This is a genomic window from Kitasatospora sp. NPDC001660, assembly GCF_053596725.1.
Window position 1 is genome coordinate 1 of the sequence record NZ_JBSFGU010000009.1, and the last position, 111002, is coordinate 111002.

General features: G+C 72.7%; 108 protein-coding genes and 2 pseudogenes (1 of these 110 running past the window's edge). 56 read left to right on the forward strand and 54 right to left on the reverse strand.

Annotated elements, in window-relative coordinates; translation table 11 throughout:
* On the forward strand, positions 1-452 hold a 452-nt coding region (locus ACWCXH_RS12350), incomplete at its 5' end, for a hypothetical protein (protein ID WP_449801349.1).
* Positions 453-592: 140 nt separating this feature from the next.
* Here the strand turns inward: ACWCXH_RS12350 and ACWCXH_RS12355 are convergent.
* Together ACWCXH_RS12355 and ACWCXH_RS12360 are read right to left on the reverse strand one after the other, a co-directional pair.
* Entirely contained in the window at positions 593-1573 is a 981-nt protein-coding gene (locus tag ACWCXH_RS12355) for an alpha/beta fold hydrolase (protein ID WP_449801350.1), read from the reverse strand.
* A gap of 405 nt (positions 1574-1978) precedes the next feature.
* Positions 1979-2896 (reverse strand): annotated as a pseudogene (locus tag ACWCXH_RS12360) (glutaminase).
* Positions 2897-3038: 142 nt separating this feature from the next.
* Here ACWCXH_RS12360 and ACWCXH_RS12365 point away from each other — a divergent pair.
* Complete coding sequence (locus ACWCXH_RS12365; RefSeq protein ID WP_449801351.1) at positions 3039-3317, forward strand: hypothetical protein; 279 nt, start codon at positions 3039-3041, stop codon at positions 3315-3317.
* A gap of 250 nt (positions 3318-3567) precedes the next feature.
* Here ACWCXH_RS12365 and ACWCXH_RS12370 read toward each other — a convergent pair whose 3' ends face one another.
* Entirely contained in the window at positions 3568-4215 is a 648-nt protein-coding gene (locus ACWCXH_RS12370) for an alpha/beta fold hydrolase (RefSeq protein WP_449801352.1), read from the reverse strand.
* Here ACWCXH_RS12370 and ACWCXH_RS12375 point away from each other — a divergent pair.
* Positions 4196-4477 (forward strand): annotated as a pseudogene (locus ACWCXH_RS12375) (helix-turn-helix domain-containing protein); the annotation flags it as partial. The gene ACWCXH_RS12370 and the pseudogene ACWCXH_RS12375 overlap by 20 nt on opposite strands.
* Before the next feature lie 579 nt (positions 4478-5056).
* Positions 5057-5629 carry an alpha/beta fold hydrolase gene (locus tag ACWCXH_RS12380; protein WP_449801353.1) on the forward strand — a complete coding sequence of 191 codons (573 nt, stop codon included), beginning with the start codon at positions 5057-5059 and terminating at the stop codon, positions 5627-5629.
* A gap of 289 nt (positions 5630-5918) precedes the next feature.
* Here the strand turns inward: ACWCXH_RS12380 and ACWCXH_RS12385 are convergent, their stop codons facing one another.
* Complete coding sequence (locus ACWCXH_RS12385) at positions 5919-6728, reverse strand: exodeoxyribonuclease III (protein WP_449801354.1); 810 nt, start codon at positions 6726-6728, stop codon at positions 5919-5921.
* A 291-nt stretch (positions 6729-7019) separates the two neighbouring features.
* Between ACWCXH_RS12385 and ACWCXH_RS12390 the strand changes: the two genes are divergently transcribed.
* Complete coding sequence (locus ACWCXH_RS12390) at positions 7020-7793, forward strand: GntR family transcriptional regulator (RefSeq protein ID WP_449801355.1); 774 nt, start codon at positions 7020-7022, stop codon at positions 7791-7793.
* Between the two features lie 87 nt (positions 7794-7880).
* On the opposite strand, the gene ACWCXH_RS12395 is transcribed toward ACWCXH_RS12390, so the two are convergent.
* Both ACWCXH_RS12395 and ACWCXH_RS12400 read right to left on the reverse strand, forming a co-directional pair.
* On the reverse strand, positions 7881-9044 hold the full coding sequence (locus ACWCXH_RS12395) for an ROK family protein (protein ID WP_449801356.1): 1164 nt from the start codon (positions 9042-9044) through the stop codon (positions 7881-7883).
* Between the two features lie 247 nt (positions 9045-9291).
* Complete coding sequence (locus tag ACWCXH_RS12400; protein ID WP_449801357.1) at positions 9292-10833, reverse strand: hypothetical protein; 1542 nt, start codon at positions 10831-10833, stop codon at positions 9292-9294.
* 234 nt (positions 10834-11067) lie between these two features.
* Here ACWCXH_RS12400 and paaK point away from each other — a divergent pair, with 234 nt between their 5' ends.
* Positions 11068-12426 carry a phenylacetate--CoA ligase PaaK gene (paaK, locus tag ACWCXH_RS12405; protein ID WP_449801358.1) on the forward strand — a complete coding sequence of 453 codons (1359 nt, stop codon included), beginning with the start codon at positions 11068-11070 and terminating at the stop codon, positions 12424-12426.
* A gap of 114 nt (positions 12427-12540) precedes the next feature.
* Here the strand turns inward: paaK and ACWCXH_RS12410 are convergent, their stop codons facing one another.
* Both ACWCXH_RS12410 and ACWCXH_RS12415 read right to left on the reverse strand, forming a co-directional pair.
* Positions 12541-13386: a COG4705 family protein gene (locus ACWCXH_RS12410; protein ID WP_449801359.1), complete on the reverse strand. Its 846-nt coding sequence runs from the start codon at positions 13384-13386 to the stop codon at positions 12541-12543.
* Between the two features lies 1 nt (position 13387).
* Entirely contained in the window at positions 13388-14089 is a 702-nt protein-coding gene (locus ACWCXH_RS12415) for a hypothetical protein (protein ID WP_449801360.1), read from the reverse strand.
* 136 nt (positions 14090-14225) lie between these two features.
* Here ACWCXH_RS12415 and ACWCXH_RS12420 point away from each other — a divergent pair, with 136 nt between their 5' ends.
* The 6 genes from ACWCXH_RS12420 (at position 14226) to ACWCXH_RS12445 (ending at position 20377) form a co-directional block, all read left to right on the forward strand.
* On the forward strand, positions 14226-14903 hold the full coding sequence (locus tag ACWCXH_RS12420; RefSeq protein ID WP_449801361.1) for a response regulator transcription factor: 678 nt from the start codon (positions 14226-14228) through the stop codon (positions 14901-14903).
* A gap of 1 nt (position 14904) precedes the next feature.
* The gene (locus tag ACWCXH_RS12425) at positions 14905-16275 is read left to right on the forward strand and encodes an ATP-binding protein (RefSeq protein ID WP_449801362.1); all 1371 of its coding nucleotides are present in this window, start codon (positions 14905-14907) and stop codon (positions 16273-16275) included.
* A 91-nt stretch (positions 16276-16366) separates the two neighbouring features.
* Positions 16367-17476 (forward strand): sugar ABC transporter substrate-binding protein, encoded by a 1110-nt coding sequence (locus ACWCXH_RS12430; protein WP_449801363.1) that lies wholly within the window; start codon positions 16367-16369, stop codon positions 17474-17476.
* Between the two features lie 63 nt (positions 17477-17539).
* Positions 17540-18319 (forward strand): ATP-binding cassette domain-containing protein, encoded by a 780-nt coding sequence (locus ACWCXH_RS12435; protein ID WP_449801364.1) that lies wholly within the window; start codon positions 17540-17542, stop codon positions 18317-18319.
* A gap of 80 nt (positions 18320-18399) precedes the next feature.
* Entirely contained in the window at positions 18400-19668 is a 1269-nt protein-coding gene (locus tag ACWCXH_RS12440) for a sugar ABC transporter permease (RefSeq protein ID WP_449801556.1), read from the forward strand.
* Positions 19669-19699: 31 nt separating this feature from the next.
* Positions 19700-20377 (forward strand): class I SAM-dependent methyltransferase, encoded by a 678-nt coding sequence (locus ACWCXH_RS12445; RefSeq protein ID WP_449801365.1) that lies wholly within the window; start codon positions 19700-19702, stop codon positions 20375-20377.
* A gap of 176 nt (positions 20378-20553) precedes the next feature.
* Here the strand turns inward: ACWCXH_RS12445 and ACWCXH_RS12450 are convergent, their stop codons facing one another.
* Positions 20554-22002, reverse strand: a complete 1449-nt coding sequence (locus ACWCXH_RS12450; protein ID WP_449801366.1) for an aminopeptidase P family protein — start codon at positions 22000-22002, stop codon at positions 20554-20556.
* A 117-nt stretch (positions 22003-22119) separates the two neighbouring features.
* Between ACWCXH_RS12450 and ACWCXH_RS12455 the strand changes: the two genes are divergently transcribed.
* Positions 22120-22716: a helix-turn-helix domain-containing protein gene (locus ACWCXH_RS12455; RefSeq protein WP_449801367.1), complete on the forward strand. Its 597-nt coding sequence runs from the start codon at positions 22120-22122 to the stop codon at positions 22714-22716.
* A 402-nt stretch (positions 22717-23118) separates the two neighbouring features.
* Entirely contained in the window at positions 23119-24117 is a 999-nt protein-coding gene (locus ACWCXH_RS12460) for an ArsR/SmtB family transcription factor (protein ID WP_449801368.1), read from the forward strand.
* A gap of 84 nt (positions 24118-24201) precedes the next feature.
* Here the strand turns inward: ACWCXH_RS12460 and ACWCXH_RS12465 are convergent, their stop codons facing one another.
* From ACWCXH_RS12465 to ACWCXH_RS12500, 8 genes are all read right to left on the reverse strand, one after another.
* Positions 24202-25152 carry a DMT family transporter gene (locus ACWCXH_RS12465; RefSeq protein ID WP_449801369.1) on the reverse strand — a complete coding sequence of 317 codons (951 nt, stop codon included), beginning with the start codon at positions 25150-25152 and terminating at the stop codon, positions 24202-24204.
* Positions 25152-26684: an acyl-CoA dehydrogenase family protein gene (locus tag ACWCXH_RS12470; protein ID WP_449801370.1), complete on the reverse strand. Its 1533-nt coding sequence runs from the start codon at positions 26682-26684 to the stop codon at positions 25152-25154. Before ACWCXH_RS12470 ends, ACWCXH_RS12465 begins: the two co-directional genes overlap by 1 nt.
* A 42-nt stretch (positions 26685-26726) precedes the next feature.
* A complete protein-coding gene (locus ACWCXH_RS12475) occupies positions 26727-27107 on the reverse strand; it encodes an acyl-CoA thioesterase (protein ID WP_449801371.1) in 381 nt (126 codons plus the stop codon).
* A gap of 451 nt (positions 27108-27558) precedes the next feature.
* Positions 27559-28956, reverse strand: a complete 1398-nt coding sequence (locus ACWCXH_RS12480) for an MFS transporter (protein ID WP_449801372.1) — start codon at positions 28954-28956, stop codon at positions 27559-27561.
* Between the two features lie 9 nt (positions 28957-28965).
* Positions 28966-29754 carry a glycerophosphodiester phosphodiesterase gene (locus ACWCXH_RS12485; protein ID WP_449801373.1) on the reverse strand — a complete coding sequence of 263 codons (789 nt, stop codon included), beginning with the start codon at positions 29752-29754 and terminating at the stop codon, positions 28966-28968.
* 154 nt (positions 29755-29908) lie between these two features.
* Positions 29909-30532 (reverse strand): LURP-one-related/scramblase family protein, encoded by a 624-nt coding sequence (locus tag ACWCXH_RS12490; protein ID WP_449801374.1) that lies wholly within the window; start codon positions 30530-30532, stop codon positions 29909-29911.
* 188 nt (positions 30533-30720) lie between these two features.
* Positions 30721-31446 (reverse strand): phosphonatase-like hydrolase, encoded by a 726-nt coding sequence (locus ACWCXH_RS12495; RefSeq protein WP_449801375.1) that lies wholly within the window; start codon positions 31444-31446, stop codon positions 30721-30723.
* A 4-nt stretch (positions 31447-31450) separates the two neighbouring features.
* The gene (locus ACWCXH_RS12500) at positions 31451-32236 is read right to left on the reverse strand and encodes a GntR family transcriptional regulator (RefSeq protein ID WP_449801376.1); all 786 of its coding nucleotides are present in this window, start codon (positions 32234-32236) and stop codon (positions 31451-31453) included.
* A gap of 162 nt (positions 32237-32398) precedes the next feature.
* Between ACWCXH_RS12500 and ACWCXH_RS12505 the strand changes: the two genes are divergently transcribed.
* Positions 32399-33583 carry a TIGR03364 family FAD-dependent oxidoreductase gene (locus tag ACWCXH_RS12505; RefSeq protein WP_449801377.1) on the forward strand — a complete coding sequence of 395 codons (1185 nt, stop codon included), beginning with the start codon at positions 32399-32401 and terminating at the stop codon, positions 33581-33583.
* Between the two features lie 143 nt (positions 33584-33726).
* A complete protein-coding gene (locus ACWCXH_RS12510; protein WP_449801378.1) occupies positions 33727-34113 on the forward strand; it encodes a hypothetical protein in 387 nt (128 codons plus the stop codon).
* A 183-nt stretch (positions 34114-34296) separates the two neighbouring features.
* Here the strand turns inward: ACWCXH_RS12510 and ACWCXH_RS12515 are convergent, their stop codons facing one another.
* Positions 34297-34542 carry a hypothetical protein gene (locus ACWCXH_RS12515; RefSeq protein ID WP_449801379.1) on the reverse strand — a complete coding sequence of 82 codons (246 nt, stop codon included), beginning with the start codon at positions 34540-34542 and terminating at the stop codon, positions 34297-34299.
* Positions 34543-35087: 545 nt separating this feature from the next.
* On the opposite strand from ACWCXH_RS12515, the gene ACWCXH_RS12520 reads away from it, so the two are divergent.
* From ACWCXH_RS12520 to ACWCXH_RS12535, 4 genes are read left to right on the forward strand one after another with little or no spacing between them, the layout of a single operon-like run.
* Complete coding sequence (locus ACWCXH_RS12520) at positions 35088-35201, forward strand: lasso RiPP family leader peptide-containing protein (protein ID WP_449801380.1); 114 nt, start codon at positions 35088-35090, stop codon at positions 35199-35201.
* 11 nt (positions 35202-35212) lie between these two features.
* A complete protein-coding gene (locus ACWCXH_RS12525) occupies positions 35213-37045 on the forward strand; it encodes an asparagine synthase-related protein (RefSeq protein ID WP_449801381.1) in 1833 nt (610 codons plus the stop codon).
* Between the two features lie 31 nt (positions 37046-37076).
* The gene (locus tag ACWCXH_RS12530; protein WP_449801382.1) at positions 37077-37334 is read left to right on the forward strand and encodes a lasso peptide biosynthesis PqqD family chaperone; all 258 of its coding nucleotides are present in this window, start codon (positions 37077-37079) and stop codon (positions 37332-37334) included.
* Positions 37331-37747: a lasso peptide biosynthesis B2 protein gene (locus tag ACWCXH_RS12535; RefSeq protein ID WP_449801383.1), complete on the forward strand. Its 417-nt coding sequence runs from the start codon at positions 37331-37333 to the stop codon at positions 37745-37747. The genes ACWCXH_RS12530 and ACWCXH_RS12535 overlap by 4 nt, the downstream gene beginning before the upstream one ends.
* A gap of 237 nt (positions 37748-37984) precedes the next feature.
* On the opposite strand, the gene ACWCXH_RS12540 is transcribed toward ACWCXH_RS12535, so the two are convergent.
* The 4 genes from ACWCXH_RS12540 to ACWCXH_RS12555 all read right to left on the reverse strand — a co-directional run bounded on the left by ACWCXH_RS12540 (position 37985) and on the right by ACWCXH_RS12555 (position 41170).
* Positions 37985-38908: a GlxA family transcriptional regulator gene (locus ACWCXH_RS12540; RefSeq protein ID WP_449801384.1), complete on the reverse strand. Its 924-nt coding sequence runs from the start codon at positions 38906-38908 to the stop codon at positions 37985-37987.
* Positions 38905-39489: a cysteine hydrolase family protein gene (locus ACWCXH_RS12545; protein ID WP_449801385.1), complete on the reverse strand. Its 585-nt coding sequence runs from the start codon at positions 39487-39489 to the stop codon at positions 38905-38907. Before ACWCXH_RS12545 ends, ACWCXH_RS12540 begins: the two co-directional genes overlap by 4 nt.
* A 69-nt stretch (positions 39490-39558) precedes the next feature.
* Positions 39559-40122, reverse strand: a complete 564-nt coding sequence (locus tag ACWCXH_RS12550; RefSeq protein ID WP_449801386.1) for a GNAT family N-acetyltransferase — start codon at positions 40120-40122, stop codon at positions 39559-39561.
* Positions 40123-40204: 82 nt separating this feature from the next.
* Positions 40205-41170 (reverse strand): hypothetical protein, encoded by a 966-nt coding sequence (locus ACWCXH_RS12555; RefSeq protein WP_449801387.1) that lies wholly within the window; start codon positions 41168-41170, stop codon positions 40205-40207.
* A gap of 301 nt (positions 41171-41471) precedes the next feature.
* Here ACWCXH_RS12555 and ACWCXH_RS12560 point away from each other — a divergent pair, with 301 nt between their 5' ends.
* Positions 41472-41999, forward strand: a complete 528-nt coding sequence (locus ACWCXH_RS12560) for an NUDIX hydrolase family protein (RefSeq protein ID WP_449801557.1) — start codon at positions 41472-41474, stop codon at positions 41997-41999.
* Positions 42000-42110: 111 nt separating this feature from the next.
* Here ACWCXH_RS12560 and ACWCXH_RS12565 read toward each other — a convergent pair whose 3' ends face one another.
* Positions 42111-42740 carry a DUF4937 domain-containing protein gene (locus ACWCXH_RS12565; protein WP_449801388.1) on the reverse strand — a complete coding sequence of 210 codons (630 nt, stop codon included), beginning with the start codon at positions 42738-42740 and terminating at the stop codon, positions 42111-42113.
* Between the two features lie 318 nt (positions 42741-43058).
* Positions 43059-43553 (reverse strand): FBP domain-containing protein, encoded by a 495-nt coding sequence (locus tag ACWCXH_RS12570; protein WP_449801389.1) that lies wholly within the window; start codon positions 43551-43553, stop codon positions 43059-43061.
* Between the two features lie 81 nt (positions 43554-43634).
* Here ACWCXH_RS12570 and ACWCXH_RS12575 point away from each other — a divergent pair, with 81 nt between their 5' ends.
* From ACWCXH_RS12575 to ACWCXH_RS12585, 3 genes are all read left to right on the forward strand, one after another.
* On the forward strand, positions 43635-44204 hold the full coding sequence (locus ACWCXH_RS12575) for a TetR/AcrR family transcriptional regulator (protein WP_449801390.1): 570 nt from the start codon (positions 43635-43637) through the stop codon (positions 44202-44204).
* A 200-nt stretch (positions 44205-44404) separates the two neighbouring features.
* The gene (locus tag ACWCXH_RS12580) at positions 44405-44557 is read left to right on the forward strand and encodes a hypothetical protein (protein WP_449801391.1); all 153 of its coding nucleotides are present in this window, start codon (positions 44405-44407) and stop codon (positions 44555-44557) included.
* Positions 44554-45336, forward strand: coding sequence for a class I SAM-dependent methyltransferase (locus ACWCXH_RS12585; protein WP_449801392.1), 783 nt, complete (start codon positions 44554-44556; stop codon positions 45334-45336). The genes ACWCXH_RS12580 and ACWCXH_RS12585 overlap by 4 nt, the downstream gene beginning before the upstream one ends.
* A gap of 177 nt (positions 45337-45513) precedes the next feature.
* Here ACWCXH_RS12585 and ACWCXH_RS12590 read toward each other — a convergent pair whose 3' ends face one another.
* Positions 45514-45966, reverse strand: a complete 453-nt coding sequence (locus ACWCXH_RS12590) for a MarR family transcriptional regulator (protein ID WP_449801393.1) — start codon at positions 45964-45966, stop codon at positions 45514-45516.
* A 157-nt stretch (positions 45967-46123) separates the two neighbouring features.
* On the opposite strand from ACWCXH_RS12590, the gene ACWCXH_RS12595 reads away from it, so the two are divergent.
* A complete protein-coding gene (locus tag ACWCXH_RS12595) occupies positions 46124-47380 on the forward strand; it encodes an alpha/beta hydrolase (RefSeq protein WP_449801394.1) in 1257 nt (418 codons plus the stop codon).
* 40 nt (positions 47381-47420) lie between these two features.
* On the opposite strand, the gene ACWCXH_RS12600 is transcribed toward ACWCXH_RS12595, so the two are convergent.
* Positions 47421-48068, reverse strand: coding sequence for a TetR/AcrR family transcriptional regulator C-terminal domain-containing protein (locus ACWCXH_RS12600; RefSeq protein WP_449801395.1), 648 nt, complete (start codon positions 48066-48068; stop codon positions 47421-47423).
* An 80-nt stretch (positions 48069-48148) separates the two neighbouring features.
* Here ACWCXH_RS12600 and ACWCXH_RS12605 point away from each other — a divergent pair, with 80 nt between their 5' ends.
* From ACWCXH_RS12605 to ACWCXH_RS12620, 4 genes are all read left to right on the forward strand, one after another.
* The gene (locus ACWCXH_RS12605; protein WP_449801558.1) at positions 48149-49558 is read left to right on the forward strand and encodes an FAD-dependent monooxygenase; all 1410 of its coding nucleotides are present in this window, start codon (positions 48149-48151) and stop codon (positions 49556-49558) included.
* A gap of 107 nt (positions 49559-49665) precedes the next feature.
* Positions 49666-50091, forward strand: coding sequence for a hypothetical protein (locus tag ACWCXH_RS12610; RefSeq protein ID WP_449801396.1), 426 nt, complete (start codon positions 49666-49668; stop codon positions 50089-50091).
* A gap of 68 nt (positions 50092-50159) precedes the next feature.
* On the forward strand, positions 50160-50354 hold the full coding sequence (locus tag ACWCXH_RS12615) for a hypothetical protein (RefSeq protein WP_449801397.1): 195 nt from the start codon (positions 50160-50162) through the stop codon (positions 50352-50354).
* Positions 50355-50522: 168 nt separating this feature from the next.
* Entirely contained in the window at positions 50523-52229 is a 1707-nt protein-coding gene (locus ACWCXH_RS12620; RefSeq protein ID WP_449801398.1) for a serine/threonine-protein kinase, read from the forward strand.
* An 87-nt stretch (positions 52230-52316) separates the two neighbouring features.
* Here ACWCXH_RS12620 and ACWCXH_RS12625 read toward each other — a convergent pair whose 3' ends face one another.
* A complete protein-coding gene (locus ACWCXH_RS12625; RefSeq protein WP_449801399.1) occupies positions 52317-52856 on the reverse strand; it encodes a hypothetical protein in 540 nt (179 codons plus the stop codon).
* A 206-nt stretch (positions 52857-53062) separates the two neighbouring features.
* On the opposite strand from ACWCXH_RS12625, the gene ACWCXH_RS12630 reads away from it, so the two are divergent.
* Entirely contained in the window at positions 53063-53596 is a 534-nt protein-coding gene (locus ACWCXH_RS12630) for an RICIN domain-containing protein (protein WP_449801400.1), read from the forward strand.
* An 80-nt stretch (positions 53597-53676) separates the two neighbouring features.
* On the opposite strand, the gene ACWCXH_RS12635 is transcribed toward ACWCXH_RS12630, so the two are convergent.
* Together ACWCXH_RS12635 and ACWCXH_RS12640 are read right to left on the reverse strand one after the other, a co-directional pair.
* Entirely contained in the window at positions 53677-53898 is a 222-nt protein-coding gene (locus ACWCXH_RS12635; RefSeq protein ID WP_449801401.1) for a DUF397 domain-containing protein, read from the reverse strand.
* Positions 53895-54740: a helix-turn-helix domain-containing protein gene (locus tag ACWCXH_RS12640; RefSeq protein ID WP_449801402.1), complete on the reverse strand. Its 846-nt coding sequence runs from the start codon at positions 54738-54740 to the stop codon at positions 53895-53897. The genes ACWCXH_RS12635 and ACWCXH_RS12640 overlap by 4 nt, the downstream gene beginning before the upstream one ends.
* 241 nt (positions 54741-54981) lie before the next feature.
* On the opposite strand from ACWCXH_RS12640, the gene ACWCXH_RS12645 reads away from it, so the two are divergent.
* On the forward strand, positions 54982-55377 hold the full coding sequence (locus tag ACWCXH_RS12645) for an ATP-binding protein (RefSeq protein ID WP_449801403.1): 396 nt from the start codon (positions 54982-54984) through the stop codon (positions 55375-55377).
* A 213-nt stretch (positions 55378-55590) separates the two neighbouring features.
* Here the strand turns inward: ACWCXH_RS12645 and ACWCXH_RS12650 are convergent, their stop codons facing one another.
* Together ACWCXH_RS12650 and ACWCXH_RS12655 are read right to left on the reverse strand one after the other, a co-directional pair.
* Positions 55591-56982: an amidase gene (locus tag ACWCXH_RS12650; RefSeq protein ID WP_449801404.1), complete on the reverse strand. Its 1392-nt coding sequence runs from the start codon at positions 56980-56982 to the stop codon at positions 55591-55593.
* A 4-nt stretch (positions 56983-56986) separates the two neighbouring features.
* A complete protein-coding gene (locus ACWCXH_RS12655; RefSeq protein ID WP_449801559.1) occupies positions 56987-57178 on the reverse strand; it encodes a hypothetical protein in 192 nt (63 codons plus the stop codon).
* A gap of 296 nt (positions 57179-57474) precedes the next feature.
* Here ACWCXH_RS12655 and ACWCXH_RS12660 point away from each other — a divergent pair, with 296 nt between their 5' ends.
* The 5 genes from ACWCXH_RS12660 to ACWCXH_RS12680 all read left to right on the forward strand — a co-directional run bounded on the left by ACWCXH_RS12660 (position 57475) and on the right by ACWCXH_RS12680 (position 61876).
* Positions 57475-58065: a hypothetical protein gene (locus ACWCXH_RS12660; protein WP_449801405.1), complete on the forward strand. Its 591-nt coding sequence runs from the start codon at positions 57475-57477 to the stop codon at positions 58063-58065.
* Between the two features lie 677 nt (positions 58066-58742).
* Positions 58743-59363 (forward strand): DUF6230 family protein, encoded by a 621-nt coding sequence (locus tag ACWCXH_RS12665; protein ID WP_449801406.1) that lies wholly within the window; start codon positions 58743-58745, stop codon positions 59361-59363.
* A gap of 62 nt (positions 59364-59425) precedes the next feature.
* Positions 59426-59974 carry a DUF6114 domain-containing protein gene (locus ACWCXH_RS12670; protein ID WP_449801407.1) on the forward strand — a complete coding sequence of 183 codons (549 nt, stop codon included), beginning with the start codon at positions 59426-59428 and terminating at the stop codon, positions 59972-59974.
* Between the two features lie 183 nt (positions 59975-60157).
* On the forward strand, positions 60158-60376 hold the full coding sequence (locus ACWCXH_RS12675; protein WP_449801408.1) for a heavy-metal-associated domain-containing protein: 219 nt from the start codon (positions 60158-60160) through the stop codon (positions 60374-60376).
* A gap of 273 nt (positions 60377-60649) precedes the next feature.
* Positions 60650-61876 (forward strand): glycosyltransferase, encoded by a 1227-nt coding sequence (locus ACWCXH_RS12680; RefSeq protein ID WP_449801409.1) that lies wholly within the window; start codon positions 60650-60652, stop codon positions 61874-61876.
* A gap of 47 nt (positions 61877-61923) precedes the next feature.
* On the opposite strand, the gene ACWCXH_RS12685 is transcribed toward ACWCXH_RS12680, so the two are convergent.
* Complete coding sequence (locus ACWCXH_RS12685) at positions 61924-62625, reverse strand: DUF3152 domain-containing protein (protein WP_449801410.1); 702 nt, start codon at positions 62623-62625, stop codon at positions 61924-61926.
* Positions 62626-62766: 141 nt separating this feature from the next.
* Here ACWCXH_RS12685 and ACWCXH_RS12690 point away from each other — a divergent pair, with 141 nt between their 5' ends.
* From ACWCXH_RS12690 to ACWCXH_RS12730, 9 genes are all read left to right on the forward strand, one after another.
* Positions 62767-63498 carry a rhomboid-like protein gene (locus tag ACWCXH_RS12690; RefSeq protein ID WP_449801411.1) on the forward strand — a complete coding sequence of 244 codons (732 nt, stop codon included), beginning with the start codon at positions 62767-62769 and terminating at the stop codon, positions 63496-63498.
* A gap of 50 nt (positions 63499-63548) precedes the next feature.
* Complete coding sequence (locus ACWCXH_RS12695; protein WP_449801412.1) at positions 63549-64628, forward strand: PP2C family protein-serine/threonine phosphatase; 1080 nt, start codon at positions 63549-63551, stop codon at positions 64626-64628.
* A 16-nt stretch (positions 64629-64644) separates the two neighbouring features.
* Positions 64645-65634 carry an NAD-dependent protein deacetylase gene (locus ACWCXH_RS12700; protein WP_449801413.1) on the forward strand — a complete coding sequence of 330 codons (990 nt, stop codon included), beginning with the start codon at positions 64645-64647 and terminating at the stop codon, positions 65632-65634.
* 136 nt (positions 65635-65770) lie between these two features.
* The gene (locus ACWCXH_RS12705) at positions 65771-67183 is read left to right on the forward strand and encodes a family 2B encapsulin nanocompartment shell protein (protein WP_449801414.1); all 1413 of its coding nucleotides are present in this window, start codon (positions 65771-65773) and stop codon (positions 67181-67183) included.
* Between the two features lie 61 nt (positions 67184-67244).
* Positions 67245-68552, forward strand: coding sequence for a SufS family cysteine desulfurase (locus ACWCXH_RS12710; protein ID WP_449801415.1), 1308 nt, complete (start codon positions 67245-67247; stop codon positions 68550-68552).
* Positions 68553-68837: 285 nt separating this feature from the next.
* Positions 68838-69500: a two-component system response regulator CseB gene (gene cseB / locus ACWCXH_RS12715; protein WP_449801560.1), complete on the forward strand. Its 663-nt coding sequence runs from the start codon at positions 68838-68840 to the stop codon at positions 69498-69500.
* A 4-nt stretch (positions 69501-69504) separates the two neighbouring features.
* On the forward strand, positions 69505-70788 hold the full coding sequence (locus tag ACWCXH_RS12720; protein WP_449801416.1) for a sensor histidine kinase: 1284 nt from the start codon (positions 69505-69507) through the stop codon (positions 70786-70788).
* 117 nt (positions 70789-70905) lie between these two features.
* On the forward strand, positions 70906-71706 hold the full coding sequence (locus ACWCXH_RS12725) for an ABC transporter ATP-binding protein (RefSeq protein ID WP_449801417.1): 801 nt from the start codon (positions 70906-70908) through the stop codon (positions 71704-71706).
* A gap of 27 nt (positions 71707-71733) precedes the next feature.
* Complete coding sequence (locus ACWCXH_RS12730; RefSeq protein WP_449801418.1) at positions 71734-74289, forward strand: ABC transporter permease; 2556 nt, start codon at positions 71734-71736, stop codon at positions 74287-74289.
* Between the two features lie 58 nt (positions 74290-74347).
* Here ACWCXH_RS12730 and ACWCXH_RS12735 read toward each other — a convergent pair whose 3' ends face one another.
* Positions 74348-75133: an amidohydrolase family protein gene (locus tag ACWCXH_RS12735; protein ID WP_449801419.1), complete on the reverse strand. Its 786-nt coding sequence runs from the start codon at positions 75131-75133 to the stop codon at positions 74348-74350.
* Between the two features lie 114 nt (positions 75134-75247).
* On the opposite strand from ACWCXH_RS12735, the gene ACWCXH_RS12740 reads away from it, so the two are divergent.
* Positions 75248-75616, forward strand: coding sequence for a MerR family transcriptional regulator (locus ACWCXH_RS12740; RefSeq protein WP_449801420.1), 369 nt, complete (start codon positions 75248-75250; stop codon positions 75614-75616).
* Between the two features lie 100 nt (positions 75617-75716).
* Here the strand turns inward: ACWCXH_RS12740 and ACWCXH_RS12745 are convergent, their stop codons facing one another.
* A complete protein-coding gene (locus ACWCXH_RS12745) occupies positions 75717-76568 on the reverse strand; it encodes a polysaccharide deacetylase family protein (protein WP_449801421.1) in 852 nt (283 codons plus the stop codon).
* A gap of 75 nt (positions 76569-76643) precedes the next feature.
* Positions 76644-76805 (reverse strand): winged helix-turn-helix transcriptional regulator, encoded by a 162-nt coding sequence (locus ACWCXH_RS12750; RefSeq protein ID WP_449801422.1) that lies wholly within the window; start codon positions 76803-76805, stop codon positions 76644-76646.
* 140 nt (positions 76806-76945) lie between these two features.
* Here ACWCXH_RS12750 and ACWCXH_RS12755 point away from each other — a divergent pair, with 140 nt between their 5' ends.
* Entirely contained in the window at positions 76946-77914 is a 969-nt protein-coding gene (locus tag ACWCXH_RS12755; RefSeq protein ID WP_449801423.1) for an NADP-dependent oxidoreductase, read from the forward strand.
* Positions 77915-78046: 132 nt separating this feature from the next.
* Here the strand turns inward: ACWCXH_RS12755 and ACWCXH_RS12760 are convergent, their stop codons facing one another.
* The 4 genes from ACWCXH_RS12760 to bioB all read right to left on the reverse strand — a co-directional run bounded on the left by ACWCXH_RS12760 (position 78047) and on the right by bioB (position 81899).
* The gene (locus tag ACWCXH_RS12760) at positions 78047-78493 is read right to left on the reverse strand and encodes a hypothetical protein (protein WP_449801424.1); all 447 of its coding nucleotides are present in this window, start codon (positions 78491-78493) and stop codon (positions 78047-78049) included.
* 76 nt (positions 78494-78569) lie between these two features.
* Complete coding sequence (gene bioD / locus ACWCXH_RS12765) at positions 78570-79304, reverse strand: dethiobiotin synthase (RefSeq protein WP_449801425.1); 735 nt, start codon at positions 79302-79304, stop codon at positions 78570-78572.
* Positions 79301-80623: an adenosylmethionine--8-amino-7-oxononanoate transaminase gene (locus tag ACWCXH_RS12770; protein WP_449801426.1), complete on the reverse strand. Its 1323-nt coding sequence runs from the start codon at positions 80621-80623 to the stop codon at positions 79301-79303. The genes bioD and ACWCXH_RS12770 overlap by 4 nt, the downstream gene beginning before the upstream one ends.
* Positions 80624-80651: 28 nt before the next feature.
* A complete protein-coding gene (gene bioB / locus ACWCXH_RS12775; RefSeq protein WP_449801427.1) occupies positions 80652-81899 on the reverse strand; it encodes a biotin synthase BioB in 1248 nt (415 codons plus the stop codon).
* A 271-nt stretch (positions 81900-82170) separates the two neighbouring features.
* On the opposite strand from bioB, the gene ACWCXH_RS12780 reads away from it, so the two are divergent.
* Positions 82171-83004 carry a hypothetical protein gene (locus tag ACWCXH_RS12780; protein WP_449801428.1) on the forward strand — a complete coding sequence of 278 codons (834 nt, stop codon included), beginning with the start codon at positions 82171-82173 and terminating at the stop codon, positions 83002-83004.
* 62 nt (positions 83005-83066) lie between these two features.
* On the opposite strand, the gene ACWCXH_RS12785 is transcribed toward ACWCXH_RS12780, so the two are convergent.
* Positions 83067-85559 carry a DEAD/DEAH box helicase gene (locus ACWCXH_RS12785; protein WP_449801561.1) on the reverse strand — a complete coding sequence of 831 codons (2493 nt, stop codon included), beginning with the start codon at positions 85557-85559 and terminating at the stop codon, positions 83067-83069.
* Between the two features lie 194 nt (positions 85560-85753).
* Between ACWCXH_RS12785 and ACWCXH_RS12790 the strand changes: the two genes are divergently transcribed.
* Positions 85754-86962: an 8-amino-7-oxononanoate synthase gene (locus tag ACWCXH_RS12790; protein ID WP_449801429.1), complete on the forward strand. Its 1209-nt coding sequence runs from the start codon at positions 85754-85756 to the stop codon at positions 86960-86962.
* A 53-nt stretch (positions 86963-87015) separates the two neighbouring features.
* On the opposite strand, the gene ACWCXH_RS12795 is transcribed toward ACWCXH_RS12790, so the two are convergent.
* From ACWCXH_RS12795 to ligD, 3 genes are read right to left on the reverse strand one after another with little or no spacing between them, the layout of a single operon-like run.
* The gene (locus ACWCXH_RS12795) at positions 87016-87666 is read right to left on the reverse strand and encodes a GNAT family N-acetyltransferase (protein WP_449801430.1); all 651 of its coding nucleotides are present in this window, start codon (positions 87664-87666) and stop codon (positions 87016-87018) included.
* 37 nt (positions 87667-87703) lie between these two features.
* On the reverse strand, positions 87704-88306 hold the full coding sequence (locus ACWCXH_RS12800) for a class I SAM-dependent methyltransferase (RefSeq protein ID WP_449801431.1): 603 nt from the start codon (positions 88304-88306) through the stop codon (positions 87704-87706).
* Positions 88307-88337: 31 nt separating this feature from the next.
* Positions 88338-89348, reverse strand: a complete 1011-nt coding sequence (gene ligD, locus ACWCXH_RS12805; protein WP_449801432.1) for a non-homologous end-joining DNA ligase — start codon at positions 89346-89348, stop codon at positions 88338-88340.
* Positions 89349-89414: 66 nt separating this feature from the next.
* On the opposite strand from ligD, the gene ACWCXH_RS12810 reads away from it, so the two are divergent.
* Positions 89415-90476 (forward strand): ATP-dependent DNA ligase, encoded by a 1062-nt coding sequence (locus tag ACWCXH_RS12810; RefSeq protein ID WP_449801433.1) that lies wholly within the window; start codon positions 89415-89417, stop codon positions 90474-90476.
* 51 nt (positions 90477-90527) lie between these two features.
* On the opposite strand, the gene ACWCXH_RS12815 is transcribed toward ACWCXH_RS12810, so the two are convergent.
* The gene (locus ACWCXH_RS12815) at positions 90528-91964 is read right to left on the reverse strand and encodes a serine hydrolase (RefSeq protein ID WP_449801434.1); all 1437 of its coding nucleotides are present in this window, start codon (positions 91962-91964) and stop codon (positions 90528-90530) included.
* 514 nt (positions 91965-92478) lie between these two features.
* Here ACWCXH_RS12815 and tdh point away from each other — a divergent pair.
* From tdh to ACWCXH_RS12830, 3 genes are all read left to right on the forward strand, one after another.
* Positions 92479-93507: an L-threonine 3-dehydrogenase gene (tdh, locus tag ACWCXH_RS12820; protein WP_449801435.1), complete on the forward strand. Its 1029-nt coding sequence runs from the start codon at positions 92479-92481 to the stop codon at positions 93505-93507.
* Positions 93508-93541: 34 nt separating this feature from the next.
* Positions 93542-94735, forward strand: coding sequence for a glycine C-acetyltransferase (locus ACWCXH_RS12825; protein WP_449801436.1), 1194 nt, complete (start codon positions 93542-93544; stop codon positions 94733-94735).
* A 374-nt stretch (positions 94736-95109) separates the two neighbouring features.
* Positions 95110-96021 (forward strand): LysR family transcriptional regulator, encoded by a 912-nt coding sequence (locus ACWCXH_RS12830; protein WP_449801437.1) that lies wholly within the window; start codon positions 95110-95112, stop codon positions 96019-96021.
* 126 nt (positions 96022-96147) lie between these two features.
* On the opposite strand, the gene ACWCXH_RS12835 is transcribed toward ACWCXH_RS12830, so the two are convergent.
* Positions 96148-96474 carry a hypothetical protein gene (locus ACWCXH_RS12835; RefSeq protein ID WP_449801438.1) on the reverse strand — a complete coding sequence of 109 codons (327 nt, stop codon included), beginning with the start codon at positions 96472-96474 and terminating at the stop codon, positions 96148-96150.
* A 410-nt stretch (positions 96475-96884) separates the two neighbouring features.
* Between ACWCXH_RS12835 and ACWCXH_RS12840 the strand changes: the two genes are divergently transcribed.
* On the forward strand, positions 96885-97562 hold the full coding sequence (locus ACWCXH_RS12840) for a TetR/AcrR family transcriptional regulator (RefSeq protein ID WP_449801439.1): 678 nt from the start codon (positions 96885-96887) through the stop codon (positions 97560-97562).
* Between the two features lie 302 nt (positions 97563-97864).
* Positions 97865-99268 (forward strand): NAD(P)-binding protein, encoded by a 1404-nt coding sequence (locus ACWCXH_RS12845; protein ID WP_449801440.1) that lies wholly within the window; start codon positions 97865-97867, stop codon positions 99266-99268.
* A gap of 330 nt (positions 99269-99598) precedes the next feature.
* Here ACWCXH_RS12845 and ACWCXH_RS12850 read toward each other — a convergent pair whose 3' ends face one another.
* The 7 genes from ACWCXH_RS12850 to ACWCXH_RS12880 all read right to left on the reverse strand — a co-directional run bounded on the left by ACWCXH_RS12850 (position 99599) and on the right by ACWCXH_RS12880 (position 107708).
* A complete protein-coding gene (locus ACWCXH_RS12850; protein ID WP_449801441.1) occupies positions 99599-101893 on the reverse strand; it encodes a 2OG-Fe(II) oxygenase in 2295 nt (764 codons plus the stop codon).
* Between the two features lie 376 nt (positions 101894-102269).
* Complete coding sequence (locus ACWCXH_RS12855) at positions 102270-103622, reverse strand: endonuclease domain-containing protein (RefSeq protein ID WP_449801442.1); 1353 nt, start codon at positions 103620-103622, stop codon at positions 102270-102272.
* 729 nt (positions 103623-104351) lie between these two features.
* Positions 104352-104861: an RICIN domain-containing protein gene (locus ACWCXH_RS12860; protein WP_449801443.1), complete on the reverse strand. Its 510-nt coding sequence runs from the start codon at positions 104859-104861 to the stop codon at positions 104352-104354.
* A 67-nt stretch (positions 104862-104928) separates the two neighbouring features.
* Positions 104929-105441, reverse strand: a complete 513-nt coding sequence (locus ACWCXH_RS12865) for an RICIN domain-containing protein (protein WP_449801444.1) — start codon at positions 105439-105441, stop codon at positions 104929-104931.
* Positions 105442-105673: 232 nt separating this feature from the next.
* Positions 105674-106270, reverse strand: a complete 597-nt coding sequence (locus ACWCXH_RS12870; protein WP_449801445.1) for a hypothetical protein — start codon at positions 106268-106270, stop codon at positions 105674-105676.
* Positions 106248-106973 (reverse strand): hypothetical protein, encoded by a 726-nt coding sequence (locus ACWCXH_RS12875; RefSeq protein ID WP_449801446.1) that lies wholly within the window; start codon positions 106971-106973, stop codon positions 106248-106250. The genes ACWCXH_RS12870 and ACWCXH_RS12875 overlap by 23 nt, the downstream gene beginning before the upstream one ends.
* Positions 106974-107129: 156 nt before the next feature.
* A complete protein-coding gene (locus ACWCXH_RS12880) occupies positions 107130-107708 on the reverse strand; it encodes a hypothetical protein (protein ID WP_449801447.1) in 579 nt (192 codons plus the stop codon).
* 269 nt (positions 107709-107977) lie between these two features.
* Here ACWCXH_RS12880 and ACWCXH_RS12885 point away from each other — a divergent pair, with 269 nt between their 5' ends.
* Positions 107978-109561, forward strand: coding sequence for a CocE/NonD family hydrolase (locus ACWCXH_RS12885; protein WP_449801448.1), 1584 nt, complete (start codon positions 107978-107980; stop codon positions 109559-109561).
* A 103-nt stretch (positions 109562-109664) separates the two neighbouring features.
* Here the strand turns inward: ACWCXH_RS12885 and ACWCXH_RS12890 are convergent, their stop codons facing one another.
* Both ACWCXH_RS12890 and ACWCXH_RS12895 read right to left on the reverse strand, forming a co-directional pair.
* Positions 109665-110108 (reverse strand): hypothetical protein, encoded by a 444-nt coding sequence (locus ACWCXH_RS12890; RefSeq protein WP_449801449.1) that lies wholly within the window; start codon positions 110106-110108, stop codon positions 109665-109667.
* Between the two features lie 16 nt (positions 110109-110124).
* Positions 110125-111002: the 3' portion of an FAD-dependent oxidoreductase gene (locus ACWCXH_RS12895; RefSeq protein WP_449801450.1), read on the reverse strand. Its footprint extends 496 nt past the window's final position; only the last 878 of its 1374 coding nucleotides appear in the window; its start codon lies beyond the right edge, outside the window; its stop codon occupies positions 110125-110127.

The following is a 111002-nucleotide window of genomic DNA, read 5'->3' on the forward strand; positions in this document are numbered from 1 at the left end:
TGAACGAGCGGCGAGGGCGTGGCTTCTTCTTCCCCATGCTCTCCATGATGGACATCATCCTTACCGGGGCCGAAGCCCCTGATCAGGGGTGTCCGTCAAAGCGAATCAAGCCCAAGTCGCGACGCTCTGTGATCACTGGAGGACCTGTGTCCGTGCTGCTTCACGGGGCCGACAAGGACGTTGAGCAGACCGGCGAGCGGGATCACGTCCCGGGGCCCTGGTGGGCGGACCTCGGAACATGGGGTGCGGTCGCACTGATCGTCTTCGGGGGAGTCGCGGCGGCGTGGGTCTTTTTCCGGCTGCCCGGAACCCCAGAGGAACTGGCGGCTGGCTACCACCAGGCCGCCAGGGTCATCGCCATCGGCCTGGTGGCTGTGGGATGCACCTTGTTGGGACGCCGTCGCGCCCGGGCCGCAGCCATCGACGAGCCGAACGAGCAGGAACGCGCCTGACGCCACCGGCCGGTGAGCAACGGCATGCGGCGGCGGCGACTTCCTGGACGGCGACGACAGCGCGCGGTTCCTGAGCACGTCGACCACTACGACGTCGTCGCCGATGAGGCCGCGCCGGGTCCATGCGAGAGGGCGCGACGTCACGCAGGCAGGGAGGCGAGCCAGCCGGTCAGAAGCCGGTTGATCTCCGCTGGGCGCTCCTGCTGGATCCAGTGGCCGCAGCCGTCGAGCAGGTGCGAGGAGACCAGGCCAGGCAGGGTGGCGGGGAACGCCTCGATCGCGTCGGCCAGCCACACGGTGGAGGCGTCCATGCTGCCGCCGGCGAACAGGGACGGCTGGGTGATCGGGACGCCGTCGAGATCGGCGAGTTCCTCCCAGTCCCGGTCCATGTTGCGGTAGCGGTTCAGCGCGCCGCTCAGGCCGGTCCGCTCGAACTCCCCCGCGAAGACGTCGAGGTCGTCCTCGCCGAGCCAGGCCGGCAGCCGGCCGGCCGGGAACCGGTCGCGGAGCGTCCCGCCCGCACTGACGAAGTGCGGGTCGGGCGCGCCGGGCGCGGGCATGGTGTCGCCGGAGAACGCCGCGTAGAACCCGGCGAGCCACCCGCGCACGTCGGGTTCGACCTCGGCCTCGGCCCGGCCGGGTTCCTGGAAGTAGGAGACGTAGATCTCCTCGTCCCGGCCCATCTGCGCGAAGATCTCGCTGGGCCGAGGTCCGCCACGCGGGGCGTACGGCACGCTGAGCAGCCCCACCGCCCGGAAGACGTCGGGCCGGACCAGGGCCGAGTTAGCGGCAATGGTCGCGCCCCAGTCGTGGCCGACGATCACCGCGGACCGCTCGCCCAGGGCGTGCACCACCGCGGCCTGGTCCGCCACCAGTTCCAGCATCCCGTACGCGGCCACACTGTCGGGCCTGGACGAGCGGCCGTAGCCGCGCACGTCGACGGCCGCCGCCCGGTACCCGGCGGCGGCCAGCGCCGGGAGCTGGTGGCGCCAGGAGTACCAGGACTCCGGGAAGCCGTGTACGAGCAGCACCAAGGGCCCCGCGCCCTGCTCGACCAGATGGATCCGGCCGGCCGGGGAGGGCACCAGTCGGTGCGTGAAGTCCTTGGCACTGAACGACATGGATCCTCCGGATCTGTGGTTCTGCGAGGGGACGGCAAGGCCCAGGCCTTGCCGGAACGGCCGCGTGACGGCCTCGGGTCGATCATGCGTCATGTGCCGTGCGACCGGGATACTGTGTTGCTGCTTTGGCAAACCGCAGCCCGGACGTGCGGCGCAACCTATGCCACACGCGCTCGCACATGCTCGTCGAACGCGGAGAGAACGCCTTCGGGCAGGAGCCCAGGGCCGTCATGGCCCTGGGCCGCACGGTTTTCCAGCGGTGCTCCCCTGAGGACGGCCGAGCGGGAGACCGCCGGGCAGGCCGAAGAGACGACAGGCGGATGGGCGGATGCAACGGGGCGCACGTTGCGCGAGCGTCCCGCCGTGACTGTGCGGCCTCAGGCGGTTGGGCCTCCAGAGCGGTCGTCAGAAGATGGACCAGCCGGTGAGGGTGGTGAAAGTGTCGAGGGCCGCGAGAGCGGCGGTGGAGTTGCCGTGCACGTTCAGGGCGGGTCCCCAGGCGCACAGCGTGCAGCGGCCCGGGATGACGGCGAGGATGCCGCCACCGACACCGCTCTTGGCCGGCAGGCCGACGCGGTGGGCGAATTCGCCCGCCTCGTCGTAGGTGCCGCCGACGAGCATGACGGCGTTGATCCGCTTGGCCTCGCTGCGGGTGAGCAGGCGGCTGCCGTCGGCCCGCACGCCATGGCGGGCCAGGAACCGGGCGGCCAGGGCGAGGCTCTGGCAGGTCATGGTGATCGAGCACTGCAGGTGGTAGTGGTGCAGCACCGTGGGGACGCGGTTGGCGAGGCGGCCGTGGTCTGCGAGCAGGTGGGCCAGGGCGGCGTTCCGGTGCCCGTGGCGGCGTTCGGAAGCGGCGATGTGCAGGTCGAAGCCGACGGCCTGGTCGCCACTCTCGGCGCGCAGGAAGTCCAGGAGCGCGCCGCTGGCGTCGCCCGTCAGGGTGTGCAGCCGGTCCGTCACCACCAGGGCGCCGGCGTTGACGAAGGGGTTCCGGGGCAGGCCCCGGTCCCGCTCCAGCTGGGACAGCGAGTTGAACGGAGAACCGGACGGCTCCTTGCCGACCTAGGTCCACAGGGCGTCGCCGTCGACTGCCAGGACCAGTGCGAGGGTGAAGGCTTTGGAGACGGACTGGATCGAGAACGGCGACTGCCACTGCCCGACGCCGTCCAGGTGGGCGGGCTCGGCGAGGTCGGCGACGGCGAAGCCGAAGGCAGTCGGGTCCGCACCGGCCAGGGCAGGGATGTAGTCGGCGACCTTTCCCGTCCCAGCGGCGGGCCGGGCCGAGTCGGCGATCTCTTCGAGCACGGCACGGTAGTCCACGGCCACCCCCCGCTCCGCCACACCACGTCATCGTCGGTGGCGCATCAAGGATGCGCCTCCCGCCCGAGCGGGGGGAAGACCTCGTGCGGCCAACCGGATAGAGTAACGGTGTGAGTTCATGGCGTCACGGAAAGTCGCGCAGATGGATCACCGCCTCGCCCGGCCTCACCCTGACCCGTCGGCCCGGATCCTGGGCATCGACGAGCTCACCTGCGGCACCACCGTCATCAAGTGCATGGGGCGGACGTATACCGCAACCGCGTCCGACGGCACCGTCCACCTCCACGACAGCACCGACATCACCCGCCCCCGCATCCTCGGCACCGCCCGCCCGGCTACCGGCACCTGGACGATCCACGACCTTCACGGAACCGCCCTCACCCACACCAGCGACCTGCTGCACGCCCTGGCCCTGCTGTGACAGCACCAGTGGCCGCCCCGCGACCAGGAGACGTGAGGCGCATCCGGGGCCCGCGCGGTCGCTGTGCGGCCCGCGCGGGGATCGTCGCACACGTCGGTTATGAGGATCCCCGGACCACGGGGTGGACCCGTGTGCTTCTACGAGGAGGAGACGCGCTGGTGCGGCCTCGACTCGGTGCGCGAGCCGGCCGCCCGAGGGCGGGCCAGGACCTGCTCCCCATGCCTTGCAGCGCCGTCGGGCCCACACGCGATCACCGCACCTGGTTGACCATGTCCTCGACGGCCGTGATGACGACGTCGGGACGGTCGACGGGGATGTCGTGTGAACTGTGGTCGGCCACGACCAGGTGCCGGTTGGGTGCGGCGTTGACGAACTCCTGCTGGGCCTGGCGCCACAGTTGTGCGTCGTCGGCGGTGGGGAAGGGCGTCGTGGCGGACACGATCGCGGTGGCGGGGACGGCCGCGGGCCAGCTCATCCCGTGGTAGGCGAGGTGGACCGGCCCGTAGTCGTCCGCCTCGTCGAGGAGTTGACGGGTCGCCGGGGTGAGTGGCTGGCCCTTGAGCGCGCCGATCTGCTGCTGGTTCATGGCGACGATCTTGTCGGTCTCCGCCGTGGTGTAGAACGGTGGGAGGCTCGCGTCCACCAGGACCGCTCCGGCCACGGCGTCGGGGTGCGCCTTGACGAAGTAGGTGGCGATCTCCCCGGCCAGCGAATGCGACACCAGGACCACGTTCTTCGTGACGCCGAGCTGCGCCAGCCCCGCGGCGAGATCCGATGCGGCGTTCGGAGCCCGCCACGGCCCGGGGACGTAGGGGCTCTGCCCCTCGCCGGAGCGGATGACGGGCAGGCGGTTGCCGCCGGGCGTCACGTGGAAGGCGAGGGTCGCCGACGGCGGCACGGTGATGGACCCGGAGGTGGTGACCGCACTGCTCGGCCGCCGCTCGGCCGACCCGCCCCTGCAGGCGCTGACCCCACGTGAGCGCGAAGTGCTGGCCCTGATGTCCGAGGGGCGCTCCAACGCGGCCATCGCCGCCCGGATGTTCATCACCGAGAAGTCCGTCAGCAAACACAGCAACAGCATCTTCCTCAAACTCGGCCTGGAGCAGTCCGGGGAGGACAACCGCCGAGTCCTCGCCGTCCTCGCCTACCTCCAGGCCTGAGCACGAGCACCGGGACACGCACCGACCGCGCCGTGGTCATCGTCCGAGGCGAACTCGGCTGACTCCCGAACGAGAGTTCTCGTAGACCGCGGCGCTGATCCCTGCCCCGGGGCGTCGTCAACGATGAGCACCGAGAGGACGCACTGGACGTGCGTCATCGGACACCGTACGACTGACCGCCATCCGGGCTACCGGCAGGACCGTGACTTTCGTACGTCGATGAACGAGCTGGCATGTGGTCAGGCGCGGATGGCAGGAGCGGTTGCCGTGCCGGTACGACCGCTTCTCGGCGGGGCGGTGCGCGTCGAGGCGCGCCCGGAACTTGAAGCAGGCCTTGACCGCAACTCTCCTGGGTGTACTACCCCGCCGCTGAAAGCGACGGATCGAATCAGCAACGCCTCAACGACGCCGCGCTGCTGGCGCGCTGACGCATCGGGAGGTGCGCGGGGTGCAGCCGGTGTCTCACAAATGTTCGCCTGTGAGAGTTCTGCGATGCGGGGCCGTGGTCCGGTGCGGATGGGCGGAAACCGCGGCCGGCGCCTTGTGGCGGACTACCGCCGCGCTGACGGGAGTCGGCGGATGAGCTACCTGGAAGCCTCCCACCACGCCGACATCTTCGTCCCGCACGCCTTCCCCGAGCAGACCGTCGACCTCGGCGAAATCCGCATGAACTACGCGGTAGCCGACGACGATTCCAACCCCGCGCTGCTGCTCATCCCCGCGCAGACCGAGTCGTGGTGGGGCTACGAGAAGGCGATGCGGCTTCTCGCCGACCGGTACCAGGTCTACGCGGTCGACCTGCGCGGCCAGGGCCGTTCGACCTGGACCCCCGGCCGCTACAGCCTCGACATCATCAGCGGCGACCTCGTCCGGTTCATCGACCGCGTCATCACCCGCCCGGTCATCGTCAGCGGGCTGTCGTCCGGCGGGACAATCGCCGCATGGCTCTCCGCCTTCGAGCCCCCGGACAAGTGCTCGCGGCGGTCTATGAGGACGCACCACGAAACGGTCACCGACTGGCTGGCCACACTACGTTTCCGCAGGTCAGAGGCACCCCGAGTAGTCGTAGTACAGCTCGAACTCCTGCGGATGGGAGCTGAGAGCAATCGGAGCGGGTCTCAGTCCGGATCCTCCGGGGCGATCTGTGGGTGATCCCGGCAGGGGCTCGCCCTGGGTGTCCGGGCGCCTGGGTGGAAGGCATGCGGCGTCCGGTGGGCGGCTGCCCCGACCGGCCGCGATCTACGCCAGCCGCCCCATCCCGACCTTTTGACAAAACGATGCGTTTCCCGGCCCGCCGACTGGCCGCTCCACCTCGAATGGTCCGGCGCGCTGCCCTTGTACGGTGCAGCCCAGCGATAGCCGATGCCGGCCTCGACTCCGTCCTGAGCATGCGGGCGTTGACCGGGGCGGCCATGCCTGGGCATCTCATCGTCCGTCAGCGCTATAGGAGTTGACCGAAGTCGAAGACCGCGGTGACGGGTGCGTGGTCGGACCAGCGTTCGGCGTGTGAGGCGGGGCGCTCGACGTACGCCTCGATGCAGGTGGCCGCGAGCCCCTGACTGGCCGTCAGAAGGTCGATCCTCCAGCCGGAGTCGTTGTCGAAGGCGCGGCCGCGGTAGGACCACCAGGAGTAGGGGCCGGTGCGGTCGGGGTGGAGGGCGCGGACGACGTCGACGTAGCCGGCCTCGTCGTAGACGCGGGAGAGCCAGGCGCGTTCCTCGGGGAGGAAGCCGGCGGACTTCTGGTTGGCCTTCCAGTTCTTGAGGTCCTCGGGGCGGTGTGCGATGTTCCAGTCGCCGCAGACGACGACCTCGCGGCCGTCGGCGGCGGCGCGGGTGCGCAGGGCGGTGAGGTGGACGAGGAATTCCGCCATGAAGCGTTCCTTCTCGTCCTGGCGCTCGGTGCCGACCTCGCCGGAGGGGAGGTAGAGGCTGGCGACGGTCAGGCCGGGAAGGTCGATTTCGACGTACCGGCCCGAATTGTCGAATTCCTCCGACCCGAATCCGATCGTCGTCCGCTGCGGCTCGGCGCGGGACAGGATGGCGACGCCGGCCCGGCCCTTGGTGGCGGACGGGGCCCAGACCGCGTGCCAGCCGTCCAGGTCGCGCAGCTCGACGGGCAGTTGCCCGGGCTCGGAGCGCACCTCCTGCAGGCAGATCACGTCCGCCTCGGTGGCGGCGAGCCACTCGATGAAGCCCTTCTTGGCGGCGGCCCGGATTCCGTTCACGTTCACACTCGTCACCACGATCACCCGGGCAGCCTACCGAGTGGATGCGCACGGTCCGTGCCGTGACGCGCGCCCGTCGTTGAATGACGTGAACGCGACATGAACCCGTGCGACGGTCGCGCCAACCCGTGTCATTGGTCTTGACCATCTCCGGACGATGCACCTAGGGTCGCTTACTGCAAAGACCTTTAATAAAGAAGGGCGGATAAAGGCCCACTTTCCCACCTGCCGCAACAGCGGACAGTGGGCCCGCGATCCGCCCTCCTTCCCGCCCTCCTCTCCGGCAGGGCGGGACTCGACAGGGTGGAGGACACGGTGGGGACGACAGGGCAGCTCACGTCGGTACCGGAACCGAAGTACTGGCACCTGCGCACGGTGCTGCTCCGCGCCATCGACTCGGAGTTCTCCACCGGCCAGGTGCTGCCCAACGAGCGCGAGCTCGCCGCCCGCTTCGGCGTCGCCCGCGCGACGCTGCGCCAGGCGCTCGACCAGCTGGAGCTGGAGGGCCGTCTGGTCCGCCGCCGTGGCATCGGCACCCTGATCGCCGCCCCCCGCGTCGGCATGCCGGTCAACCGGCAGGAGGAGGGCTGGCCCGGAGCCGGGCGCAGCCAGGCCTGGCGTACGGTCGACTGCACCACAGCCCCGGCCTCCGCGCAGCTCGCGAAGCACCTGGGCATCGCCGAGGGCGCCACCGTGCACACTGTCCGCCGGGTCCGCCTGGTCGAGGGCCGGGCGATGGCCACCGAGTCGCTGCACGTGCCCGCCTCCGCGCTCCCGCACCTGCCCGGCTTCCGCGCCGAGAGCGACCGGGCCCGCTCGGTGCTGCGCCAGCTGGAGCGCCTGGAGGTGGACGGCGAGTCCCGCTCGGTCGAGCTGGGGGTCGCCGAGGCCGACGAGGCCGTCCTGCTGGAGCGCCCGCCGGGTTCGCCGGTGCTGGTGATGACCACCCAGTACGCCTCGGCCGGCCGCCTGGTGGCGCTCGCCGTCGCCACCTACCGCGCCGACACCTGCAAGCTCACCTTCGGCGAGGCCGGCCTCGTCGCGGTCACCCCGGTCGCCGCCTCCTCCGAGGTGCGCACCGCCTCCTGAACCGCATCGCACCCAGCCCCATGACCCGGGACGCCCCAACAGGCGCCCGGGTCATGGTCGTTGACGTACGTGAAGTATCGGGGCCCCTCAGGCCCTCGGCGGGTCGACGGCGAAGAGCTGGTCCTCGACGTGGTCGAGGGCGACGCGCAGGGCGCCCATCGCGACGACCTCCGACCCGAGCGCGGCCAGGGCCACCTCGGGCGCGCGGAGCGTGAACTCGGCGAGCCGCTCGCGCAGCGGCTCCAGGACGCCGTCGAGCCCGGCGGCCCACCCGCCGACCACGACGAGGCGCGGGTCGATGGCGAGGACGAGGGCGGCCACGGACTGCACGAGGCGGGTGAGGAAGCGGTCCATGGCGACCTTGGCCACCTCGTCGCCCTCGCGCGCGAGCCGCAGGACGCGGGCGACGGCCGCCTCGTCGAGCGGGTCGAGGGGCTTTCCGGTGGTGGACAGGAGCCGCTCGGGGGTGACCTCCTGGCCGAGCAGGTGCAGCGCGCCGATCTCGCCGGCGGCGCCGCCGTGACCGCGGTGCAGCCGGCCGTTGATGAGCGAGCCGGCGCCGGGGCTGAGGCCGGCCATGACGAAGACGACGTCGTCGGCGCCGACCGCCGCGCCCTGCCAGTGCTCGGCGATGGCGGCGAGGTTGGCGTCGTTCTCGATCAGCACGGGGCAGCGGAACGAGCGGCGCAGCCGGACGCCGAGGTCGAGGCCGGTCCAGCCGGGCATCGCGGTGCCGAGCCGGATGGTGCCCTCGCGGTCGACGATGCCGGGGGTGCCGACGCCGACGGCCCACAGGTTGTCGCGGGAGATGCCGGCCTTGCGCAGCGCCTCGGCGACGGCGGTGCGGACGGCGGTGAGCCGGTCCTCGGCCTCCAGGGTCTCGTCGACGGGCTTGAAGTGACTGCCCACCACCTCGCCGGTGAGGTCGGCGAGGATGACGCGGATGTCGTGCACGCCGATCTCGATGCCGAGGGTGTGTCCGGCCTCGGCGCGGAAGCGGAACCAGCGGGCGGGCCGGCCGCGGCGTCCGGTGCCCGACCGGCCGTCCTCCCTGGGCTGGTCGACCTCGGCGACGAGCCCGGTGCCGACGAGTCCCTCGATGACGCCCTCGACGGTGGGCCGGGAGAGACCGGTCTCGCCGACGAGCTGAGTGAGGGTCACGGCGTGGCCGGCCCGCAGGGCCCGGAGCGTGACCGCCGCGTTGATCCGCCGCAGCAGTGAGGAGTCCCCGCCGGTGAGCCGATCCGCCAACACGATGCCCTTCGCCGTTCGCGCGACTGCCCTGGCGCGCGGTGTCGAGTGAGTTCGGAGACGAGCCCGTGCCGGATGCTACCCGTGTGCGGGGCGGCCGGGCGAGAATCTTCGCAGCTCATCCCGGCGTCGGTATCGAAATGGTACGCACCGGGTGGCGGTGCGTGATCAGGGCTTCACCGCGCGGGCACGAAGCGGGGTCGGCGTGCGGGGAGGACTGGGGCATGCCCTTGGTCGTAAGGGCGGCTCAGGGCACGCGGGCGACGAACAGGTGCTGGCCGAGCAGGCCCATCGGGTGCCCGTCCTCGGGCAGGGCGAGGACGGTCGCGCAGCCCGCCGCCGTCAGCGCCGCGCGCCAGTGCTCGGCGGGGGCGGACGCCGCGGCCGGGAGGGTGTCGGGCTCGGCGGTGACGAGCATGTCGAGGTGCTCCTCCGTCGCGGCGACGAGCAGCAGCCGCCCGCCCGGTGCCAGCAGGCGGACCAGTTCGGCGGCGGTGGTGTCCGGGGCGCCGGCCCCGGTGGCGACGACGACGTCGAACCGGCCGCCGTCGGGCAGCGGGTGGTGCTCGACGACCTGGCGGGGACGGGCGGACAGGGCGCGGGCGATCGCGGTGTCGGTGCCGTCGCCGTCGCTGAGCTCCAGGACCCGCAGCGGCGCGGGCCCGTCATGGGTCTCGGCCATGCCGCGGACGAGCGAGCCGAGCGCCGCGCCGAGGTAGCCGCGGGTGGCGGCCCAGCGGACCGGGGGGACGGCCGGACGGGACGGCTCCTGGCCGGTGATCCGGCGGGGGAGACGGACGGCGGCGCGCCGGACCCGGTCGAGGGCGGCGGCCGGGCCGAGCCCGTCGGCCCAGGCGTCGGCGGCGGGGCGCCAGGTCTCGCGGACCTCGGCGGCGGCGAGCGGCGGCGCGCCCCGGTAGTGGTCGCCGTGGCGGGTGATCAGGCCGTGCCGGGCGAGGGTGTCGAGCCAGCGCAGCACCTGGGGGCGGTAGGCGGGGGTGACGACGACGGTGTCGAGGATCTCGGCCTCGGTGTGCCCGGTGGCGGGGTCGGTGAGGACGCCGTACTGCTGGAGGGCCAGCAGGAGCGAGACGAGGACGGCGTGGTCGAGGTGCCGGCCGAAGTCGCGGATCTGCTCGGCGGTGATGCCGATCGCGTGCTTCCAGGCGGCGCTCGCGGCGGTCTCGACCGCGGCGCGCAGCCGGTGCTCGGCGGCCTCGGCGTCGCTGTGCGGCTCGCGCAGGTGGGCGACGACGGCGCCGAGCGCGTCGACGGCGGCGTAGACGTCGTCCTGCCGGGGCTCGGGGCCGACGTGCAGGACGAGGCGCAGCGCGGAGAGGTCGTACGCGGCGAGGCCGGGTACCCGGATGAGGCGCCAGAGCAGGTCGGAGGGCAGCGTGAGGTGGGTGGTGCCGGTGGCGGCGAGGGCGGCGAGCTGCTCCTCGGGGCGCTGGTCGGGGTCGCCGCAGTGGACGGTGCCGCCGGCCAGGAGGGTGGCGAGGGCGAGTTCGACGGCGAGGCCGGTGGCCGGGTGGAGCAGGGTGTGTCTGATCGGCCTCGGGCCGAGGACGCCCGCCCAGTGCCGCAGCCGCTGCTCGGCGGCGCGTGCGGTGCCCGCGGACAGCGCGGCGTGTGCGGCGACCTCCGCGGCGACGGCTCCGGGCAGCCCGCCGGGCGCGGAGACGCCGAGCAGCATGCCGATGCCGCTGATCGAGCGGCCGCCGGCGACGACGGCGGGCCGGTCGCCGAGTTCGCGCAGCGCGCTGACCAGGGCGGGAGTCGTGGGCAAGGTGATCACTCCGGGTGGGCAGGGTAAGCCGGACTACTGAACCATGCGGGGGAGCCGACCGAAGCCGCATCCGGGTAAAAATTCGTAATGATTTTCATATCAGGCAGTCAAGAAGTGGGGGCGCCGATGCCTTGACACCTGGGCGTGGGGCCTGGGTTACTGACCCCGGAGTCACCCGTACCGAACGATCGGTAGGGCTTCCCCGAGGTCCGGCCGACCTGCCGAGGAGCGACGATGACCAGCAGTGCGCCCGATACGCCCGACACGCCGAAGCGCCTCGGCGAGCCGATCCCGCCCGGACTGCTGGACGCCGGCGAGCGCATGACCGTCGACGAGCTGCGCGCCCACCAGCTGGTCCGCCTCCGGGCCACCCTGCGGCACGCGTACGACAACGTGGAGCTGTACCGCCGCAAGTTCGACGCCGCCGGGGTCGGGCCCGAGGACTGCCGCAGCCTGGCGGACCTCGCCCGCTTCCCGTTCACCACCAAGGCGGACCTGCGCGAGGGCTACCCGTTCGGCCTGTTCGCCGTCCCGATGGGGCGGGTCCGCCGGATCCACGCCTCCAGCGGCACCACCGGACGCCCGACCGTGGTCGGCTACACCGAGAACGACCTGTCGATGTGGGCCGACGTCGTCGCCCGCTCGATCCGCGCCGCCGGCGGCCGGGCCGGGCACAAGGTGCACATCGCGTACGGCTACGGGCTGTTCACCGGCGGGCTCGGCGCGCACTACGGAGCCGAGCGGGCCGGCTGCACGGTGATCCCGGCGTCCGGCGGCATGACGGCGCGGCAGGTGCGGATCATCCAGGACTTCCGGCCCGAGATCATCATGGTCACCCCGTCCTACATGCTCACGCTGCTGGACGAGTTCGAGAAGCAGGGGATCGACCCGCGCGGCACCTCGCTGCGGATCGGGATCTTCGGTGCGGAGCCGTGGACGGAGGAGATGCGGTGCGAGATCGAGGAGCGGCTCGACCTGCACGCCGTCGACATCTACGGCCTGTCGGAGGTGGTCGGGCCCGGCATCGCGCAGGAGTGCGTGGAGACCAAGGACGGCCTGCACGTCTGGGAGGACCACTTCTACCCGGAGGTCGTGGACCCGCTGGCCGATCAGCCGGGGGCCGACGCGGTGCTGCCGGAGGGCGCGGGCGGCGAGCTGGTCTTCACCTCGCTCACCAAGGAGGCGCTACCGGTGATCCGGTACCGCACGCGCGACCTCAGCCGGCTGCTGCCGGGCACCGCGCGCCCGGCGTTCCGGCGGATGGAGAAGGTCACCGGGCGCAGCGATGACATGATCATCCTGCGCGGGGTGAACGTCTTCCCGGCCCAGATCGAGGAGATCCTGCTGCGCACCCCGGGCGTCGCGCCGCACTTCCAGCTGCGGCTGAGCCGGCAGGGGCGGATGGACGCGATGGCGGTGCGCGTCGAGGCGCGCCCGGATGCGCCGGCCGGGCTGCGCGTGGCGGCGGAGGCGGCGATCGTCCGGGCGGTGAAGGACGGGGTGGGCGTGACGGTCACGGCCGAGGTGGTCGAGCCGTACACGCTGGAGCGCTCGGTCGGGAAGATCAGGCGGGTGGTCGACGAGCGTGGGTGAAGCGCGCGGCGGGCGCGGTCGAGGCGCGCGGCGGGCGGGCATGACGCGGCGGAGGCGGACGGCAGTCCGGGGGGTGTGCCGTACGCCTCCGCGGCGTCTACAGCAATGTAGACGCTAGTTGCCGGGGCGTCCAGCCCGGCCCCGGCGCGTGCGGTCCGCCCGCGCCGCCCGCGCGGACAGGGCGAGGGCCAGCAGCATGACGACGGCCAGCGCCAGGCTCACCGGGCCGGTGCCCAGGCCCAGACCGCCCCGGTCCGAGCCGACACCCGCCCAGTCCGCGAACGAGGCACCCAGCGGGCGGGTGAGCACGTACGCCCACCAGAAGCCCGCCACCGGGCCCACCCAGCCGACACGCGCCGCGACCGCCGGGACGGCGATCAGCGCGGCGAAGGCCAGGCCGGCGACCAGGTAGCCGAGGTCCAGGGTGGCCGCCGACAGGTCGCCCACGGCGGTGCCCAGGGCGAAGGTCAGCAGCACGGCCGCCCAGTAGAACAGCTCCCGCCGAAGCCCGGTCACCCGGTCGATCGCCAGCGAGCCCTCCACCCGGTGCCAGAGCACGAACAGCGCGGCCAGCGCCACCGCCAGCGAGCCCGCCGACACCGCGTACGGCACGCCCAGCGCGACGTGCGCCACGTCGGCGACCATCGTGCCGAACACGCTCACCAGCACCACGACCGCCCAGTACACGCCGGGCACACAGCGGCGCAGCCGCAGCTGGACGGCGATCGCGACCGTGAACAGCAGGCCGGCGCCGGCCACCGCGGGCACCGGGCCGACGGTCTTGGCCAGGTAGTCGGAGAGCGTCTCGCCCATGCCGGTGGTGAGGATCTTCACCAGCCAGAACCAGGCGTCCACGGACGGGACCTTGTTCGCCCCGGTGGCCTCCCCGGCCCGGGTGTCCGGCCTCGTCGGTGCCGATCGCTCGGGCGTCGACTGCTGGAGCGTCGAGTTCCGGGCCACGTCAGCGGCCCGAGCCGTCGACGACGGTGTTGCCGGTCAGCTCGCCGCTCGCGCCGTCCACCGTCACCTGGTGCCGGACGCCGTCCGGGCCCACGACCACGACGGACCAGGCGGCGGTGCCGCCCTGCGCGGTGACCCGCTCCAGCGACTCGGCCCGGCCGCCGGGGACCGCGCCCTGCGCCTTCTCCAGCGCGGCCGAGGCGGCGACCGACGGGAGCGGGGCCGGGGCGGCGCCGTCGGCGTTCCCGTCCCGGCCGTGCCCGCCACCCTGCTCGCCGTCGCCCTGCCGGCCGCCGTGGTGGTGGCCCTGGCCGCCGTGCCCGCCCTTCCGGGCCTCGCCACCGTGCTCACCCTGGAAGCCGCCGTGCTCGCCGCCCCGGCCGCCGTGCTCGCCCTGGCCGTCCTGGCCGTCCTGGCCGTCCTGGCTGTCCTCGGCCCAGTTCATTGCCTGGTGGTGGCCCCGGCCGTGCTCGCCGTGCGTGGCCGCCAGCGCCAGCCCGCCCGCGCCGACCAGCGCGACCGCGGCCACCCCGGCCATGATCCGGCGCTCCCGCCCGGCCGCCCAGGCGCGCACCCGCGCCGCCGCCCGGCGCCGCTTCGCCGACGGCTGCGGAACTCCCTCGGCTCCGAGCTCGGCTCCGAATTCGGGGCCGAAGTCCGGGTCCTCCGGGCGCGGCGTGGTGGACGACGGGGAGTCGGTCATCGGTCGTTCTCCTTGCTTCGGCAGCTCCGCGCGCCCGGAACCGCCCGGGCCGCGCCCGGCGATCATGGCGGACCGTTCCTGAACCCCCGCTTAAGGTCGGTGAAGATCGCCAGGAGCCACCTGGCACCCTGAACGGATGCACATACTCGTCGTCGAGGACGAACAGCGGATGGCCACCGCGCTGCGCCGCGGCCTGGAGGCGGACGGCCACACCGTCGACACCGCCCACAACGGGCCCGAAGGCCTCGCCCTCGCCGACCGCCACCCCTACGACGTCATCGTCCTCGACATCATGCTGCCCGGCCTCAACGGCTACCGGGTCTGCGCCCGGCTGCGCGCGAACGGCTGCCGCGCCGGGATCCTCATGCTCACCGCCAAGGACGGCGAGTGGGACGAGGCCGAGGCCCTCGACACCGGCGCCGACGACTACCTGTCCAAGCCGTTCTCCTTCGTCGTGCTGCTCGCCCGCCTCCGCGCCCTGCACCGGCGCATCGACCAGCAGCGGCCCCGCCTGCACACCCTCGGCGACCTCGTCCTCGACGCCAACGCCCGCACCTGCACCCGGGCCGGCACCCCCACCCACCTCACCGCGCGCGAGTTCGCCATCCTGGAGCACCTCGCCGCCCGCGCCGGGACGGTCGTCTCCAAGCGCGAGATCCTCGACCACGTCTGGGACGCCGACCACCACGCCGACCCCAGCGTCGTCGAGGTCCACATCCACGCGCTGCGCCGCAAGATCGACGCCCCCTTCGGCCGCGCCGCCCTGCAGACCATGCGCGGCGCCGGCTACCGCCTCGACCCGGACGGCGGCTGAAGTGCCGCGCCGGATCCGGCGGTTCGTCCCCCGTACCGTCCGGGCCCGGGCCACCGCCGCCGCCGGCACGGTGCTCGGCGCGGCGCTCGCCCTCGCCAGCGCCGGACTGCTCGCCGTCCTGCACGCCGACCTCGTCGCCTCCGCCGCCTCGGCCACCCGCCAGCAGGCCGAGACCGTCGCCCAACTCGCCGCCCAGGGACGGCTCACCCCCGTCCTGCACACCGGCCACGGCACCGACTTCCTCCAGGTCGTCGACGCCCGCGGCACCGTCCTCGCCGCCAGCCCCAACCTGGCCGGGCGCCCCGCGATCACCCCTGCCAGGCGAACCGGCTCGCACACCACCGACGACGTCGACCCGCTCCTCGACCACCACCGCCAGCGCGTCACCGCCGTCACCGCCGACACCCCCGGCGGGCCCGTCACCGTCTACGCGGGCGCGTCGCTGCGCGCCGCCGACGAGGCCCTCGACATCACCCAGGCCGGCCTCGCCGTCGCCTGCCCGCTGCTGCTGCTCACCGGCGTCGTCGTCACCTGGAAGGTCACCGGGAACGCGCTGCGCCCGGTCGAGGCGATCCGCGCCGAGGTCGACGCCATCACCGGGCAGGACCTGCACCGCCGGGTGCCCGAGCCCGGTACCGCCGACGAGATCGCCCGGCTCGCCGCCACCATGAACGCGATGCTCGACCGGCTGGAGGCCTCCGGACGGCGCCAGCGCCAGTTCATCGCCGACGCCTCGCACGAACTCCGCAGCCCGCTCGCGGTGCTGCGCACCCAGCTGGAGGTGGCCGACACCCACCCCGACCCGGCGGTGCGGGCCGAGCTGGTGCACGGCGCGCTCCAGGACACCGACCGGCTGCAGAGCCTCGCCACCGACCTGCTGCTACTCGCCCGCCTCGACGCGGGCGGCGCCGACGACCGGCCCCGGCAGCGGGTCGACCTCACCGCGCTGGTCGCCGACACCGTGCTCGGCCGCCCGGCAGGACCGCTCCGGCGCACCACCGACCTCGCCCCGGGCGTCGCCGTCGACGGCATCCCGCTCTGGCTCGGGCGGCTGCTCACCAACCTGCTCGACAACGCCGAGCGGCACGCGGGCGCCGTCGTCCACGTGCGGCTGAGCGCGGACCACGCGCGGGGCGTGGCCGTCCTGGACGTCGAGGACGACGGCCCGGGCATCCCGGCCGCCGACCGGGAGCGGGTCTTCGAGCGCTTCACCCGCCTCGACGACGCCCGCAGCCGCGACGAGGGCGGCAGTGGGCTCGGCCTGCCGATCGCGCGCGACATCGCCCGCCACCACGGTGGCACGCTGGCGGTCGCCCCGAGCGGGACGGGCGCGCGTCTGACGGCGGAGCTGCCGCTGTCGGACGGACCGTAGGTACCCGTTCGGCGCACCTGGGGTCGTGGCGGCGGCCCGTCTTTCCCAGACTCGGAGGACAGGGGGTGGACTCGATTGGAGAGGCATCCCCATGAGCATCGGGCTTCGCCGCGTCCTCGCGGTGACCGCAGTGGTATTCCTCGGCCTCGGCGCGGCGTCCTGCGGCAGCGCCAAACAGGCGTCGTCCGGCGGCGGTTCGCCGGGCGGCGCCGGTGCGAGCGGAGCCGTGAGGATCGGCCTGCTGCTGCCGGAGAGCAAGACCACCCGCTACGAGCAGTTCGACCGCCCGCTGCTGGAGAAGAAGATCAAGGAGCTGGCGCCCCAGGCCCAGGTCGACTACTACAACGCCAACCAGGACGCGACCCTCCAGCAGACCCAGGTGGACACCGCCCTCACCAAGGGCGCCAAGGTGCTGATCCTGGACGCGGTGGACGCCAAGTCGATCCAGTCCTCCGTCCAGAAGGCCCACGACGCCGGCGTCAAGGTGCTCGCCTACGACCGCCTCGCGCAGGGGCCCGTCGACGCGTACGTGTCGTTCGACAACCACAAGGTCGGCGAGCTGCAGGGGCAGGCCCTGGTCGCGGCGGTGGGGAACAGGGCGAACGCCGGCTCGATCATCATGATCAACGGATCGCCCACCGACCCCAACGCGGCCGACTTCAAGGCCGGCGCGCACAGCGCGATCGACGGCAAGCTGAAGATCGGCAAGGAGTACGACACGCCCCAGTGGGACCCGAACACCGCCAACCAGGAGGCGGCCGCCGGGATCACCGCGATCGGCGCGAACAACGTCGTCGGCGTCTACTCCGCCAACGACGGCATGGCCGCCGGCATCGCGACCGCGCTCAAGGCGGCCGGCCTGAGCGTCCCGCTGACCGGCCAGGACGCCCAACTCGACGCCATCCAGCGGATCCTGGCCGGCACCCAGACCATGACGATCTACAAGCCGTTCAAGCCGGAGGCCGACGCCGCCGGCCAGATGGCCGTCGCCCTCGCCTCCGGCAAGCCGCTGGACTCCACCCTCGCGCCGACCACCGTCACCAACGGCAGCGGCAACAAGGTGCCGGCCAACCTGATCACGCCGATCGTCGTCAACAAGGACAACATCAAGACCACCGTGGTCCAGGACGGCCTCTACACCGTCGCCCAGATCTGCACGCCGGACTACGCCGCCGCCTGCAAGTCCGCCGGCCTCGCGTAGCGGCGTCCCCACGAGAGCAGGCCCCGCCTCCATCACCGAGGCGGGGCAAGGGAGTTGGTCACTGTGGCAGGTGAGACCGTACTGGCCCTGCGCGGGGTCTCCAAGCGGTTCGGCGCCGTCCAGGCGCTCACCGACATCGAACTGGAGGTGCACGCCGGCGAGGTGCTCGCGCTGGTCGGCGACAACGGCGCCGGCAAGTCCACCCTGGTCAAGGCGATCGCCGGGGTCCACCAGCCGGACGGCGGCACGATCGAGTGGGAGGGCCGGCCGGTGGGCATCCACCGCCCGCAGGAGGCCCAGCAGTTGGGCATCGCCACCGTCTACCAGGACCTCGCGCTGTGCGACAACCTGGACGTGGTCGGCAACCTCTTCCTCGGCCGGGAGATCCGGCGCTTCGCGACCCTCGACGAGGTCGCGATGGAGAAGCGCGCGCGGTCGCTGCTCGACACCCTCTCCATCCGCATCCCGAGCGTGCGGATCCCGGTCGCCTCCCTCTCCGGCGGCCAGCGGCAGGTGGTCGCGATCGCCCGCGCGCTGATCGGCTCGCCCAAGGTCGTCATGCTGGACGAGCCCACCGCGGCGCTCGGCGTCGAGCAGACCGCGCAGGTCCTCGACCTGGTCGAGCGGCTGCGCGACCAGGGCCTCGGTGTGATCCTCATCAGCCACAACATGGCGGACGTGATGGCCGTCGCGGACACCGTCGCGGTGCTGCGCCTGGGCCGCAACAACGGCGTCTTCGACAAGCTCTACACCAATCAGGAACAGATCATCTCGGCCATCACCGGCGCCACGGACAACGCCGTGACCCGTCGGCAGGCCCGCGGCCAGGAGGGTTCCCAGTGAGCGAGAACATTCCCGGGAGCCTGCAGGGAGGCGGGCCCGAGCGGCCGCGCCGCCGCCGCACCCCGCTGCCCGAGGACAGCATGCCCAAGGGCGGCGTCAACGCGCCCGTCCCGGTGGCGCCCGAGGCGATCCCGGCGGTGGACCCGCGGCTGATCGTCCGCCAGGAGGGCATCAAGGGCTACCTCGGCGAGTTCCGCCGCCGGCTCAGCAGCGGCGAACTCGGTTCGCTGCCGGTCGTGTTGGCGCTGATCGTGATCTGGGCCGTGTTCGGCAGCCTCAACAGCAGCTTCCTGTCCGCGCAGAACCTGTCGAACCTGTCGCAGCAGATCGTCGGCACCGGCATGATCGCGATCGGCGTCGTGTTCGTGCTGCTGCTGGGTGAGATCGACCTGTCGGTCGGCTCGGTCAGCGGCCTGTGCGCGGCGCTGTTCGCGGTCCTCAACGTCACCCACGGGGTCAACCAGTGGGTGGCGTTGCTGGTCGCCGTCGCGGGCGGGGCCGGCGTCGGGCTGATCCAGGGCGTGTTCTTCGCCAAGGTCGGCGTGCCGGCGTTCGTCGTCACCCTCGCCGGAAACCTCGGCTGGAACGGCCTGATGCTCCAGGTGCTCGGCGCCACCGGCACCGTCAACCTGTCCGGCGAGGACATCGTCTCCCGGCTCTACAGCACCATCTACGGCCAGCAGATCGCCGCGTACGGCACGGCCGCCGTCGGCGTCGTGCTGTTCGTCGGCGCCTCGCTGGTCGACGCGCGCCGGCGCCGCGCCGCCGGGGTGCCGTACCGGCCGATGACGGACATCGTGCTGCGGACCGTCCTGCTCGCGATCGTCGCCTTCCTCGCCGCCTACACGCTCAACCAGTACAAGGGACTGCCGCTCGCGCTGCTGATCTTCCTGATCTTCATCGTGGTGCTGGACTTCGTGCTGCGCCGCACCGGCTACGGCCGCCAGGTGTTCGCGCTCGGCGGCAACATCGAGGGCGCCCGGCGCGCGGGCATCAACGTGGCCTGGATCCGGATCAGCGTGTTCACCATCTGCTCGGCCATGGCGGCGGTCGGCGGCCTGTTCCTGGCGGCGCAGATCCAGTCGGCCAGCCAGACCTCCGGCGGCGGCAACCTGCTGATGAACGCGATCGCCGCGGCCGTCATCGGCGGCACCAGCCTGTTCGGCGGGCGCGGCAAGACCTGGTCGGCGCTGCTGGGCGCGCTGGTGATCGGCTCGATCCAGTCCGGGATGAACATCGAGGGCCTCAGCAACGCGATCCAGTTCATGATCACGGGTGCGGTGCTGCTCGCCGCCGTCGTGGTCGACTCGCTGGCCCGGCGTACCCAGAAGGCCGCCGGTCGCGCGTGAGCACCGCCCGCGCGGCTCTATGCTGCGGGGCATGCTGCGCACTCTTCAGCCAGAGACGGATCTCGCGTTCATCCTCCGCGAGACCGAGCTGGCGCCCGTCCCGTTCGTCCCCGAGATCCGCCTGCACATGGCGCAGGACGCCATCGCCCTCTGGGAGACCACGGAGAAGGCGCGTGGCGAGGCCGGACTGCCGCCGCCGTTCTGGGCGTTCGCGTGGGCGGGCGGGGTGGCCGTCACCCGGTACGTCCTGGACCACCCGGAGCTGGTCGCCGGGCGCGACGTGCTCGACATCGCCGCCGGGTCGGGCGTGGTGGGCGTCGCCGCCGCGCTGAGCGGAGCCGCTTCGGTGCGCGCCGCCGAGATCGACGCCTACGCGGTCGCCGCGATCGGGCTCAACGCCGAGGCCAACGGCGTCCGGGTGCAGGGCGCCCTGGTGGACCTGGTCGACGGCGACGGCGCCCCGGCGGACGTCGTGCTCGCCGGGGACGTCTTCTACGAACGGGCCATGGCCGCCCGCTTCCTGCCCTTCCTCGAACGGGCCGCCGCACGCGGCGCCACCGTCATCGTCGGGGACCCCGGCCGCGCCTACCTGCCCCGGGAGCGGTTCACCGCGCTGGCCGCGTACGAGGTGCCGGTGGTCGCCGACCTGGAGGACACGGCGGTCAAGACCACGACGGTGTGGCGGCTCGGCCGCCGGCGTTCGCGTTGACGTTCGCGTTCACATGCGCGTTCACGTGGTGAAGTTCGCGGTGCCGGGGTGGCGGGGCCTGGTGGACACGGTCGCCTGACCGATGACATCGCCCTGCGCACCGCCGGACCCGGCGAGACACCCGCCCTGCTCGCGCTGTGGGCCCGTGCCGCCAAGGGCACCGCTCTGAGGCCGGCTCAGCCGCGCAGGTCGGCCAGCCAGGCCTCGACGGCGTCGGCGTGGCGGGGGAGGGCGGCGGAGAGGTTCTCGTTGCCGTCCTCGGTGACGAGGATGTCGTCCTCGATGCGCACGCCGATGCCGCGGTACTCGGCGGGGACGGTCAGGTCGTCCTCCTGGAAGTAGATGCCCGGCTCGACGGTGAGCACCATGCCCGGCTTCAGCGGGCCGTCGACGTGGTCCTCGGTGCGGGAGAGGGCGCAGTCGTGGACGTCGATGCCGAGCATGTGGCCGGTGCCGGCCAGGGTGAAGCGGCGGTGCAGGCCCAGCTCGTAGACCTTGTCGGCGGAGAGGTCGCCGAACAGGCCCCAGGAGGTGAGGTGTTCGGCGAGCACCCGCTGGGCGGCGTGGTGGAAGTCACGGAACATGCCGCCCGGCCGGACGGCGGCGATGCCGGCCTCCTGGGCCGCGTACACGGCGTCGTAGACCTTCCGCTGGAGCTCGTCGAACCGTCCGTTGACCGGGAGGGTCCGGGTGATGTCGGCGGTGTAGAGCTCGTTGGTCTCCACGCCCGCGTCGAGCAGCAGGAGTTCGCCCGGCTTCGCCCGGCCGTCGTTGCGCACCCAGTGCATGGTGGTGGCGTGGGGGCCCGCGGCGGCGATCGTGCCGTAGCCGACGTCGTTGCCCTCGACCCGGGCGCGGACGAAGAACGTGCCCTCGATCAGGCGCTCGGCGGTCTCGGTGTCGGTGCCGAGCACGCGCACCACGTCCTCGAATCCGCGGGCGGTGGCCTCGCACGCGAAGCGCAGCTCGGCGATCTCGAACTCGTCCTTCACCAGGCGCAGTCCGGAGAGGAAGGCGCGGAACTCCTCGTCGCGCTCGGCGGTGACCTTGTCCCGCAGTGCCTCCTCCACCCCGGCGTCGTGCCCGCGCAGGACGCGGACCGGGCCGGTGACGGCGCGCAGGTCGGACCGGACGGCCCGGACGTCGCGGCAGGGCAGGCCCAGCAGGCGCTCGTTCTCGGTGAGGCTGTTGCGGCGGCCGTCCCACAGCTCGCCGTGGGTGTCGAGCCAGAACTCGCCGTTCTCGCGGTCGGACCGGTCGCGGAGGTGGACGGTGGCGTCACCGGAGGGGGAGAGGACGAGGACGCCGTCCTGGGACCGGTCACCGGTGAGGTAGACGTAGTCGGAGGACGGGCGGAACGGGTAGTCCGTGTCGTTGGCGCGGACCTTGGGGTTGCCGGCCGGGACGACCAGCGTCTCGCCCGGGAAGGCGGCGGCCAGTACGGCGCGGCGGCGGGCGGTGTGCGCGGCCTGCGGGATCGGCGCGAGCCCGCCGCGCTCGGTGTCGGCCCAGCCCCGGCGCATGTTCTCGGCGAGTTCCTCGGTGACGCCGCGGGTCAGGCCGTTCTTGCGGTACTTGATGGTGTCGGCCGGCCGGGACTCGGTGGGCTGGGTGGGCTCGGTCACTGCCGCCTCCTGGGTCGGGACAGGTCGGGTCGAGTCGGTGCGGTGCGCGCTGCTGCGATCGGCACAGCGCGTCCCGTACGGTATACCGAACGAAGATCGGAGAGAAGGGGATATCGAGTGGCCGACTCCGAGGGATCCGTCCGGGGCGTGCTCGCCGCCAACCTGAAGCGCGTGCGGGCCGAGCGCGGCCTGTCCCTGTCCGAACTCTCGCGGCGGGCCGGGATCGGCAAGGCGACGCTCTCCCAGCTGGAGTCCGGCACCGGAAACCCGACCCTGGAGACGGTGTTCGGGCTGGCCCGGGTGCTCGGCGTGCCGATCTCCGACCTCGTCGACGGCGCTCCGGGCGGCGGGGTCACGGTGGTCCGCGCCGCCGACGTCGAGCCGCTCAGCGGGGCCGGCGTCGACCTGCGGCCGCTGCGCCGGATCGAGGCCGGGGACTCGGTGTTCGAGGTGTACGACCAGCAGGTGCGGCCCGGCGGCACGCAGGACTCGGCCGGGCACGCCGGCACCGAGCACACCGTCGTCCAGGCGGGGCGGCTCGGCGTGCGGGTGAACGGATGCGAGGTCGAGCTGGGGCCGGGGGACTACGTCGGCTTCGACGCCTCGCTGCCGCACGCGTACACCGCGCTGGACGGGGAGGCGGTGCGCTCGGTGCTGCTCCTGCACTTCCGGGCGGAGCAGCGGCTGCACGTGGCGGATCCGCTGGAGCACTGACCGCGCCGTTCGGTAAAGCGTACGCCTGGGCCGATGGATCGGCCCGGCCCGGGCGCACGTGAGTGGGTCAGAAGGTGACGATCTGCAGGTACGTGCCGGGGCTGTCGGTGATGCTCACAGCGGGACGCTCGCGCGCAGGGATCCATGGCATGGCAGCGGAGTGAGGCTGTGCCATGCCCGGGGCGCCGCGAGGGCTGTTCGCCGACTGTTTTCGGTGGCAGTCGCTCCGGCCCCCCACTCCCCTGTGGTGGGGGGCCGGAGCGAGCTCCGTGTCTCGTCGACCCGGGAAGGATGCCAACGGCCGGGACCGCTGCGCCATGCATTAGCCTCTGGGCCTAAAGGTCAAGAAAGCTCCAGGTGAGAGCCGGTTTTCGGTTCGCGCCCGGAGCAACCGGGGGGACAGTGCTCACGCTCAGATTCGGTGTCGCGGACCTCGCGAACACCCGGTTCGCGGTCTCGCCGCTCGACCATCTGCTCACCGGTGTCGCCCGGCAGGGGGTCCACGACTGCCTCGGCCCGCGCCGCGACCGCTGGTGGCGGGACGTCAGGCGGCACGTCCCGCACCGGGCCGCCCCGCTCCTGGACCTCGTCAACGCCTCCACCGCCGGGGTCCCCCACTTCATGGGCGCCGACGTCGAGGCCACCCGGCGCCGGCTGGCCGACGAACTCGACGCGATCCTGGGCGTGCCGCAGACCGTCTTCGAGCAGGACCTCGCGATGTTCGGCAGCGAGGCCGAACTGCCCGCCGCCCTCGCCCGCCTGCTCGACGGGGGCACCCGCGGGCTGCGCCAGGTCACCGACGGCGCGTGGGCGCTCTTCCAGGCGTGTCTCGCCGCCGACTGGCCCGACATCCGCCGCCTGCTGGAGGCCGACATCGCCGAGCGCTCGCGCACCGCCGCCCGCGAGGGCCTCGGCACGATGCTCGGCGAACTGCACCCCCGGGCCGCGTGGTCCGACGAGGGCGCGCTCCGGTGCACCGTCGGCGAACAGGACAGCGAGTTCGACCTCGGCGGGCGCGGGCTCGAGCTGCGCCCCAACTACTTCGTCCAGAACGGCTTCGGGCTCCTCGTCGCCCAGGACCGGCCCACCCTCTTCGTCCACCCCGTCGGTACCCGCCCCGCCGCAGCCCAGGCCCGTCCGGCCGCCGTCGACGGCCTCGCGGGCGTGATCGGCCCGGCGCGCGCCCGCGTCCTGCGGGTCATCGGCAGCAGCCCGTGTTCCACCACCGAACTCGCCCGGCTGATGGGCGTCACCCCGCCCTCCGCCTCCGCCCACGCCGCCGCCCTCCGCACCGCCGGCCTCATCACCACCCAGCGTCAGGGCCGTCAAGTCCGGCACACCGTCACCGACATGGGCCACGACCTGCTCCACGACAACCCGCAGAGCCCGGTCCCGGTGTGATCGACGAAACGGGGGCGGCCCCCCGACCCCTCAGGCGAGGGATCGGGGGGCTCTGCGGGCTCGGCGGTTCGTCGTCGGCGGCGCTCAGGAGCGGTCCGCCGCCGGCACCTCGGTGCCGACCGGAGCCGCCGGAGCGGGGGCCGGCCCGGGTGCCCGGCTGCTTCGGTTGAAGAGGGCGATCGAGGCCACGATGACCGCGAACCCGACGACCTCCGAGAGGGTCGGCCGCTGGCCCAGCATCGGCCAGGCGATCAGCCCCGCGGCGATCGGAACTCCGTAGAAGTACGACGCCACCCGGTCCGCGCTCTCCGAACGCATCAGCACGAACAGCAGGCTGAGCGCGCCGATCGAGACGCCGACCGACATCCACAGTTCCGACAGGACCAGCTCCCTGTTCCAGTGGATGACGCCGGTCTCGAAGACCAGCGCGCCGACGAGCATGACGACGGCCGAGGAGCCGGACTGGAGGAAGCCGTTGACCAGCGGATGCGTGCCGGGATTCTTCATCTGGTAGTAGAACTGCCCGGTGGACAGCCCCACCAGCCCGAGGAAGTCGAAGCCGACGTTGGTCAGGGTGAGCCCGGACGACGACTGCAGCCCCTGGTAGACGGTGAGGGCCACCCCGACCACTCCGCCGACGAGCGCCAGCACCGACAGCGGCCGGACCTTCCGCGCGGTCGCGACGGAGACCATCAGCCAGACCAGGATCGGCTGGAGCGCGATGATCAGCGCGGACACCGCGGGGGTCATGCCGTAGTACAGCGCGTAGAACACCCCGGTGGAGAACACCCCTTGCAGCAGGATGCCGCTGAAGGCGAGGTGGACGTAGGCCGAGCGCGTGCGCGGCCACGGGATTCTCAGGCACAGGACGAGGGCGAACAAGACGACCGCGGTTCCGCCGAACCGGATCGCCAGGTAGGCGAAGGGCTCCACGTAGGGCAGGCCGAACCGGCCGCCCACGAAACCCGATCCGTAGATGGTGACGAACACCAGCGCGATCAGCGAGACCTTGAGGTTCTTGTTCTTCCCGGACACTAGCGCATGCCTGCCTTGGAGCCGGCGGTGAGCACGGCAGCCTGCGGATGGACCACGTCCGACGCCTTGTCGGTGCCGGTGAGCCGATCGGTCAACTCGTACTCGTTGACCAGGGCGAGGATCTCGTTCTTCAGCACCGCGATCGCCCTCGGGTAGTCGGCGTCGGCCACCGCGAGCCGCCCGCTGGGCGCGGCCGAGCGCGATGCCTTCTCCAGCGCGCCGATTCCGTACATCCGGGACAGGATGCGGCCCAGAATCACGATCTTGTCCTGGGACGGTGCGTCGGTGATGTGGCTGAAGTTGATGTCGGTCAGGTGGAAGAACGCGTCCTCCAGGTACCCGAAGCGGCCGACGAACTCCAGCGGCGAGCGGAGCCCGGAGTCCTGGAACTCGCGCAGGAACAGGTTGGCCAGGTGCTGGCAGAGCAGGTCGTTGGTGCCGTCGAAGATGGTGTAGACCCGCGCGTCGAGCAGGGCGTACGCGGCTATGTTGTCCGGCGCGCCCGTGCGGTAGCCCTCGCCGCCGCACAGCTGCTGGTAGTCGAGGGCCGATTCCAGCATGAGCTCGGAGGAGAGCACCTTGGTCGCCAGGGAGGCGAACATGCTGCCTTCCATGTCCGTCCGGTAGTCCTCGTCGAGCAGCAGGTGCCGGTACAGCGCGTTGCACACGACGGAGTTCTGCTTGATCCGGCTGACCTTGTACTTCACGTAGTCGATGTCGTGCAGCGTGCCGTCGCCGATCTGCCGCGTCCCGACGTGGCGCAGCGTCTCGGCCGTCAGCCGGCGCAGGAAGCCGCTGGACATGGCGGCCTTGCTGAACCGCGACGCGCAGAGGATCTCGGCGGCGTCGCCCAGGCTCGGCCGGGTCTTGGTGAGCCGGTGGTGTCCGGGCACCCGGAGGTCGAGGGTGTTCAGCCCGTAGCCGAGGTTCTTCAGTCCCAGGCTGTCGTAGACCTCGGTGGTCTCGAAGCCGCCGTCCGAGCGCTTGTGGGCGAAGTAGGCGAACTCCTTGCGCTCGGGGTGCTTGGCGCAGATGATCCACCAGTCGGCCTGCTCGCTGAACGCCTGCCAGTGCTTGACCCCGGTGATGCGGTAGCCGTCACCGTCGGGCCGGTACGTGGTCTTCATGCGTGCGAGGTTCGACCCGCTGCTCGGCTCGGTGAAGGCGAGGCCGCCGATGACGGGGTTGTTGGCGAAGTCCTCGAAGACCTCCTTCTTGAGCGCCTCGTCGCCGCTGGACGCCACGTTGCGGAGGAAGAGGACCGTGACGATCATCGTGTACATGCCCATGGGCAGGTTGCGCTCGGACATGATCTCGATGATTTCGCACATCTCCCGGTGGCTCTCCCGGCCGCCGTACGCGCGGGGGATGGCCGGCAGGTAGATGCCCAGGTCGATCAGTGTCCGGAGTCTGTCCTTGGACAGCGGCTCCTGCGGCAGGGTGGCGCTGTCGAAGTCGCCGATGCCGCGCTGGAAATTGTCGAGGAAGGCGGCGGAGTCGAGGTCGGCTAACCGGTTCCGTGAAATGCTCAAGGCGATGTCCCCGTTTCTTCGTGGGCCTGCTGGTGTGGCTTGCTAGAGCGCCGCGAGTTCGGCCCGGATGTGGTCCGGAATGCGGGCGGTGGCATTGGCCTGGTAATCGAAGTGGATCATTACGGTCGTGCCGCGGGCGACCTCGGCGTCGTTCTGCCGGGCGACCTGCTCGATGGTGATCGACGTGTTGCCGACCTTCGCCACCTTCGTCTCGATGACGACGTCGACGGACGCGAGGATCTGCTTGGTGAAGTCGATCTCGTAGCGGCGGAGGATGAGCGCGAGGTCGCGCATGTTCTCCTCCTTGCTGAACAACCGGAAGATGGGCAGACGGCCGTGCTCGAACCAGACCGGCACGGCGGAGTTCGTGACATGGCCGAGCACGTCGACCTCGGAGAAGCGCGGCGAGATTGTGACGTTCACATCCAACTCCTAGGACGTCCAATTGTTCGGTCCTCAACAGTCTGCCACCGCTGATCATCCGTCAATCGGCGCACGGGTGGGACAGTTGATGTGAACTCGACCACAAGTGCCGTGCCGGAAGGGCTTCTTGGATGGATCTTCCCGGATTGATCCGGTGTTGTCCGGTCCCGGCCCGGCCCCGGTGGTGGCGACGGCGAACGCGACGCGCTCGCCGGAGCGGCCGGTGTCGAGATCGGAGAAGCGGACGGGGACTCCGGAGCCCCAAAGCCGCCAGCGCCCGCTCATGAGACTGAGCGGGCGCTGGTGCAGGCCGTGGATGCGTGCGGACGGGATGTGCTTGGCGGACGCGAGCGGGAAGCAGTACCGCCGGATGGCGAGTCCCGCTCGGGCACGCCGCCAGGCCGTCGTCGTACGTGCCGCCCAGCCTGGGGAGTGTCTCGGGGCGTGCTCCTCAGAGGCGCTCGGGGACGGGGTTGCCGACCTCTTCGATGGCACGGCGCACCGGGACCTTGGCCAGGACGACGAAGCCGATGACGAAGAAGACCAGCAGCGAGATGATCGCCAGCCGGTAGCTGCCGGTGATCTGGTAGGCGAGGCCGAAGACCAGCGGGCCCATCCAGCTGGTGCCGCGGTCGCTGACCTTGTAGACGCTGAAGTACTCGGCCTCCCGGCCGGCCGGGATCATGTGGGAGAACAGCGAGCGGGAGAGCGCCTGGCTGCCGCCGAGCACGAGGCCGATCATGCAGGCGAGGGCGTAGAACCACGCGGGCTGGTGGGCGGGCATCAAGTACCCGAGGGCGAGGGTGATCACCCAGCCGACCAGCGAGCCGAGGACGGTCTTCTTCGCGCCGTAGCGGCGGGCGATGCGCCCGAGGAGCAGCGCGCCGCCGATCGCGACGATCTGGACCATCAGGACGGCGGCGACCAGCGAGGTCTGGTCCATGCCCAGTTCCTCGCTGCCGTAGAGCGAGGCTTGCGAGACGACGGTCTGGATGCCGTCGTTGTAGCAGAGGAACGCCCCCAGGAAGAGCAGGGTCTTCGGGTAGCGGCGCATGCCGCGCAGGGTGTTGGCGAGCTCGCGCAGGCTGCCGGCGGTGGGCCTGCCGTCGGCCGTGCCGCCGGTGCGCGAGGGTGCCGCACCGGCGCGCGAGGGCAGCCGGAACAGCGGGACGAGGGTGAACAGGGCCCACCAGAGTCCGGCCGAGGCCAGGCAGATCCGCACGGCGGTGCCGGAGGAGAGGCCCAGCGCGTCGGCCTTCTCGAACAGCGCCAGGTTGGCGACCAGCAGGAGCCCGCCGCCCGCGTAGCCGTAGGCCCAGCCCTTGGACGAGACGGCGTCGCGCTCGTCGGGGGTGGCGAGACCCGGCAGGTAGGCGTAGGAGAGGGCGACCGACACCGCGTACGCGATGTTGGCGACCACCAGCAGCCCGCCCCCGAGGAGGTAGCGGTCGCCGTCGAGGAAGAACATGCCCGTCGTGGCGAGCGCGCCGAGGTAGGCGAAGCCGCACATGAGCTCCTTGTGCCGCCCGGTGCGGTCGGCGACGGTGCCGGCCAGCAGCATCGCCGCGACCGAGATCAGCACCGAGAGGGAGACCGTGTACGGGAAGAAGGAGCCCGCGCGGATGGAGAGGCCCAGCGGGTGGACGTCACCGTTGGCGTCGGCGGCCTTGTTGGCCACCGTCGTCAGGTACGGACCGAGGAAGACCGTGAGGACGGTCGCCGAGAAGGCGGCGTTGGCCCAGTCGTTGATGTACCAGCCGAACCGCATGCGGTTCAGTGCGCGGCTGTCGGGGGCAGTGGCCGGGTGGTCCGGCGCCGGGTGGTCCGGCAGGTCGGTCGCGGTGTTCATGGGTTCCAATCACCGTGCTCGGGCCGCGCCGCCGTCCATCCAGCAGCCGCGTTCGCTGAGGACGTCCCGCAGGACGTCGATGCGATCGGCCATGATGCCATCCACACCCAGGTCGAGTAGAGCCCTGATCCGTGTGGGATCGTCCACAGTCCAGACGTGAACGTGCAGGCCGAGGCGGTGGGCGGCCCGGACGAAGGCCCGGTCGACCACCCGGACGCCCCGGTGCCGCTCGGGCACCTGCGCGCAGGTTCCGGCGTACGGGGTGCCGCGGCCGGGCAGCAGAGGCCCCGCGAGCGAGCGCAGGCGCAACCGCGCGACCTCGCGCGGGCCGAGCGAGGTGGCCAGCCGGGGCCCGGCGGCGGCGCGGACGGCCGCGAGGCGGGAGTCGGAGAAGCCGCCGACGCAGACGCGGTCCCACGCGTCGGTGCGGCGGATCGCCTCGACCAGCGGCCCGACGGCCGGGGCGGCCTTGACGTCGATGTTGAAGCGGGCGTCCGGGAACGCGCCGAGCAGGTCCTCCAGGAGCGGGATCGGCTCGGTGCCGCCGATCCGGGCCTGCCGGACGGCACGCCAGGGCTGGTCGGCGACGGCGCCGGAGCGGTCGGTGACGCGGTCGAGGCGGCTGTCGTGGAAGGCGAGCAGGACGCCGTCGGCGGTGGCGTGGACGTCCGTCTCCAGGTAGCGGTAGCCGAGGGCGACGGCGGCCTCGAACGCGGCGAGCGAGTTCTCCGGGTGGCCGAGGTCGCCGCCGCGGTGGGCGAAGGCGAGGGGCCCTCGCTGGTCGAGGAAGGGATGCATCTCGGCCTCCGGTGTCGTTCTGGTCGCGCGCGTTACAGTATTACGCATCCTGTCAAGCAGTAATGGGGTATCGGGTTCGGGGGGCACGAAGAGCCGCAGGGGGCGGCCTCGGTGGCGATCGAGGCAGCCCCCTGGGGGTGGAGCGGACGGTGGATCAGTCGTCCAGGACCATCGCCTCGGCGCAGGCGGCGATGGTGAGGATGAGGGCGTCGTCCTGGCCGGGGACGATCTTGACCGAGTAGTGCTCGCTCAGCAGCGACCACTCGCGGGAGATGTGCGCGATCTCCTGCTCGCCGTACGTGATGGCGTACTGGTGGTCGGTGATGTTGCCGGTGACGTGGATCTCCGCGCCGTTCTCGAAGGTCACGGTGAACTTGTAGACCAGCGGCGAGAAGAGCGCCTTCTTCACCGTCGCGATGGTCTGCTCGCCGCGCTTGATGTAGCGGATGTCGCGGAGCGTCATGATCTTCTCGGAGATCCGGTAGAGCTCGTTGCCCTCCGGGTCCTGGAGGGCGATCGCGCCGCTGAAGCTGAACATCTTCTCGTCGACCTGGAAGGCGCGCTCGCCGTCGCGCTTGATCCAGAAGTCGTGGGTCGGGGAGAAGAACTTCTCGTCGATGTCGTAGACGACGCCCTCGCGCACCGGCTGGTGGCCGTTCATCAGCTTCTCGCCCAGGTCCATCAGGAAGTTGTCGTGGTGCTCGCCGTTGCCCTGGCGCGGCGTGTCGCTGAAGAGCTCCTGCGCGATGCCGAACAGGCCGCCGAACTCGTTGCTCATGTTCTCTCGTCCCCATCTGATGGTGCGTTGGCGGGCACGATCCTAGGGACGGGATCCGAGCGCCGGACAGCCTTCCCGGTGCTCTGTTGCACAATCCGCACAGAACGCGCGAACGGCTGTTGCGGACGGCATTCCCGCTGGTCAGCGGGGGTGTAGGGGTGGGTGTGCGAACGGCCCTTGGGGCAGCGTCAGCGGGCCTGGAGAGTCGGCGGGACGGTCTCCGGGAGGGTCGGGATCTCGGCGGCGCTGGCGAGCACGCGGGCGTGCGGGTGGCCGGCGAAGGCGGCGCGCGGGAGCTCTCCGGTGAGGACGCCCACGACGACGCCCGCGCCGGCATTGGTGCCGGCCTCGACGTCGACGATGGTGTCGCCCGCGGCCAGGACGCGACGGGTGTCGATGACGCCGGTCTTCTCCATCGCCCGGTGGATCATGTGCGGGGCCGGGCGGCCGCGCGGGACCTCGTCCGAGGTGACGACGGCGTCCAGGTTGCCGCCCTCGCCGACGGACCAGCCGAGCGACTCCAGCAGCGGGTAGGCGACGTCGGCGCTGAAGCCGGTGGTCAGGGCGACCTTGATGCCGCGGCGGCGCAGCTCGGCCAGCGCGTCCTCGACGCCCGCGATGGCCTGCGGGGGTGTGGCCCGGTAGGCCTCGCGCAGGAACCCGGCGAAGGCCTCGTAGCCCTCCTCGACCAGCTCCGGGGTGGGGGTGCCGCCGCCGAGGCGGACCAGGGCGGCGATGGCCTCGCGCTTGTCGGTGCCCATCCAGGTCTGCAGGTCGTCGTCGGCGACCGGCACCCCGGTGCGCTCGACGGCGGTGCGCAGCGCCCGGTAGACGGCGCCGGACTCGTCGATGGTGGTGCCGGCCATGTCCAGCGCGGCGAGCTCGATCACGGTGTCGGTCGCGGTGTCGGTCACGGTGTCAGTCCTCTTCGGTGCGGTAGCGGCCGATGGTGGTGCGGCCTTCGACGGTGTTCTCGATGGTGAAGGTGGCCATGGCGGGGAGGTACCGGTCGTCGGCGTCCTCCAGCGGCTCGCCCCGGCTCGACGTGGTCAGCCGCCGGACGCGCAGCAGCGGGTCGCCGATGCCGACGTCCAGGTGCTCGGCGTCCTCGGGGGAGGCGGCGACGGCGTCGACGGTGTGCCGGGCGTGGTGCAGGTCGACCTCGAGGCGCAGCAGTTCCTCGTAGACGGAGCCGGTGTCCGGGTCGAAGTCGAACAGGACGCGGCCGACCTCGTGGACGAAGGTCGAGCGCTCCAGCATGGCCGGGACGCCGTCCAGCAGTCGCAGCCGGACGAGTTCGACGACCGGCGCGCCCTCGGCGAGGCCGAGCCGGGCGGCCGAGTCGGGCGAGGCGCGGCGGCGGGCCACCTCGATCGTCAGCTGCCCGGGTTCGCGGCCGATGGTGCGGGCCCACTGGGTGAAGGACAGGAAGGTGGCGAACGGCTGGGAGGGGGCCGCGCGGCGGGCGACCGGCGGCTTGCCGCGGCCGCCGACCAGGCTGCCCTCGCGGCGCAGCAGGGCGAGGGCCTGGCGGACCGGGCCCCGGGAGGTGCCGAACTCGGCGCAGAGCTGCGACTCGCTGGGCACCGGGTGGCCCTCGGGCCACTCCCCGGACTCGATGCGGCGCTGGAACTCGACGCCGAGCCGCTGGTGCAGCGGTACGTCGTCGAGGCTTCGGTCCATGACGTGGTCACTTGTCTTCACAAGCTGACTATGACACTTCGGGGTCCGGCTTCTCAAGGCCGCTCCACCTGCGCGGCTTTCTGGGAAACCGGCTTCTCCTCGTGGTCGTCGGGCGGATGAACAGGCGGTGACTTGTACAGACATGTCTTGACGTTTGCGTCGACGAGCCCGGAATCTGGAGCCATGAGCAGCACTGCACCCGCCACCGCCCCCGCCGTCTCCCGTCCGCTCGCGCCCGGCCGCAGCGACGTGGTGATCGTCGGCGCCGGCATCATCGGCCTCGCCCACGCCTTCGAAGCGCTCGCGGGCGGGCTCTCCGTCACCGTCGTCGAGCGTGACCGGCAGCCCGTCGGGGCCTCGGTCCGCAACTTCGGCCACTGCTGCATCAGCGCCCAGGAGGGCGAACTGCTCGGCCTCGCCCGGCGTTCCCGGGCCGGCTGGCTCCGCGCCGCCGAGGCCGCCGGGTTCTGGGCCGCGGAGGCCGGCGCCCTCGTGGTAGCCCGCTCCGCGACCGAGGCGGCCGTGCTGGAGGAACTGCACGCCGAGCGCGGCGGTGACGGCATCCGGCTGCGCACCGCCGCCGAGACGGCCCGGGCGCTCGGGCGGGCGCCCGGGGCGGACGGGGACCTGGTGGGCGGTGCGCTCCTGACCGACGACCTGCGGGTGAACCCGCGCGAGGCGGCGCCCGCACTGGCCCGCTGGCTGGAGGAGCAGCCGGGGGCCCGGATCCTGTGGGGCACCGCCGTCACCGGCGTCGAGTCCGGCACGGTGCACACCACCCGCGGCCCGGTGCACGGCGAGCGGATCCTGGTGTGCGTCGGCCACGACCTGGACTACCTGTTCCCCGACCTCGCCGAGGAGCACGAGGTGCAGCGCTGCCGGCTGACGATGGCGCGGGCCGCCGCGCCGGAGGGGCTGCGCACCGACTCGGCGGTGCTGACCGCCACGTCGATGCTGCGCTACGACGCCTTCACCGCCCGCCCGTCAGCGGCCCGGCTGCGGGAGGAAGTCGTCGGCCGCAGCCCGGAGCTGCTGGAGATCGGCGCCAACGTGATGTTCACGCGGCTGCCCGACGGCTCGGTGCTGGTCGGCGACTCGCACCACTACGACGCCACCACCCCGCCGTTCATCGACGAGCACACCTTCGAGCTGCTGACCGGCGCGGTCGCCGGCGTCCTCGGGATCGAGCGGCTGCGGATCCTCGAACGCTGGCAGGGCGTCTACGCGAGCAGCAGCCGCGGTCCGCTGCTCGTCCGCGACCTGGCGCCGGGGGTGCGGGCCCTGTCGGTCACCTCGGGCATCGGCATGACCCTCTCCTTCGGGCTCGCCGCCGCCACCTTCGACGGCACGCTCGCCGTCACCGGCTGACGCGACTCCCGTGCGGGGCCGTCCGACGGCCCGCGGCGGGCGTTTTTCGCATGCGCCGCCGGACTTGTCCGGACAGGTCCTGCGGCGCATTCGGTGCTGCCCGGTCACTGGTGCGGCCCTCGGGCCGGCGTCACAATGCGGGCATGCGGAGATGGTTCGCGGTCGTGATGGTCGAACTGGTGGGGCTCGCCGCCGTGGTGGGGTGCGGCGGGTCGAGTGCGGTGCCGTCGCCGCCCCCGTCCGAAGTGCCGTCGACGCCGCCCGGCGGGCCGCTGGAGGACTGCGTCCTGAGCATCGCGCCCTGGCTGCAGATGGCCGTTGACGGGGGCAAGGACCTGGGCGACTACCAGGAGATGGGCCTGTCCAACGCTCAGGGCACCGCGCTCCGGGAGCTCCAGCGGCAGGCGGCCGCGCTGCGGGCGCAGGGGCCGCTGCCGTCCGGCTGGGTCGCGACGGAGGTCCGGCGGGCCTGCGAGTCGATCGTCGCGGCCAGGGCCACCGAGACGTCACGGCCGCCCGGTTGGCCGTGAGGTGAGGGCGCGCGGGGGCGGTGCGGGGCCCGGCGGCGCGGGCGGCACTGTCGCGCGTTCATATGATCCCGGTGGCTCGGCATGCTTGTCTCTACAAGTCCCCTGACCGGCTCGTGAACCGTCGGCGACCGGATCCCGCCGCCGCTGGGATGCCCCGATTCCGGAGAGTTCCCGCTGCCCGGGTCAGCGCGCGGGGCGCCAGGTGGCTTCGAGGCGGGTGCCCCCGTCGGCGGTGGTGACGGACCGCCAGTGGGCGCGCATCCCGGCCCGCCGCGCGGACGCCGGCTCCTTGCCCATGGCCCGCAGGACGGTGCTGTCGAGCGGGCTCGCGGCCAGGCGGTCGATCGCCGCGGAGAGTACGGCGCGCAGTCCGCGCCCCCGCCGGCCGGCGGCGGGGGCCACGGAGTGGAACGCAGCGATGACGGACATGCGGATCACCTCCGGAACGACCTGCGGACCTGCAGGTACGGGACAGCCTGCCCCGCCGCGGTGGCCGGTGGTCCGTGATTGATGCCTTGCTGGCGTCGTCCTGATGCGTTGCTGACGCGTCGCCGGTCGTCGTGACCCCGGACCCGGCGGGCCCGTCGGCCCGTACCGACCGTGCGTGCGCCGGGGGAGGGTGCGTCGGGTGGTGCGCGGGCCCCGCGCCCCCGTTCGCTTCGGTGCGGCCGAATCCCGCCGTGGATCAGGGCCCGCGGCCGGGAACGGGGGCAGGAGCCCGCCCACGGTCCGTGCACGGAGGCCTGGTAGTGCCGGGACGGATGGGACCAGGAGAATAGTCTCCTGGCACATGCGCTCACAGGCGTCCCTCCGCGGAATCGTTTCTTTAAAACCGGACGGTTACCCACCGTGACCGCATTTCGGCCGAAGGGATCGGAACCGGTTGCCCGGGGCCGAGCCGGACCGGAAGAGTGGTCACCGCCGGCAAGCACTCCCGTCCAAGTCCCCGTGAAGTTGAACGAGAGGAAACCGTCATGTCCGACGTGTACGAGACCCCGATGCTGATCGAGCTCGGCGACTTCGCCGCCCTCACCCAGGGCTTCCTGATCGGCGACGTCTTCGACGGCCACGGCTTCTTCCTCATCTGAGGGGCCGTCCAGTGAGCGGTCACCGGCGGACCTGGTTCGTGGTCCTGCCGGACGACGAAGCCGCGTCCGCGGTGGCCGCGGGACAGGGCACGGCCGAGCGCCGTGCCCTGCTCCACCCCGGCGGGCGCCCCTGGATCATCGGCGCGTGGCCGGCCGGCGAGGAGCCGGTGGTCGCGCAGGCCGGGCCGGTGGGCCTGGCCGTGTTCGGCACCGCCGGCATCGACGAGGACCGGCTGCTCCGCCGCGCCGAGCGGATCCACGACCCGCACGACGTGCTCGCCCTCGGGCGGGACCTCGCGGGCAGCTTCCACCTCGTCGCCACCGTCCGCGGCACGGTCGTCGCCCGCGGCTCGCTGTCCGGGCTGCGCCGGCTGCACCTCGGCGAACTCGACGGCGTGCCCGTCCTGTCCGACCGGGCCGACACCCTCGCGGCGCTCACCCGCCGCACGCCCTCCCTCGACCGGCTCGCCCTGCGGCTCGCCCACCCGTTGCCGCACCCGCTCGACGGGCTGCCCCTGTGGCCCGGCGTCACCCCCGTGCCCCCGCACCACGCGGCCCTGCTCACCCCCGACCGCCCCGCCCGCACGCTCGCCCACTGGCAGCCGCCCGCCCCCGACCGGCCGCAGGCCGAGGCCGCGACCGCGCTCGGCCACGCGCTGCGCCGGGCCGTCGACGCCCGGACGCGCGCCGGCGGCCTCGTCGCCGCCGACCTGTCCGGCGGCCTCGACTCCACCCCGCTGTGCTTCCTCGCCGCCCGCGGGCCCGCCGAGCTGCTCACCGTCACCATCGGCTCGACCGACCCGCACCACGACGACGCCGCCTGGGCCGACCGCGCCGCCCGCCACCTCCCCGGCGAACGGCTCGTCCTCGCGCCCGACGGCCTGCCCGCGATGTTCGCCGCCGTCGACACCCCCGGACCCCAGGGCGACGAACCGCTCCCCTGGACCCGCACCCGGGCCCGCGACGAGGCCGTCGCCCGGCTGCTCGCCGCCCGCGGCGCCCGGACCCGGATCAGCGGCGAGGGCGGCGACGAGGTCCTCCAGGCGCTTCCCTCCTACCTGCGCCTCCTGGCCGCCCGCCAACCCACCACCGCCGCACGCCACTTGCGCGGCCACCGGGCCCGGCTGCGCTGGAGCCTGCCGGCGGCGCTGCGCGCCCTCGCCGACCCCCGCCCGTACCCGGCGTGGCTCACCCACGCCGCCGACCGCCTCACCCACCCCGGGCCGCCGACCACCCAACTCCTCGGCTGGGGAGTCGAACCCCGGCTCGCGCCCTGGATCACGCCGCAGGCCGCCGAACTCGTCCGCGAGCAGCTGCGGGCCGTCCCCGCCGCCGACGCCGCACCGCTCGCGCCCGAACACGCCCAGCACCAGGTGCTGTACATGGTCCGCCACAGCGCCTCCGCCATGCGGCAGCTGATCGAGGCCACCGCGGCCGCAGGCGCGCCGTACACTGTGCCGTTCCTGGACGACCACGTGCTCGACGCCTGCCTGGCAGCCGAACCCGCCCCGCGCGGCACGCCGTTCGCCTACAAGCCGCTGCTCGCCGCGGCCGTCGCCCCGGACGTCCCCGAGGAGCTCCTGCGCCGCACCGGCAAGGGCGACTTCAGCCCCGACGCCCACCACGGCCTGGCCCGCCACCGCCCCGAACTCGCCGCCCTCACCGAGGACAGCGCCCTCGCCCGCGCCGGCCTCGTCGACCCGGACGCGCTGCGCCGCGCCTGCCTCGGGCTCTACCCGCCCGGCACGCCGTACGCGGCGCTCGACGCCACGCTCGCCTGCGAGCACTGGCTGCGCGCGCACGAGTCCGCGCCGGCGTCCACGCACCACGCCCCCATTTCCTGACAGTACGTCAGTTATTTTCCGAGGAGCCCGCATGGCTGTGGAGTTGCGACCCGATGTGACCCTCACCCCGACCGGGAGCGGTGCCGTCGTGCTGGACGAGCGTTCCGGCCGCTACTTCCAGCTGAACCGCACGGGGCTGCACATCCTGCGGTCCCTGCTCGACGGGCGGACGGCGGCGGAGATCGCCGCGGACCTCAGCGACCGCTACCCCGTCACCGCCGCCCAGGCCCACACCGACATCGACACGCTGCAGGACAGCCTGCGCACCGCCGGGCTGGTCACCGGATGAGTCTGCACGCGCACGCAGCGGGGGCCGGCCGACCGCCGTGGCACCGGCGGCCGGCCGTGCTCGCGGCGATCGGCGCGGCCCGGCTGATCGAGCGGATGCCGCCGGCCCGGATCCGCCGCCTGATGCTGCGGCTGCGCGGCGGCGCCCGCCCGGCCACCGCCGGCGAGGCGCTGGCCGCCCGGCAGGAGGTGGTCGCGCTCAGCATGCGCTGCGCGGGCCAGGGCTGCCTGCAACGTTCCATCGCCGCAGCCCTGTTGTGCCGCACCCGGGGCACCTGGCCGACCTGGCGCACGGGCGTGCGCACGGAGCCGTTCCGCGCGCACGCCTGGATCGAGGCGGACGGCGCGCCGGTGGACGAGCCCGCCGAACTCGCCCACTTCCACCCGCTGATGACGGTGGCGCCCCAGGGCTGACCGGCGCGTTCACGACGACCCCCGCGACCGGCGGAAGGCCGCCCCACCCATGTGGTGGGGCGGCCTTCCGCCGTGTCCGCGCAAATTCGTGCTCCCATCAAGGCCCTCGAAGCGGTTGGGTGCGAGGCGGCGTGAATCGTCGACTCCCGCCGTCGCCGGCCTGCGGGGACGACCGGACCTCGCGCCCTGCCCGCCCTCGGGCCTGGCCCCGCCGACGCGATCAACGCGTGGTGAGCGTCAGGCCCCGGCCCCGGCCCCGGCGCGGGCGCGGAGGCGGCGCAGCATGCGGGCGTCCTGGAAGCCGACCGCGCGGGCGGCCGTTTCGGTGGTCGCGCCGTGGGCGATGAGGTGCTCGGCGCGTTCGACGCGCAGTTCCTGCTGGTAGCGCAGCGGGGTGAGCCCGGTGGCCTCGGTGAAGTGGCGGGTGAGGGTGCGTTCGCTGACCCCGGAGGCGGACGCGAGGTCGGCGAGGCCGAGCCGGGTGTCGAAGCGGGAATCGATGAGGTCCTGCGCGCGGTGGACGGCGTCGACGAGGTGGCCGCGGTGCCGGAGCATCGCGCTCGCCTGCTTCTCGTCGCCGTTGCGCCGGGCGTAGACGACCATCTCGCGGGCGATCCGGGCGGCCGCCGCCGGGCCGTGCCGGACGGCGACGAGGTGCAGCGCGAGGTCGATGCCGCTGGCGATGCCCGCCGACGTGACCACCCGGTCGTCCACGACGTACAGCACGTCGCGCACCACGCTCGCCCGCTTGTAGCGGTGGGCGAGTTCGTCCTGGAGCTCGTGGTGGGTGGTGCAGCGCCGGCCGTCGAGCAGCCCGGCCCGGCCGAGCGCGTCCGCTCCCGCGCACACGCTGGCGACCGTCCCGCCGGCGGCGTGGTGCGCGGTCAGCCGCTCCAGCGTCGCCGCGGTCAGCGCGCCGTTCGACCGCAGGCGGGGCGCCCGCCAGCCGGGCACCACGACGAGGTCTCCGGGCTCGAGCCGCGGCCACGCGGTGGCGGCCCGCAGCACGACGCCTTGCGCGGTGGGGACGTCCTGCTGCTCGGCCACGTACGCGGTCTCGTAGCCGAGGCCGTGGTCGGCCGCGGTCGAGAACACCTGGGCGGGCCCGGCGAGGTCCAGCAGGTGCACGTGCGGGACGAGCAGGAAGACGACACGGGTCACGATCCGGTCAGCTCCTTCACGGTGGTGACGGTGGCGAAGCGGCCGGCCAGAGCGTACTCGGTGCGGGCGATGACCTCGTCCGTGGAGAGGGTGCGCGGATCGGCGAGGATCTGCGCGAGGCTGCGCCCGGGGGGTGCGTCGCGGTGCTCGATCGGGTGGGTCGCGGTGGCGTCGGTGACGAAGGTGACGTCGTAGCCGAGGTCGCAGGCGACCCGGGTGGTGGTCTCGCAGCACTGCTCGGTGCGGATGCCGCTGACGACCACGCCGCGGACGCCGTGCTGGGTGAGCAGCTGCTGGAGGTTGGTCGTGGTGAACGCGTTGTGCGAGGTCTTGGTGAGGACGGGCTCGCCCTCGGCCGGGGTCAGGCCGTCGATCAGGTGGACGTGGCCGAGGGCGGGGTCGAAGACCGTGCCGGTGCCCGGCTCGGAGTGCAGGACCCAGACGACGAGGTCGCCGCGGCCGCGGGCGTGGTCGACGAGCTCGTTCACCCGGTCGACGATCGCGGGGTTGGACACGGCGGCCCAGTTCTCGCGCTGCCGGAAGGATTCCTGGACGTCGATGACGAGGAGTGCGTTCTTCATGTCTCGATCTTGGCCTCCCGGCGGGGCCTGGGCGTAGACACCATCGGGCCCGGATGCGGAACGATCCGGTCAGGCGGTGGCGTCGTGCTCCGCGCGGGTGAGCCGCCAGAACAGGTCCTCGCCGGTCTCGGCCGGGGCGACGCGCTCGGCGGGGAGGCGGCGGTGCTCGGTGAAGCCGAGCCGGGCCGGGACGGCGCCGCTGGCGAGGTTGGCGGGGTCGTGGCAGACCTCGACGTACTCGACGCCGGGCAGCCGGAACGCCTGCTCGACCAGGGCGAGCGTGGCCCGGGTGGCGATGCCGCGGCCGGTCGCGGCCGGGTGCAGCCAGTAGCCGATCTCGCGGCTCTCGTCCGGGGAGCCCTCGCGGCGGTACAGCGAGCAGGCGCCGACGATGGACCCGTCCTGCACGATCGCGTAGACGTGGTTGGCGTGGTTCGCCCACTGCTCCTCGCGGCGGGCCAGGAACTCGGTGGTGTACTTCAGGCTGTGCTCGGCCACCCACGGCATGAACGGGCGCAGGTGCTCCAGTGACTCCTCGACGACCCGGAACAGCTCCGGGAGGTCCGCTTGGCCGCGGAAGGCGCGCAGCGTCAGGCCGCCGTCCAGTTCGATCACCGGCTGGGGGATGTCCATTCCGGGAGGATGCCACGGCCTCCCCGGACCGTGCACCCCGGATTCGGGGTACGGGTGGGGTCCGGGAAGGCCGGTGCGGGCGTCAGCCGTGCGTCACGCACTTGTTGGCGCTGTTGGACCACAGGCCCTGGAGGTCGAAGGTGCCCGTGCTCAGCGTGACGTACGCGTCGAGCTGCACGCACGCGTCGCCGATCTCACCGCCGCCGCCGTTCCAGCCGATGCTGGGCCAGAAGTCGGTGACGGTCTCGGCGTACTCGTGGGTCTCGGTGGACTCGATGCCCGAGAGCAGGCGCCCGTCGGTGAAGGTGGTGCAGGCGCCCGGGCCGTTGTCCGGGATGTACGGCAGGTTGGTGTAGGCGAGCTTGCCGTACGACGTGGTGGTGAAGTCGTGCCAGGCGCAGAAGCCGGAGTTGGGGAAGCCGTCCGGGTGCGTGTGGGTGGGGGAGAGCACGACGTACTGGGCGTTGAGGTTCGGCGCCTGCGTGGTGTTGCCGAAGTGCCCGGCGGCCTTGCCGGCCTCGGCGGCGATCTGCGCGGCCGTCGCGTTCGTCGGCGCGGCGGCGGACTTGTCGAACCAGACCCCGGCCAGCGGCGAGGTGGTCGGGTGGTTGACGTGGACGCCCTTGGTGCCGCAGGTCACCGTGCCCTTCGGGACGCCCTCGCAGTACTGGTCGAGGATGGTGCCCCAGGTGTCCTTGGCGCCGTAGAGGCCCTTGAACATGTTCTGCATGTCGGTCGCCACCCCTGCCGGGTCGGACGACCACTGCGAGCCCCAGAAGACCAGGTACACCTTGGGGGTGGGGGACACCACGCCCTGGCTGGCGCTCGACCCGACCGACAGCGTGTCGGTCGAGGTCGAGGTCGAGGTCGAGGTCGCGGCCGACGGCTGCGACCCGGCCGCGCCGGGGTCGAGCGGTTTGACGCCGAAGTGGGCGGCCGCGGTGGCGGGTTGCGCGGCCTGGGCGCCGGTCGCCAGTGACGTGGTCCCGAACGCGGCCAGGGCCAGCGCCGCGAGGGTGTGGGCGGCGGCCTTGAACGATGTGCGCATGCGTCTGCTCCCGGATGTGAGGGTGTGAGGGAGGGGCGAACTGCTTGCGTGTGGAGGGGCGTTCGCGTGGAGCCCCGACACCACACCAGGTCGGGCGCGGTTCGTCCAGACGTGCGGCTGCGGCGACGCGAAGGCTTTGCCGTGGCTATGCCAAACTCTGGCGCGGCTCTTGGACTCGGGCGGGTCCGGGGGCGTGGAAGCCGGACCCCGCGCCGGGGCGATCCGATGACGGGGCGTCATGCCCGGGCGGGGCGCCCGGCGGCGGACGGTGCCGGGATCGTACGATCAAGCAATGTCTGACATCACGGAAACCACGCCGGGCTGGCTCGCGCCCGAGGAGCTGGAAACGACCCGGGCGCAGATGCCGATCCTCTACGTCGAGGCCGTGCCGGTGCGGGTCGACGATGCCGGGGAGGTCACGCAGATCGGGCTCCTGCTGCGGATCGGACCGGACGGGACGGTCAGCCGCACGCTGGTGTCCGGGCGCGTACTGCACCACGAGCGGATCCGCGACGCGCTGCTGCGGCACCTGGAGAAGGACCTCGGGCCGGTGGCGCTGCCGCGGATCCCGGCCTCGCTGCAGCCGTTCACCGTGGCGGAGTACTTCCCGACGCTCGGCATCACGGAGTTCCACGACCCGCGCCAGCACGCCGTCTCCCTCGCCTACATCGTGCCGGTCGCCGGTGACTGCCGGCCGCGGCAGGACGCGCTCGACCTCGTGTGGTTCAGCCCCGAGGAGGCCGCGTCGCCGCTGGTGCAGCAGGAGATGCCGGGCGGTCAGGGAGTCCTGCTCAAGCGGGCGCTGGCGCACGTCGGCTGCCTGAGCTGACCGGGTCGGTGGCGCCCTCGTCCAACGACCCGGCGGCCGACCTGCCCGTGCAGGGCCCGAAGGTCGATGCCGAGGCCGACAGCGCTATCCCCTGCGTGTCGTGGCGAACCATCAGCCTGGCAGGACCTGCCATTCGGGTTGGAGGTGCATGGTCAGCCCGGTGAGCGCGCGGACATCGGCGGTGACGTCGGCGCGGGCGCGCAACGCGGCCACGTCCCGTCTCGCGTAGCGCCGGTGGGCACTCCAACCGGTCCACAGCGTCGTGACGAGGTAGCGGTCGTCCTCGAGCCGGGCGACCGTGCCCGCGAGCATGCCGCCGGCCGAGGCCATGGCCGGGTTCCAGACGCGGCGCTGGGCGTCGAGGAAGTGCTCGGCGCGGCCGGGGTGGAGGTGGCAGTCGGCGACGCGCAGCAGGGTGCCGCGCGTCAGCCCGTCGCGGAGGTCGGCGGCCTCTCCGGGGACGCCGAGGACCGCGGGGCTGGTCGCCACCTCGGCCACCCTCCAGGTGCCTGCCGACGCAGGCTCGGCGACGGTGTCGTGACGCTCCTCCATGAACCGGGCGCAGGCATCCTCATCGGCCCAGAGGCCGAGCACGTACGCCCGCCCGCCGGCGGGATTCCAGCCTCCGATCTGCCCGACCAGCCCCGGCTGGTCCGCGATGGCCGTCCATCCGCGCTGCGCGGCCGCGAAGTGTCCTGGCCCGCGGTTCGGCACCCTGCAGTTGATCCATTTCACCCACATGCCGGCCATCGTCGGTGCCCGGTCCGGGTCGCCGTCAACCGGCTTCGAGTCGTGCGACCTCGGGTGCAGGACCCCGGACCCACCGCATCACCCCCGACGGCTGCGCGCTGACGGCGGAGGGCTGGGGTCAGAACCCGTCGCGGGTTGAGTCGGCAGTCCGCGGGTGGAGCGCGCCGACGGGCACCGCATCATCCTCCGGCACGGGCACGTCGAGCTGCGGGCGCCGGCCCTCGGGTGACGGCCGGCGCCCGGGCGGGGTGAGGGCCGGAGAGAGAAGCCAGCACAGGGTGACGTCCCACAGCGGGGCGCCACCCGTGCTCAAGCGGTGACCTTGGCGACGAAGGCGGCCAGGTTCGCCACCGTGCGCTGGATCTTCTCGTCCACGGTCAGCGACTCGTGCATTTTGGTGCCGACGTCCCGCTTGCCGCGCACGTACAGCGAACACGCGAGGTCGCTGCACATGTAGGCGCCCACCGAGTTGCCCTGCTTGCCCGCCGTGCCGGCGCGCGGGGCGACCAGCAGCGAGACTCCACCCGTGTGGGTGGTCACGCACAGCGAGCAGATGCTGCGCCGGGCCTGCCAGGAGGCGCCGGAGGACGAGCGCAGCGCGACGGCCACCGGGCGGTCGCCGAACTCGGGGAGCTGGGCGACGAGGTAGGCGCGGTCGGGGGCCTGGGGGTCGCGCCAGCCCAGGAAGTCCAGGTCTTCCCAGGGCTGTTCGGCCAGGTCGCGCGGGATGTTCAGGCGTGAGGCCTCGCCCTTGGTGCAGTTGACGAAGGCGGCACGGATCTCTTGTTCGGTCAGAGGCTTCATAGGAATCAACGTAAATTACCTAGGGGTATTAGGCAAATGTATTATTGCTCCAGGAGGGCGGGGGAGTGTGAAGGGAGCCGCATGGCGCGCGTAGGACTGACCGCCGAACGCCTCACCCGGGCAGGGGTGGAACTCGCCGACGAGGTCGGCTTCGACAAGGTGACCGTTTCCGCGCTCGCGCGCCATTTCGGGGTCAAGGACGCGAGCCTCTACTCGCACGTGCGCAACTCGCAGGACCTCAAGACGCGGATCGCCCTGCTCGCCCTGGAGGAACTCGCCGACCGGGTGTCCGTGGCCCTCGCCGGGCGGGCCGGCAAGGACGCGCTGACCGCCTTCGCCGACGCCTACCGCGACTACGCCCGCGAACACCCCGGCCGCTATGCCGCCGCCCGGCTCCAGCTCGACCCGGAGACCGCGCGCGCCAGCGCCGCCGTCCGGCACTCGCAGATGACGCGCGCCATCCTGCGCGGCTACGACTTCGTGGAGCCGGACGAGACCGACGCCGTCCGGCTCCTGGGCAGCACCTTCCACGGCTACGTCACGCTGGAGACGGGCGGCAGCTTCGCCCACACGCCGCGCGACACCGAGGACAGCTGGGCGCGGATCCTGGACGCCCTCGACGCGCTGCTGCGGAACTGGCCGAAGAGCTGAGCCGAAGAGCTGAGCCGAAGAGCTGAGCCGAAGAGCCGAAGGGTCCGGATCTCCGCGAGGTCGGTGAACGCGGGCTTCTCCTCGGTGCGGGCCCGTCCGTTGCCGGAGTGCCTGGCCGCCGTGGCCGAGGCGGCCGACGGCTGTCCTCGCCGCTGGAGTGCCGGCTGGCGATCGGTGAACGGGCTTGGCGGATCGAGGAGTTGACTGATCGCCGGACCCGGCCGGCGGCCCGGCTCCACTCACGGCCTACGCTGATCGTCCGGGACGGCGCGGTCGGGCACCTGTTCCACCCGATGGACGGGCCCGGCGAGCAGGCCGTGCAGGTACTGGACTGGCTGAAGGGAACCCCATGACGCAGCGGACCGGGCGTACGGCGGACGGCAGCGCGGGCGACGCGGACTACGGCGCGATCGGCGGCTCGTACGCTTCCTACCGGCGCCCCGAACCGCGGATCGCCGCGCTGATCGAGCAGGCCCTGGGCGGGGCCCGCACGGTGGTCAACGTGGGCGCCGGGGCCGGTTCGTACGAGTCGGAGGCGTTCGACGTGACGCCCGTCGAGCCGTCGGCGTCGATGCGCGCCCAGCGGCCCGCGCACCTGCCCGGGGCCGTCGACGCGGTCGCCGAGCACCTGCCCTTCCCGGACGACGCGTTCGACGCCGCGATGACGACGTTCAGCGTGCACCAGTGGAGCGACGTGAAGGCCGGCCTGCGGGAGATGCGCCGGGTCGCGCGCGGCCCGGTCGTCGTCCTGACCTGCGACCCGGACCTCGTGCGGGACTTCTGGCTGTACGAGTACGCGCCGCTGGTGCTGGACACCGAGGCGCGGCGCTACCCGTCGGTCGGCGACATCACCGAGGCCCTCGGCGGCGAGGTCGAGGTCACCCCGGTGCCGATCCCGGCCGACTGCGTCGACGGCTTCAACGAGGCCTACTACGCCCGCCCGGAGATGCTGCTGGACCCAGCGGCCCGCCAGTCCTGCTCGGCGTGGAGCTTCGTACCGCCCGAGCTGGTGCAGGAGTACACCGGGCGGCTGGAGCGGGACCTGGCCTCCGGCGCGTGGGACGAGCGGTACGGCCACCTGCGGCAGCAGCCGACGCTGGAGGGCTCGCTGGTCCTGATCCGGGCTCAGTAGTAGCCGACGGCCGGTGCCGGCCTGCCGACCTGCCCAGCGGCGTCCAACTCGGCTTCTTCGGCAGCGCCTTCGTCCTGGGAGCCCCTGCCTTCCCCCTCTCGGACGTTCCGCTGGACGGGATCCACGCCCAGGTGGAGGCGGGCGCCCTTCGGGCCCGCCCCACCCGGATCTTCCGGCTCACAGCCGGTCGTAGACGGCCGACAGGCGCTGGAGCACTTCGGCGGCGCGGTCGAGGGCGTCCGCGTCGTAGTCGGCCAGGTCGGCGTGGAGGGCTTCGGCGAGCGCCTGCTGGCGCTGCCGGTGCCGTTCGCGGCCGGCGTCGGTGAGGGTGACCACGACGGACCGCTTGTCCTCGGGCGGCCGGGTGCGGGTCACGTACCCGGCCGTGACCAGGCCGTTGACCAGCTGCGTCGTGGCGGCGCCGGTGGTCTCGGTGCCGGCCGCGAGCTGGCCGATGGTCAGTGGGCCCTGGTCGGCGAGGGTGCGCAGGGCGCGGGCGTGGGTGAGGGAGAGGGCGCCGGGGGTGCGGGTGGCGCGCCCGCGCAGGCGGGCGTCGGCGGCGCTGAGGCGGTAGGCGGCCCGGGCGAGGCGGTCGAGGGCGTCGGCGCGTTCGGGGGTGGACTCGGTCATGCGCGGTTCTCCTCGGACTCCTCGGCGGGGGCGACTTGACAGCAGCCTAGCCTAAGTACTTAATGGCTAAGTACTTAGTCATTAAGTACTTAGCCAATGGGATCCGTCGCCGCGTCCCTCGCTGCATCCCTCGTCGGATCCCGAGAAGGAGACCGTCATGACCACCCGTTCCACCGGCCAGAGCTGGGCCCTCGACATCGCGCTCGCCCAGGGCGGCTTCGACGCGCTGCACCCCGAGGCGGTCGGCACCATGGAGCAGCTCGGCCACGACCACGCCGACTTCGCGAAGGTCTTCGCGCTGGTCAGGAGCGGCGCGATGCTGCCCAAGGCGTGGGCGACCGTCGCCGCCCAGGCCGAGGAGCGCGCCGCGCACCACGAGCGCGGCGGCTTCGCGCGGACCGCCGCCGACCTGTACGGGCGGGCCGCGGTGATGTGGGGCCGCGCCCAGTACTCGATCTTCGACGCGGCCGACCCGCGCAAGGCGGCCATGCGCGAGCGCACCAACCACTGCGTCGAGCGCCTGGGTGCCCTGCGCGACGGCCGGGTGCGCCGGGTGGTGCTCGACTTCGAGGGCGGGCACATCCACGCACTGCTGCACCTGCCCGCCGGGCCGGTCGAGAACGCGCCGGCCGTCATCCTCGGCCCGGGGATGGACATGATCAAGGAGGACTACATCTGGGCGGCCGAGCGCTACTACACCTCGCGCGGGCTGGTCGCGCTGTCGATCGAGGGCCCGGGCCAGGGCGAGACGCGGGCCGGCGGGCTCACCGTCGACCTCACCAACTACGAGCGCGCGATCGGCCGTTACATCGACCACCTGGCGGCGCTGCCGGAGGTCGACGCGGCGCGGATCGGCATGTTCGGCATCTCGATGAGCGGCTACTGGGGCTCGCGCGCCGCCGCCGCGGACGGCCGGCTGGCCGCGCTGGCCGCGTTCGAGGCCGTCACGGGCGACTTCGCGACCATCTTCGAGCGCGCCCAGCCGACCTTCAAGAACAACTACATGTACATGGCCGGGTACACCGACGAGGAGGCCTTCGACCGCGACCTCACCGAGCGCATGCCGCTGGGCGACCTGGTGGCCGACATCGCCTGCCCGGTGCTGTACGGCATCGGCGAGTTCGACGAGCTGACCGACCTCGGGCAGGCGCTGGCGAGCTTCGAGAAGGTCCGCGCGCCGAAGGAACTGCGGGTCTACGAGGACGAGTTCCACCCGCTCGGGGGAGTGGCGGCGGAGGTCTTCCGGTTCGGTGCCGAGTGGCTGGAGCGGGCGCTGGACGGCGAGTTCGCCGTGCCCGGCCGGGACGTGCGGCACTACGTCCGCCGCGACGGCAGCACCGTCGACGGCGGCGCCGACCCCGCGTGGTGGCTCGGCGCCGCCCCGGCGCACCTCGACGCGCTCCGGCGGGGCTGAAGGTGAACGCCCGCCGGGGCTCCGGCCCCGGTGGGCACCGTCAGCCGAGCAGCGTCGCCTCGATCCCGGCCAGGATGGCCGCCAGGCCCTGCTCGAAGCCCTCGTCGAAGTCCTGGAACATCACCCGCCCCGCCTCCGCCGCGAGCGGGTGGGCGGCGAGGCGCTCGGCGCGGGCGTCGACGTCGTACGCCTCGGCGCCGCCGAAGGGGTCGGCGCCCATGGCCTGCTCCTCGATGGCGTACCCGATCGTGTAGCTGTACGCCGTGTACCAGGCGCGGGCGGCCGCCGCCGGGGTGAAGCCGGCGTCGATCAGCAGGCGCAGGGCGGCCTCCAGGCCGGGCGCGTACGAGGTGTCGGTGAAGCGGGCGCCGCTGTACACCTTGGCGCCGTCGCGATGGCGCAGCAGTTCGGCGCGCAGGGCGCGCATCGTCGCGCGGTACGCGTCCCGCCAGTCGCCCTCGGGTGGTTCGGCGGTCCCGGCCGACAGGCGCCGCATCATCTCGGTCGCCATCTCGTCGAGCAGTGCCTGCTTGTCCTTGAAGTGCCAGTACAGCGCCGGGGCCTTGACGCCGAGTTCGGCGGCGATCGCGCGGAGCGTGAGGCCGTCCAGGCCCACCTCGTCGAGGAGTCTCAGTGCGGTGTCGGCGACCAGTTTCCGGTCGAGCTTCGGGGTTCTCTGCGACGTCACGGTTGACAGTTTAACGCCGTTAAGGGCACTCTTCGAGCAGTCGCCATTTAACAACGTTAAGGAGTGTGGCCGTGACCGTGCTGCCCGAAAACACCGACGTCCTGATCGTCGGCGCCGGCCCCACCGGCCTCGCGCTCGCGGTGGACCTCGCCCGGCACGGCGTCGCCGCGCTGCTCGTCGAGCGCGGCACCGCGCTCTTCCCCGGCTCGCGCGGCAAGGGGCTCCAGCCGCGCACGCTGGAGGTCCTGGAGGACTTCGGCGTGCTGGCCGAGCTCCGCGCGGTGGCCGGCCACTACCCGCCGAACCTGTTCTGGCGGGACGGCGAGCCGCAGGGCCGGCGCAGCATGTACGAGCCGACCGAGCCGTCCGAGGCCGAGCCGTACACCGAGACGCTGATGCTGCCGCAGTGGCGCACCCAGCGCGTCCTGCACGGGCGGCTGCGCGAGCTGGGCGGCGACGTCGCCTTCGGACGCGAGCTGGTGGGTCTGGCCCAGGACGCGGACGGGGTGAGCGCGGAGTTCGCCGACGGCGGCCGGGTCCGCGCCCGGTACCTGGTCGCGGCGGACGGCGGGCGCTCGACCGTCCGCCGGCACCTCGGCATCGGGATGGCGGGCGAGACGGTGGACCCGCACCCGCTGCTGGTCGCGGACGTCCGGGTCACCGGGCTCGACCGCGAACACTGGCACGTCTTCCCGTCGGACGAGCGGCTGCTGGCGATCTGCCCCCTCGGCGGCACGGAGGACTTCCAGCTCATCGCGCAGTTCCCGGCGGGCGGCGTCATCGACGCCACCCTCGACGGCGTCCGCAAGGTCGTCGCCGAGCGCTCGCACCTGACCCGAGACCAGGTCACCGAGGTGCGGTGGTCGTCCGAGTTCCGGGCGCGGACGGCGCTCGCGGACCGCTTCCGCGCGGGCCGGGTCTTCCTCGCGGGCGACGCCGCGCACCTGCACTCCCCGGCGGGCGGTCAGGGCCTGAACACCAGCGTCCAGGACGCGTACAACCTCGGCTGGAAGCTGGCCGCGGTGCTGTCCGGCCGGGCGCCGGCGACGCTGCTCGACACCTACGAGGAGGAGCGCCGCGCCAACGCGGCGGCGATGCTGTCGCTGTCGACCCGGGTCCACCGCGGCGAGGTCCGCCGGGGCCGCGCGACCCAGCAACTCGGCCTCGGCTACCGGGAGTCGACGCTCACGGAGGACACCCGCCCGGCCCTCCCGGACGGCGCCCTGCGGGCCGGTGACCGCGCACCGGACGGCCGCCGGGGCGGCGTCCGCCTCTTCGACGCGTTCCGCGGCCCGCACTGGACCGTGCTCGCCGTCGGCACCGACACCGACCTGCCCGACCTCGGCATCCCGGCCGTCCGCATCCCGCCCTACGAGGCGTACGGCACGGGCGTCTTCCTCGTCCGCCCGGACGGCTACATCGGCTGGGCGGGCACGACGGCCGACGGCCTGGCGGCATACGCGGCCCGCCACGGGGCGTCGGGCGCTTGACCTACGGCAGCCCGGCGAGGCCGCGGGGCGGACCGGCATGGGGCCGGGTGCCCGGTAGGCCGCGGCCGGAGACTGGGGTTCCCGCCGCCCGTCAGGAGAGACCGTGGATGACCGCACCGCCCAGGAGAAGACCAGCGGCCAGGCCGGAGTCCTCGGCACCGCCCTCGCCGGAGTCCTGGCGTTCGCGCTCGATGCAGCGGTGGTCGTGGCTGTTCCCGATGCCCGGCACGAGGGCCGCGTGCGGCGAACTGGGCCGGTACCAGGCGCTGAGCGTGCAGGCGGCAGTGGGCGGTCTGGCCGGCCAGGACGGTGCCGCCGTGGCGTCCGCGCAGGCCGACCAGGCCCGGAACGCCGTCGACACGTGCCTGGCAGCCACCACGACGCGGTGGCGGCCGGTCTACGCGCTGGGCGCGGCGCTGCTGGTGCTCCTGGGCTCGTGGTGGCTCGGCCGGGCCCGGGCTCGGAGCCACCCCGGGGTGGCTCCGGCCCCGGGCGGGGTGCAACCTGGAGGGGACGGACCGCGCCGCAGGTGAGGAGGCGCCGACATGTCCAGCCACCGTCTCGGTCGGCGCCTGACCTGAAGACCTGATGAGGAAGAGTCGTGAGCGGCCCCACGGGAATCGTGGGGCCGCTCGTTCGTCGTGCCGAATTCTGCTTAACCGGGCGTGACTTCGGACGCCGGCGTGGTCAGGAACACGGTCGGCTGATGCGGCCGTCCCGCCTGCTCGGCCCTGACGACGAGGACTTCGCCATCAAGACGGCCGCCGCCGATTTCGAGGCCGCGCGGAGGTTCTGACACGACCTTCTCCGAGGGCCTGTGAGATGGCAGCCGCGCCGCATGTGATGGTTCGTCACCGTACCGGGACAGTGTGAAGATCGCGGTATCCGGATCCGGCTCGGCCGGGTGTACGGTCGTGCCCAGCCGGCCGGTGGGGGGCCGGAGGGGCTGAGAGGGGAGCAGGGCATGGAGCCACTGGAGCCGGACGACCCGCGGCAGGTCGGTGAGTACCGGGTGCTGCGGCGGCTCGGCGCGGGCGGCATGGGCCGGGTGTACCTGGGCCGTACGGCGGGGGGCCGGACGGTGGCCGTCAAGGTCGTCCGCGGTGAGCTGGCCGAGGACGCCGAGTTCCGTGCCCGGTTCCGGCAGGAGGTCCAGGCGGCGCGGCTGGTCGGTGGCCGCTGGACGGCACCGGTGTTGGACGCGGACACCGAGGGCCGCCACCCGTGGGTCGCCACCGGCTACGTCGCGGGCCCGGCGCTCGGCGCGGCCGTACGGGAGTTCGGGCCGCTGCCGGGCGACTCGGTGCGCGCGCTGGGGGTCGGGCTGGCCGAGGCGCTGGCGGCGGTGCACGCGCTCGGCCTGGTGCACCGGGATGTCAAGCCGTCCAACGTGCTGCTCACCCTGGGCGGCCCGCGGCTGATCGACTTCGGCATCGCGCGGGCCCTGGATGTCTCGGTCGCGCTCACCCGGTCCGGCTTCGTGATCGGCTCACCGGGGTTCATGTCGCCGGAACAGGCCCAGGGAGCCGCCGTCGGACCGCCGTCCGACGTCTTCTCGCTGGGCGCCGTGCTGGCGTACGCGGCGACCGGTGTGGCGCCCTTCGGCGAGGGCCTCAGCGTGGCGGCGCTGCTCTACAAGGTCGCGCACGAGGAACCGGAGTTGGGCGACCTCGACCCGGCGTTGCGCGCCATCGTGACGGCCTGCCTCGCCAAGGACCCGGCGCAGCGGCTGACGCCGCCGGCGCTCGCCGAACAGCTCGACGCGGGCGGGAACGGCCGGGCGCGGCTGAGCGGTGGGGACTGGTTGCCGGGGCCGCTGTCGGCGGCGGTGGGGCGGCGGGCCGAGGAACTGCTGGACCTCGACCACGAGCCCGAGCACAGCGCGGGCGCCGGCACACCGGATCCCTTCCACGCCACGGCTGCGCCGCCGGCGACACCTCGGCTGCCACCCACGGCCGTCACCTTGCCGTACGGCGGGCCACCGGCTGAACCCGTGTGGACCCCGCAGGGCTGGACGAGCGGCACGCAGGCCGGTGCGTACGGATACCCGCCACATCCCGGTGCTTCGTCCGATCCGGGGTCGGGCCGGATGTACGGTCCGGTGCCGCCCGTGCCACCGCGTCGGACAGGGCGTCGGGTCGCACTGGTGGCCGTCGTGGCGGCGGTGTCCGTGGCGGCCACGGTGGGGCTGATGCAGTGGCTCGGGGAGGACAGGTCGGGTTCGGGTACGGCCGTCGCAGCATCCACACCACCCGCCTCACGGGCCGTGCAGCAACCCGTTGCGCAGCCGTCCTCCGGCGGGCAGCCGGCCACGGGCGACGTGCCGAGCAGCGGCAGCGTTCCGGCGGCCGTCCTGGGCAAATGGAAGGGGACGGCCAACACGGCGTTCGGAACTCCGGCCAGCGTCGGGGTCATCATCGTCCAGGGCAACGTCGGCGAGACCGTGGAGCACTCCGTTGTGAGCTACCCCAACACCAGTATCTCGTGCACCGGGCAAGGAATTTTGGTCTCCGTGTCCTCCCGGGAGATCGTCGTGAGGGAGTCCAACGCCAGCACCGACGCGATGTGCGCCGGCAGCAGGCCGGTTCAGGTGACGTACCGCCTGAACACCAGCGGCACCCTGCAAGCCACCATAGGAACCGGCACCGCCGAACTCACCAGACAGGGCTGAAGGAAGTCCGGGGAGCCCCGCCAGAGCTGGTCCGGTCCGCAGGGCCGGACCGCTTCGGGAAGGCGACGAAAACGGGCTGACGTGAAGTCACTGTTCAACGCCCTTGACCTCCAGGGCTTCTCTCGCCAGGCCTGTGAACGAGACGAAGGCTTCCCGGAAGACCAGGTAAGCGGCGTCGTATTCCTGCCTCCGCTCGGGATCGTCGGTACCGATGAGCGCCTTGAGCGGCGGTTGCAGGCGTCGTGCCATCTGCCGTACCTGTTCCGCTGCGGCGGAGACCTCGGCAGGACCGTCGAGCCGGACTTCGTGGGTCGCCCTGTTCATGTTGCCGATGGCGGGGCCGATGCGCTCGTACATCCGCGTCAGGAGCCGGTCCTTGCCCTCACGGTCGGGTGTGGCGTCGACGTCGTCGATCTGCCACGTGACCTCTGAGAAGGCGTGCGCGCAGCTCATCATCTCCCGGTAGGTGGCTCGACGTCTGTCGCGCTGCTCGCGAAGGGCCTCTGCCGTCGCGGTCGTCCGGGCCTGGACCAGCGCCGCGCGCGAGGTCGCCCGCGCGGTGATGTAGCTGGCGCCGAGTGCGGTCAACGCAGTGAGGATGCCGACCCACAGTCCGCTGTTCTCCACGGCCGAGGAGTCTGCCAGCCGGAGCCCCGTTTGGACAGGCCGCCCGTGGTCGGCTGGGGGGTCGCTGATGCGGGTCGGCGGTTCAGGAAAATAATTCTGACGGACCTGCAACCTCCTCGGACCATGCACGTCTATGGAAGCGAGGGGGCCGGGAAGCCCGGCTGCCTCACTTCGCACCAGATCCATCAGGACCCATGGGGGGAACCATGAACAGCAACTTCACCACCAAGCGTCGTCTCGGCTCCGCCGCCGCCGTGCTCGCCCTCGGCCTGGGCGCCGGGCTGCTGGCCGCCGCGCCGGCCTCGGCCTCGTGGTGGATCCCGCTCCCGGACACCACGGCGCAGATCCAGGCCAACTTCAGCGGCAAGTGCCTGGCGGTCGCGGACGCGCGGACGGACGACGGCGCCCCCGTCGTCGAGGCGACCTGCACGGGGGACGCGAGCCAGCAGTGGAAGGTGACCAACGGCTTCGTGGTCAACGTGAACAGCGGCAAGTGCCTGGAGGATCCGGGCTGGAGCAAGGCGGCCGGCACGGCGATCGACCAGTGGAGCTGCAACAGCGGCGACAACCAGCGCTGGGGCAAGGTCAACGTCAACGGTGACACCTTGGACATCGTCAACTTCAGCAGCGGCCTCATCCTGGACGTGTCCGGCGGCAACTCGGCCGACGGCACCCCGGTGATCCAGTGGTACGCGAACAACAACTACAACCAGCGCTTCAGCCTCAACCCCGTTGGCTGACGAATCATCAGACATTGACCGGTCGCCAGCCGGACCTTTCCCAGGCGGCCCCGCGTGCCACGCGGGGCCGCCTGGGCCGTTCAGAGGTTGGTCGGGAAGTCGCCGGCCTGGAGGCCTGCCACGAACGCCTGCCACGCTTCGCGGTTGAAGCTGAGTGCCGGGCCATGGGGGTCCTTGCTGTCGCGGACCGGGACGGTGCCAGCAAAACGGTCGGCAACCTCGACGCAGTTGTCGTTCGGGTTGCTGGCAGTTGCCTTCTTCCACTTCACAGGGAGTGCGGAGGCGATGGGGAAGTGGGTCACTTGAGCGCGTCTCTCTTCTGTGTGATGAGGTCGAGCGACTGGTCGAGTGGCATGGCGGTCGCCATGATTTCGTCGAACGCCGCTCGGTAGATATCGACCTGCTCCGGATCTTCGACCCAATCGCTGCTGAGCATCCCGCTGAGCAGAACGAGGTCGAGATCGCGCTGCCGAAACTCCAGGAGTGTGAACGGCCCGGTCATCCCAGGATGAGGCGGAGACATCGCCGGCATGATCTGGATCCTGATGTTGGGGAGACGGCTGAACTGCAGCAGCTTGTCCAACTGGTCGGTCATGACGCCAGGGGCGGCGTGCATGGTCAGAGCCGATTCATGGATCACAGCCCAGAGCTTCAGCGGGTTGTCGGAGCGAGTCAGGACGGATTGGCGGTTGATCCGCACCTCCACGCGCTCTTCGATGCTGGGCTTGTTTATCACGCCGCTGGCGATGATGGCGTGGGCGTATTGGCGGGTCTGAAGCAGGCCGGGGATGTAGGCCGATTCGTAGGACTTGTGGCCGGTGGCTGTTTCTTCAAGACGGATCAGATCCGTGTAGAGCGGGTTCAGCTGCTCGTAGCCCGCCATCCATCCGGGGCGGCGCTTGTCTCGCAGGATCTCCACGAGGACTTCCTTGAGTTCCTCGTCGCACTCGTAGAAGTCCAGCAGCGCGCGTACGACATCGGGCTTCAGCTGGACGCGCGCGTTCTCGTACCTGCTGAGCTTCACGAGGTTGATGCCCTCGACGTGGGCAGCCACCTCCTCGGCCGAGAGGTTCTTGAGCTCACGGAGCCGCCTCAACTCGGCGGCGATGCGCCGGTACCGCACCGCTGGCACTGCAACTGCCATCTACCCAACCCTTCAGGACACTCAGGGACCAGTGTGCATCCGAGTGGTGACGGTTCGCCACCATGCTTGTGAGCCTAGAGGCGGCACCTTGCCGACGAAACTGAAAGTTTTCATATTTCGAAGACATGCCTTGCGGAGTGTAGCTGCCGTACTCCATGCTGTGAGTGACGAAGCGCTGGCATTGCGTGACATGCATCGCGCTTCGCCTTCTCAACTCATGCGTGCGGAAGGTGACTTCGCCATGCCTCTCTCCACCTCGTCCATCTGGCTGCCGCGTAGCCGACGTTCGCCCGCCGAGGCGCGGCGCCGACTGTCCTCGCTCCTCTCGGTCGTTCCCGACGGTGGCCAGTTCCTCGAACCCGGGCTCCTCGTCGTCTCGGAGCTCGTGACGAACGCCGTGCTCCACGGCACCCCCGCCGGCTACCTCATCCACCTCGCGCTCGACGTCTCGCCCGACCGTCTCCGCATCGAGGTGCACGACGCCCGTGGCGACCGCGAGCCCGTCCTCTCCCCGGCCGGGCTCGATGACGAGGCCGGCCGGGGGCTCCAGCTGGTCAAATCCATTGTCCACAAGTGGGGTTGCTGCCCTCGCCGGCCCATCGGGAAGATCGTCTGGTGCGAGGTGCTCGCGCGATGAGAGCCGACCACTGGGGGACATGGACGAGCGGTCGCCCGAGCCCTGGCGTCCGGTGGCATGGGGGGAGGGCCGGGTGAACCGGCCCTCCTGCCCGGTCCTGCTTGCGACTCATCACGCCACCTTAAAGCGCAATCATTGCGTTTAAGGGGCATGTCGGAGTCGAACGGTGCGTGGGCCGGGTCGGCGGGTTTCGGCCCGGCTCACGCGCCACTCTCAGGCCACCGGCGCGAGCGCTCGGGCGGGCTGTGTCTGCTCGTAGGCGTGGCCGACTCGCAGGAGCGCTTGCTCGTCGAGCGGTCGGCCGAGCAGCTGCATCCCGATCGGCATGCCCGCCGAGTCGTGGCCGACCGGGATGGACAGGGCGGGCAGCCCGGTGATGTTGGCGGGGGCGGAAAGGCGCACGAGGGCGTCGGAGACGCCTTCGACCGTGCCGTCGGGCCAGGTGACCGTTTCCTGGTCGGCTGCTGACGCCGTCATCGGGACCGTCGGGGCGGCGATCACGTCGACCGTCTCCAGGATGCGCGCCCATTCCTGCCGCATCAGGGTCCGGGAGCGCTGGGCGCGCAGGTAGTCCCCGGCGGTCATCAGCTCGCCGGCCTCCAGGAGGATGCGGACGTCCGCTTGGTACAGCTCGGGCGCCGTACGCAGGGTGCGCTCGTGGTAGGCGGTGGCCTCCGGGACCATCAGTGCCCACTGGGTGGGCTGGATGTAGCGGGTCATCGGGATGTCGATCTCGACGAGCCGCGCGCCGAGGGCTTCCAGCTGCCCGACGGCCTGCCGGACCGCGGCCTCCACCTGCGCGTCGACGTGGTCGAAGTAGTAGGTGCGCGGCAGGCCGATACGCAGCCCCGTCAGATCCGTGCCCGCACCCGGCCGGTAGTCCACGGCGGGGGTGTCCAGCGAGGCGGGGTCGCGTGGGTCGTGCCCGGTCAGCATGGAAAGGACCAGCGCCGCGTCCTCGACGGTACGGGTGATCGGGCCGACGTGGTCCAACGACCAGGACAGGGACGTGACGCCGTGACGGGGGACGAGGCCGTAGGTCGGCTTGAGGCCGACGACCCCGTTGAGCGCGGCGGGCACCCGGATCGATCCGCCGGTGTCGGTGCCCAGGGAGAAGGTCGCCGTGCCGGAGGCGACGGCGACGGCGGACCCGCCGCTCGATCCGCCGGCGACCCGGCCGCGGTCCCAGGCGTTCCTGGTCTGCGGGGTGGTCAGGCCGTAGGCGAACTCGTGGGTGTGCGTCTTGCCGAGCAGGATCGCACCGGCCGCCGTCAGGCGCGCGGCGACCGTGCTGTCGGCCTGCGCGCGGTGATCGGCGCGCACGCGGGAGCTGGCCGTGGTGGCCCAGCCGGCGACGTCGATCAGGTCCTTGAGTGCCATCGGGATGCCGTGCAAGGGCCCCCGGTGACGACCGTGTGCCGAATCGTGCTCGGCCGCGCGTGCCGCTCGGCGCGCCTGCTCGGCGGCGACTGTGACGTAGGCGTCGAGGAGCGGCTCCACCTGTTCGATGCGGCCGAGGACCGAGTCCACCAGCTCGACGGGGGACAGCCGCCGGGCCCGGATCGCATCCGCGGCGGCGGCGAGGGAGAGCTCATACGGCTGCATCGTGCTACTCCCCTTCCGCACGGTAGGCGCTGGCGGGCGGAGTGTCCCCGAAATCCAGCTCCCGCAGGATCGCGACGACGGCGTGGATGTGGTCGGCGGTGGCCGCGACCGCGGCGTGACGCGCGGTGGGCAACGGAAGGCCGGCGCGGGCGGCCCAGCGGGCGGCCTCCGGTGGTGTGAGTTCGACGGCGGTCAGGGGCGTTGACATCGACGTCCTTCCGGATCGGGGTGTGAGCGGCGGAGCGCACCCGCACCAAACGCTAACGGTTTGCTTTAGTCGACCTTAGGCTCTCCGACGGCTTAAAGCAAACAAATTGCGTTTACTGCCAGGCGAGCGGCCCTCACAAGCCCCCGGTCGCCGACAGGGCGCAGGCGTTGGAGTAGGACACCGGCTTGGAAGCGGAGACCGGCGAGAAGTCACGCTCGCCGGCCCGTGCGATCTGAGTAGGCGTACTCATGACAGCGTCCGGGTGCGCGGGGGAGGATCGCCCAATGACCATGATCAGGACGACAGGTGGCCGGTTCGCGCTCCCGGCCGTGGTGGGGTTGGCGCTGCTGGTCACGGGGTGCGGGACGGAGCACGTGGGGAGCGCCCCGGGGGCGGGCGTGCCGTCGCGGACAGCCGTGGCGGTCCCGAGCGAGCCGAGCGTCCCGACCGTCCCGGCGGACTTCCCGTGCCCCGGCGAGAGCCCGCGGCCGACGCCCACGGCGGCGGCCACGAGCCCGGACGGGCCGCCCGACAAATGGGCGGAGAACAACGGCTTCAAGATCCCCATCCCGCTGCACGGCCAGCCCCGCTGCGACGGCCTGGCGGCCGTCAAGCGCATCCAGGGCGCGCTCGAACCGCAGCGCAGGCGAAGCGACTTCACTCCGGAAGCCGCCCGCACCGCGCTCACCGGGCTCGGGTACGAGGCTGCGAAGGTGAGGACGTACCAGAGCGGTCCGACCAGGGTCGGCTTCCTCATCGTCGCCGGTCCGGACCTGTGTTTGGAGGGCGCGATGGACTCGGCCACGACCAAGGCGGACGCCTTCGCCGGCTATCCGGACGGCACGGGCTGCGAGCCTCCGCGCGGCGGCCACTGACCGTCACGTCCACCAGGCGGGGTGCCCTTGGTCCGTACCGGCCGAACGGCCGGTCGCCGGTGCGGGCCGACGGGCCGCCCCCCGCCTCGGTGTTTGCCTCCGGGACTGCGGAAGCCGAGGGGGAAAGGGAGCCCCGGTGCGCGGTCAACGGAGCGTCAAGTTCGCGGAGACGACCTTGTTGGCGTGACCGCGGCCACCTAGCGTCATCACGCCGAGTCGCCGGCCGGTACGCGAGACCGGGCGACCCGCCGCCCGGCCGTGCCGTCGCTGTCCCGGCTGCCCACGGTCCGTTCGGGAGCCGGGGCGGGCCCCGTGGTGGGCGGTGGACCGTGGAGAGCCGAGAGCGCCGATCAGGGACCGGCGCGGTCCGGGCCGTGGCTGCCGGGGTCCGCGCACAGTCGTTCTCGCCTCTGCCGGTCGGAGCTCCCGCCGATCCCATCGATCGCACCGGCGCTGATCAGCGAGCCCTGTGCAGTGGCCGATGGGCCGCCGGAGTGATGTGCGGCGACATGGTCGTCAATGTGGTCGCGAATGGTTTGCGGTGCCATGTCCTGCACCGCATGATCGGCCGTGTTCGGTCTGCCACGCTCGGGCAGTCGGTGCCGTGTCCCGTGCGCCCGCTCCCGGCCGGTCGCACGGGCGCCCCGGAGTCACGGTCCACGGCAGGGAGGGACGGCATGTCGCAACGCTTCGGCAGGACCCGCTGGAAGCGCTTCGCCGTCATCCTGCTGCCGTGTCTCGCGGCCACCGCGGCCCTCGCCGCCGGCGTGGCCGAGAACGCGCTCGCCGCGTCGTTCCTCATCTCCGGGGAGGAGTTCAAGCTCTCCGCCGACGAGCTCCGCGGTGAAGGCTTCAGCCTGTACGGCACGGTGGACCTCACCCGCGAGCACGACCCGGTGCCGGTCATGGTGACGGGGTTCGAGTCCGCCACGATCCAGGGGCTCTGCCAGTCCGCCGTCTTCCCGATCCCGGTGCTCGGCCCCTTCACGCTGCGGCTCACCGGCGACAAGCGAGCGGCCACCGTGAAGGAGTTCTTCGTCGACGCGAAGCACTTGGCGGCCGACCGGTCGAGTGCCCACCGCATCGACATCGGGGTCGCCGCCGGAGCGCTCACCAAAGGCGGAATCAGCCGGGGCGATCGGGACTCGCGCTTCTTCGACCCCAACAGTCCGGCTCAGCAAGCCAGTTCGATCAACCTGACCGGCTTGCGGGTGACCGCGGTCGCGGTGGCGGCCGACCGCTTCGATGTCCCCGGGCTGGGCGTGTCGCTGGTGCGCGGCCGGGACGAGTGCTTCTGAACCGCTGGCCCGACACCCCGGTGATCCGCCTCGACCCCACTGACAGCACAGGGAGTTGCCACGTGTGGAACACAACCGCGGCCGCGTGGTCCCGGCCGCGCGAGGCGATCGCCACGGCCCGGTGGGAGTTCCGGGCCTGGCGCGGCACCCGTCCCTTCTGGGCCGGCCTGCTGACGCTCGCCGGCGGCCTGCCGATCCTCTATTTCCCCTTCCCGTACACCCACCTCAGCCTGGGCGGTCTCGGCCTGGCGCTCTCCACCACCGCGGGCGCGGGCTCGCTCCTCATCGGGAGCCTCCTGATCACGCTGGGTCTCACACTCTGGTTCCAGCAGCAGGTGCGGATCTTCGCCGGAGTCACGGCGATCCTGCTCTCACTGCTCTCCGTGCCGGTCGCCAACTTCGGCGGCTTCTTCCTGGGCCTGCTGCCCGGGCTCATCGGCGGCTCGCTGGCCTGTGCCTGGGATCCGTCCTCCACGCTCCCTGAGATCCGTGCTCGTCGCGGCGTTGACGGTCATGCGCTCGGCGAGGACGGTGATGGTGTCGGGCGCGACGTCGGTGGCCTGGCGGAGCCGGAAGTCCTGGAGGAGACGGTCACCCGCGACCGGTCATGACCGCGGCTGCGGTGCCGCTCCGTGGCGCGGGCGCGGAAGCGGGCCTGTCGGGTGGGCGGCCCGGTTGGTTCCCGGAACCACTCGATGGTGCCATCCGGGCGGCGTGTCCCTGGGATGTGGGTGGGTTTTGGGGTGTCGTAGTCGGCGTGCCGACCAACCGCACCCGATTCCGGAGGTCCCCGCATGTCCACCATCACCACCGTGCTCACCGTCGACGGCATGAGCTGCAGCCACTGTGAGAAGACGGTCAGCGCCGGGCTGTCGGCGCTCCCCGGTGTCACCGATGTCGTGGCCGACGCACCGTCCGGCCGCGTCACCGTGGCATCCGCGCAGCCGCTCGACGATGCCGCGCTCCGCAGTGCGGTCGACGGCACCGGCTTCACCTTCGTCAGCCGGGTGTGAAACAGGGGCCGACACCCGACCGGCCCGTGGCGCGCCGCACGAGGCGGGGCACCACGAGCCGGTCCAGCTGTCGGGAGCGGACGAAAGCGACTGGGACGCGGCACTGTTGCTGACATGAGCCGGCGTCAGGGAGGGCGTACTCACTCCCCGTCCTCACTCCCCGCCACTCTCAACTTATAGCGCGCCAGGGGACTTGCGGCAAGGCCCCCGTCGTCCCGCAGAATCACGACCTCAAGGTCACGACCTGCGGAAACGAAAACGGGGAGTCACGGGATGCGAGTGGTGCTGTCGACGTACGGGTCGCGCGGAGACGTCGAGCCGATGGCGGCGCTGGCCGTGCGGCTGCGCGAACTCGGCGCCGAGGCGCGGGTGTGCGCGCCGCCGGACGAGGAGTTCGCGAAGCGACTGGCCGACGTGGGCGTGGAGTTGGTGCCGGCCGGCCCGTCGGTGCGGGAGTGGGTGACCAGCGCGCGGCCGGAGGCGGGGAGCTTCCAGGAGCGCGCCGCCCAGCTGACCGCCGGCTACTTCGAGGCGGTGTCCGCGGCGGCCGAGGGCGCCGACGCGGTGGTGGCGACCGGCCTGTTCCCGACCGTGGCCGGCGCGCGCTCCGCGGCCGAGAAGCTGGGCGTCCACTTCGCCTACGTGGCGCTGCAGCCGACCATGCTGCCGTCCCCGCACCACCCGCCGCACGCGTACCGGGGGCACCCGCACCCGGAGGGCGTCACCGACAACCGGGTGCTGTGGGAGCTGAACGTCGGGGTCATGAACGAGCTGTTCGGCGGGGTGGTCAACGAGTACCGGGCCGCGGTCGGGCTGCCCCGGGTGGACAACGTGCGCGCCCACGTCAACACCGACCGCCCCTGGCTGGCGACGGACCCGGTGCTCGGCCCCTGGGAGCAGCCGTCCGACCTCGACGTCGTCCAGAGCGGCGCCTGGATCCTGCCGGACGAACGCCCGCTCCCCGCGGACCTGGTGGCGTTCCTGGAGGCCGGAGAGGCGCCGGTGTACGCGGGCTTCGGCAGCATGCCGATGGGGCAGTCGAAGGAGACCGTCGCCCGGGACGTCGTCGAGGCGGTCCGCGCCCAGGGCCGCCGCATCGTCGTCGCGCGCGGCTGGGCGGACCTGGCCCCGATCGACGGCGCCGACGACTGCTTCGTCATCGGCGAGGTGAACCAGCAGGCGCTGTTCCCCCGGGTCGCCGCGGTCGTGCACCACGGCGGCGCGGGCACCACGACGGCGGCCACCCGCGCCGGGACGCCGCAGGTGGTGGTGCCGCAGTTCGTCGACCAGCCGTACTGGGCCGGCCGCGTGGCCGCCCTGGGCATCGGCGTGGCGCACGACGGCCCGGTGCCGACCGCCGAGTCCCTGTCCGCCGCGCTCGGGACGGTCCTGAGCCCGGTGGTGCGCGCCCGGGCGGCCGCCGTCGCCGGCACGGTCCGCGCCGACGGGGCCGCGGTGGCCGCGAGGCACCTGTTCGAGCTGGTCGGCACCGAGGGCTGACGAGTGCACCGGCCCGCCCGCCCCCTGACGGCCGTCCCGGGCGCCCGTCAGGGGACGGGCGTGGCCGTGGGTCCCTGGACGGGCGGGCCGGTGAGCAGGGTCCCGGTGTCGGAGTAGGGCCAGCCGTTCGGCACGCAGCCGTGCAGGCCCTTGATCTGCTGCATCATGACCGGCGCCGGAGCTCCCTCACCGGGGCAGTCGACGTGCCCGTACCCGAGGATGTGGCCGACCTCGTGGTTGACCGCGAGCGCGTGGTAGAGCTCGGGCCGCCCGACGTAGAAGTCCGAAAGCTCCACCCAGCGCTTGACGTTGATGACGACCTGGTGGCCCGCGGCGCAGTTCACCGTGCCGCCGGTGTCGAGCCCGTACTGGCCGCAGATCCGGTCGGTGGACTCCGGGGTGGCCAGGTACACCGTGAAGTCCACCGGGTCGACGCCCACCCGCTGGAAGGACGTGGTCCCGCCGGCCGCCCAGCCGTGCCGGACGTCGCCGAGGACGGCGTCCACCTCGGTGGCGAACTGTTCGGGGCGCTGCGGGAGCCCGTCCTCCACCCGCACCTTGTAGCGGTACAGGTGGTCGCCGGTGCCGACGCGCGCGGTGCCGCCCGGGGCGGTGGTGAATGCCAGCGGCTTCACCTCGTGGATCCACGGCTGCCACCACCACAGCAGCCCGCCGGTGAGCACGGCGGCGGTCACGACGGCGAGCAGGACGGTGCGTATTCGGGCGGGAGCCGGACGGGCAATGGCCATGGGCGGTGCACTCCTGGACAGGGGTTCTTTCTACGGGAACGCTCTTCGTCGTGCTTCCGGTTCACTCGGACGGCCCGTTCGTACCGGCAGGGTGTGATGGGCTGGGGCGAGGCTGGGGCGAGCGGAGGAGGAGGATCCCTGATGAGCCACGCCCGCGTGTCGGCCCGCGCCGCCCGTCTGGCGCGGGCCGTCCGGTGGTACGTCCGGAGCGCGCCGGGCACGTTCGTCTGGCTGGCGATCCTGCTCGTCACCACGCTCGTGATCGACCGGGTGAGCCCGAGGGTGGCCCACCACATCCTGGAGAGGCGCTCGACCAACCTGCACCACCTGGAGGTCGCGCCGGTCCAGGTGCTGTTCAGCAGCGCCCTGTGGATCGAGGGCGGCGGCTGGTTCTTCTACTTCGTGCTCTACAACGTCTTCCACGCGCCCGCCGAGCGCTGGCTCGGCACCCTGCGCTGGCTCGCCGTCGTCGTGATCGCGCACGTCGGCGCGACGTACCTCAGCGAGGGCGTGCTGTACTGGGCGATCCGCCACGGCCTGTCGCCGCACCGGGCCTTCTACACCCTCGACGTCGGCGTGAGCTATGCCCTCGCGGGCGTCGTCGCGGTGCTCACCTACGCTTTCGCCCGCCCCTGGCGCCACGTCTACGCGGCGGGCGTGCTCGTGTTCTACGGCTACGGCCTCGTGCAGAGCCGCGACTTCACCAGCGCCGGCCACGTCACCGCCGCCCTGCTCGGCCTCGCCTGCCGCCCCCTGACCCGCGGCCGCTCCGGCACCTTCGACCCGGTCGCGGCGGCGCGCACCGCCCGGCACCGGGCCCGCGCGCTGACGGCGGCTGGGCACGGGCGCCCCGGCGGGCCCCCGAGCTTCTAGGATCGGAAGCGAACGCCCCCGCGAGCGGAGCAGGAAGGCGGGTGGCGCCGATGACACCGAGGGCCGGCCCGTGGCCGCGCTACCTGCGGGTGCTGCCGTGGCTGCTGGTCGCCGGCGGCCTGCTGTGGAACGCCGTCGACACGACGAACTACTGGGGCGACCCGATGGTGGCCGCCGCCGCCGTCCTGGCCGGGGCGCTGCTGCCGCTGCGGGACACGGTCGCGGTCGCCGCCGCCAACGTGGCGGGCATCGTCGCGCTGTCCGTCCACGATGGCACGGCCGGCACCAAGGGCGGCTTCCTGGAGCTGACGAACACCGTGTTCGCCGCGCTGCTCGGCGTCTGGATCAACCGGGTCGTCGCCCGCCACGGGCGGCGGCTGGCGACCGTGCGCAGCGTCGCGGAGGCCGCCCAGCGGGCCGTCCTGCCGGCGCCGCCGGGCCGCGCCGGGGAGCTGGCGGTGGCCGCCTGTTACCGGGCCGCCCAGACGGAGGCGCTGATCGGCGGGGACGCGTACGCCGTCCAGGAGACCCCGTACGGCGTGCGGCTGCTGATCGCGGACGTGCGGGGCAAGGGCCTGCCGGCGGTGGCGACGGTGTCGGTGCTGCTCGGGGCGTTCCGGGAGAACGCCTCGCGGGCCCCGGACCTGGTCGCGCTCGCGGACACCCTGGAGCAGTCGCTGGCCCGCGAGAGCGAGCACCGCGACGAGGAGGTGCGGGCGGAGGGCTTCAGCACGGCGCTGCTGGTGGAGGTCCCGACCGGCCGGGCCACCGCCCACGTCCTGAGCTGCGGCCACCCGGGACCGTACCTGCTGGACGGCGCGGGCGGCGTGCGGCGCCTGGACGCCGCCGACCCCGGCCTGCCGCTCGGCATGGGCGCCCTGGGTCAGGCCCGCGTGGCGCCGGACCGGTGGCCGTTCCCGGCCGGGCACACGCTGCTCCTGGTCACCGACGGCGTCACCGAGGCCCGGGACGGCGCCGGGCGGTTCTACGATCCCGTGGCGGGCCTCGCCCCGCTGGGCCCGCTCGCGGGCCCGGGGGAGGCGCTGGACGCCCTGGTGCGGGACGTGGAGGCGTGGACGGGCGGGCCGCGGGACGACGACATGGCCGTCCTCGCGGTCACTCGCCCGTGAGTCCTACCCTGGCCGCATGAGTGTGCCCGCGACGCCCGACGGAGCCACGGCGGCCGGCGATGCCACGACGCTCGACGATGCCACGACGCTCGACGATGCCACCGCGGCCGACCAGGCCGGTCTGGAGACGCTGGTCCGGCTGCTGGCCGGGCGGGGCGTCGTGGTGCTCAGCGGCGCGGGGCTGTCCACGGAGTCCGGCATCCCCGACTACCGGGGCGCCACCGGCAGTCGGCGCCGCCGCGCGCCGATGACCTACCAGGAGTTCACCGGCGGCGAGGCGGCCCGCCGCCGGTACTGGGCGCGCAGTCACGCCGGCTGGCACGCGATCGCGGTGGCCGAACCCAACGCCGGGCACCGGGCGGTGGAGCGGCTGCGCCGCTCGGGCCACGTGTCGGCGGTGATCACCCAGAACGTGGACGGCCTGCACCGTGCGGCCGGTACGCGCACGGCCGTGGAACTGCACGGCGGTCTCCGCCGGGTGGTCTGCCTGGCGTGCCGGCGCGCCAGCACGCGCGAGGAACTGGACGGACGCCTGGAGGAGCTGAACCCCGGCTTCCGCGCGGCCGGCGCGGAGATCCGCCCGGACGGCGACGCCGAGCTGCCGCCGGAGCTCGTCGACGCGTTCCGGGTCGCCCCCTGCCGGGCGTGCGGTGGCGTCCTCAAGCCGGACGTGGTGTTCTTCGGTGAGAGCGTGCCCAGGCCCCGGGTGCAGCGCTGCTTCGACCTGGTCGACGCCGGGCAGGCCCTCGTCGTCCTCGGCTCGTCCCTCACCGTCATGTCGGGTCTGCGCTACGTGCGCCACGCCGCCCGCGCGGGCACCCCGGTGGCGATCGTCAACCAGGGCCCGACCCGCGGCGACGACCTGGCCGCGGCCCGGATCGCCCTCCCGCTGGGTGCCGTCCTGACCGAGGCCGCCCGCCGGGTCAGCGGATCCGGTCCTGCGCTTCAAAGTCCTGCTTTTGAACACATTGGGAGTACTTATGGCCAAACTCACTCTTTCGAGTGAGTTTGGCGGCCTCGCCTCCCCTTGCGTACTGGCGCGTCCGCATATCGGTGAACCTAAACGCCGTCACGCCAACCCGGATCGGCGGCGAGAATCTGACGCATCGTCGGATCGCCCGATCAGCGGGAGGGGACCACACGTGACCACCGAGGCCGTTCAGCCGAACCAGCAGAGTCTCAGTACCTCCGCCGCCCGGAACCTCGCGACCACCACCAAGACCGTGCCGCAGATGCTCGGGATCACCCCCCGGTACCTGCTGCGCGCGCTGCCCTGGGTGGACCTGGAGGCCGGTGTCTTCCGCGTCAACCGCCGCCGCGGCTTCATCCTCGGCGACGGGCTCATCAGCACCTACGTCGACGGCGCGGGCGCCAACCGCATCATCGCCGAGGACCTGCGCGAGCTGGCCTTCCTCAGCCAGGTGGACGGCCCGCTGCTCGCCGCGCTCGCGAACGGCTTCGTCGAGCGCGAGGTCGCACCCGGCGAGCTGATCGTCGACGTCGGCGCGCCCGCCGACCGGCTGCACGTCATCGCGTTCGGCCGCGCCGAGAAGCGTGCCACCAACGAGTACGGCGCGGACGCCCTGCTGGCCGTCCTCGGCGAGGGGGACCACTTCGACGGCGCCGCGTGGGCGGGCGGCACCGAGACGACGTACCGGGTCAAGGCCGTCAGCGCGTGTACGGTGCTCTCCCTCGACCGCGGCGTCCTCGTCGAACTCGCCGACCGGGATCCCTCGTTGCGCGCGCAGCTGGACGAGTTCGCCGCCGCGGCCGGGCAGGCGCCGGCCGGCCCCGAGCACCCGATCGACCTCCGGTCGGGCCACGCCGGCGAGCCGTACCTGCCGCAGACCTTCGTGGAGTACGAGGAGAGCCCGCGCGAGTACGAGCTGAGCATCGCGCAGACCGTCCTGCGGGTGCACACCCGCGTCTCGGACATCTACAACTCCGGCATCGACCAGGTCCAGGCCCAGCTGCGGCTGACCGTCGAGGCGCTGCGCGAGCGCCAGGAGTGGGAGATGCTCAACAACGCCGAGTACGGTCTGCTCAACAACGTCGCCCCGACCCAGCGCGTGCGCACCCGTAAGGGCGCGCCCACCCCGGACGACATGGACGAGCTGCTCGCCCGCGTCTGGAAGCAGCCCGCGTTCTTCCTCGCCCATCCGCGCGCGATCGCCGCGTTCGGCCGCGAGTGCACGCGGCGCGGGGTGCCGCCGCAGATCGTCGAGCTGTTCGGCAGCCCGTTCATGACCTGGCGCGGCGTGCCGCTGCTGCCCTCCGACAAGCTCGACCTCAAGGGCTCGGCGAGCTCGGCGCCCGGTACCACCAACATCCTGCTGATGCGGGTGGGCGAGGACCGCCAGGGCGTGGTCGGCCTGCGCCCGGCGAAGGTCCCGGACGAGGTCGAGCCGGGTCTGGCGGTGCGGGCGATGGGCGTCGACCGGCAGGCCATCACCTCCTACCTGGTGACCAGTTACTTCTCCACCGCAGCCCTGGTGGACGACGCGGTCGCCGTGCTCCAGAACGTCGAGGTGTCCAACTACCATGACTACTCCTGACGGATACGGGCGCGGCTCCGGGATCCACGGGGTGGCCGGGCGCCCTCCGGTGGGAAGCGGCATGACGGGCACGCAGTTCTACTGGCTGCCGACCGCGATGGCGCCCGCGGTGCCGTCCGCGCCCACCGCGCCCACCGCGCCTCCCGGCGGGTTCGACGTCGAGGCGGTCCGCCGTGAATTCCCGCAGCTGCACCGGGAGGTGAACGGCCACCCGCTGGTCTGGCTGGACAACGGGGCCACCACCCTCAAGCCCCGCCAGGTCGTCGAGGCGGTCGGCGAGCACTACGCGACGAGCACGTCCAACGTCCACCGCGGCGCGCACACCCTCGCCAAGCAGGCCACCCAGATATACGAGGAGGGCCGCGCCGAGGCCGCCAAGCTCCTCGGCACCCCGGACCCGGACGAGATCGTCTTCGTCCGGGGCACCACCGAGGCCGTCAACCTCGTGGCGCAGAGCTGGGGCCGGGCCAACCTCGGAGTCGGTGACGAGATCCTCGTCTCCGCCGCCGAGCACCACTCCAACCTGGTGCCCTGGCAGCTGATCGCCAAGGAGCGGCGGGCGAGGGTCGTGCCCGTCCCGCTGCTCCCGGACGGGCAGTTGGACCAGGACGCCTACCGGGACCTGCTCGGCTTCCGCACCAAGCTGGTGGCGCTCACCCACGCGTCCAACGTGCTGGGCACCGTCCCTCCGGTGGCCGAGATGACGGCGCTCGCCCACCGGTACGGCGCCCGGGTGCTCATCGACGGCGCCCAGGCGGTGAGCCACTTCCCGGTGGACGTCAAGGCGGTCGACGCCGACTTCTACGCCTTCTCGGGGCACAAGATCTTCGCCCCGACCGGCATCGGTGTGCTCTACGGCAAGCGGGACGTGCTGGAGGCCATGCCCCCGTGGCAGGGCGGCGGCAACATGATCGACTCGGTGAGCTTCGAGGAGACCACCTACGCCCCCGTCCCGCACCGCCTGGAGGCCGGCACCGGCCACATCGCGGGCGTCGCCGGCCTGCGGGCCGCCCTGCGCTACCTGTCCGGCCTGGACCGGCAGGGCGCCACCGCGCACGAGGAGCAGCTCACCGCGTACGCCATGGCCGCGCTGGCCACCGTGCCCGGGCTCCAGCTCATCGGCAACGCGCCGGGGAAGATCGGCGTCCTGACCTTCCTGCTCGCCGGCACCGACCCGATGGCCCTCGCCGGGCAACTCGACCAGCAGGGCATCGCCGTCCGCGCCGGCCACCACTGTGCCCAGCCGGCCCTCGCCGCCTTCGGCCTCCAGAGCGCGGTCCGCGCGTCCCTGGCCCTCTACAACACCGTCCAGGACGTGGACACCCTGGTCGCCGCCCTCCAGGGCATCCAGGCCGCCACGGCCACCTGACCCGACCCCCCTCGACCCGGAGCGGGCGGACACCACTCGGTGGTGTCCGCCCGCTCCGCGCGTCCAGGCGGACAAGCCGAGCCTTGTATCCGTCATGTATCGGCGGGCACTTGATCGGGCATCGGTGCCCGTGATGCGGGGGGAGTGTCCGATGTCTGCGGTATCGTCCCTGTTCACGTCCTGACCCCCACTCTCCACCGACCGCCCGCAGATCCGCAGAGGAGCCGTCCGCCCGTGTCCGACCCCCGGCCGGTCCGCGTGTTGCTCGTGGAGGACGACGAGCTGATGCGGCGGTCGTTCACCGTCGCGCTGGAGCGGTACGGCTACGAGATGACGGCCGCGGCGGACGGGCTCACGGGGCTGGAGCTGTTCCGCGACGGGAGTTACGACCTGCTGATCCTGGACGTGATGCTGCCCGGGCTCGACGGGATCGGGCTGTGCCGCAGGATCCGGGAGACCAGCCTGGTGCCCGTTCTGATGATGTCCGCCCGCGGGGACGGGCTCGACGTCGTCGCGGGCCTGGAGGCCGGGGCGGACGACTACGTGGTCAAGCCCGTCGAGACGTTCGTGCTCGTCGCGCGCATCCGCTCACTGCTGCGCCGGGCGACGTACGTGCCGCTCCCGGGACCGGAGCCGGCCGCGCGCGCGGAAGAGGCCGAGGGGGAGGTGCTCACCTTCGGCGACCTCGCCATCGACACCGCGGGGATGGAGGTGTCCGTCGCCGGCAGGCCCGTCGCGCTGACCCCGACCGAACTGAAGGTGCTGCTGGAGTTCGCCGCCCGCCCGGGCGTCGTCCTGGAACGGCACACCCTGCTGCGCGACGTCTGGGACTACGGCTGGGACGGCGACAGCCGGGTCGTCGACCTGTGCGTGCAGCGGCTGCGGCGCAAGCTGGGGCGGGACCGGATCGAGACGGTCCGCGGCTTCGGCTACAAGCTCAGGCGCTGAGCCCGTGCGCCCGTTCCGGCGACCGTCGCGCCCTGGCTGTGGCCGGGGCCGCACGTCCCTGCGGTGGAAGATCATTGCGCTGGCCGCCCTCACCGCCTGCCTGGTCGCGGCGACGGTCGGCGTGCTGGTGCACGTGTGGACCGCGCAGGACATCCGCGACCGCACCGACGCCCAGGCCTTCAACACGGTCTACTCGGCAATGGACGTCTACCGCCGCACCGGAGCGCTCGCGGACGGCGCCGAGCTCGACCCGGCCGAACTGCCCGCCGTCCTGCGCGATCCGGCGGACGGCGACCGGCACACCGGCTACGACGGGAGCGTCCACGGGAACCTCGGCCCAAGCGTCTGGGGCGCCCAGCGCACCGCCGGGCCGGGCAGCCCGGTGCTCGCCGTCCGGATCAACATGAGCCCCGAGCTCCACACCCTCAGCCGCCTCGACGCCACCGTGACGGTGGCCTCGCTGGCCGCCCTCGGTGCGGCCGTGCCCGTGGCCGTCTACGGCGCCGGGCTGCTCGGCCGCCGGCTGCGCCGCGTCTCCGAAACCGCCGGCCGGATCTCCGCCGGGGACCTCGACGCCCGCACCGGGCCGGTCGGGGGGCGCGACGAGGTGGCCGACATCGCCGCCGCGGTCGACCGCATGGCCGACAGCCTGGGCCAACGCCTGCGCACCGAACGGCAGTTCACCGCGGACGTGGCCCACGAGCTGCGCACCCCCGTCGGCGGCCTGCTCGCCGCCGTCGACCTCCTGCCGTCCGGCGAGACGGAGGACCTGCTCCGCGGCCGGGTGCGCGACCTGCGCGGCCTGGTCGAGGACCTCCTGGAGGTCTCCCGCCTCGACGCCGGCGCCGAACAGCCCGTCCGCGCCCGGGTGCCGCTCGGCGCCGTCGTCGCGGAGGCGGTGACGCACACGGGCTTCGACGCCGAGGTCACGGTCGAAGGGGCCACCGCCGAAGGGGACGGCACGGTCTTCGTGGAGACCGACCCGCGCAGGCTGGAGCGCGTCGTCGGCAACCTCGTCGTCAACGCCCACCGGCACGGCGCCGCCCCGGTCACGGTCGCCGTCGACGGACGGGCGGTCGTCGTGCGCGACCACGGCCCCGGTTTCCCGCCCGACCTGCTGCTCCACGGCCCGCGCCGGTTCCACACCGGCGCGCGGGAGCGCGGCGCGGGCCACGGCCTCGGCCTGACCATCGCTTTTGGCCAGGCCCGGCTCCTCGGCGCCGAACTGCGCCTGGACAACGCCCCGGACGGCGGCGCCGTCGCCACCCTCCGGCTGCCACCCGACTGACAGCGGCCGCCGAACCGATACGAACCGGAGCGGCCGCCGATACACGGCGGCCCGGGCCCCGATACGTTCCCCGGACACCCTTCGAAGTGCAGTTTCCCGCACCGAAGAGGAGCCCCCGTGACAGTCGACCCCCGTGCCCCGCACCCCGCGCCCGGGATCGCCGCCGCCACCACCGACCTGTCCAAGGTCCACGGCTCGGGCGACACCCGGGTCACCGCACTGGACGGCGTGAGCATCGGCTTCCGGGAGAGCGAGTTCACCGCGATCATGGGCCCGTCCGGCTGCGGCAAGTCCACCCTGCTGCACTGCGCCGCCGGGCTCGACACACCCACCTCCGGCTCAGTGCACATCGGCACCACCGAGCTCGGCACGCTCGACGACCGGCAGCTCACCCGGCTGCGCCGCGACCGGATCGGCTTCGTCTTCCAGGCGTTCAACCTCCTGCCGACCCTCACCGCGCTGGAGAACATCACGCTGCCGCTGGCCATCGCCGGGCGCGGCCCCGACCAGCGGTGGCTGGACCGGGTGGTCGCCATGGTCGGCCTCGCCGAGCGGCTCGGCCACCGGCCCGCGCAGCTGTCCGGCGGGCAGCAGCAGCGCGTCGCGGTCGCCCGCGCCCTGGCCGGGCGGCCCGCGGTCGTGTTCGCGGACGAGCCGACCGGCAACCTCGACTCCCGGGCCGGGACGGAGGTCCTCGGCTTCCTGCGCGACTCCGTCCGCGAGCTGGGCCAGACCGTGGTCATGGTCACCCACGACCCGGTCGCCGCCGCCTTCGCCGACCGGGCGGTCTTCCTCTCCGACGGCCGGCTGGTCGACGAGCTCGTGCGCCCCACCCCGGACCGGGTGCTGGACGTGATGCGGAGCTTCGACGCGCGCGCCGACGACACCAGCGCCGTCCGCACCCGTGCCGCCCGCTGACCCCGCCAAGCGCCCAGGAAGACAGCCATGTTGAAAACAGCTCTGCGCAACGTCCTGACGTACAAGGCTCGTTGGGCCATGACCGTGCTCGCGGTCTGCCTCGGTGTCGCGTTCGTGTCCGGCACCCTCGTGTTCGCGGACTCCACCGCCGCCGCCCACCGCGCCGCCGCTTCGAAGAACTTCGCCGACATCGCGCTCACCGTGACGGCCAAGGAGCCCCGGCCCGGTGCCACCACCGACCAGCAGCCGAGCGCGCTCGACGACGCGCTCGCGCGGAAGCTGGCCGACGTCCCGGGCGTCGCCGCCGTCCGGCCGTCCGCCGACGGCTCGGCCGTCCTGAACGCGGCGGACGGCACCCCACTGCGGGTCGGTGCGCGATGGGCCAACCAGGCCGCCGCGTACGTCCCGGGCAAGGACGGGACGGACGGCCGCTACCCGCTGGTCGAGGGCCGCGCCCCGCGCAACGGCGACGAACTCGCCGTGGACCGCGGCACGGCCGCCGCCGGCCGGCTGAAGACCGGCGACCCGGTCACGCTCGCCACCGACGGGCCGGCCGTGACCAGACGGCTCGTCGGCATCGTCACCACCGGCGACACCCGGGTGACCGCCGGCGGCACGCTCGTCCTGCTCGACCTGGCGACCGCGCAGCAGCTGTTCGCCACCCCGGGCCACTACACCGGGATCGACCTGTCCGCCGCGCCCGGCACCGACCAGTTCGACCTCGCCCGCCGGGTCGCCGCCGTGCTCCCCGCCGACCGCGCCGAGGCCACCACCGGCGCCGCCCAGGCCGCCCAGCAGACCGTTCTCGTCGACACCCTGACCCGGGGCTACGAGAAGCTGCCGCTGGTCTTCGCCGGGGTCTCGCTCTTCATCGCCTCCTTCCTCATCGTCAACACCTTCACCATGCTGGTGGCACGGCGCACCCGGGAGATCGCGCTGCTGCGGGCGATCGGCGCGCAGCGCCGCCAGGTGGCGCGGTCGGTCCTCCTGGAGGCCCTCGTGGTCGGGCTCGTCGCGTCGGCGGCCGGGTTCCTCCTCGGCCTCGGCATCGCCTCGGTGCTGCCCGGCCTCCTCGGTGACGGGCTGCCCCGCGGCCCCCTGGTGATCGGCCCGGGTCCGGTCGTGGCGGCGCTCGCCGTGGGTGTGGGCGTCACCGTGCTCGCCGCGTGGCTGCCGTCCCGCCGGGCGGCGCGGGTCGCGCCGATCGAGGCGCTGCGGACGGCCGAACAGCCGCCGCCCGCGCGCCGGTTGCACCTCCGCGCCGCGGCGGGCGCCGCCCTGCTCCTCCTCGCTGCGACCCTGCTGGTGTCGCTCCGGGACGCGAAGGACGCCTCGGAGGCGAACCTGCAGAGCGCGATGCTCGGCTGCGCCGTCCTCGTCTGCGGCCTGATCGCGCTCGCGCCGGTGCTCGCCGCCCCGGTGATCCGTTCGTTCGGGCGGCTCACCGGCCGCCTCGGCGTCGCCGGGCGCCTCGCCCGGGACAACGCGCTGCGCGACCCGCGGCGCACCGCCGCGACCGCCGCCACCCTGATGATCAGCACCGCGCTGGTCGCCGGGCTCGCCACCGTCGGGAACTCCGCCGGGCAGGCCCTGGACCACCGCGCCGCGGCCGGGCTCGGCGCCGACTACGTGATCCGCTCCCGCTCCACCACGGACGGGGTCGACCCGGCCGCCGTCCGCCGGGTGGCCGGGACCCCCGGGGTGCGGACGGTGAGTGCCGTCACGGACTCCACCATGGTGGCCGGCGGAACGGTCCTGGAGGTCGCGGGCGTCGAACCCGACACGATGGGCGCCGTCGTGAAGCTCGACGTGACCGGCGGCTCCGTCCAGGGTCTCGGCCCGGGCCGGATCGCCGTCTCCGCCACCGTCGCCCGGGAGCACCACCTGAGCCCCGGCGACCGGCTCGACGCCCGTATGGGCCGCACCCAGGACACCCGGCCGTACACCGTCGTGGGCGTCTACCGGGACAACCCCACCGCGCGCGACGTGCTCGCCGCGCGCACCGAGGTGGCGCAGAACAGCTACCTGCCCGGCTCCGTCCAGCGGATCCTCGTCCGCACCGACGACGGCGCGTCCTCCCCGGCGATGGAGCAGCGGCTGCGCACCGCCGTCGGCAACAGCCCGCTGCTGAAGGTGCAGGACCGCGCGCAGCTCGTCCACGAGGCCGCCGGGACCATGGGCGACCTGCTGGTCGTGATGTACGGGATGCTCGCCGTCGGCGCCGTGATCGGCGCGCTCGGCATCGTCAACACCCTGGCCGTGTCGGTCTCCGAGCGCACCCGCGAGATCGGCGTCCTGCGCGCCGTCGGCCTGGACCGCGCCGGCGTCCGGCGGATGATCCGCCTGGAGGCGGTGACCGTCGCCGCGTTCGGCACGCTCCTCGGCCTCGCGGCCGGCCTGGCCGCCGCCTGGGCGGTCGGCCCGCTGGCCACCGGCGCGGTGGAGCACTACGCGCCGGCCCTGCCGTGGGGCACGCTGCTCCTCGTGTGCCTGGTGTCCCTCGCGATCGGCGCCCTCGCCGCCACCGCCCCGGCCCGCCGGGCCGCCGCCCTGGGCCCGTTGGCGGCAGCCGCGGAGGCGTGAGGTTTCGGTTCCGCCCGCCGCCACCCCCGTCGGGGGCGGGCGGAATCCTCAACCCTCCTCAGAGGCCGAGGAGTTCGGCGAACGTGCCCCCCAGCACGCGGTCCCGCAGCTCCCCGGGCGGGGTCGCGCGCTCGACCATCTGCCGGGTGACGACCGGGTCGCCGTAGGGGGCGTCCGAGCCGAAGAGCGTCCGGTCGGGCACCTCGCGGATCGCCAGCCGCACCGCGAGGACGACGCTCGCCGTGGACAGTTCGAGGTAGAGGTTCGGGGTCTCCCGGGCCAGCTCGATGGCCGTCAGCCAGTTGAGCCCGCCGAGCTGGCTGAGCACGAGCGGCACGCGCGGGTGGCGGCGGGCGAGGTCGGCGAGCGTCGCGATGTCGCCGGCGGTGGTCGGGGCGAAGCCGTGCACGACGACGGGCAGTGCGCCGTGGTCGGCGGCGGCGCGCAGCACCGGTTCGACCAGGCCCGCGCCGTCCGGCGGCGGCGTCAGTTCGCCGATGCCGCGAAAGCCCCGGGCGACGACGTCCCGCTCCACCTCGGCGGCGATCCGCTCGGCGGGCACGTCCAGACGGACCTTGCCGAAGCCGATGAACCGGTCGGGGTGCGCGGCGCAGACGGCTGCCAGCTCGTCCACCGCCGCCGCGTGCGCGTCGGCCCCGGCGGAGCGGCCGCTGATCGTGTCGTGCAGCACGCTCATCTCCCGTTTGAAGGAGGCGAGGTCGGCGGCCCGCTCCGGGTGCGGCCGGGTGCCGAAGAGCACGGCGCGGTCGACGCCCGCCTCGTCCAGCAGCGCGAGGTGGCTGCGCACCGGGTCGTGAACATGGCTGTGCGCGTCGATGATCAACGGATTCTCCTGGTCGGTGCCGTTCGCGGGGAGGGGCGGGTTCCCGCCGCCGCCGACTAGCGTGTAACCCTGACACCGTGACAAGGTCAAGCCGGACAGGGGAGCGGGGGCGCGATGAGGATCGGCGAACTGGCCAGGCGCAGCGGGACGAGCGAGCGCCTGATCCGCTACTACGAGCGGGTCGGTCTGCTCACGTCGGCCCGTCTCCCCAACGGCTACCGGGACTTCGACCCGTCCGCCGAGCGGACCGTCCGCCAGATCCGCGCCCTGCTCGCGGCCGGGCTGCCGACGCGGACGATCCAGCAGCTCCTGCCCTGCGGCCAGCCGGACGGCCCGCTGCTGGCGTGCCCGGGGGTGCTGCGCAAGCTCCGCACCCAGCTCGACGAACTCGACCGCCGTGCCGAGGAGTTGGACCGGGCCCGACGGGCCCTGCGGCAGGCCATCACCGCCACCGAGGCGGCCGGCCTGCCCCCGGCGGCCTGACCCGGGCGGCTGCTCACGCACGGGGATGGGCTCGGGCCCATGGAGAAGCTCGGGAACGAGACCGGCGACGGGTCACGGCTCACGGCGAGACGCGGGCCGGTCACAGGGTGACGAACGCGTAGCCCTTGGCCTTGAGCGCCGGCAGCACCGAGCGCAGGGCTTCGAGCGTCTGCGAGCGGTCGCCGCCGCCGTCGTGGCAGAGCAGGATGTCGCCGGGCTTGGCGGCCAGCAGCTTCTCGGTGATCTTGTTGACGCCGGGCCGGGCCCAGTCCCGCGGGTCCACGTCCCAGTCGATCGGGGTCAGGCCGAGGCGCGCGGCCTCCTCGAAGACCGTCGGGGACCAGTCGCCGCCGGGCGAGCGGAACAGCGTCGGCACGGGGGCGCCGGCGTCGACGACGACGGACTGCGTGTCGGTGAGCTGCTGCCGGATCTGGGCGGCGCTGCGGTGCGAGAACGGCTGGGGGTGCGTCATGGTGTGGTTGGCCAGGGTGTGGCCGTCCGCGGCGATCTGCTTGATGACGTCCTTGTTGGCGTGCGCCTCGCTGCCGACCACCGAGAACGTGGCCCGGATGTCGTACTTGCGCAGCAATTGGAGCACCTGCGGGGTGTACTGCCGGCTCGGGCCGTCGTCGATGGTCAGCGCGACCGCGTTGGACGGGGCGTCGGGCAGCAGGTCGTGGATCTTGAAGACCGGCTTGGTGCGCACCCCGACCGGCGTGGCCGACGGCACCGGCAGCCCCGGGACGGCGGGCGGGTCGGTCGGCGCGGCCGGGGAGAAGGAGTCGTTCGGCGAGTCCCCGTTCGCGTTGTCCGCGCTCGCGGACCCGGAACTGCTGCACCCGGCCAGCGCGCCCCCGGTCCCGAGTACCGCGGCCCCCGTCGCCGCCCACGTCAGCAGCTGCCGCCGCGCCACCGCCTGGCCGCCCGCCCGTCCCGGTCGCCGTATCCCCATGAGCCCTCTCCCCACGTCTCGGTCCTGCTGCTCCCCGACGCCGCCGCGACGTGCGGCGGTTCCGATGATCACTGTCTACCGCGCGACGGGCTCCGCCCGGAAGACGCGGTCGAGGTTCTCCTCGACCCAGCCGCGCAGCTGGTTGAGCGGGATGGCGGCGCTGCGGCCGAGGTCGGTGAGGGAGTACTCGACGTGCAGCGGGACGGCCGGGTAGACCATGCGGTCGAGGGTTGCCATGCCTACTCTCCTCGCCAGGTTACTTCCTAAAGGGAAGTAATAGGCCTTGAAGGTAACCATACCCCTGGGGATAGCGTCGCCGACGTCAGTGGGGAGGCCGCCAACGGCCTCCCCGGAAACGTCGTTTCAGGAGAGTTCGCATGTCCGCAGACACGATGCGCACGGTGGTCCAGGACGGTTTCGGCGGCCCGGAGGTGCTGCGGGTCGAGCGGGCGCCGCGCCCGGTGCCGCTGCCCACCGAGGTGCTGGTGCGGGTGCGCGCAGCCGGTGTCAACCCGGTGGACTGGAAGACCCGCGCCGGCTCCGGCATGGCCGGCGTGCTCGGCGAGCCGCCGTTCACCCTCGGGTGGGACGTGTCGGGCGTCGTCGAGGAGGTCGGCTTCGGCGTGACCACCCTGAAGGCGGGCGACGAGGTCTACGGCATGCCGTGGTTCCCGCGCGTCGCGGGCGCCTACTCCGAGTACGTCACCGCCCCGGCCCGCCAGTTCGCCCGCAAGCCCGCCACCCTCGACCACGTGCACGCCGCCGCCGTGCCGCTCGCGGCGCTGACCGCCTGGCAGGCCCTCGTCGACACCGCCCACGTGCAGCCCGGCCAGCGGGTCCTGGTCACCGCCGCGGCGGGCGGCGTCGGCCACTTCGCCGTCCAGTTCGCCCACCACCTGGGCGCCCACGTGATCGCCACCGCGAGCGCCGCCCGCCACCCCTGGCTCAAGGAGCTCGGCGCGGACGAGGCCGTCGACTACACCGCCACCCGCTTCGAGGACGCCGTCGCCGACGTCGACGTCGTCATCGACCTGGTGGGCGACGCCCACGACAGCACCAGCACCCGCTCGCTCAAGGTGCTGCGCCCCGGCGGCCTGCTGGTCGCGGTCCCGGCCGGCGTCTCCCCGGAGCTGGCACGGGCCGCCGAGGCGGCGGGCGTGCGGGTGACCCCGTTCCTGGTCGAGCCGGACGGCACCGCGCTGACCGCGATCGCCGGGCTGATCGACGCCGGAGAGGTCGCCGTCGAGGTGGAGGAGACCTTCCCGCTGGAGCGGGCCGCCGAGGCCCACACCCGCGGCGAGGCCGGCCGCACCCGCGGCAAGCTCGTCCTGACCGTCACCGACTGACCGTCACCGACTGACCGTCACCGACCGACCGTCACCGACCGACCGTCACCGACCGACCGTCACCGACCGACCGTCCGGCGCCCTGGACGGTGTCGGGGCGGGGTCCGCAGGGCCGCCGCCCCGACCGGACGGTCACGGGTTGTTCAGCGCGTACGTGCGGAAGGTCGCGAGCAGGGGAAGGACCTCGGTCTTGTTCGGATCCTCCGTGACCGCCCGCATCGCGTCGATCACCACGCGGGCGATGGCCTTCGTCACCACCAGGTCGTTCGGCGCCGCCGCCGCGCCCCACGCCATGAGCGCCCGGGCGAGCAGGGCGCTCATCCGGGCGCCGATGTTGGCGCTCACCGCGTCCGACAGCTCGGCGATCTCCTCGTCGCTCATCGTCGAGCGCAGGCCGAAGGCGAGCGCCATGAGCGTGTCCAGTGCGTGCTCGCCGTACGCCGCCACCAGCGCCGGCAGGGCGCGCTCGCCCGGCCCGCCCGCGCAGAGGGCGGACAGGGCCTCGTCGTCGTCCTTCCACGCCGCCTCCAGGGCGGCCAAGGCTCGCAGAGCCTCGTCTACCGTCAGCCCGTCTGTCATGGGAAGAACGGTATTGAGCCGCACCGGTCCGCACGTGGTTCGAGGGCCGACATCACACCTTCGAGCGAAGCCGGACTCATTCCGGCCGGTGGGCCCGCGTGAACTGCTCCGCATCCCACGTGCCGCCCAGTTCCGGGGCCAGCGAGGCGAGGGCCAGCGCGGCGAAGTCGGGGGCCGCACCGGCGCGTTCGGGGAGCGCGCCGAGCAGCGGGGCGCCGGCCGAGCGCGGTAGGTCGACGAGGTTGCAGCGCTCGGCGAGGCCCGGCTCGGCCGGCCAGGAGCCGACGACCACGCCCGCGAGCGGCAGCCGGCGCGCCGCGAGGGCCTCCGCCGACAGTGCGACGATGTTCAGCGTGCCGAGCCCGGCCGACGCGACCAGGAGCACCTCGGCGGGCAGCCCGGCGTCCAGCACGGCCCGTGCCTGGTCGGCGAGCGTCCGGCCGTCCTCGTCGTAGCGGACGAGCAGGCCCCCCGCGCCCTCGACCAGGACCAGGTCGTGCCCGGCGGCCAACTCGCGGACGGCGGTGACGACTTCGGCGGGCGTCAGGCACGGCATCCCGGCCCGGCGGGCTGCCGTGTCCGGGGCGAGCGGCTCGGGGTAGCGCACGAGCTCACGGTCCGTCAGATCGCCCGCCAGGCGCCGGACTTCCGCCGCGTCCCCGGGCTCGCCGGGCGCGACGCCGGTCTGGCCGGGCTTGAGCACCGCGACGCGCAGGCCGCCCCGCAGGGCCGCCGAGGCGACGGCCGCCGTGGCGACGGTCTTGCCGACCTCGGTGTTCGTCCCGGTGACGAACAGGATCCGCGCGCTCATCCCGCCACCGCCGCGGCGGTCACGGCGGCCGCGATGCGTGCCACGTCCTCGTCCTTCGTCACGTAAGGGGGCATGGTGTAGATCAGGTCCCGGAAGGGGCGCAGCCAGACGCCCTCGCGGGCGGCCGCCTCGGTGGCGGCGGCGACGTCCACCGGGTGGTCCAACTGCACCACCCCGATGGCGCCCCGGACGCGCACGTCGCGCACGCCGGGCACGCCCTCGGCGGGCGCGAGCCCGTCCGTCAGGCCCGTCTCGACGCGCTTCACCTCGACCTGCCAGTCCTGGCCGAGCAGCAGGTCGATCGAGGCGTTGGCGACCGCGCAGGCCAGCGGGTTGCCCATGAACGTCGGCCCGTGGGCCAGCACCGGCATCTCGCCGCGGCTGATCCCGTCCGCGATCTCGCCCGTGCACAGCGCGGCGGCCAGCGTCAGGTACCCGCCGGTGATCGCCTTGCCGAGGCACATGACGTCGGGCGAGACGCCCGCGTGCCCGGCGGCGAACAGGGCGCCGCTGCGGCCGAATCCGGTCGCGATCTCGTCGAAGACGAGCAGCACCCCGTACCGGTCGCACAGTTCGCGCAGCATCCGCAGGTAGGCGGGGGAGTGGAACCGCATCCCGCCCGCGCCCTGGACGACCGGCTCGACGATGACGGCGGCCAGCTCGTCCGCGTGCCGCTCCATCAGCGCCTCGAACGTCAGGGCGTACTCGGGATCGAGCGGCTCGTCGAACCCGGCCGGCGGCTCCGGCGCGAAGAGCTGTCCGGGCAGCACCCCGCCCCACAGGTGGTGCATGCCGCCGTCGGGGTCGCAGACGGACATCGGGTGGAACGTGTCACCGTGGTAGCCGCCGCGCCAGGTCAGCAGCCGGCGCTTTTGCGGGCGGCCGGTGGACTGCCAGTACTGGAGGCACATCTTCATCGCGACCTCGACCGCGACCGAACCGGAGTCGGCGAGGAAGACGTGCTGCAGCGGCTCCGGCGTGATCTCCACCAGCCGGGCCGCCAGCCGGACGGCGGGCTCGTGGGTGAGCCCGCCGAACATCACGTGGCTCATCCGCCCCAGCTGGTCCCGGACGGCCTCGTCGAGCACCGGGTGCCGGTACCCGTGGATGGCCGCCCACCAGGACGACATCCCGTCGACGAGCTCGCGCCGCCCGCCCGCGACGGGTTCGGCGAGCCGCAGCCGGACGCCGGAGGCCGACTCCACCACGAACGGGGTGGCGGTGCCGGGCATCGGGCCGTACGGGTGCCAGACGTGCGCGCGGTCGAGGGCGAGCAGCGTGTCCGCGGACAGCTGGTCCGGGGACAACCGGGAAGGCATGTGAGATCTCTCCTGAACGATCGGACGGTCAGGCGTTGGGCGCGAGTTCGGTGCCGGCGCCGCGGCGGCGGACCTTGACCAGGTCGCTGCGCAGCCCGTCGGCCGGGTCGGTGGCGCCGGCCGCGGCCGGGACCTCCGCCGGTACGCCCTGCGGCACGTCGGAGTGCGCGTGCCCGCCGCACGGGCCGCACCCGCCGCCGCTGCCGCAGGCCGACGCGGCCGTGCCGCACCCGGAGGCCGTCGTGCCGCACGCCGAGGCGGCGGCGATGTCGGCCCGGTGGCGCGGCAGCGTGGCCTCGCCCGCGCCCTCGACCTCGAAGCCCGCGTCCTTGATCATGTCGAGGTCGGCCTGCCCGGCCTGCCCCTCGCTGGTCAGGTAGTCGCCGAGGAAGATCGAGTTGGCGATGTGCAGGCCGAGCGGCTGCATCGAGCGCAGGTGGACCTCGCGCCCGCCGGCGATCCGAACCTCGGTGTCCGGGTTGACGAAGCGGACCATCGCGAGGATGCGCAGGCAGCGCTGCGGCGTGAGGTTCCACTCCTGGGCGAGCGGCGTGCCCTCGAACGGGATGAGGAAGTTGACCGGGACGGAGTCCGAGCCCAGCTCGCGCAGCGCGAAGACGACGTCGACCAGGTCCTCGTCCGTCTCGCCCATGCCCGCGATCAGGCCCGAGCAGGCGGACAGCCCGGCGCCGTGCGCCTTCTGCACGGTGTCCACCCGGTCCGCGTAGGTGTGGGTGGTGGCGATGTCCCCGTAGGTGTTCTCGGAGGTGTTGAGGTTGTGGTTGTAGGCGTCGGCGCCGGCCGCCTTCAGCCGCTCCGCCTGGTTGTCGGAGAGCAGGCCCAGGCAGACGCAGATCTCGACCGCGGGGTCGGCCTCCTTGATGGCGGCCATGGTGTCGGTGACGCGGTCGATGTCGCGGTCCGTCGGGCCGCGGCCGCTGGCCACCAGACAGACGCGCTTGGCGCCGCCCGCGACACCGGCGCGCGCCGCGTCCGCGGCCTGCTCCGGCTTCAGCCAGGTGTACTTGAGGATCTCGGCCTTGGAGCCCAGGCGCTGCGAGCAGTAGCTGCAGTCCTCGGGGCAGAGGCCGCTCTTGAGGTTCACCAGGTAGTTGAGCTTGACCCGGCGGCCGAACCACCGGCGGCGCACCTTCCCGGCGGCGGCGACCACGTCCAGCAGCTCGTCGTCGGTGGTGGCGAGGACGGCCAGCGCCTCCTCGCGGGTCGGGACTTCGCCGCGCAGGCCCTTGGCGGTGAGGGTATCGAGCAGATCCATGGGGCTGATCCTGCCTGCTGGTGTTCGGCCGACGCCAGAGCAAACCCACCAGAAGATCGGCGGGAGGATGTGCGAGTTGTCACAGTGCCGGAGCTCACGGTAGTGACGCGTGTCACGCGCCCGCCGGCATTCCCGACGCGCGGGGTGAACGGCGGCCCGTTCGGGGCCGAACGCAGCCCGTGGCGAGCCGCTGCCCGGCAGTAGCGGGTGATGATCCACAATCCCCGACCCCGTGATCTGGGCCACCCGGCCGTTGCTTAGAATCTGCGCCATGACCACGCAGGGGGAGCGCACCCCGACTCCGGGAGAGGGCCAGTCAGGCCAGGCAGGACAGCGGTTCGGCGGGGGCGCCGACGCGTACCGGGGCAGGCGGCTGACCGCCCGGCGGCTGGTCGGCTGGACGGTCGTCGTGGGCGTGGTCGTGGCCGGAGGCTGGATCATCACCCGCCCGACGCCCGGCGACTACATACCCGGGCTCGGCCCGTCCACCAGGGACGCGACCAAGACCCCGCCGGTCGTCGGCGCCCCGCCGCCGCCCACCGACCCCGAGGCGCTCAACGTCGAGACGTACTTCCCGTCCCAGCGGCCGATCGAGATGGGCGCCTACAAGGGCAAGCGCAACGGCGTGCGGCGCGGCGAGAACTGCGTCGAGGCGCAGCAGGACCGCGCCCAGGAACTCCTCAGGAACAGCGGCTGCCAGGCCTACCTGACCGTCAGCTTCACCGGCCAGGAGAAGCCGGTGCTCAGCAGCGTCACCGTCCTGCGCTTCACCGACCAGGCCGCCGCGGGCAAGGCCGCCGAGGCGCTGCGCGCCAAGCCGGGCGCACTGGCCTTCATCCTCCCCAACGCCGACGTGGACACCTCCCCGGCCGCTGCCGCCGCCAAGCCCGGCACCGAGCCGCGGGTCGAGGCGGTCGGGCACTACGTGACGGTGACCAGCTCGCGCCTGCCCTCCGACGCCCGCACGCCGAGCGCGAGTCCGAACTCCGCGCCCTCCGTGAGCCCGGCGCCGTCCGGGGCGCCCGCGCCCACGCCCGAGCAGATCCTCGACGAGGCGACGCGCGCGGTGTCGTACACGGCGGGCTCGCAGTTCGTCTGGATGTGACAGCGCCGAAGGGGGGCCTGCTCGTCCGAGCAGGCCCCCCCTTCGCGTGCGGTTGGGAACCGTCAGCCACCCAGCCGGTCCACCGAGGTCACCCGCAGCACCGCGCGGCCCTCCTCGTCCGAGCCGTACAGGTCGACCTCCGCGCTGATGCCCCAGTCGTGGTCGCCCTCCGGGTCGTCGAAGATCTGCCGGACCCGCCAGGCGGAGTCCTCCTCCTCGATGATCAGCATCTTCGGGCCGCGCGCGTCCGGGCCGGTGCCGAGGTCGTCGTACTCCTCCCAGTACCCGTCCATGGCGTCCGCCCAGCGGTCCGCGTCCCAGCCGTACTCGCCGTCCAGGTCGCCGAGTTCCTCGTAGTGCTCCAGCGCGCACAGTTCCACGCGGCGGAACATCTCGTTGCGCACCAGCACGCGGAACGCCCGCGCGTTCGCGGTGACCGGCGCCGGCTTGTCGTCCAGCCTCACCTCGGCGGCCTGCGGCTCGGTCGGGTTGGCGAGCTGCTCCCACTCGTCGAGCAGGCTGGAGTCGACCTGGCGGACCAGCTCGCCGAGCCAGGCGATGACGTCCTTGAGGTCGTCGGTCTTGATGTCGTCGGGGACGGTCTGCTCCAGCGCCTTGTACGCGCCCGCGAGGTAGCGCAGCACGATGCCCTCGGTCCGGGCGAGCTCGTAGTGGCCGACGTAGTCGGAGAACGTCATCGCCCGCTCGTACAGGTCGCGGACGACGGACTTCGGCGCGAGCTGGTGGTCGCCGATCCACGGGTGCGCCCGGCGGTACACCTCGTAGGCGTGGGTGAGCAGCTCCTCCAGCGGCTTCGGGTACGTGATCTCCTGCAGCCGCTCCATCCGCTCCTCGTACTCGATCCCGTCGCGCTTCATCTCGCCGACGGCCTCGCCGCGCGCCTTGTTCTGCTGCGAGGCGAGGATCTGGCGCGGGTCGTCGAGCGTGGCCTCGACGACGGAGACGACGTCCATCGCGTACGACGGCGAGGCCGGGTCGAGGAGCTCGAAGGAGGCCAGCGCGAAGGTGGACAGCGGCTGGTTGAGCGCGAAGTTCTCCTGGAGGTCCAGGGTGAGGCGTACGATCCGGCCCTCGGCGTCCGGCTCCGGCAGCCGCTCCACCACGCCGCCCTCCAGCAGCGAGCGGTAGATCGCGATCGCGGTGCGGATGTGGCGGCGCTGCGCCGCCCGGTCCTCGTGGTTGTCGGTGAGGAGCTTGCGCATGGCCTCGAAGGCGTTGCCAGGGCGGCCGATCACCGACAGCAGCATCGCGTGGCTCACCTTGAAGCGCGAGACCAGCGGCTCCGGATCGGCGGCGATCAGCTTGTCGAAGGTCTCCTCGGTCCAGCCGACGAAGCCCTCCGGGGCCTTCTTCCGGACGACCTTGCGCTTCTTCTTCGGATCGTCCCCGGCCTTGGCGATCGCCTTGTCGTTCTCGATCACGTGCTCCGGCGCCTGCGCCACCACCTGGCCGACGGTGTCGAACCCGGCCCGCCCGGCCCGCCCGGCGATCTGGTGGAACTCGCGGGCGCGCAGGATCCGGACCCGGTTGCCGTCGTACTTCGAGAGCGCCGTGAACAGCACCGTGCGGATCGGCACGTTGACGCCGACGCCGAGCGTGTCCGTCCCGCAGATGACCTTCAACAGGCCCGCCTGGGCGAGGCGTTCGACCAGCCGACGGTACTTCGGCAGCATGCCCGCGTGGTGCACGCCGATGCCGTGCCGCACGTAACGGGACAGGTTGCGGCCGAACTTGGTGGTGAAGCGGAAGTTGCCGATCAGGTCGGCGATGGCGTCCTTCTCCGCCTTCGAGCACATGTTGATGCTCATCAGCGACTGCGCCCGCTCCACCGCCTCCTTCTGCGTGAAGTGCACGACGTAGACCGGCGCCTGGCCGGTCTTCAGCAGCTCCTCCAGCGTGTCGTGCATCGTGGTGCGGCGGTACTCGTAGAACAGCGGCACCGGGCGCGTCGCGTTGCGCACGACGGTGGTGGGCCGGCCGGTGCGACGGGTCAGGTCCTCCTCGAACCGGCGCACGTCGCCGAGCGTCGCGGACATCAGCAGGAACTGCGCCTGCGGCAGCTCCAGCAGCGGGATCTGCCACGCCCAGCCGCGGTCCGGCTCCGCGTAGAAGTGGAACTCGTCCATGACGACCTGCCCGATGTCCGCCCGGGCGCCGTCGCGCAGCGCGATCTGCGCCAGCACCTCGGCCGTGCAGCAGATGATCGGCGCGGTCGGGTTCACGCTCGCGTCGCCGGTCATCATGCCGACCTGCTCGGTGCCGAACATCTTGACCAGGTCGAAGAACTTCTCCGACACCAGCGCCTTGATCGGGGCGGTGTAGAACGTCCGCTGCCCCGCGGCCAGCGCCGCGAAGTGCGCCCCCGCCGCCACCAGGCTCTTGCCCGACCCGGTCGGCGTCGCGAGGATGACGTTGTTCCCCGACACCAGCTCGATCAGCGCCTCCTCCTGCGCCGGGTACAGCGTGATCCCCCGCTCCTCCGCCCAGGCTGCGAACGTCTCGTACAGCGCATCGGGCGTGGCGGGCTTCGGCATCAGATCAAGGAGGCTCACCCCGCTATCTTGCCTGCTGGCCGCCACCCCGGGCAAAGCCCGATCCCCCTGCGACGCCACAGCGGGCGCACACCCGGCGAGGCGGACCCCCTGCACGGCCTCCACAGCCGGAGGCACCGATCATGTGCCGAGTCGCACATTGCCCGGTGATCGGCACGCGTGCCAGAGTGCCGGGCATGGCCCATCCTCTCGCACCCGAAGCGTCCGCACCGCACCACGACGTCCGCCCGCCGGCGGGGGTCTTCGACTGGCTGGACGAGGCCGCCGCGCTGCGCGCAGAGGCCGGCCTCACGCGGACGCTGCGCAGCCGGGAGGCCGAGGACGGGCTGCTCGACCTCGCCGGGAACGACTACCTCGGGCTGACCCGGCACCCGGTGGTCACGCGAGCGGCGGCGGACGCCGCACTGCGGTGGGGCGGCGGGTCGACGGGGTCCCGGCTGGTGACGGGGACGACCGCGCTGCACACCGAACTGGAGCAGGAACTGGCCGAGTTCTGCGGCGCGGAGGCCGCGCTGGTCTTCTCGTCCGGGTACACCGCCAACCTCGCCGCGCTCACCGCGCTCACCGACCCGGACACCCTCATCGTGTCCGACGCCTACAACCACGCCTCGCTCATCGACGGCTGCCGCCTCGCGCGCGCCGACGTCCACCGCGCCCCGCACAGCGACCCGGAGGCCGTCCGGCAGCTGCTCGCGGAGCGGACGCAGCGGCGGGCGCTGCTCGTCACCGACTCCGTGTTCTCGGTGGACGGCGACGCCGCCCCGCTGCCCGCGCTCTCCTCCGCCGCCCGCGCGCACGGCGCCGCGCTGCTCGTCGACGACGCGCACGGGCTGGGCGTCCTCGGCCCCGGCGGCACCGGGGCCCTCGCCGCGGCCGGCCTCGCCGGGCAGCCGGACACCGTCGCGACCGTGACGCTCTCCAAGTCCCTCGGCTCCCAGGGCGGTGCCGTCCTCGGCCCGCGCCGGGTCATCCGCCACCTGACGGAGACGGCCCGCACCTTCATCTTCGACACCGGCCTCGCCCCGGCCGCCGCCGGCGCCGCCCTCGCGGCGCTGGGCCTCCTGCGCGCCGAGCCGCACCGCGCCGACCGCACCCGCGAGGTCGCCCGCACGCTCGCCGCCCGGCTCACCGCGGCGGGACTGCAGGCCTGCGAACCGGACGCCGCCGTCGTCTCCGTCCGCGCCCCCGGCCCGGAGGCCGCCGTCACCTGGGCCGCCGACTGCCGCCGCGCCGGCCTCGCCGTCGGCTGCTTCCGCCCCCCGTCCGTTCCGGACGGCATCTCCCGCCTCCGCCTCACGGCCCGGGGTGACCTGACGGACGCCCAGATCGCCCACGCCGTCCGCACCATCGCCGACCTCGCTCCGGCGGGTGCCCGCGCGAACTGACGGCCGGATCAGGGCGTGAGGTCGACGACCCGCACGGGTTGCCCGGCCGGACCTCACGGCCGCCCCACCACCAGCAGCGTCTCCGCGCCGACCGGCTTGTACCCGGCGGCCTGGAACGCCCGGACGCTGGTCGCGTTGCCGGGCGCCTGCTGCGCCCAGATGACGTCCCCCTCGGGCACGAGGTGCCGCGCGGCCGTCGCCAGGGCACGGCCGAGGCCGCGCCCGCGGGCCCGCGGATCGACCTCGACGGCGGCCTCCCAGCGGCCGGCGACGCCGCGGCCGAGGACGAGCACGCCCCCGTCGGCGGTGAACACCCGGACGTCCTCGCGGTAGCGCAGGGCCCGCACCACGCGCGGGTGCTCCCGGTCCTCGACCCGGACGAGCGGGAGCGGCGGCGGGCCGGGGAGACGGTGGGCGACGGTGAGCAGGTCGATGTTGTTGACGACGCGCCCGGTGCGTTCGGCGAACGCCGTGAGGAACGGCGGGCAGAGCGGCGCGGCCAGCGGATCACTCGGTACGGCCGCGAGCGTCGAGTGCACCCAGGCCGGGTCCTCGTCGGTGAAGACCACCGCGTGGGCGGAGAACGACAGCACCCCGGCCTCGCGCTCGGACGGCTGCGGGACGACCGTCACCGAGCCGTCCGACGGCGGGAAGACCCCGCCCGCCGCGTCCGTGAGAATCTCCGCCAGCCCCCGCGTGCCCATCCCCACCCCTTCCCGCCGGTGCGCCGAGCCTAGTTGATCACCGACCGACCCGATACACCAGCAGGTATCGCCAGAACAGTAGCCGCCGCATCCGGTACCCCGGCAGGTGTTCCTCCGCGAACGCCCGGACCTCGGCGAACGACCCGGCCGGTGCCATGGTCGGCGCGGGCACGGCGGCCCGCGCCGGCCGGACGACGCGCTCGCGGCCGAACACCGCCGCCCGGCACACGGCGTTGACCGGCACGGCCGCCAGGCTCACCGTCCGGTCCCACGCGGACTCCTCCCGGTAGCAGCCGAGCACCACCAGCACTCCGCCCGGCGCGAGCGCGTCCCGCAGCGTCCGGAGCGTGTCGAGGGGCAGGTGGTGGAGGCTGGCGAGGCAGGAGACGTAGTCGTACGTGCCGGGCGGCAGGCTGATCCCGGTGATGTCCGCCTGCCGGAAGTTGACCCGCTCGCCATCACGTCGCGCAGCGGCGATCACCGACGCGTCCCGGTCGACGGCGTCCACGTCCACGCCCCGCCGCGCGAGCCGCCGCGCGAACGCGCCCGTCCCGCAGCCGACGTCGAGGGCCCGGCGGGCGCCCGGCGGGAGGAAGCGCAGCAGCAGCCGGTGGTAGTGGTCGTTGTGGTCGAACGGCACCACGCCATCATGTCACCGGCGCCGCGGGCTACTACTTCTTCTTCCTCGCCCGGCTGGGCTGCACCCTGGTCGGCTCGCCCTCGGCCTTCGGGTGGTCGGGCGGGTACGGGAGTTCGCCGAGGCCCTCGTCGCGCAGTTGCTTCTCGTACAGTTCCAGCAGCGCGTCCAGGCGGAAGGCCTCGCCCTCCATCTCCGCGTTCGGGTCGCCGAGTTCGGCGAAGCGGGCGGGGACGGTCCGCAGGTCGAAGTCCTCGGGGGAGGCGTCGTCGAGCTCCTCCCAGCGCAGCGGGGTGGAGGCGGTGGCGCGGGGGCGGGCGCGCAGCGAGTAGGCGGAGGCGATGGTGCGGTCGCGGGCCATCTGGTTGTAGTCGACGAAGATGCGCTCGCCGCGCTCCTCCTTCCACCACGCCGTGGTGACCCGGCCCGGCATGCGCTGTTCGAGCACCCGCCCGAGCGCGATCACCGCGTGCCGGCCGTCGGTGAACGTCCACGCGGGCTCCAGCGGGACGTAGACGTGCAGGCCGCGCCCGCCGGAGGACTTGGGCCAGCCGCGCAGCCCGTACTCGGCGAGCAGGGCGCGCAGTTCGTGGGCGGCGCGGACGGCGTCGTGGAAGCCGGTGCCGGGCTGCGGGTCGAGGTCGATGCGCAGCTCGTCGATGTGGTCGGTGTCGCCGCGCCGGACCGGCCAGGGGTGGAAGGTGAGGCAGCCCAGGTTCGCCGCCCACAGGACGGCGGCGGGCTCGGTGGGGCAGATCTCGTCGGCGGAGCGGCCGCTGGGGAAGTCGATCCGGGCGGTGGGCAGCCAGTCCGGCAGGCCCTTGGGGGCGCGCTTCTGGTAGAAGAACTCGCCCTCGACGCCGTCCGGGAAGCGCTGCAGCGTGGTCGGCCGGTCGCGCAGCCCGCGCAGCACGCCGTCGGCGACGGCCAGGTAGTACTGCGCGACGTCCAGCTTGGTGAACCCGCGCTCGGGGTAGTACACCTTGTCCGGATTCGACAGCCGGACGGTGCGCCCGGCGACATCCAGTTCCACGGCTGAGCCCATGCCTCTCACGCTAGGTGCGCCGCGCCCGCCGCGCGCCTTTTCGGGCCGCGCGCGAGGATCGGAGGCATGGACCTGCCCGTGATGCCGCCGGTGGCGCCGATGCTCGCCAAGTCGGTGGCGAGGATCCCGCCGGGGATGCAGTACGAGGCCAAGTGGGACGGCTTCCGCACGATCGTGTTCCGCGACGGCGACGACGTCGAGCTCGGCAGCCGCACCGGAAAGCCGCTGACCAGGTACTTCCCCGAGCTCGTCGAGGCGTTCAGGCGCGAGCTGGCGCCGCGCTGCGTGCTGGACGGCGAGGTGGTGATCGCCCGGGACGGCCGGCTGCGGTTCGAGGAGCTGCTGGAGCGCATCCACCCGGCCGCGAGCCGGGTGAAGCTGCTGGCCGAGCGGACGCCCGCCTCGTTCGTCGCCTTCGACCTGCTCGCGCTCGGCGACGTGTCGCTGCTGGACGAGCCGCTGTCGGTGCGCCGCCAGGCGCTGGAGGCGGCGCTCGACGCCGCCGCCGACCCGGTGTTCACCGCCCCGGCCTCCACCGACCGCGAGCTCGCGCAGAGCTGGTTCGCCGAGTACGAGGGCGCGGGCCTGGACGGGGTGATGGCCAAGCCGCTGGACCAGCCGTACCGGCCGGGCGAGCGGACCATGTTCAAGATCAAGCACGAGCGCACCGCCGACTGCGTCGTGGCCGGCTACCGCGAGCACAAGAGCGGCCCGGTCGTCGGCTCGCTGCTGCTCGGCATCAACGATGCCGAGGGGCGGCTCCAGCACGTCGGCGTGTGCGCCGCGTTCTCGATGGCCCGCCGCCGCGAGCTGGCCGAGGAACTGGCGCCGCTGCGGATGACGGACCTGTCGGAACACCCGTGGGGCGCCTGGGCGGACGAGGCCGCGCACGCGGACGGACGGCTGCCGGGGGCGGTCAGCCGCTGGACCGGCGGCAAGGACCTCTCCTGGGTCGCGCTGCGCCCGGAGCGGGTGGTCGAGGTCGCGTACGACCACATGGAGGGCACGCGCTTCCGGCACACCGCGCAGTTCCGCCGCTGGCGCCCCGACCGCACGCCGGAGAGCTGCACGTACGCGCAGCTGGAGGAGCCGGTCTCGTACGACCTCAGCCAGGTGCTGGGCAGGTGACGGACCTCCGAAGGCGCGAACCGACAGGGCGGTTCGCGCCTTCGGTGATCCTCAGACGGGGTGCAGTGCGGGTGCACTGGTCGCCGGGGCCGAGGGCCGCGGAGCACTGGTCTCAGGGGCCGAGGGCTGCGGCGAGCCGGGCGAGGGCTGCGGCGAGCCGGTCGCCGGGGCCGAGGGCTGAGGTGAGCCGGTCGAGGGCGACGGCGAGGCCGAACCGGGCGGTGCGGGCACCGTGTAGACGTTGTCCGGCGAGACGATCTCCGTGATCGCCCTCGCGACGAACGTCGAGGGCTCCGCACCGTCGTGCACGATGTCGGTGTTGAGCAGGATCACCAGACTGGCCTGCGCCTCCGGCAGGTACAGCACCACGGCCTCGTAGCCGGGCAGCGCGCCGTTGTCGCCGATCCACCCGTGCGTGGTGAACACCCCGAAGCCGTAGCCGAGGTCGGGGGTGCCGACGCTCCTGGTCCTCAGCCGCTCCGCCTGGGTGTCGGGCTTGAGCAGCGGCGCGCCGGTGGCCAGCACCTTCGACCAGGTCGTCAGGTCGGCGAGGGTGGATATCGCGGCGCCCGCCGACCAGACCCAGGAGGAGTTCGAGCCGGTGGAGTCCTCGACCGTGCCGTTGAGCGTCTGGTTGGTGTAGCCGTGGGCGTACGGGGCGGGGAAGGCCGCACCGGTCGGGAGGGTCGTGCTGTCGAGCCCCGCCGGGCCGAACACCTGCTGGTTCATGAAGTCGACGAGCGGCTGCCCGCCGGCCTTCTCGACGACCAGGCCCAGCAGGATCAGGTTGGTGTTGGAGTACTCGAACTTCGTGTCCGGCGGGAAGTTCGCCGGGTGCTTGAACGCGTACGCGAGCAGCTCGTCCGGGGTGAAGGTGCGGTTCGGGTTGCCGAAGAACGCCTGCTGGAAGTCCGGGTCCAGAGTGTAGTTGTACAGGCCGCTGCGCATCTCGCCGAGCTCGCGGACGGTGATCTCCTCGCCGCCGGGCACGTGCGGGACGTACGTGGAGATCGGGTCGTCCAGGTCGACCTTCCCCTGGTCCACCAGCCGCAGGACGGCGGTGGCGGTGAGGGTCTTGGTCACGCTGCCGATCCGCATGCGGCCGTAGGGCGACATCGGCGTTCCCGTGGTCGTGCGGGCGACGCCGAAGGCGCGCTGGTAGCTGCCCTCCGGGGTGGTGTAGCTGACCGTCACACCGGGGATGGAGACCTTGCTCATCACCTGCTTGATGGCGGCGTCCAGCTTGTTCGTGACGTCCGGGGTGAGCGGTACGACCCTGCCGGCCGGCGCCGGCGACGCCGGCGGCGAGTCGTCGGACGGGCTGGGCGCGGCCGGTCCCGCGGTGACCGCCGGGGCGGCGGCCCGCGGTTCGGACTGCGTGCCGGAGCAGGCCGCCGCGGAGAGCAGGCCGGTCAGCGCCAGCGCGGCGGCCGACGCTCGGCGGGTGGAACGGGAGTCGGCCGGCCGTGGCCGTCGGATCCTGGTCATCTGTCGAAGTGCCTCTCTGGGGCGTACGGGGGCGTACAGGGCCCCTTGGCGTACGGCCGCGGAGCGCTGCTCCACGGGCCCGAGGGGGAACGTCGCCACCGTAAGCACCGCGCCTGCGGGCCCGCGCGTCAGGCGCCGCCCGGCTGATCCGAACGGACCCATCGCCGCCCGAGTGCCCCAACCCCGGTGGCGGAGCACGTGCCGAGCGCAGCTGCCCACCTGTCAAGCACCCCCGCCCGTCCGGAGGTTGGTGTCGCCACACCGGCCCCGCGCTCCACCGAACGGGTGGCCGACGGCACGCCGCGGCCGCGCCGGGGCCAAGCTCGGGCACGATCGTTTAGCCCAGCTGTGGCCGCCCTTAAGAATTCCTCGATGGACCGCACCCGCTCCCACCAGGCAGATTTCTGCCTGCCCGGAGGCGCGGTCGTCAGGAACGGCCGCTGCGGGCGCCGTCGGCCTGCGCGCACCGCGCAGACCGCCCCACTCGCACGCCGTACGTCAGGAGCCGAAGCCCGTGAAGGCACTCGTCAAGCAGAAGAACGAGCCCGGACTCTGGCTGATGGAGGTCCCGAAGCCCGTGATCGGCCCCGGCGAGGTGCTGATCAAGGTGCTGCGGACCGGCATCTGCGGCACGGACCTGCACATCCGCAAGTGGGACGGCTGGGCGCAGCAGACGATCAGGACCCCGATGGTGATCGGCCACGAGTTCGTCGGCGAGGTCGCCGAGATCGGCGCCGGCGTCGCGGACATCGCGGTCGGCGACCTGGTCAGCGGCGAGGGCCACCTCGTCTGCGGCAAGTGCCGCAACTGCCTGGCCGGCCGCCGCCACCTGTGCCGCAACACGATCGGCCTCGGCGTCAACCGCGACGGCGCGTTCGCCGAGTACGTGGCCCTGCCCGCGTCCAACGTCTGGGTGCACCGGGTGCCGGTCGACCTGGACGTCGCCGCGATCTTCGACCCGTTCGGCAACGCCGTGCACACCGCGCTGTCCTTCCCGCTGGTCGGCGAGGACGTGCTGGTCACCGGTGCCGGCCCGATCGGCATCATGGCCGCCGCGGTCGCCAAGCACGCCGGCGCCCGCAGCGTGATGATCACCGATGTCTCCCCGTACCGCCTCGACCTGGCCCGCGAGGTCGGCGTGACGCTGGCGCTCAACGTCGCCGAGCACACCATCGAGGAGGGCCAGCAGAAGCTCGGCCTGCGCGAGGGCTTCGACGTCGGCCTGGAGATGTCCGGCCGCCCCGAGGCGATGCAGTCGATGATCGCCAACATGACGCACGGCGGGAAGATCGCCATGCTCGGCCTGCCCGCGGACGACTTCCCGGTCGACTGGGCCCGCATCGTCACCTCGATGATCACCATCAAGGGCATCTACGGCCGCGAGATGTTCGAGACCTGGTACGCGATGTCCGTGCTGCTGGAGGGCGGCCTGGACCTCAGCCCGGTGATCACCGGCCGCTACGCCGCCGACGACTTCGAGGCCGCCTTCGACGACGCGGCCGGCGGCAACTGCGGCAAGATCATCCTCGACTGGACCGCCTGAGCCCCGCCCCGCCGATTAGACAAGGAGACCGCCCGTGTTCGACAACGTGCGCGCCGACATCGCCGCCACCCTCGACGAGATCCGCGAGGCCGGCCTGTTCAAGCCGGAGCGGGTGATCGGCACCCCGCAGAGCGCCGCCGTCACCGTCACCGGCGGCGGCCGCCCCGGTGAGGTGCTCAACTTCTGCGCCAACAACTACCTCGGCCTGGCCGACCACCCCGAGGTGATCGCCGCAGCCAAGGACGCGCTGGACCGCTGGGGCTACGGCATGGCCTCGGTCCGCTTCATCTGCGGCACGCAGGACGTCCACAAGGAGCTCGAGGACCGCCTCTCGGCCTTCCTCGGCCAGGAGGACACCATCCTGTACTCCTCCTGCTTCGACGCCAACGGCGGCGTCTTCGAGACCCTCCTCGACGACCGCGACGCCGTCATCTCCGACGCGCTCAACCACGCGAGCATCATCGACGGCATCCGGCTGAGCAAGGCCCGCCGCCACCGCTACGCCAACCGCGACCTGGCCGACCTGGAGCAGCAGCTCAAGGAGACCCAGGACGCCCGCCGCCGGCTGATCGTCACCGACGGTGTGTTCTCGATGGACGGGTACGTCGCCCCGCTGCGCGAGATCTGCGACCTCGCCGACCGCTACGACGCGATGGTCATGGTCGACGACTCGCACGCCGTCGGCTTCGTCGGCGCGAACGGCCGCGGCACCCCCGAACTGCACGGCGTGATGGACCGCGTGGACATCATCACCGGCACCCTCGGCAAGGCCCTCGGCGGCGCCTCCGGCGGCTACGTCGCGGCCCGCCGCGAGATCGTCGCCCTGCTGCGCCAGCGCTCGCGACCGTACCTGTTCTCCAACTCGCTCGCCCCGGTGATCGCGGCGGCCTCGCTGAAGGTGCTCGACCTGGTCGAGCGCTCGAACGAGCTGCGCGAGCGGCTCGCGGCCAACACCGCGCTGTTCCGCACGAAGATGACCGAGGCCGGCTTCGAGATCCTGCCCGGCGACCACCCGATCGCCCCGGTGATGATCGGCGACGCGTCCAAGGCCGGCCGGCTCGCCGAACTCCTGCTGGAGCGCGGCGTGTACGTGATCGGCTTCTCCTACCCGGTGGTGCCGCACGGCCAGGCCCGGATCCGGGTACAGCTGTCGGCCGCGCACTCCACCGAGGACGTCGAGCGCGCCGTGGCGGCGTTCATCGACGCGCGCGCCGCGCTGGGGGAGTGATCCCCGGGTAGCCCCGAGCTGCCCGTGGCCGGTCCGCTCGGAACCGGACCGGCCGCGGGCTTCCAAACCGCCGTGCGGTCGTGAACGACCGTGCGGCCCCTGAACCACCTGCCCCACCCTCCCGCGCGGGAGTGGGAAGTCGGCCCCTCCGGCTTCCCACTCCCGTTCGCGGTTTCGGTGCCTGAGCTCGCGGGCGTACACGAGGCGAGCGCGAGACCGCCGCGGGCGAGCCACCGGCGCCGGGTCGGAGACGGAGCAGGAACATGGCCGCGGCGTCGAGGCTGCCGCCGGTCAGCTTGCCGGCGCACTGGTCGCAGAGGTGGAAGGGGCTCGGGCCGGGACGGGTTCGCGCGGCACGCTGGCAGAATTGGGGTGTGATCGACGCACGACGGCTGCGGACCCTGCGGGCCGTGGCGGACCACCGCACCGTGACCGCCGCCGCGGCGGCCCTCTACCTGACCCCCTCCGCCGTCTCCCAGCAGCTGGCCGCCCTGGAACAGGAGACCGGCCACGACCTGCTGGCCCGCGAGGGCCGGGGCGTGCGCCTCACCGCCGCCGGGGAGATCCTGCTCGGCCACGCCGACGCCGTCCTCGCCCAGCTCGAACGCGCCGAGGCCGACCTCGCCGCGTACAGCGCGGGCGCCGCCGGCGAGGTCACCGTCGCCTCCTTCGCGACCGGCATCGCCCTCGTCCTCGCCCCCGCCATCGGCCTGCTCGCCGAGCGCGCCCCGGGCGTGCGGCTCAAGGTGCTGGACGCCGAGGGCGACGCCAGCCTCCCGATGGTCCTCGACGGGCGCGCCGACCTCGCGGTGGCCGTCGAGTACCGCGGCGCCCCGCGGGCCGACGACGCCCGCCTCACCCGCGTCCCGCTCTACGCCGAGCCCTTCGAGGCGGTCCTGCCGCTGGCCCACCCGCTGGCCGCCGGCGCCGGCCCGATCGCCGTCGCCGACCTCGCCGCCGAGCCCTGGATCGGCCCCTACCCCGGCAACCCCTGCCACGACGTCGTCCTGCTGGCCTGCGAGCACGCCGGCTTCCAGCCCCGCCTGGTGCACTCCTCGGACGACTTCCGCGCCGTCGTGGCCCTCGCCTCGGCAGGCGCCGGCGTCGCCCTCGTCCCGCGCTCGGCCCTGCGCGGCGTCGACCTCGCCCGGGTCGCCGTCCGCCCGGTCGACAGCGAGCTCGCCACCCGCCGCGTCTTCGCCGCCGTACGGGCGGGCGCGGACGGGCACCCGCTGATCCGGCCGGTGCTGGACGCGCTGGCGCAGGCGGCCGAGGCCGGCGCCTGAGTCTCGGCGAGAACGGTGCGTCACGGGAGTGATCGGATGTGACCGATGACCATCACGGCGTCCCTCGCCGGCTCCGCTGCCACGAAGTCGGCCGGGGCGCTGACCTGGTAGACCGGTATGGCTTCCTCACTCCTTCGCACTCTTGAAACCGTAGGCCTCCCAGTTGTCCAGCACCTGCTGCTGGAGCTCCGGGGACCAGTTGTGGGCGAAGTCCGAGGCCACCGGCCGCTGGTCGGCCGGGAACCGGTCGGCGAGCAGGCAGTTGTAGACGACCTTGGTGGCGTGGTAGCTCAGCCGCTCGTGCTCGTCGAGATAGACCGGAATGATGTTCTGCGGCTGGGCGGGGAAGTGCGCCTCGCCGTGCTCCGGGTGCGAGCGGCTGGCGAACGCCCAGATGATCTGACCGGCATCGGCGATGTCGAAGTCGTGCTCGACCAGCAGCAGCTTGGGCACGCCGAAGGCGCAGGCGATCTCCGGCGTCCGTCTCGACCTCGAGCGGCCCCAGCACGCCCAATCGCATCTCAGGCCCTCCCCCGACCGTCCGCCACCACAGTAACTCTCTTTCGGGAACAGCGGTGTGATCTTGCGTTGGTTCCCGGCACATCCTGGTGGGAGCGGTCGTCGTGACATCTCCGGGGCCGGCTTCCCCGGCGTCGGCGCAGCGCCGGGGATCGCGGCAGGCCTCAGGAGGAGCTCACAGCGCCAGTTGTCCGGGGAGCCCTTCAGGACGGCGGTGACACAGCCGGCGATGCTCGCATCCGTCATGACCGTCCACCGGCGCGGTGCCTGTCGATCGCTGCGGGCGCCGAAGCCGTGCCGGTAGTACTGGAGTTGGCAACTCCAGATAGTGTTAGTGTGAGCTCATGGACGGAACGGATTCATCCGCGTCCCGTGGCGCACGGCGCCTGAGACGCGATGCCGAGGCCAACCGGCAGCGCACGCTCCTGGCCGCTCGGGAGGTGTTCGCCGAACGGGGGCTGGGGGTGAACCTTGACGACATCGCTCACCATGCCGGTGTCGGAGTGGCGACCTCCTACCGGCTCTTCGGCAACAAGCAGGCGCTGATCAACGAGCTCTTCGAAGAGCGTGTCGATGCCCTGGTGGTGGCCGCCGAGCAGGCTCTGACCAACGACGACCCGTGGGAGGGGTTCGTAGGCCTGCTGACCTGGGCGTTGGAACAGATGGCAGCCGATCGCGGCCTGCGGGAAGTGGTGTTCTCCGAGGTCGGGGGCCGTCCCCTGGTGGCAGGGGCCCGCCGCAGGTTCGTGCCCGCGGCCGATGCGGTCATACGTCGCGCCCAGGACGCCGGCCTGCTGCGTCCGGATGTGGCGACGACCGACCTGCAGCTCATCTTCTACATGGTGAACTGCGCGATCCAGCACACCCAGCCGGTCTCGAACGCGGTGTGGAGGCGCTGCCTGACGATCGTCCTGGACGGCCTGCGCGTCCGCCCCGGGCTGACGGACATGCCGGTGGCCGCCCTCACGACCGCTGAGGAAGAGCGTGTCGCCGGCTTGAACCCGAACCCCTTCAGTTCCTGAACGCTCTCGTCAACCCCGGGGTGCTCCTCGCGGGGAGCGGTGTGCCGCTCCTCGCGGCGGCCGGAATCTGCGCGTGGCCTCGACCGCACGCGGTGTGAGCCACCGCGCGCGGTCAAGGGCCCCTGCAGTCATGTCCTTTTCCTCGCCGCGATCCTGTGCGCCGAGTTTTACGGCCAGGCATCGCGGAACGAAGTCTCCCCACGCCGTAGCCCTACTGCGGCGTGTCACCGGCAACCGCCGACCGTGCCGAGCCCGGCCGGCGGCTCTCAACCTTCGAACCCTCCACGGAAGGATGACATTCGTTGGAACCGACAGCTCTTGAGGTCGACTACCTGATCGTCGGGGCCGGGGCCATGGGTATGGCCTTCGCCGACACCCTCATCTCCGAGACCGACGCGACGGTGGCCATCGTCGACCGCTACGACCAGCCCGGCGGTCACTGGACGGTCGCCTACCCCTTCGTGCGACTGCACCAGCCGTCGGCCTTCTACGGCGTCAACTCCCGCGAGCTGGGCAGCGGCACGGTGGACCAGGACGGCTGGAACGCCGGACTGGACGAGCTGGCCTCGGCCAGCGAGATCCTGGCCTACTTCGACCAGGTGATGCGCAGGACGCTCCTGCCGACCGGCCGGGTCTCCTACTTCCCCAAGTCGTTCTACGACGGCCCGGATCCGCAGCGGCCCGACGTCCAGCGCTTCCACTCCATCGTCAGCGGGGCCGGGTTCGAGGTGACCGTCAAGCGGCGGACCGTGGACGCCACTTACATGAACGTCACGGTGCCGGCCATGGTGCCGCCCAAGTACGAGGTCGCCCCCGGCGTCCGGCTGGTCACCCCCAACCAGCTGCCCGCCCTGCAGGACCGGCCGGCCCACTACACCGTCGTCGGGGCGGGAAAGACGGGCATCGACGCCTGCCTGTGGCTGCTCAGCCGCGGCACCGATCCGTCCGACATCACCTGGATCATGCCCCGCGACTCCTGGCTGATCGACCGCGCCCACACTCAGCCCGGGGGCTCCTACATGGGGAAGGAAGGGGCCCGTCGCGAGGCCGTGGCCGGTGCTGACACGGTCCAGGAGCTGTTCGCACGGCTGGAGGACAGCGGCCTGCTGCTGCGGCTGTCGCCCGACGTCGAGCCGACCGCCTACCGCTGCGCGACGGTCGCCCGCGCCGAACTCGAGCAGCTGCGCCGCATCGGCGACGTCGTCCGCCACGGCAGGGTCAAGCGGATCGACGAGAACGCGATCGAGCTCGACCGGGCCACCGTTCCCGCGCGGGCCGGGACCCTCTACGTCGACTGCACGGCCGACGGCCTGGAGCGACGGCCGACGGTGCCGGTGTTCGACCAGGAACGCATCACGTTGCAGGCGGTCGTTCCCTGCCAGCAGGTGTTCAGCGCCGCACTCATTGCCCACGTCGAGGCGGGTTACGCCGACGACGACACCAGGAACGCGCTGTGCGAGCCCTCGCCGCACCCCGACTCCGCCCTGGACTGGATACAGTTCTTCGGCGACATCCAGGAGCGGGTCGTGCGATGGACCGACGATCCCGCACTCCTCGAATGGCTCGGCACCTGCAGGCTCCTCGGTCGGCGGCTCCCCGACCTCACCCCCGAGCAGCGGGCCGCGCTCCTCCCCATGTTCCAGGCCCTGAAGCTGAAGTTGGAGCAGCTTCTGCACCAGGCGAACGTGGTCCCGGCGGTGAATTGACCGGGCACGTACCGACATCGGCCCTTCCGGGTGACGGATCGGCGGATTCGCCGACGGACGGTTGCCTGTCACGGCAGATCGTCCGGCATGCGACATGCGGACGGCGCCGCGGGCGGTGCGCCCGGAGGCCGCCGGGCTGGTCACCGAGGGCATCAAGCCTCCGGAAGCGGCCCGGCGGCTGCGGTGGATCCGCACAGCAGAGCCGGCCACGCGAAGATCCGTGTGGCGGACAGGCGGGTCATCCGCACGAGCGCGGTGACTGATCGTGCCGGACCGCTGACCTCGAGCGTATTGCCCGAGGTCAGCGGCCGGCGAAGCAGTTCTGGAGCACTACGCGTTCCAGGCCGGGGTCAGCCAGGCCAGGTCGGCTTCGGCCTGGCGACGGGCGCTCTGCTCGCGGATGAACAGTTGCTCGGTCTTGGTCAGCACGAGGGTGTACGGGCGTCCCTGCCGTCTGGTCTGGTGGTGCACCGGGAGCTCGGCCGAGTCGATCTTGGTGTGCACGTGCCGGCGTCCGTCCTTCGCCAACGGCCATTCAAGGACCCGCCGTGAGCGGGAACCGAGGAACGTCTCCAGAGCGGCGCACAGTTCGCAGCCGCAACCGGTCCAGGCGATCGACCAGTCGTCCGCGGCACGCGGCCGTCGTGCGGCGATCGCGCGGAGCCGGTCCGCGCAGTCGCGCGCGAGCGCGTCGAGACCCGCCGTGCGCCTGGCGTCCGTCGGCAGCGCCTGCGCCGAGCGGCGCAGCATCGGCATCAGGCATTCCAGCACCGTGTCCGCCTGGGCGCGCAGCGCGGCCAGGATCTCGGCCCGCTGCTCCTGGTCGGCCGCTTGCAGGATGCGTTGCAGTGGCAGGCCCAGCGCCTCCAGCCGGGCGCGCCGAATCTCGGCCGGACCGGTCGTGGACGACAGCCGCAGGTCGTCGTCCACCGCGGTCCAGGCCCCGGTGAACAGCAGCCGCGCCACCGCTGTACCCGGGCCGGAGGCCCGCAGCGCCGTGCAAAGATCCGGCAGCTTCTCGGTCCACTCGTACCGGTGGGGCTCGTAGCGGTTCCGCGGGCCGAACCAGCCGTCGACGACTTGGCGCAGCCACGCGGTGCCGTACCGCTCGGCCGCTGCGGCCAGCCCTCCCGCGTGTTCCGGCCCCAGCGCGCCCACCCGGAACGGCTCCAGCAGCATCGCCGCGGTCTCGGCCGCACCCAGGCCCGTGGCCACGTGCAACGCGCAGTCCAGCAGCTCGGGTCGGGCGCCGGTGTGCTTCCAGAACGGGGCGAGGGACTGTGCGGCGGTGCGTGCGCCGTCCAGGTCTCCCCGCTCGATGCGCTCGCGCAGTTCCTCCAGGGCCCACCGCGATCCGGCCTCGCCACGTGCGGCGAACGCCCGCTCGCGTGGCCACACGACGACCGCGGCCCTCCTGTACCACCGGTCCAGCGTGTTGCCGTAGTTGCCCATGTAGCCCTCGTACTGGGACTCATAGGGCGTGAGGTCCGTGCTCGGGGTGCCGGCACAGGCTTCGTGGTCGTGGACGTACAACGAGATCGGCTCGCCGCCGGTGCCGTCCGGGCCGGTCCACCAGTCGAGGGTGATCTCGTCGTCGATCAGGTCCTGAACGACGTAGTCGTCGGTTGCGGGGCCGTCGTCCTCGTCTTCGCGCTCTTCGTCCTCGTCGTACCCGTAGTAGTCGTCCCAGGGGGCGTCACCGGCGGGGTGGGCGTCCCAGGTCTGCTTGACGTCGGCGAGGGCGAGCACCGATTCGCAGCCGGCCTGCCCGGCGGCGGCGCGCAGCAGCGCGGCGCGCTCGGCGTCGGCGCCCTTGAGCTGCTCCCAGCTCAGGCCTCGCTGGGTGTACTCGTGGTCGAGCAGATACACCAGCCGGTTCGGCGGGTCGAGGTCCCGTGTCGCGTAGCGCTGCGTGGGGGGCGTGCTGAAGTGCTGGTCCAGGCAGTGCGCCAGCTCGGTGAGCGGACCAGTATCCTGCGCCGAAGTCCCGGGCCTGGAAAGCAGGTTGAAGGTAAGGGTCACCCGGTACCCGGACCGGACCGGGGTGACCTCGTGCCGACAGTCGGAGTAGAACGCGACGAGGGTCAGCTCCGTCTTCGAGCCGCGGTAGGTGCTGCGCTGCCCGGCATGCGCGATGACCAGTTCTCCGCCGGTGTGCGCCGAGGGCAGGGAGAGCACCAGCGTGCCCACCATGGCGTCGTCCTTCTCCGAATCCTGATGGGGGAGGAAGAACTGGCCCTTGCCGTACACCAGCAGCGCGTGCGGTTCGGCTCGCAGCCGGGTCGTCGCCGGGAGCCCGAGCTCGTCCCGGAAATGCTCCAACGCGCCATTGAGCAGCGTCGGCCAGGAAGGGCCGGCCAAGGTGATCTGATCCGGCGAGATTTGCCACGTGTCGCGGACGCTGGTGTCGCTAAGCGTTTCCTCGCCCCGGCCGAACAACGCCGGGCGCGCCACCGCGATCAGCTTCTTCGCCTGGGGCGCGCGCAGCGGAAGACACACCGGCCCGACACCGGCCACCTCGAGCCCGAGACCGTGCGCGGGCGCCTCGAGTTGGGCGCTGAAGGCTCCCGCCGGCTTCGACCTGCCGAGCAGTCCGGCCAGCCGTTCCCTCGCGCTCGTCGCCACGCGTGCTCTCCCCGACCCGTCCGGTGCGCCGTCCTCGGCCCGATCCTATCGTCCGGGGAGACTGGAGACGGCCGGGCCGCAGGGGCCCTTGCCAGGTGAGCCCCCCGGCTCCGGGGTGTGGTCAGATCCACAGGGCGGGCGCGGTGAGTTCCTCCGGGGAGGCCGTGTTCGCGCCCATGGGCCTCCTCTCACCACATCCGAGGGATCCGGTCGCCACTGCGTGAGCTGTGGCAGCCCGGTGCCCGTCTCCGCGCGCCAACTCCTGACGGCTGCTGGTCCGGGAGCCGACCCTGGAACGCTCCGACGTAGCGTCACTGCCACGTCGGCGGCGGCCGCTTGGGGCATGCGCCAGACCCGGCTCCGCCCCCGACTGCGCTCAGAACAGCGACAGGCCCTCGCTGCCGGTGTCCGCAACGACGGGCCGGAACTGCGCGGGGACGGTGTCATGGCGGCCGGGCCCCGCGGCAGCGGCCACTGCCGGGGCCGTCTCGGCCAGCCAGGCGCGGAATCGGTCGACGGCTTCGCGGTAGGGGACTTGCGCCAGGATGCGGTGCTCTCCGCTGGGACAGTGGTCCACACTCAGAGTGATCATGCAGGAGCGGGGCGCGTTGTGACTGCCCGTCCAGGAGGCGCGCAGTTCACCGCACGGCGTGCGCCCGCGGGAGCTGTGGGGGGCGCGGTGGGTCGGGCGCAGCGGTGCGCCGACCAGGAGCGCGGTCAGTGCCGCCAGGTGCGGCAATGGCAGCGTGGTGCGGGCGCGGCAGCCGGGGCAGCGGTGCCAGTGCCGCAGCCAGTTCTCGGCGTGGGTGTGGAAGAGGGGCGCGTAGCGGCTGGTCACGTACACGTCGTTGCTGTAGAGGTAGTTCGGCCGTTCCCGCGTGTTGCAGGACTGGCAGACGGGCGCGCGGACGTAGCCGTGCTCGTGGCAGTGGTCGACCGCCAGGGCCGGTGCTTCCTGGCAGACGGCGCACCTCCATTTGGACACCTCCAACGAGGCGCGCTTCTTGCTGAGCACCGAGTAGACGTGGCCTTCCAGCTCCCCGTCGTACGGGCGCAGCGTGGTTGTGCGGCAGTCGGGGCAGATCGTCTGCCGGCCGCTGCCGGCCTGGACTCGCCACTGCTCGGGCTGATCCGCCACGGAGCCGCACCGCTGGCAGGTCCGCGCGGCCAGCAGCCACCGCTCCTCGGCGTGCTCGGCCGCGTCCAGCACCTTCACGAGCGTGCGAGGTAGCCACCACGTGTCCCCAGCCTCGGTTCCGGTCCGCTCCATCAGGGACCGGCGCCAGTCGATCCCCGCCAGATGCGGCAGGCGGTTGCTGCCGCGCAGCAACCGCCCAGGGGCAGTATCGACGCGTGGTCGGGCCCATTCCTGGCCCAGGCGCTGACGCCATCGCAGTGCCGGCCCGTCCCTGTGCCCCGCTTTCCGTGACCCGTGGAAAGGAGCGACACGGACCAGGCCGACCCCGCTCACCTTGACCGCGCGCAGTTCCTCGGCCGCCTGGCGCACATCGGCCTCTTGAACATGCCATCGGCCGCCGACTTCCTCCACCGTCGGCACCGCACGTGCGCCAAGCAGCACGTACCCCACCCGCGGATCGGCAGGGAAGCCGGTGAGCGCTTGCCCGGCGGCCGGGAACACACTGTCGGCCATCGACTCGGTCCACAAGGCATCGGCGACGGCCAGGGGCAGAAGGTGGCCCGTGCGGCGCGGAGTGGCGCGGTGCGGCATGCCCGGCACGCTATCAGGCACCGCGGACGCCGACCCTCGGGTTGCCCGCTGACCGACGACCTGCACCGAAGTCATACGCCCACGACCAGCCCGAGTACGCCGACACCCGCGCGCACCAGACCCGCGACCTGCAACTTGACGATGCATACTGCTCAATCCTAGAAGGCCAAAGGCTCCAGGACATGGCAGAGCAAGAACTCGATGAACTCGCCGAGGATCATGATGTCCACCTTCCTAGGGTGCTGGAGCGGCGACAGGGCAGGCAGGGCTCCGGAGCATCGAGGTCCGGTGCTCGAACCTTCCGCAGACCTACCGGGCGTCACCTCAGGACTTCCCAGTCTCCGGTAGGCATCCGAGAAGCGCTCACGGCGATCGGCCGAATGGCCGAGGCCGGAGCGGCGGCCACGATCGTGGCACTGATCGTCCGGGACATCTTGTTCTGGGACATGGCGGTACTCCTAAAACGGGAAGAAGATGCGGCGCACGCTGCGCGAGTTCGAAGAGGTTCCGGCTGGCGCGCGGGCCCGACAGAGGTCAGGGGCCGGGCACACTCAGACGGTGAAGCGGTGGAGCCGGGCCGCCCGGGCGGCGTCCGCATCGGCCCCGATGACGACGTCCCGCACGATGCCGGCGACGAGGAACTCCCCAGTGGTGTCGCACCTGTGAAGTGGCGGCGGACGCGACGGCGGGTGGTACGGGCGCGGCGCACCCGTACCACCCGCTGGGGGTCTACCAGAGGGCCCACTCCTGGTCGGCGTAGTCGTTGCAGTAGTACTGCATGGCGCGCGCGCCGGAGTTGCGCTGGACCGTCAGGCACAGGTTGCTGTTGGCGTTCCGGAAGCGGACCAGGTTGGGCAACCCGGCGACCGACTCCGCCGTCCACTGCTGGTCCGGGTACCCGGAGTTGTAGTACATGAACGCGGGCGAACCGGCGCTGTAGCCCTGGGCGGTCAGGTACAGGAGGCTGTACTTGTTGATGATCGGGCCCGTGGTGCCGGTCTTGGGGTAGTACCACTGCTGGTCGTCGAAGTTCAGGCAGTCGTAGAGCGACGGGTTGTTCCCGTTCGAGCCGTTCGACAGGACGACCAGGCACTGCTCGGAGCCCGCGTTGAAGGCCCTGAGTTGGCCGTAGGCGAGGTCAGCGGTGGTCTGGGTGGCCGCCGAGGCGGGCGCGGCGGGGAGCAGGAATCCCACGGCGGACGCGGCGGCGACCAGGGTTCCGAGTATCTTCTTCTTCACGCTTGACTCCCGGGTGGATGAGCGGCGGTCGGTACGGATGCGGCGCACCCGTACCGACCGGATCGGTCTACCAGGTCTTCCACTGCTGGTCGGCGTAGTTGAGGCAGTCGTACTGCATGGCGCGCGCGCCCGCGTACGTCTGGACCACCAGGCACAGTCCGCTGTTGATGTTCCGGAAGCGGACCACGGGCCCGGCGCCCGGGATCTGCTCCGCCGACCACTGCTGGTCCGGGTAGCCGGAGTTGTAGTACATGAACGCGGGCGAACCCGGGGTCTGGCCCTGGGCGGTCAGGTACAGGAGGGTGTTCTTGTTGATGATCGGGCCGATGGTGCCGACCTTGGGGTAGTACCACATCTGGTCGTCGAAGTTCAGGCAGTCGTAGACCGTCGGGTTGTTCCCGTTCGAGCCGTTCGACAGGACGACCAGGCACTGGTCGTACGGGAACGCGGTGGACCTGATGTGGCCGTAGGCCAGGTCGTCGGTGGTGCCCTGGGTGGCGCCCGAGGCGGGTGCGGCGGGGAGCAGGAGTCCTGCGGTGGAGGCTGCGGCGGCTAATGCTCCGAGAAGTTTCTTCTGCATGTTCGGCTCCCTAATCGAATTCGAGGTGATCAGGTCGAGCGATCCCGGGAGACTCTAGCGATGGGATTTCCGGAAAGGAAGCCTATTTGATTCGGACATCCGGCAATTGGGGTGATTTGGGTGCAATCAATTTTTGGCCATCCTTGGCCATTCAGTCCCCTTCGGGCATCCGCGGCCCGTCCGTGCACCATCGTCGACTCCCCGCCGCGGGGTACGGCAACGGACGCGGCACTCAGCCGGGTGGCTGTCCGGGAGGCAGGAGGGCGACACCGCGGTGAAACCGCACGGCGCCGGGCAGGTCGAACCGCCCCTGGCGGCTCGCGACCGCGATCTGTTCGACGGCCAGCGCGGCCGTGGCCGTGCAGTAGCCGGCGCGCACGGCGACGAGCCTGCCGCCGCGCACCACGGCGACGACGCCGTCGAGCTCGAAGACCACCTCGACGTCCACCGTGATCGTCCCGACCGAGACCCCGTCGATCAGCACGTTCACGGTGGGGTGGTGGACGGACCTGATCCGGTGCCTCGTCAGCGAGACGAGTTCCTCGCTCCGCGGTGCGTCGAGGGTGCGTTCCGCGGCGACGGTGAGTGCCGCGTACGTGCGCCAGGCGCCCGCCAGCAGGTCGATCATGTCCAGCCGGAGGAAGCCGCCGACGACGCGCGTCACTTCCTCCTCGACGGCCGGGACGAGCGGCTCGGCGAGGCCGCTCAATGCTCCGAGCATGCCCTGTTGGTGGATGGCGTCGGCGATCGAGTCCGCCGCGTTGAGGAAGGTTCCCACGGTGTACGGGTCGTCCGGGTCGTCCGGGTCATCCATCGAGAGGACGGTCATCGGGTGTCTCCTCCAGGGTCTGGCGGCCCGGGTCCGGTTGTGGATCCAGCAGGACACTGTGGCCGGGCCCGGCCGGTCCGTCGGGCTCGGTCAGCGTCGATTCCACGATGCCCGCACCGCTCAGTACGGCCGTGACCCGACCGGGCGGTTTCCTCGCCCGCCTCAGCAGGCGGCGCCACCCGAAGGCCAGGGCGGCCGCCGCCGCCAGGTCTCCTGACGGCGACGGCGATGGCGTCGGTGTCGGCCTCGTTGTGGTCGGACCGGGTGACGTCGTGGTGGGGCCGGGGGACGTGACGGTGAAGGTGGCCGTCTTCGTCGTCGAAGCGAGCGCGCAGCCGGCTTTGACGTCGTGCGGTCCGGTGGCGGCCGCGTCGGGCACGTTGAACGTGCCGGTGACCGCACCTCCGGTGGTCGGGCTCGGGGACGGGCCGGCGGCGGTGATCGGGATGCTCGTGACGACGTTCTTCGCGGTGTCCCACGAGATGTCGATCGAGGACGAGGACACCGCGAACTCCCCGACGCCGAGGCAGGCGTCGAACCCGGACAGGACGACGTCGACGGCGGTGGCGACCGGTCCGTGGTCGGGGGTCAGCGTGATGGAGGGTTCCGTGGCGGACGGCGGCGAGGGCTCGGCCCGCGCGGGTGCGGCGGTCAGCGGCAGGACGGCGAGGAGCGACGCGAGCCCGATCGATGACGCCTTCACAGTCGACTCCGTCCTCCCGGCCCCGGCGCGTCCCGCGGCCCATTCTCACCGCGTGGCCGTTCGTGTGCGGCCCTGCTCCCGGGGCGGATGGTCCATCCGTGTGCGGGTTCAGGCGCTTGCGGGCTCACGGGCGCCTCGCCGAGGATGCCGATCCCGTCAGCTGGTGCACCAGAAGAGGACGTGGGTGCAGGTCGGGCTCGCCGTCGGGGTGGGCGGGTGCTGGGTGGGGGCCGACGGGGCGGCGGTGGTCGGTCCGGGCACACTCGCGGGCGTCGGCAGGGTGGGCGCTTCGGTCTGGGCGGCCGGACGGCTCGGGCCGGCCGTCGTCCTCGTCGCGCTGGGCCGGGCGCCGGTGGCCGTCGACGGCGGACGCGTGGTGCCCGCGGCGCTGGGCTTGGCCGTCGTCGCGGCGCCCGGGTTGGCGGTCGCCGGAGCGGAGGATGTCGCCACGGGCGTCGAAGCCGTCGGACTGCCCGCGGGCACCGGGCCCGACTGCCCGTCGCCCTGCCCGAAGGCCACCACGGCGGTCGCCAGCCCACCGGCCGCCAGCACCATCGCGGACACGGCCAGTACGGTGCCGCGCCGCCTCGCCGTTCGGGGTGCGGGAGGTGCGAGGGTCGGCGCCTGGGGCGGGCGTTCGGGCTGCGGCCGCGCCGCGGCCTCGGCCGGCCGGCCGCAGCCGGGGCAGGAGAGGGCGCCGTTGAGGTGCCGTTGGCAGAGCGTGCAGTACGTCATTCGATCTTTCCGTGGGGGCCCGCAGGTCGAGGCGGGTGGTCTGCGGAGCGTACGCAGAACGACTCCGCCGAGGACACCGCCCCGGTGCGAGGCTTCTGCGGAGATTGCGTGCGGCTCGCGTGGTCGCGACGTGGCCACGTCACGTTACCAGCCAGTAGTTTGGCTGATCATCGCCTCGTCTGATGTGGTGTCAGATCGCTAGGCTCCCCGCGATCGGATCTTGTGAGCCGAGAACGTGCGCGCAGAGCGAGCAGAGGGAGAACAGAGTGATGGCACGACCCCACCGGAGTGGCGGATACCGGGCGGCGAGTGCCGTCCTCGCCTTGGCACTCGGGCTCGGGGCGGGAGCCGTGGCGGTGCCGTCCGCCGTTGCGGCGCCCGCCGCCGCGTCGGCGTCGGCGTTCGGTGGCTTCCGGCTGGTGAGCATCGCCGCCTCGGACGGGGTCGTGCTCAGGGCCGACGTGTTCACCCCGCCCGCCGGGACGCCGGGGGCGGATGCGCAGGGGCGGTACCCGGTGGTGGTGCAGCCGGCGAGCTGGGGACAGAACGACCTGGAGTACGTCGCCCAGGGGCACCGGTTCGCCGCCGCCGGGTACGTCGTCGTGACGTACACCGTGCGCGGGTTCTGGGGGTCGGGCGGTCAGGTGGACGTCGCCGGGCCCAAGGACGTCGCTGACATCTCGACGGTGATCGACTGGGCGCTCGCCCACACCCCGGCCGACCCCGACCGGGTCGGCATGATCGGGCTGTCGCTCGGCGGCGGCCTCACCCTCCTCGGCGCCGCCTTCGACCCGCGGATCAAGGCCGTCGCCTCGCTGAGCGGCTGGGCCGACCTGACCGACGCGCTGTACAGCGGGCAGACCCGGCACACCCAGGCCGCCACCAGGCTGGCCACGATCGAGGGCCTGACCGGTCGCAAGAGCCCGGAGTTCGCGCGTGCCCTGGACGACCTGTTCGCCGACCACGACCTGCCCGACGTCATCAAGTGGGCGGACGTCCGCTCGCCGTCCGCGTACCTGGACCGCATCAACGCGCACGGCACCGCCGTCTACCTCGCCAACGGCTGGAGCGACAGCTTCTTCAACCCCGGCCAGATGACGGACTTCTACCAGAAGCTCACCGTCCCCAAGCGCCTCGAACTGCGCCCGGGCGACCACGCGAGCCAGGAGTTCACCGGCCTGCTCGGCTTCTCCAACGCCACCTGGGACAACGCCCGCGGCTGGCTCGACCGCTACCTCAAGGGTGCCCCGGGCGACCGGACCGGAGCCGACACCGGAGTCGACCTGGAGGTCCGCCCGACCGGCGCCCACGAGGCGCACCCGGACTGGCGCTCCATCAGCTCCCGCACCGAGCAGGTGACCTTCGGAGGCACGGCCACCGTGCGCGGCGACGAGTCCTCCGGTGCGAGCGGCGGTACCGTCCTGCTCTCCGGCCTGCTCGACCAGTGGCTGCACCAGCCGCCGACCGTCCTCGTGCCGCTCCTCGACCGCTCGGCCGCCGCCGTCCGGCAGTCGGAGCCGTACCGGCAGGGCCTCCAGGTGCGCGGCGCGGCCCGCGTGCACACCACCGTCACCACCTCCTCGCCGCAGGGCACGGCCGTCGCGTACCTCTACGACGTGGACGCCCTCGGCGTCGGCCGCCTGATCGCGCACGCCCCGCAGAGCTGGACCGGGCGCCCGGCGGGCCAGCCGTTCCCGCTCGATGTCACGCTGTTCCCCACGGCGTACGACCTCCCGGCCGGCCACCGCCTCGCGCTCGTGCTCGGCACGCACGACGACCTGTACGGCGGCGAGACGCCCAAGGGCAGCACGGTGACCTTCGGCCCGGCGGAACTCTCACTGCCCGCCCGCTGATCACCCACCGCCCGGCACGATCCGGGCGACCACCTCCTGCCGGCCGGCCACCCCGGCCTCGGCGAACACCGAGGCCGGGGTGGTCCTGCGCGACGGGCGTGGTTCAGGCCAATCGGGCCCGCCTGCGCTTGGGTTGGCGCGGCGGGCCGTCGATCCGCATGAACGCCTCCCGGACGGCGACCCGTCCGGCGGCGCGGAACGACCGCGTGCCCGAATCCACGTCGTGCACGACCGTGCGCTGCACGACGACGGCCACCGCCACGCCCGGCACGCCCCGCGCGGCCAACTCCTCGCGCACACCGGCGGCGAACGCCTCGTGAAACTCCCGGAGTTCACCCGTCGAGAAGTGCCCGACTATCTCCGCCCCACACGCGACCTCCAGGACCAGCCCGTCCTCCCAGGGCTCGAAGTCCACCGTCACGTCCGCGAAGTCGGACGGGCACCCCGCCTGTCGCACGTACCGCGCCCGCACACCCCGGACCGGAAACGGCGGGAACCGCGGAAACGCCCCCAAGTCGAGATCGTCCACTTTGCGACGGTATCCCACCGGTGCCGGGCTGTGCTCAGGCGGGGATGAGCGCAGCCCACTGATCCCGGGTCGGGCCGTCGTGTCGCGGCGTGAAGTCAGGGCGGGCGGACAGCCAGGCGGTGACGTGCCGGTCCACCTCGTCGGTGGCGTAGGCGTCGTCGGCCGTCCGCACGAGGTGGCGCACCTGGGCCCGGGCCCGCATGACGACGGGATCGTCGAAGGCGCAGGCGGCGAGGGCGGCGGCCCGCACGTCCGTGGCCGGCGAGCCGTCGGCGAGGCGTTGCGCGTTCGCACCGTCGGCCGTCACCTGCGCGTCGAACCACGGGCGGAGGTCCTGTGCGGTCCAGGTGTGGTAGCCGGTGGGGTCCGCGGCGACCTCGTCGGCATGGGCGGCGAGGTACCGGGCGGTGCGCAGGCCGAGGGCCACGCCGTGGCCCAGGGTGGGGTTGGTGTGGATGAGGCTGTCCCCGGCGTTGACGAGGCCGGTGACGACGGGTCCGTCGTCATCGACGAGGGAAGTCCAGCGGTTGTCGAGGCCGGCCATCGCGAGGACGGCCGACTGTGGTTCGGGGGCCAGGTCGAGCCAGGCGGCGCAGGCGGGGAAGCGGCGGACGACGGCCTCGAACACGGCGGGGTCGGTGAGCGCGCCGCGGGTCGGATCACCCGTGGAGAGCACCACGTTGATCGCGAAGGTGTCGTTGTCGGACGGGAAGACACCGGCGAGCGCGAACGGCGCGGCCGAGCCGGGTTTCACCCGCCCGGGGTCGCGCGGGCCGTCGGCGCGCAGGCGGTACCAGCGGCACAGGTAGGCGATTTTGGCGCGGTGGCTGTCGACCACGGGTGGGCGGCAGCCGGCCGCGACCAGCCAGGCGGGCACCGGTGAGCGACGGCCGGACGCGTCGACGACGAGGT

What these genes read in the sequence shown, in the direction of transcription:
- ACWCXH_RS12480 (WP_449801372.1), bottom strand. Translation starts at nt 28,956, where the DNA reads ATGAACACCGCGACCGACCTGCCGGACCACCCGGCGCCGGACCACCCG.
- ACWCXH_RS12815 (WP_449801434.1), bottom strand. Translation starts at nt 91,964, where the DNA reads ATGACCAGGATCCGACGGCCACGGCCGGCCGACTCCCGTTCCACCCGC.
- ACWCXH_RS12570 (WP_449801389.1), bottom strand. Translation starts at nt 43,553, where the DNA reads ATGAAGCCTCTGACCGAACAAGAGATCCGTGCCGCCTTCGTCAACTGC.
- ACWCXH_RS12870 (WP_449801445.1), bottom strand. Translation starts at nt 106,270, where the DNA reads ATGACCGTCCTCTCGATGGATGACCCGGACGACCCGGACGACCCGTAC.
- ACWCXH_RS12630 (WP_449801400.1), top strand. Translation starts at nt 53,063, where the DNA reads ATGAACAGCAACTTCACCACCAAGCGTCGTCTCGGCTCCGCCGCCGCC.
- cseB (WP_449801560.1), top strand. Translation starts at nt 68,838, where the DNA reads ATGCGGCGGTCGTTCACCGTCGCGCTGGAGCGGTACGGCTACGAGATG.
- ACWCXH_RS12355 (WP_449801350.1), bottom strand. Translation starts at nt 1,573, where the DNA reads ATGTCGTTCAGTGCCAAGGACTTCACGCACCGACTGGTGCCCTCCCCG.
- ACWCXH_RS12595 (WP_449801394.1), top strand. Translation starts at nt 46,124, where the DNA reads ATGACCACCCGTTCCACCGGCCAGAGCTGGGCCCTCGACATCGCGCTC.
- ACWCXH_RS12810 (WP_449801433.1), top strand. Translation starts at nt 89,415, where the DNA reads ATGGACCTGCCCGTGATGCCGCCGGTGGCGCCGATGCTCGCCAAGTCG.
- ACWCXH_RS12365 (WP_449801351.1), top strand. Translation starts at nt 3,039, where the DNA reads ATGGATCACCGCCTCGCCCGGCCTCACCCTGACCCGTCGGCCCGGATC.
- ACWCXH_RS12660 (WP_449801405.1), top strand. Translation starts at nt 57,475, where the DNA reads ATGACCATGATCAGGACGACAGGTGGCCGGTTCGCGCTCCCGGCCGTG.
- ACWCXH_RS12865 (WP_449801444.1), bottom strand. Translation starts at nt 105,441, where the DNA reads ATGCAGAAGAAACTTCTCGGAGCATTAGCCGCCGCAGCCTCCACCGCA.
- ACWCXH_RS12440 (WP_449801556.1), top strand. Translation starts at nt 18,400, where the DNA reads ATGCCCAAGGGCGGCGTCAACGCGCCCGTCCCGGTGGCGCCCGAGGCG.
- ACWCXH_RS12485 (WP_449801373.1), bottom strand. Translation starts at nt 29,754, where the DNA reads ATGCATCCCTTCCTCGACCAGCGAGGGCCCCTCGCCTTCGCCCACCGC.
- ACWCXH_RS12750 (WP_449801422.1), bottom strand. Translation starts at nt 76,805, where the DNA reads ATGGCAACCCTCGACCGCATGGTCTACCCGGCCGTCCCGCTGCACGTC.
- ACWCXH_RS12700 (WP_449801413.1), top strand. Translation starts at nt 64,645, where the DNA reads ATGAGTGTGCCCGCGACGCCCGACGGAGCCACGGCGGCCGGCGATGCC.
- ACWCXH_RS12415 (WP_449801360.1), bottom strand. Translation starts at nt 14,089, where the DNA reads ATGACCGACTCCCCGTCGTCCACCACGCCGCGCCCGGAGGACCCGGAC.
- ACWCXH_RS12780 (WP_449801428.1), top strand. Translation starts at nt 82,171, where the DNA reads ATGACCACGCAGGGGGAGCGCACCCCGACTCCGGGAGAGGGCCAGTCA.
- ACWCXH_RS12510 (WP_449801378.1), top strand. Translation starts at nt 33,727, where the DNA reads ATGCGGAGATGGTTCGCGGTCGTGATGGTCGAACTGGTGGGGCTCGCC.
- ACWCXH_RS12710 (WP_449801415.1), top strand. Translation starts at nt 67,245, where the DNA reads ATGACGGGCACGCAGTTCTACTGGCTGCCGACCGCGATGGCGCCCGCG.
- ACWCXH_RS12745 (WP_449801421.1), bottom strand. Translation starts at nt 76,568, where the DNA reads ATGGGGATACGGCGACCGGGACGGGCGGGCGGCCAGGCGGTGGCGCGG.
- ACWCXH_RS12530 (WP_449801382.1), top strand. Translation starts at nt 37,077, where the DNA reads ATGGCTGTGGAGTTGCGACCCGATGTGACCCTCACCCCGACCGGGAGC.
- ACWCXH_RS12840 (WP_449801439.1), top strand. Translation starts at nt 96,885, where the DNA reads ATGGACGGAACGGATTCATCCGCGTCCCGTGGCGCACGGCGCCTGAGA.
- ACWCXH_RS12855 (WP_449801442.1), bottom strand. Translation starts at nt 103,622, where the DNA reads ATGCCGCACCGCGCCACTCCGCGCCGCACGGGCCACCTTCTGCCCCTG.
- ACWCXH_RS12610 (WP_449801396.1), top strand. Translation starts at nt 49,666, where the DNA reads ATGACCGCACCGCCCAGGAGAAGACCAGCGGCCAGGCCGGAGTCCTCG.
- bioB (WP_449801427.1), bottom strand. Translation starts at nt 81,899, where the DNA reads ATGGATCTGCTCGATACCCTCACCGCCAAGGGCCTGCGCGGCGAAGTC.
- ACWCXH_RS12445 (WP_449801365.1), top strand. Translation starts at nt 19,700, where the DNA reads ATGCTGCGCACTCTTCAGCCAGAGACGGATCTCGCGTTCATCCTCCGC.
- ACWCXH_RS12665 (WP_449801406.1), top strand. Translation starts at nt 58,743, where the DNA reads ATGTCGCAACGCTTCGGCAGGACCCGCTGGAAGCGCTTCGCCGTCATC.
- ACWCXH_RS12490 (WP_449801374.1), bottom strand. Translation starts at nt 30,532, where the DNA reads ATGAGCAACGAGTTCGGCGGCCTGTTCGGCATCGCGCAGGAGCTCTTC.
- ACWCXH_RS12695 (WP_449801412.1), top strand. Translation starts at nt 63,549, where the DNA reads ATGACACCGAGGGCCGGCCCGTGGCCGCGCTACCTGCGGGTGCTGCCG.
- ACWCXH_RS12650 (WP_449801404.1), bottom strand. Translation starts at nt 56,982, where the DNA reads ATGCAGCCGTATGAGCTCTCCCTCGCCGCCGCCGCGGATGCGATCCGG.
- ACWCXH_RS12565 (WP_449801388.1), bottom strand. Translation starts at nt 42,740, where the DNA reads ATGTGGGTGAAATGGATCAACTGCAGGGTGCCGAACCGCGGGCCAGGA.
- ACWCXH_RS12620 (WP_449801398.1), top strand. Translation starts at nt 50,523, where the DNA reads ATGGAGCCACTGGAGCCGGACGACCCGCGGCAGGTCGGTGAGTACCGG.
- ACWCXH_RS12515 (WP_449801379.1), bottom strand. Translation starts at nt 34,542, where the DNA reads ATGTCCGTCATCGCTGCGTTCCACTCCGTGGCCCCCGCCGCCGGCCGG.
- ACWCXH_RS12590 (WP_449801393.1), bottom strand. Translation starts at nt 45,966, where the DNA reads ATGACCGAGTCCACCCCCGAACGCGCCGACGCCCTCGACCGCCTCGCC.
- ACWCXH_RS12785 (WP_449801561.1), bottom strand. Translation starts at nt 85,559, where the DNA reads ATGCCGAAGCCCGCCACGCCCGATGCGCTGTACGAGACGTTCGCAGCC.
- ACWCXH_RS12380 (WP_449801353.1), top strand. Translation starts at nt 5,057, where the DNA reads ATGAGCTACCTGGAAGCCTCCCACCACGCCGACATCTTCGTCCCGCAC.
- ACWCXH_RS12770 (WP_449801426.1), bottom strand. Translation starts at nt 80,623, where the DNA reads ATGCCTTCCCGGTTGTCCCCGGACCAGCTGTCCGCGGACACGCTGCTC.
- ACWCXH_RS12755 (WP_449801423.1), top strand. Translation starts at nt 76,946, where the DNA reads ATGTCCGCAGACACGATGCGCACGGTGGTCCAGGACGGTTTCGGCGGC.
- ACWCXH_RS12795 (WP_449801430.1), bottom strand. Translation starts at nt 87,666, where the DNA reads ATGGGCACGCGGGGGCTGGCGGAGATTCTCACGGACGCGGCGGGCGGG.
- ACWCXH_RS12730 (WP_449801418.1), top strand. Translation starts at nt 71,734, where the DNA reads ATGTTGAAAACAGCTCTGCGCAACGTCCTGACGTACAAGGCTCGTTGG.
- ACWCXH_RS12675 (WP_449801408.1), top strand. Translation starts at nt 60,158, where the DNA reads ATGTCCACCATCACCACCGTGCTCACCGTCGACGGCATGAGCTGCAGC.
- ACWCXH_RS12585 (WP_449801392.1), top strand. Translation starts at nt 44,554, where the DNA reads ATGACGCAGCGGACCGGGCGTACGGCGGACGGCAGCGCGGGCGACGCG.
- ACWCXH_RS12760 (WP_449801424.1), bottom strand. Translation starts at nt 78,493, where the DNA reads ATGACAGACGGGCTGACGGTAGACGAGGCTCTGCGAGCCTTGGCCGCC.
- ACWCXH_RS12430 (WP_449801363.1), top strand. Translation starts at nt 16,367, where the DNA reads ATGAGCATCGGGCTTCGCCGCGTCCTCGCGGTGACCGCAGTGGTATTC.
- ligD (WP_449801432.1), bottom strand. Translation starts at nt 89,348, where the DNA reads ATGGGCTCAGCCGTGGAACTGGATGTCGCCGGGCGCACCGTCCGGCTG.
- ACWCXH_RS12740 (WP_449801420.1), top strand. Translation starts at nt 75,248, where the DNA reads ATGAGGATCGGCGAACTGGCCAGGCGCAGCGGGACGAGCGAGCGCCTG.
- ACWCXH_RS12645 (WP_449801403.1), top strand. Translation starts at nt 54,982, where the DNA reads ATGCCTCTCTCCACCTCGTCCATCTGGCTGCCGCGTAGCCGACGTTCG.
- ACWCXH_RS12575 (WP_449801390.1), top strand. Translation starts at nt 43,635, where the DNA reads ATGGCGCGCGTAGGACTGACCGCCGAACGCCTCACCCGGGCAGGGGTG.
- ACWCXH_RS12505 (WP_449801377.1), top strand. Translation starts at nt 32,399, where the DNA reads ATGAGCAGCACTGCACCCGCCACCGCCCCCGCCGTCTCCCGTCCGCTC.
- ACWCXH_RS12885 (WP_449801448.1), top strand. Translation starts at nt 107,978, where the DNA reads ATGGCACGACCCCACCGGAGTGGCGGATACCGGGCGGCGAGTGCCGTC.
- ACWCXH_RS12555 (WP_449801387.1), bottom strand. Translation starts at nt 41,170, where the DNA reads ATGCGCACATCGTTCAAGGCCGCCGCCCACACCCTCGCGGCGCTGGCC.
- ACWCXH_RS12420 (WP_449801361.1), top strand. Translation starts at nt 14,226, where the DNA reads ATGCACATACTCGTCGTCGAGGACGAACAGCGGATGGCCACCGCGCTG.
- ACWCXH_RS12680 (WP_449801409.1), top strand. Translation starts at nt 60,650, where the DNA reads ATGCGAGTGGTGCTGTCGACGTACGGGTCGCGCGGAGACGTCGAGCCG.
- ACWCXH_RS12685 (WP_449801410.1), bottom strand. Translation starts at nt 62,625, where the DNA reads ATGGCCATTGCCCGTCCGGCTCCCGCCCGAATACGCACCGTCCTGCTC.
- ACWCXH_RS12790 (WP_449801429.1), top strand. Translation starts at nt 85,754, where the DNA reads ATGGCCCATCCTCTCGCACCCGAAGCGTCCGCACCGCACCACGACGTC.
- bioD (WP_449801425.1), bottom strand. Translation starts at nt 79,304, where the DNA reads ATGAGCGCGCGGATCCTGTTCGTCACCGGGACGAACACCGAGGTCGGC.
- ACWCXH_RS12550 (WP_449801386.1), bottom strand. Translation starts at nt 40,122, where the DNA reads ATGGACATCCCCCAGCCGGTGATCGAACTGGACGGCGGCCTGACGCTG.
- ACWCXH_RS12545 (WP_449801385.1), bottom strand. Translation starts at nt 39,489, where the DNA reads ATGAAGAACGCACTCCTCGTCATCGACGTCCAGGAATCCTTCCGGCAG.
- ACWCXH_RS12535 (WP_449801383.1), top strand. Translation starts at nt 37,331, where the DNA reads ATGAGTCTGCACGCGCACGCAGCGGGGGCCGGCCGACCGCCGTGGCAC.
- ACWCXH_RS12520 (WP_449801380.1), top strand. Translation starts at nt 35,088, where the DNA reads ATGTCCGACGTGTACGAGACCCCGATGCTGATCGAGCTCGGCGACTTC.
- ACWCXH_RS12880 (WP_449801447.1), bottom strand. Translation starts at nt 107,708, where the DNA reads ATGACGTACTGCACGCTCTGCCAACGGCACCTCAACGGCGCCCTCTCC.
- ACWCXH_RS12640 (WP_449801402.1), bottom strand. Translation starts at nt 54,740, where the DNA reads ATGGCAGTTGCAGTGCCAGCGGTGCGGTACCGGCGCATCGCCGCCGAG.
- ACWCXH_RS12690 (WP_449801411.1), top strand. Translation starts at nt 62,767, where the DNA reads ATGAGCCACGCCCGCGTGTCGGCCCGCGCCGCCCGTCTGGCGCGGGCC.
- paaK (WP_449801358.1), top strand. Translation starts at nt 11,068, where the DNA reads ATGACCAGCAGTGCGCCCGATACGCCCGACACGCCGAAGCGCCTCGGC.